Raw genomic sequence first — 89,205 nt, 5'->3', positions numbered from 1 at the left:
AAAAGCCTGATGGAACAGACGGATGAGTGGCTGCGCCACAGAATCCGAGCGGTGTACTGGAAACAATGGAAGAAGGTACGCACAAGATATAAAATGTTGCGGGCGTTACATTTACCAGAGTGGAAGGTGCATGAGATGGCGAACTGCCGAAAGGGAGTGTGGAGAGCGGCGGGAATGCTCAACTCGGCACTCACCAAAAGAATCATAGTGGACAGACTTGGTTATCCCGATATGACTGCCCACTATCTGAAAGTCCGAGTAAACTATTGAACCGCGTAGTACCGAACGGTACGCTACGTGGTGTGGAAGGGGAGGTTAAAATCTCCCCTATCCGATGTTGTGGTTGAAAAAAGAAATATGGTCTGATATACTGAAATGGCGGGAAGTATCTTGTATACAGTATAAAGATAGAGCCGGAGTTTTCAGCCCGAAAAAGCCTTATAAAATGAGGAGACCCCGATTGTATAGCAACCGGGGCAATTATGAAAAATCTATGTGCAATTTTACTATTTATCATTTGCATATACAACTTATTCTTATGGAAATAGTATAAAAAATAAATGTGAACGAAGTGTGAATTTGTTGTAAACAGATTATGAAACATTATATATTACCATAGATGCAGAATCGAAGGAGAGAAAATGGAGCAGGAATTAAAAAGAAAGACAACGGTCATCGGCCACAGGAATCCTGATACGGATTCCATTTGTTCGGCTATCTGTTATGCCAACCTAAAACGGGCCATTACAGGGGATGCGTATATTCCGGCCAGGGCAGGCCATGTGAATGGGGAGACCAGGTTTGTCCTGGACTACTTCGGCATGGAGGAGCCTAAGCTGGTGGAGGATGTGAGGACCCAGGTAAAGGACATTGAAATCCGCAAGACCAGGGGAGTTGCGGATAAAATTTCCTTAAAAAGGGCATGGAACATCATGCAGGAAAACAATGTGGTGACCATTCCTTCCGTCAGGCCCGACGGTACCCTGGAAGGGCTTATCACGGTGGGCGATATTACAAAGACCTATATGAATATTTATGACAGCAGCATCCTGTCCAAGGCCCATACCCAGTATTCCAATATCATTGAAACACTGGAAGCCGATATTGTGGTGGGAAATGCGGACGCCTATTTTGACAAGGGAAAGGTGCTGATTGCAGCCGCCAATCCGGACCTGATGGAATTTTACATTGAACCCCACGACCTGGTCATACTGGGCAACCGTTATGAGTCCCAGCTCTGTGCCATTGAGATGGGAGCTGACTGCATCATTGTGTGTGAGGGCGCAGGCGTGTCCATGACCATCAAGAAGATTGCCCAGGACAGGGGATGCACGGTCATTGCCACCACCTACGACACATATACGGCGGCCCGTCTCATTAACCAGAGCATGCCCATCAGCTATTTCATGACCAGGGAGCATCTGATTACCTTTAACAGCGATGATTATACGGATGAAATCCGGGAGGTCATGGCCAGCAAGAGGCACCGGGATTTCCCCATACTGGACAAGGAGGGAAGGTATCTGGGAATGATTTCACGCCGGAACCTGTTGGGCGCCAGGGGCAAGCAGGTAATTCTGGTGGACCACAACGAGAAGAGCCAGGCCGTGGCAGGTATCGAGAGCGCTGAAATCATGGAAATCATCGACCATCACAGGCTGGGGACGGTCCAGACCATGGCTCCTGTGTTCTTCCGCAACCAGCCCCTGGGCTGTACGGCCACCATTATTTACCAGATGTACCTGGAAAATAAGGTGGAGATTGAGCCGAAGATTGCCGGGCTGCTGTGCAGCGCCATTGTGTCGGATACCCTGTTGTTCCGGTCCCCCACCTGCACACCGGTGGATGAGATGGCTGCCAGGTCCCTGGCAGCCATAGCCGGCCTGGATATAGAGAAGTACGCCATGGAAATGTTCGGGGCGGGAAGTAATTTAAAGGATAAGTCCGACGAGGAGATTTTCTACCAGGATTTTAAGAAGTTTTCCGTAGGCAAGGCGCTGATTGGCGTGGGACAGATTACGTCGTTAAATGATATAGAGCTGGATACCCTGAAGGAGAAGATGCTGGGATATATGGAAAAGGCCAAGGAGAGCAACAGCCTGGATATGGTATTTTTCATGCTGACCAACATACTGAAGGAATCCACGGACCTGATTTGTTATGGACAGGGCGCGGTGCAGCTGGCAGCCAAGGCGTTTCACCTGGATATGGAGGAAGCCGCGGAAAAGCCGGAACCGGTGCTGAGCCTGCCGGGAGTGGTATCCCGTAAAAAACAGCTGATTCCGGAGCTGATGCTGGCGGAGCAGGATTAGGCCCGGTAGGGGCAGGAGGATTAAGATATGTCAAAGGAATACTGGAAACCAGGCAACATGCTCTATCCGGTGCCGGCTGTTATGGTCAGCTGCGGCAGGGAGGGAGAGACCCCCAACATCATCACAGTGGCCTGGGCAGGCACCATTTGCTCGGATCCTGCCATGGTGTCCATATCCGTGCGCAAGGAGCGTTTCTCCCACAGTATCATCAGGGATACAGGAGAATTTGTCATCAATCTGGTGAATAAGCGGCTGGTCCGGGCCACGGATTACTGCGGCGTCAAATCCGGCAGGGACGTGGATAAGTTTAAGGAGACAAGGCTGACCCCACAGGCATCCAGGTATGTGAAGGCGCCGGGGGTGGAGGAAAGCCCGGTAAACATTGAGTGCAGGGTGGCGGAAGTGAAGGAGCTGGGAAGCCATGATATGTTCATTGCCAAGGTGATGGGAGTGACCATTGACAACCAGTATATGGACGACAGGGGAAAGTTCAACCTCAATGCATCCGGACTTGTGAGCTATTCCCACGGAGAGTATTTTGAGCTGGGAAAGAAGCTGGGAAGCTTTGGATATACGGTGAAGAAAACGGTTAAAAGGTCGAATGATAAGAACAGGACTTCAAGGAGGAAAAAAGCGTGAAACCGAACATTACCATGATAGGCATGCCGTCGTCGGGCAAGAGCACCATTGGGGTACTGCTGGCCAAGAGGCTGGGATTTTCCTTTGTGGACGTGGATATCGTGATACAGGAAAAGGAGGGCAGGCTTCTAAAGGAAATTATTGCGGAGGAGGGCATGGACGGATTCCTTGAAGTGGAGGAGAGAATCAATGCCGGACTGGATGTGACCCTTTCTGTCATTGCTCCCGGCGGAAGCGTCATATACGGTGAGAAGGCCATGGAGCACCTGAAGGAAATCAGTGAAGTGGTCTATCTGAAGATGAGCTATGAGGAGATGGAAAAGCGTATTGGCAATGTGGTGGACAGGGGCGTTGCACTAAAACCAGGATTTACCCTTCGGGACCTTTACAATGAGCGTGTGCCTTATTATGAGAAATATGCGGACATCACCATTGACGAGGAGGGAAAGACTCCGGGAGACACAGTGGATGCGCTGAGGGACATCATTGAGGGAATGATGGACCGCAATATGATTGAGCGCATTGTGGAGGAGCAGAAGAAGATTCTGGAGGAAAAGGACCGCAAGATAGAAGCTTATGAAGCTGAGATTGCAGCCCTTAAGGAGGAGCTTGCGCTTTTTAAGGCAGGCGGGATAGATTGACTATAATGAAAAAAGGTTCTTTCTGCTCTTTGGATTATCCGGAGAGCAGAAAGAACCTTTTTTGAATTCAGTGTGTGAACCTACAGCATTTCCATATAAGCCAGCAGCTTGTCTGCAAGGTCCAGTCCCATGTATACCAGGATTCCCAGTATGACCAGAGCTGCCGCCAGGAATACCAGCTTGTAAATCAGGTAAGCCTTGGCAAAGTCCCTCAGCTGGTTCTCCTTTTTTCCAAAAGCCAGGCAGAGCAGGTAAATCCATCCCGCGATGGGGATGTTCATGCACATGAATGTGCGAAACCAGCTTCTGGGCGGCATGCAGTAGGGATTGGCGCCTTCCCGTTTGAATTTGCCGCGGGCGGGTTTGCCCGGTTTGAGCCGTGTGGCGGCCACAGGTCCTGCTATTTTATGTAAATCAGTTTTCATCGTCCGGTCTGCCTCCTGGTCCGTAGTATTCCATGTTGTTCCACTTGAATTTCTCGCTGTTTAAGGAGGAGCGAAGCTGGTTCTGCTGAACCTGAACCTGCTGCTCGGCCTGCTTCATGGCAGCTTCCTCGGCTGCCCTGCTCTCGGCCTGGGATGCGTTCCACTGGTCCTCGGTGGGCAGGGTGGAGATACGCCTGATAGCTGCCTGAAGCCGGTCGGACAGCGCCTGCTGCTCCGGGTCGCCGGCTACCAGGGAAAGCTTTCCGATGGCATCCTGTACCAGGTCCTGGGCATCCCTTTGCTGGTATTTCAGCTCCTCCACAGCCTGAAGGGCCTGAAGAAATTCTTTTTTCCTGATATCCTTCTCCGCCTGTTTCCGGTTCTCCTCCGCCTGCTTTTCGGCCTCTTCCCTGACCCTGGCGTCGTCAATAGCCTTCTGCTTCTCGTACAGGGCAATGGTATCGCCCATCTGGCTGATGATTCCCGCGAAATAGTCGTACCGCTCTTCCACCTGTTCCAGCATGCCGGCCCGTAACTCCCCGTCGTCCAGAAGGGGCAGGCGGGAGGTGATGTCCTGGTATTGGCTCTTGACCGCATAGGTATCCTCCACCGAACTGATTTCCCTGGCAGTGAATTCCCGGATATCCTGTTCCAGCTGTTTGGTCAGCCTGGCCTGTTCCTTGTCGTGAAGGCTCTGCTGGGCGCGGAACTCAGCAGTGGTGCTGAAATAATCCTCGATACCTGTTTTGGGGTCAACCTTTCGCTCCACGGTTTCCGGTTGCTCCCAATCCCAGGGTTCTAAGCCTTCGTGAATCTGGTTCATGATATTTTTCCATATTTTTCCTGCATAAGTGCTTCCGTAGATGCCGGGCATTCTGCGGGGGATGTCGTATCCCACCCATACGGCCGTGGTGTAGTAGCGTGTATAGCCGCAGAACCAGGTATCCTTACTGCTGTTGGTGGTACCGGTCTTGCCTGCAGCAGGCATGCCGTTATCCAGCTCCAGTCCCCGCCCGGTGCCGTAGGGAGAGGTCATGGTGCCTTTCAGGATGTCGGTGAGCATGAAGGCGGAATCGTCACGGTAAACCTGCTTGGCAACAGGAGCCAAATCCTTGGTCAGGTCGCCGTCGCGCTCATGGATGATTTGGGTGATACAGGTGCGGTCATTGTAAACGCCGTAATTGGCCAGGGCGCTGTAACCCTTCGCCATGTCCACCACGCGGACGCCGTTGGTAAAGCCTCCGATACTCAGGGAAGGCACGCCGTTGTCAACGTACGTAAGCTTTTGAAACTCCATTTCTCCCAGATAGCCTAGTCCGTAGTTGACGCCGATATCCTCCAGAATCTGCCAGGCTACCGTGTTCAGGCTTCGGTTGAGGGCTTCCCGGACCGTTACGTTTCCGTGGTATTTGCCGCCGCTGTTGGAAGGTCCGTCCTCCCATTTGTGGTCATCCACCATGCGGGTGGGGTAATACTCGCCGGTGTCAAAGGCGGGGCCGTAGTCAATCAGGGGCTTGATGGTGCTGCCCGGCTGCCTGGCGCTGAGATAGGCCCGGTTAAACTGGTCCTCGCTTGTGCGGCCTCCCACGATGGCCACTACATAGTTGGACTGGTTGTCCACAATGACGCCCGCGCCCTGGAGGGCGTATTTGCCATTGTCCTGTAACTCGGTGTAGGAGGCCAGGCCCTGGTCGATATCTGCCTGAAGCATGTCCTGGAGACGGCTGTCCAGGGAGGTATATATCTTGAAGCCGCCGGCGCGTATCAGGTCGGATTTTTCCGTGTAGGCAGCGGTATAGCGGTCCATGTAGGAATTATAGTCGTCCTTGTCCTCAAAGGTGTACCGGAATTCGAAGCCGTCCTTTTTTAACAGCTCCAAAGCAGCGCAGTGGATGGCGTAGCTGCTCTGATAATTCTCGTCCGTGCCCTCGGATTCCTGTTTGACCACGGTAAGGGGCTTTGACAGGGCTTTCTCATAATCCCCATCGGACAAATCGCCTATTTCATGCATGCTCTTTAACACGTCATTGCGCTTTTCAAGGGATGCTTTTGGATGAGACACCGGGTCGTAAGCAGAAGGGCTGTTGCTGATACCTACCAGGACAGCCGCTTCCTCCACGGCCAGGTCCGCCGCATGTTTGCCGAAATAGTAACGGCTGGCAGCTTCCACGCCGTAGCACTGGTGGCCGTAGAAATTAGTATTGCAGTAGAACTCCATGATATCTGCCTTGGAGTATTTTTTCTCAATCTCAGGGGCCAGCAGGATTTCCACAATCTTACGGGTGAAGGTCTGTTCCTGGGTCAGGTATGTATTCTTAATGACCTGCTGGGTGATGGTGCTTCCTCCCTGGGTGATCTGGCCCCTGTGCTTCACAAGAGCCAGCCCGGCACGGAAGGTGGCAATCCAGTCCACGCCCGTATGGCTCTTAAAGCGCCTGTCCTCCTGAGCTATGTATGCGTTCTGAATGTTCATGCTGATGCGGGTAATATCCACATACTGGTAGTGGCCGGCATTGATAAGCCCTACCTGCCTGCCGTCCTTGTCATAAATCACGGTGTCGGACAGCATGGAGAAATCTGTGCGCTCCATCTGGGCCAGCTTGTCATAGGCCAGTTCACGGCATTGGTCCAGGTCCGGCTTTACCTTGGCGTAAATCAGCAGACACAGGATGACTCCCAATATGAACCCGGTTGTCATCACGGCCAGAAGGGCGTGGAACAGCCAGCCGGCGATGCCCAGGAGGCTGACCGCAATGTCGCGGACCACCAGAAGGTTTTTTCGTGCAGCCTGTTTCAGTGTATCTTTCATAGTCCTCTCTATCCTCTCTTGTCCTCTTCGTACCTAAAATCTGTGCAGACCAAAGCATATCATGAGGTGAACATATGCCTGTCCGGGAAAAGGCGTGGCGTCAATGGGACTGGTAAGTTTTGCCAGCCCCTCAGACCATTGATATTATAAGCCGAAATGGAAAAAAAGGATAGGGAAAGAATGAAAATAAACAGACTTTCCCTGAACTTTAAAATAGAGTATTGGCGAAACGACATTAATGTAATAAATAACCCTTGATATATTGGCGAAACGCCGATATAATAATAACTGTAGGAATATAGTTATTCTTCCATATATTTTATGAATGCCAGGACGGCTTTGGCCTGTTCGTCACTCATTTTGTCCAGCCGCATGATTATGTTCTGCTTTATGGCAGACCTTGTGAATGCCGGTATGTGGTCATTGGCCCAGAAGTCCAGAGGAACACCGAAATAAGCGGATAGCTTGCGCAGCGTTGTCAGTTTAAGCCCCTCATATCCCTTCTTGTACCATCCGTCGATGGTGGTATAGGGGATATCGCAGGCTTTGGACAGCGTGCTTTTATTTAAATGGTTCTGTTCCATGAGATGGTTTAGTTTTTCCAGAAAATCCAAATGTATCACCTCCATTCCTGGAATATTTTAACATGTATAGGTTTGTTAGACAAGGAAAAAGTTACCCATGAGCGTAGAAATGGCTTGACAAATTACGATTAAGGGTATATATTTGAATTAAGAATTACCCCTAGGGGTAAGAGAGGGGCGGCAAAATGTTTATGAATCTTAGGAAAGCCCTGGATAGAAAGTGTATTTCCCTAAGGGAATACGCAGATTTTTTGGGCATAAGTGAGGCGTCTGTACAGGATAAACTGGAGGGCTGCAAGGACTTTACATACTGGGAGTTCAGGAGGACTTGTGACCTGCTTCTGCCGGAATATAATGCGGACTTTTTGTTTGCGGAGACTATCCTGGAAAACCGTTCTGCCTGAGCAGCCGTCCGACAATTTCCATACGGCATACGGGAGGAAGGGGACTTCTGAGCCTGTTGGAGATGCAGCCACGAAACAACATCATATTGTAATGGAGGAGTGTATGAACGGAGAGAAGAAAGAGGTTCCAAAAGGCACGCTTGGACGGGTTGAACTGTATTGTCTGTCAATTGGTCAGGTAATTGGGGCCGGTGTAATTACGCTGGTGGGGCCGGCTATTACTGCAACCGGATACTCTGCATGGCTGGCGTATCTTCTGGCTATCATTCTGGGATTTTTTACCATATTCCCGCTTATTTTTATCTGCGGTACCCTCCGGCTGGGAGGCGGCTATTACTCCCTGATTGGAGCGCTGACCAGTAAGACGTTAGCTGGAATGTATGCATTTGCGCAGCTGACAAAACTTTTGGGCATCTCGTTGTTTGCGGTGAGCCTGGGAGTGTATGTCCGGTCTTTATTTCCACAGGTCAACACCACGGTCTGCGGGGTGGCATTCCTGACATTTTTCTATGTGGTGAACCTGTGCGGGATTGATATGATGGCCAAAATACAGAAATACATGACATGGGTGTTGATTGCAGCCTTGCTCATGTTCATTGTTTTTGGCCTGTTGCATTACAACCACCCGGTATTTGATATCACCCATCAGAATTTCCTTACAAACGGCGCTGCCGGTTTGTGGACTGCCAGTTTTCTTTTTGTATATTCAACCACAGGTTATTCCATGACCATGAATTATGGCTCTGCGGCCAGAAATCCTCAGCGGGATATTCCATGGGCCCTGATTCTGTCCGTTCCCACACTGGTGATTCTGTACTGTGGTGTCGCGGCAGCGGGAAGCTGCGTCCTTCCCATGGAAGAGGTCATGGACCAGCCGCTGACCCTGGTGGCCCGTGTGGCACTCCCGAAAGTTCTGTTCATCGCATTCATAATCGGCGGTCCCATCATGGCACTGCTGACAACGATGAATTCCACCATGCCGGCAAGCTGCCTACCCATCATGGAGTCCTGTAAGGACGGGTGGCTTCCTAAATCCTTTGGGAAGGAAAACAAAAGGGGTGTGGCCTGGAAAATCATGACATTGAACTATCTGCTGGGACTGGTTCCCCTGCTGCTGGGGTTCAATGTGAATACCATTACCAACAATATAATGCTCCTTAATTCATGCATGTATCTCATGTGTTATTATGCATATTTTCAGATGCCTAAGAAGTATCCCGACGCCTGGAAACGGTCCAGGTGGCATGTGGCGGACCATGTGTATTATCTGGTATGTGCCGTGGGGCTCGTGGGGCAGTGCGCCATTCTGGTGAACTCCGCTTTTGCCCTGACACCGGTCATAGCCATTGTAAGTATTGCGGCCATTGTCATATGCTGCGTCCTGGGGATACTGCGCTCCAGAAGCCCGGAAGTCACGGTGAGTACGACAATCTGGGAGGATTAGAGGGGGTCTGATGGATATATTAAAGCTGATGATAGTATCTTATCATCGGCATGGACCCTCTGGACAATGAGGTTGTCTGGGATACTCTCTACAAAAATACTTTCTGGGGACAGAATGGCGGTCCCGTGGTATTTGCCGGCATCAGCGCCATTGACTTTGCGCTTTGGGATATACGGGGCAAGTTTTTTAACGTACCGGTATACAAGCTGTTAGGCGGTAAGAAGCAGGACAATCTGCGCTGCTACGCAAGCCAGCTCCAGTTCGGTTGGAGCGACCACTGGGAGGAAGCCAGGGATACGGAGGAATACGCGGCAAATGCCAGAAAAGCGGTGGAGGAAGGATACGACGCCATTAAGATTGACTTCTTTACCTTTGATAAGAAGGATGGCAGGAGGTTTGATAAGGTTACGGAGACCACAGGTATCTTAAAGCAGTATTATGTGGGCCTGGTAGAAGAGCGTGTGGCGGCTGTGCGTGAAGCAGTGGGACTGGATGTGGACATCATCATGGAGAACCATTCTGTTCCGGATGCCAACGGGGCAGTACAGCTGGCAAGGGAGAGGTATAACATATTCTATTTTGAGGAGCCCAACACACCAAGTCCCAAAACCGCAAAATTCATCGCGGACCACATTAATATCCCCATATCCCATGGAGAGAGGGTATACTCCAGATGGCAGTACGCACAGTATTTTGAGAACATGTCCGTGCAGGTAATACAGCCGGATCTGGGTAACTGCGGCGGTATCACTGAAGGCAAGAAAATCTGTGATATGGCTCATGTATATGACATATCCGTACAGGCTCATGTATGTGCGGGACCACTTTCCACAGCGGCCGCCCTGCAACTGGAGTGTGTGATTCCCAACTTCATCATCCATGAACACCACAGGAACGCCCTGCTTCCGCATAACAGGGAGCTGTGCATCTATGATTACCAGCCTGTAAATGGAAAATATAAGGTTCCGGAACTGCCCGGACTGGGGAATGAATTCTCAGAGAAAGCACTGACCTGCTGCGATAAGATTACGGTTGAATAAGGAAAAGGATAGGGGCGCTGTACCAGATAAAACGGGTACGGCGCCCCTGCTGTGTATCAGTTTTTCCGCATAAGGAAATGAAGGGTATGGGAGGGTATTCCCATGCCCTTTTCCTGCATCTCGGTAAAGGCAGCCAGAACACGTCCGATTTCCGCTTCGCCGGAGGGAACCAGATGGTTATCCAGGGTGATGGTGAGTACGGTCAGTACAATCTGGGCTGTCTCCTCCGGATAGGTGCACTGGATGGAGCCCTCGCGGATTCCCTGGCGGATGATGTCAGCCAGGATGGGCTTCAGCTTGGTGATGATGATCCGTGCGAACTTCTGATGGATGAAGGCGCTTTCCTGCTGTTCGTTAAAGGTTCGCATCTCCTCCTGGCGCCTGAGTTCCTTGGAGGAATCCAGGCAGGCGTGGTATATGATTTCTAACTTCTTAAAGGCTTCCAGGTGGGAAGCGGCGGCTAATTCCCTGCCTTCGTCCAGCACCCGCGAGTAATTCCTTTCTATGACAGCGTCCATGATATCGTTCTTGGAAGAAAAATAGTAATAGATACTTCCTTTCCCAATACCGGCTTTTTGGGCAATATCACTGACGGAAATAGCCTGGACATTGGCTGAACCCATAAGTTCCTGCATGGCATCCAGTATCATCTCCTTTTTACTATGGTTTTGCATAAAAAATCCTCGTTATTTTCTTTAGAATACATCCAAGTATAGCAGAATATAAATGAAAACGCCAGACTTGACTGGCGGTCGAAAACGTGTTATGTTTAGCTTGAGTCTGATTCGACCACTGGTCGAAAAGCAGGAGAACAAGGTCCGGGAGGAAACCCCATGATTTATCTGGCTTCATATGAACCCGGCGTCAGTCTTCATAACCGGGAGCAGGAACATATACTGGGCAGGAGCTTGCTGAACTTCGCTCTTATGAAGGAGTATGGACGAACCTGGGAGGTGGAGCAGGAGACTGGTTCAAAACCGTATCTTAAGGGAGCAAAAGGCGTGGAATTTAATATCAGCCATACAAAGGGTCTGGTGGTCTGCGCTGTCGCGGACAGCGTACTGGGCGTGGATACAGAGGAGATTCGTCCGTTTAAGGCAAGCCTGATGAGGCGCATGTGTTCTGAAGCAGAGCGCGGTTTTGTGCTGGCAGGAAGGTCTGAGGCGGAGCGGCAGGAACGGTTTTTCCGGCTGTGGACGCTTAAGGAGAGCTTTGTCAAGGCCATTGGCAGGGGGCTGGCCTTTCCGCTGAGGAACATCACATTTTCCCTGGAGGAGGGCGCTGTAAAAGGGAGTATTCCGGGCTGGCGTTTTTACCAGTCCAGGGTTTACCAATCATATATTATATCCGTCTGCGTGGCGGACGAAAAAGGAGAGGCAGTATGAGTTATGAAGAAGTATTTGCAAAGGTAAAGGAAATTTTCATGAAGGCCGATGTGAGCAGGGTAGAGGAACATCTGGCCTTTCAGTTCAATATTATGGGAGAGGGCGAAGGCGCGTTCTATGCAGAGGTTAAGAATGGCAGCCTGAGCGTGGAGCCATATGAGTATTATGACAGGGATGCAAAGTTTATCTGTTCCGCTGATACACTCATGAAGCTGGCATCGGGAAAGCTGGACCCGGTCTTTGCATTTACCACAGGAAAACTGAAGGTTGAGGGAAGTCTGGAAAAGGCTCTGATGTTACAGAAGTTTGTGTAGGCAGGTGCATGTGCGGCGCCGGGAAACCGGGCAGCGCACGGTAAAGGAGTGAGGTATATGGGAATCAAAGGATGGATACTGGGACTGGCAGCAGCAGGAGCAGCGGGAGAATACGGCATAGCACGGTATTTCTTCCATCGGACCGTGGTCCGGGGAAATGCAAAGCGCGACAGGACCCGGAAGATGGCAGGCACGGACTGGGACGCTTATATTCCGGGTATCCGCGCCAGCAGGGAATGGCTGGCAGGGCAGCCTCAGGAAGAGGTGTACATAACATCCGGGGACGGACTCAGGCTCCACGGCACGTTTTTTTGCTGTGAAGGTTCCAGGAAGGCAGTGGTGTGCTTTCACGGCTATACCAGCGAAGGACTCAACGACTACACATCCATTGCAAAGTTTTATCTGAACCAGGGCTTCAGCCTGATGGTGGTGGATGAGAGGGCTCACGGCAAAAGCGAGGGCACCTATATCGGCTTTGGCTGTCTGGACCGCTATGACGCCAGGCAGTGGATGGAGTATATGGTGGAGCGGCTGGGAGAGGACTGCGAGCTGATGCTCCACGGCATTTCCATGGGAGCGGCTACCGTGCTGATGTCCACGGGTCTGAATCTTCCAAAGCAGGTCAGGGCCGCTGTGTCAGACTGTGCCTTTACCTCTGCCTGGGAAGTATTCAGCCATGTGCTGAGGAGTATGTACCATATGCCGGCTTTTCCCGTGATGCAGATTGCGGACCGCATGGCCAGGAGTGAGACCGGATATGGTTTGGATGAATGCAATGCCAGGGAAGAGGTAAAGAAGGCCCGTATTCCCATCCTGTTCATCCATGGGGACAAGGACACCTTTGTGCCCTGTTCCATGGTGTATGAGCTGTACGGGGCCTGCGCGTCGCCTAAGGAGCTGTTAGTCATACCGGGGGCCAGCCATGCAGAGGCTTACTATAAGGATACGGACCGCTATGAACATGCAATTGAGGAACTGATTGCCCGCGTTTTTGGAAAAGAGGAGAACAAAGTATGAAGACAAGGAAAGGCTACAGGGTATACCCGCTGACATCAGCGCAGAAGCTTCACTTTTACTGCCTGAAATACTGCCCTAAGAAGCAGGTGCTGAACATTGGTTCCAGCCTGACCATTCAGGTGGACCTGGACTGGGACGTGCTTAAAAGCTGCATTCAGGAGGCCATTGCCCGCTGCGATACCATGCGCCTGCGCTTTACCCATGACAAGGATGGCAACGTCTACCAGTATGTGGTGAAGGAGGAGACAAAGGAAATCGAACACTTTGACTTCACCGGCTGGAAGGAGGAGGACGCGGAGGGGAAGCTTCGGGAGTGGACCGAGATTCCCTTTGAGCGGTACGATTCCCCCATGCACCACATTGTGATGATTAAGATGCCGGATGGGTACCAGGGCCTTTACATCTGTGTGGACCACATGACCATGGATGCCCAGTCCCTGATTCTGTTCTTCCGGGATGTAATTGAACTGTACGCCAGCAGGTTTTATGACGAGGTGGACCATCCAAAGGAAATGTCTTCCTATATCAAGCAGCTGGAAAAGGACCTGGCCTATGAGGCCGGAAGCAGGGCATGTGAAAAAGACAGGAAGTTTTTCCAGGAACTGATTGCTTCCTCCGAACCCATCTTCACGGACATCTACGGTCCAAAGAAGCTGTTAGATGAGAGAAAGGCTGCCCACAACCCGAAGCTGAGAGCAGCCACCAACACATCCGATAATGTGGAGGCCAATATCACCAACTTCCATCTGGAAGGGGAGCCTTCCGGCCAACTGCTGGATTTTTGTGAGAAATACGGCATTTCCATGACCTGCCTTCTCTTAATGGGCCTTCGGACCTATCTCCAGAAGGAAAATGACCAGGATGACGTTTCCATCACCACTACCATTTCCAGGCGGGCCACCCTGGCGGAGAAGCGCTGTGGCGGAAGCAGGATTCATTGTTTCCCGTTCAGGACCATTGTGCCCAGGGAGGACACCTTCATGGAGGGCCTGATTAAGATAAGGGATGCTCAGAACCAGTATTTCCGCCATGCGGATTACAGCCCGTCGGAGTATTTCAACTACAGGCGTGATTATTATAAGCTTAAGGACGGACAGACCTATGAGCCCTTAAGCCTTACCTATCAGCCCCTGGCCATGAAGTACAACGGTCCTGGCCTGGACAAGCTGGGCGACATCAAGTATAAGACTGCCCGCTATTCCAACGGCGTGGCTGCCCACACCCTGTACCTCACCGTGAGCCACAGGGCAGAGGACAATGGCCTGGACTTTGGTTTTGAGTACCAGACCGGCGTGGTGACGCCGGAGAAGCTGGAGTGTATTTATTACTACCTGTGCAGAATCATATTCCGGGGCGTGGAAGACCCGGAGCGCACGGTAGGGGAAATCATAGAGATGGTGTAAAAAAGAGGAGGATTACAAGGATATGTTTGAGGAATTAAAGGAAATCATCTGTGAGTATGTGGATGTGGCGCCGGAGACCATTGAGGAGAATTCCAGGTTTATTGAGGACCTGGGCTTCAATTCCTATGACTTCATGAGCATGGTAGGTGAGATTGAGGAGAAATTCGACGTGGAGGTAGAGGAACGGGAAGTGGTCAATGTAAAGACCGTAAAGGATGCAGTGGATTATATCCAGTCCCTGCAGGCAGAGTAGGCCGAAAAGGCAGGAGGAAGATATGGCAGCAGAGACATTAAGGGATGTAATCCGGCACGGCGCAGAGACTTATGGAGAGCAGACAGCATTCCGGTACAAGGTAAAAAAGGAAATCATTGATAAGTCATACAATGAGGTGAACCTGGATTCCATGGCCGTAAGCCGCGCCGTGGAGGCCCTTGGGATGAAGGGGAAGCATATCGCCGTCATAGGCACTACCAGCTACCAGTGGATTACTGCCTATTTTGGAATAGTGAACAGCGGCAGCGTGGCAGTGCCCATCGACGCACAGCTTCCGGCAGAAGCCATCTATGAGCTCTTAAACAGGGCGGATGTGGAAATGCTGGTGTACGATGAACTGCACTCTGACGTGGCAGGAGCTGTCCGTGAGAAATGTCCGGGCATCAGGCACGTGGTATCCATGCAGGCCCCGGATACAGTGGGGGATGTGCTATCACTGTCCCGTCTGATAGCTGAAAATGCCGGTACATATGAGACAGAGCTTGCCGGCGGCCAGCTCTGCACCATACTCTTTACCTCAGGCACCACCGGAAAGAGCAAGGGAGTCATGCTGAGCCACAGGAACCTGACGGACAATGCTGTCTGCCTGGACATGAAGATACCTGCGGGAACCGTGTCCATGACCCTGCTGCCCATCAACCATGTTTACTGCCTGACCATGGACATCATAAAGGGGCTTTATATAGGAATGATTATCTGCATCAATGATTCCATTATGCATGTACAGCGCAATATGAAGCTGTTCAAGCCGGAAATCGTGCTGCTGGTGCCCCTTGTCATTGAGTCCATCTACGGAAAGTTAAAGGATGCCGGAAGCCTGATTCCCAAAAAGATGGTGGCAAAGGCTGCCTTTGGGGGCAACTTAAGAATCATATGCAGCGGCGGGGCTTACCTGGACCCGGCCTACGTAGACCGTTTCAAAGAATATGGCATCACCATCCTTCAGGGCTACGGCATGACTGAGTGCTCGCCGGTTATCAGCACCAACCTGGAATGGGAGAATAAGAAGGGTTCCGTTGGAAAACTTCTTCCCAACTGCGAGGCCAAGGTGGTGGATGAGGAAATCTGGGTAAGGGGCTCCAGCGTCATGCAGGGTTATTACAAGATGCCTGAGCAGACTGCCGAGACTCTGGAGGACGGATGGCTTAAGACCGGAGACTTAGGGTATGTGGATGAGGACAATTTCGTCTATATCACAGGCCGCCGCAAAAACCTGATTATCCTGGCCAACGGTGAAAATGTGTCTCCGGAGGAGCTGGAGAACGAGCTGAGCCGTTCGGAACTGGTGAAGGAAATCCTGGTTCGGGAAAAGGATAAGATTATAGAGGCGGAAGTATTTCCGGATTACGAGTATGCAAAGAAAAAGCATATTAAGGATATCCGGGGAACGCTTCAGGAATTGATTGACGGGTTTAATAAGGATATGCCGGTCTATAAGCGAATCTACAGCCTGATTGTCAGGGAGACGGAGTTTGAGAAGACGCCGTCAAAGAAAATTAAAAGATTTTAGGACGTGTTTACCCTATAAATAAACATTGTACCGTACGTTATGGGCGGCTTAGCGGAAATCAGAGATATATTCTGTTTTCCTGCTAACCGCTTTTTTGATGCCCGGAAAGGTAAAAAGAGTACTATAAAAAGTAAAAGCTGTCCATTCTAAAAGTCATTTCCTGCCCTATCCGGCATCCGGAAAGAAAATCCGGGCAGAAATCAGTCAAAATCATACGGTTTTCCATCAATTTATTTTATTCATCCCGGAACTGAAAAAAGATATAATCTAAAACGTGTTCAGATGGAGGGATGAAATGGACCAGGATTTTTTTTACCGGCTGCTCTCCTCCCAGGGAGTATCGGGCAGGGAGACAAATATCCAGAAAACAGCGGCTGGAAGGCGCCACTGCCGGAGCTGTTAAGGGATAACGGAAATGCTGTAAAGAAATGCTGCTGGGAAGTTCAAGGGAAGTGCTTTGTGACAAGGCTGTAGAAAGATGCTGCGAGGGAAGGTATGATGGGTTTGAGACATTTAACCATATGGATTTGCGTCATGACCGCGGTTCTTGGAATAGGGGCATGCAGGAGGGCGGCGGGATCAAGCCCATGGGCGGAAACGGGCATATCCGCATCCGGATTGGGCCGGAGGAGGGCGGCCGGATGAAAATTCAGGTCCGGGACAACGGCGTGGGCATAGATGCGCTCACCTTGTTAAAACTTCAGGACTATCATAAAATATGGAATATTGATATTGATGTGTCGGGAACCGGGATTGGCCTGATTGGCACCATACAGAGAATCGTACTGATATACGGTGAACAGGCATCCTACCAGATTAGAAGCGTGCCGGAGGGCGGAACGGAAATCACTTCCAGAGCCTGGCTGAAAAGGAACGGGTTATGACGTTGCTGAGAAAACATAGTCCGGCATATGTAAAGGGGGATTCTGCCACGACATCGGAGATTGCAGGGCACATGGACGCAGCGGTTCAGAATGGAGCATGGATCTTGCGGACTGTGGATGGCCTTCCAATTTAATGATGATTTTGCGACACCCTCTTTTATTTTGCAGAAAACCAGGAAATGATAAAGAAACAAGGAACGTTTTATTGTACATAATACACAAATTACCCGTCAAAAACTTGTGTATTATAGCGCCCTGATTTAAAAAGGATGAAAGAACTTACTGAACAACCAAGTACTATTGAAATTAAAATCAAACCTGCTATACTAAAGCTACAAGAGATGAGCGACCAGAACAAACAAGCCGCTAAGTACTTATAACAAGCTAAGTGCTCATAACAAGGAGGAACGCATATGAACGAAAAAGTAGAGAGCCTGAAGGGGAAACTGATTGTATCCTGCCAGGCCCTGCCCCATGAGCCGCTTCATTCGTCCTTTATCATGGGCCGGATGGCCCTGGCAGCAAAGGAGGGCGGAGCATTCGGCATCCGTGCCAACACCAAGGAGGACATCGCTGAAATCCAGGCTCAGGTTGACCTGCCTGTCATCGGCATCGTGAAACGGGACTACGAGGACAGCAAGGTATACATCACGCCTACCATGAAGGAAGTCAACGAGCTGATGGAAGTCAAACCGGAAATCATTGCCCTGGACGCCACTGCGGACCTGCGGCCGGGCGGCAGGACCCTGGATGAATTTTACAGGGAAATCCGGAAAAGCTATCCGGACCAGCTGCTGATGGCAGACTGCTCTACTGTGGAGGAAGCCCTTCACGCCGACCAGCTGGGATTTGACTTTATCGGAACCACACTGGTGGGATATACGGACCACAGCAGAAACCTTAAAATTGAATCCAATGATTTTGAAATCATCCGTCAGATTGTGGCAAAGGTAAAACACCGAGTCATTGCGGAGGGGAACATCAACACGCCGGAAAAGGCAAAGAGGGTCATTGAACTGGGGGCCTTCAGCGTGGTGGTAGGTTCCAGCATCACCAGGCCCCAGCTGATTACAAAGTCCTTTGCAGAGGCGCTGGATTAGTACAAACATGTTAACCATTTCATAATAAAGGGGACCGAACGGGTCATTGAAAGGAGAAGTAAGATTATGGCAAACTTAGAAAAGTACAAAGGTGTTATTCCTGCATTTTACGCATGCTACGACGCAGAGGGAAATGTAAGCCCGGAGAGGGTAAGGGCACTGACTGAGTACCACATCAGAAAAGGCGTTAAGGGCGTTTATGTGAACGGTTCTTCAGGAGAGTGCATCTACCAGAGTCTGGAGGACCGCAAGATTACACTGGAAAATGTGATGGCAGTTGCCAAGGGCAAGCTGACCGTTATCGCACATGTGGGCTGCAATAATACAAAGGACAGTGTGGAGCTGGCAAAGCATGCGGAGAGCCTTGGCGTTGATGCCATCGCATCCATTCCGCCCATCTACTTCCATCTGCCGGAGTATGCAATTGCCGCTTACTGGAATGCCATGAGCCAGGCAGCTCCCAACACGGATTTCATTATCTACAACATCCCTCAGCTGGCAGGTGTGGCCCTGACACAGAGCCTGTTTGCCGAGATGAGGAAGAACCCGAGGGTCATCGGTGTCAAGAATTCCTCCATGCCTGTACAGGACATCCAGATGTTCAAGCTGGCAGGCGGGGATGACTACATCATCTTCAATGGTCCGGACGAGCAGTTTATCAGCGGCCGCGTCATCGGAGCGGAGGCCGGTATCGGCGGAACCTACGGCGTGATGCCTGAGCTGTTCCTCAAGATGGATGAGCTGGTGAAGGCAGGAAAGATGGAAGAGGCCATGAAGGTGCAGTACGCTGCCAACGACATTATCTACAAGATGTGCTCCGGACACGGCAACATGTACGGTATGATTAAAGAGATACTGCGCATCAATGAGTCCCTGGACCTGGGCGGAGTCAGGGAGCCGCTGCCGCAGCTGATTGAATCTGACCTAGCCATTGCACAGGAAGCAGCCCGCATGGTGAAGGAAGCAGTTGCAGCATACTGCTAAGACCAGGTGCGTTCCTGGCCCAGACGTCAGGCGCTCTGTTCACAATTACCTGTGCATTACTGCAGATAAAAGTAAATGGTCCCCGGTCCTTTCTGGAGGGAGAAAGGGCCGGCATGGGACCGGAAACGTTTGGGAAAAGGAGGATGTTTCCCAAGGTTTTCTGTATAGCAAAGAAGGGAGATTGATTTATGCAGGGTTTTACTACAATTGATTTGATTATCCTGGTTATTTATCTTGCGGCTGTATTATTTGCCGGACTTTTCTTCTCCAAAAAGGAGATGAAGGGAAAAGAATTCTTTAAGGGAGACGGCACCATTCCGTGGTGGGTTGCTTCCGTTTCCATATTCGCAACATTATTAAGTCCCATTTCCTTCCTGTCCCTGGCAGGAAATTCCTATGCAGGAACATGGATTATGTGGTTCGCACAGTTAGGCATGATTGTTGCTATCCCCATTACCATTAAATTCTTCCTGCCAATCTACAGTAAGCTGGACATTGACACAGCCTACCATTACCTTGAAATCCGTTTCGGAAGCAAGGGCCTGCGTGTCCTGGGCGCTGTTATGTTCATCGTATACCAGGTGGGCCGTATGTCCATCATCATGTATCTTCCGTCCATGGTACTCTCCAAGCTCACAGGTCTTAATGTGAACCTTCTGATTATTGCCATGGGTGTGATTGCCATTATTTACTCCTACACAGGCGGACTTAAATCCGTTCTCTGGACCGACTTCATCCAGGGCAGCGTTCTTCTGGCAGGCGTTACCTTTGCCCTGTTTTATCTGGCAGGCGGCATCAACGGCGGATTCGGAGCCATCTTCCAGTCCATGGCCGGAGGCAAGTTCCTGGCATCTGACCAGCCGATTTTCAATCCGAACATACTGAAGGACAGCGTATTCCTGCTGATTGTGGGCGCAGGTCTTAACACCTGTTCCTCCTATGTATCCAGCCAGGATATTGTGCAGCGTTTCACCACCACCACAGACATAAAGAAACTGAACAAGATGATGCTGACCAACGGCGCGCTGTCCATCTTCATTGCAACCGTATTTTACCTCATCGGTACAGGCCTGTATGTATTCTACAGCCAGAATGCACTTCCGCCGGCAGCACAGCAGGACCAGATTTTCGCTTCCTATATTGCTTATGAGCTTCCGGTAGGTATCTCAGGACTGCTTTTGGCAGCCATCTATGCGGCATCCCAGTCCACCCTGTCTACCGGCCTTAACTCAGTGGCAACCAGCTGGACCCTGGACATACAGGAGCGTCTCTCCAAGAAGGATATGAGCTTTGCCCTTCAGACAAAAATCGCACAGTATGTATCCCTGGGAGTGGGCATTGTGGCCATCCTGGTGTCCATGGTACTGGCAAACGGCGAAATCAAGTCAGCTTATGAGTGGTTCAACGGATTCATGGGACTGGTGTTAGGCGTGCTGGGCGGTACATTTGCCCTGGGTGCATTCACAAAGGTAGCCAATGCAAAGGGCGCTTACGTGGCATTCTTTGTGGCAGCTGTTACCATGGTCTGCATAAAGTACATGGCTCCTGCGGGCTCCGTATCCATCTGGTCCTATTCCATCATCTCCATCGCCATCTCACTGGTAGTGGGAATCCCGGTGAGCATGATTACAAGAAAGATGGACGGGGATACATACAAGCCGGTAAAGGACGCTACGATTTACCACAATTAATGATTTTAACAGGAGGTAATCATGATATTTGGAAACATCACACAGGAAAAGACGTATGCCTTTCTTCCTGAGGATTTAAAGGAATGCTTTGCCTATGCAAAGGAGCACGATTTGGCGTCCTACGAAAAGGGAAGCCATCCCATTGACGGCGAGAGACTGTTTGTCAATGTGGTGGAGTATGAGACCACCCAGCCTGAGAACCGTTTCTGGGAAGCCCACAGGAATTACCTGGATGTACATTTAATGCTTAACGGGCAGGAGCAGATTGATTTAAACTTTATAGAGAACATGGAGCAGAAGGAATATGTGGAGAAGGATGACTTCCTTCCCATGGACGGCGAGCCCAACAGCCATGCAGTACTCCGGGCAGGCGATTTCCTGATTTGCTACCCGGAGGACGGGCACCGCACAGCCGTGGCCGTAAATGAATCTGAGAAAATCAAGAAGGCCATATTCAAGGTGCGGATTGACCATTAAAAGCATATAGACCCGGAGACAGAGGCAAACCAAAGACCCTGGAACGCAAACGGAGCATCCCGTCTGCGCTCCGGGCAGGTTTGCCTTTTGTGGCAGGACAGTGGAAGGTCGGCGTCTGGACAAGCGGCAGGACAGGATGAAAAGAAGATTTAAAGGAGCGGTGTCACGATGAAACAGTATATTTGCATTGATATCGGAGGAACGGAAATCAAGCACGGAGTGCTGGACGAAAATGAGAAATTTCTTGCAAAGGATAAGGTGCCAACCGAGGCCTTAAAGGGCGGGCCCGCCCTGCTTAAAAAGGTCCTGGGGATTGCGGCGGATTACCTAAAGTATTGGGAGGCAGAGGGTATCTGTGTATCCACTGCCGGCATGGTGGATGTGGAGAAGGGGGAGATATTCTATTCCGCCCCTCTGATTCCGGGGTATGCGGGAACTAAGATCAAGGCCAGCATGGAGGCGGAATTCGGACTTCCCTGCGAGGTGGAAAATGATGTGAACTGCGCCGGCCTGGCAGAGGCTGTGTCCGGGGCAGCTGTAGGGGCCCAGTCAGCCCTGTGCCTTACGGTTGGAACCGGTATCGGCGGCTGTATCATCATCGGCGGCAGGGTGTACCACGGATGGAGTGGAAGCGCCTGTGAGGTGGGATACATGCACATGGACGGAAGCGATTTCCAGACCCTGGGAGCTGCCAGCATACTGGTAAAACGGGTGGCGGCTGCCAAGGGGGAGCCTGAGGCCCAGTGGAACGGCTACCGCATCTTCCAGCTGGCCAAGGAAGGGGACCCCATATGCGGGGAAGCCATTGACCAGATGTGCGATGTTCTGGGCAAAGGCATTTCCAATATATGCTATGTGCTGAACCCCCAGACAGTGGTGCTGGGAGGGGGAATCATGGCCCAGGAGGAGTACTTGCGGCCCAGACTGGAAAAGGCCCTTGCCCGGTATCTGGTATCCAGCATATGTGAAAAGACAGAGCTGGCCTTTGCGAAGCACCAGAATGACGCGGGGATGCGGGGGGCCTACTATCATTTCCTGGAGAGACAGGGAAAGGCCCGGAACTGACCGGCATTTGTTTAAAGCAGGCCCGTGGTTTTAACCAGGAGGAGGTATTATGGAATATCTGAAATCAGTGATACCGGTCATAGAATCCAATTATGTGAATTTTACAACGGTGGAGCGCAGTATTGCGGATTTTTTTATTTATAACAGGGAGCAGATGGATTTCTCAGCCAAGTCAGTGGCCGGAAAGCTGTTTGTGTCGGAGGCGTCCCTGTCGCGGTTTGCAAAGAAATGCGGATTCAGGGGATACAGGGAATTCATTTACCAGTACGAGGAAAATTTCGTGGTCAAGCAGGACTCCATTACAGGCAACACCAGGACTGTGCTCAATGCCTACCAGGAACTTCTGAATAAGACATATAACCTGGTAAATGAAAAGCAGATTGAGCGGGTGTGCCGGTATATGGCCAAGGCGGGCCGCGTGTTTGTCTGCGGAACAGGAAGCTCAGGCCTGGCTGCCAGGGAGATGGAGCTGCGCTTTATGCGAATCGGCCTGGACATCACGTCCATGGATCACAGCGACATGATGCGTATGCGCGGCGTGTTCCAGGACGAGAACTGCCTTGCCTTTGGCGTCAGTATCAGCGGTGAGAAGGAGGAGGTGTTATACCTTCTGGAGGAAGCCCACAAGCGGGGGGCCAGGACCGTGATGCTCACAGCCAGGAACAGGCCTGACTTCGATGCCTTCTGCGATGAGGTGATGCTTCTTCCCTCGCTGTTCCATTTGAATCATGGAAATGTGATTTCGCCCCAGTTCCCCATTCTCCTCCTGACGGACATACTCTATTCCTACTATCTGTCCCAGGACCAGTATAAGAAGGAAGTGCTCCATGACAGTACATTGAGGGCCCTGGAAACGGGGCGCAGGGAGAAGGTGCTGTGAGGGAGAGAAAAGATGTGTCAGGGCACGTCTAAGGGCAATTCAGGCCATTACATGCGGATTCGCCTTTTGGCCATGGCGGACCAGGGCATAGGCAGGGAAGCCCCTTTGGGGTAATATGTATGTATTTTACCAGATTCCCAGCGCGCTCTGAAGTCCCAGGCTCACTGCGGTGATTCCCACCCAGCAGCAGGCTCCCATGAGGATGGGCTTGCCGCCGGTGCGGATGAGCTTGACCAGGTCCGTGTTCAGTCCAATGGCTGCCATGGCCAGAATGATGAAGAACTTGCTCAACTCCTTAATAGGGGCAAAGACTGAGGCAGGAATCCCTGCTCCCATGGCAATGGTCGTGACGACCGAGGCCCCGATGAAGTAGAGGATGAAAAACGGGAAGATATCCTTAAAGCTTACGGACTGCCCGCTGGCCTGGTCTTCCTTTTCCTTCTTCCTGGTCCGGATGAAGGCCAGACACAGGGTGATGGGAATAATGGCCAGGGTCCTGGTCAGCTTTACCGTGACTGCTTTGTCCAGGGTAGCTGCCCCCAGATTCCACATGCTGTCCCAGGTGGCTGCCGCAGCAGTGACGGATGATGTATCATTGATGGCTGTTCCGGCAAAGATGCCAAAGGCATTGCCGGATGCAGTGTCAAATCCCAGAACCTTGCCGAAGGTGGGGAACAGGATGGCTCCCAGTACGTTAAAGAAGAAAATTACGGATATGGCCTGGGCAACCTCATCGTCATCCGCATTGATTACAGGCGCCGTGGCTGCGATGGCGGAACCGCCGCAGATGGAGGAGCCCACACCCACCAGGGTGGAGATGTTGGATGGGATATGCATGAGCTTATGGAGTACAAAGGCAATCACCAGAGAGGTGGTGATGGTGCACACAATGATGGGCAGAGACTGCTTTCCCGTCTCCAGCACCACATTTAAGTTCATACCGAAGCCCAGAAGGATGACCGCCCACTGCAGTATTTTTTTGGAGGTAAACTTGATGCCGTCCTCCAGCCCGTCTTTATTTTTCATGAATACGGCTATGACCATGCCGGCAATGATGGCGATGACAGCGCCGCCTATGATGGGGAACATTTTCCCCAGAAACCAGGAAGGGACAGCCAGTAACAGGCAGAATGCCAATCCTTTCCATTTCTTTTGTAATGATGCCATTTCTTTTTCCTCCTCATATTTCCGATTTTGATATTTGATAGAGTGCCGGGTGTAAAACGCAGCACACGGTTTATATGGTAACTTATGGAAGGCATAAAGTAAAATTATATATATTTATATTTTTATAAGAATGTGTTATGATAAGGAAAAACAGAGGTAGAACAAAAAGCGGAATCAGTGGAAGAATCAGAAACAAAATCAATGGCGGAATCAAAGGAGGGAATCAGGTGCTGGATTTCAGGGTTTACACATTTCTTGCTGTCTGTGAGTACATGAATTATACAAGGGCCGCAGAGGCGCTGCACATCACGCAGCCCGCCGTGTCACAGCATATACGGTATCTGGAGAGCATGTATCAGGTCAAACTGTTCCTGGCAGAGGGAAAGAAGATACACCTGTCTCCGGCAGGAGAACGGCTGCTCCACGCAGCCACCACCCTTAAGAACGATGAGGTATTCCTGCGAAAACAGATGTTAGAGGGGGCAGGGAAAGGGCTGAGCCTGCGGTTCGGGACCACCAGGACCATCGGGGAGTCGGTGATATCCGCACCCCTGGCCCGCTACATCCACAGCCATCCGGAGGACCGCATCAGCGTTGTCATCAACAATACGGACGAGCTTCTGCACAAGCTGGTTTCCGGAGAGATTCAGTTTGCCCTGATTGAGGGATATTATGATGATGTGGATTTTGATTCCATGGTTTTCAGAACAGAGCCCTTCATCCCTGTATGTGCTGCCAGCCATGTCTTTGCCAGGGAGCCGGTCCGGTTAAGAGATCTTTTGGAGGAACATCTGCTCATACGGGAGCCAGGGTCGGGAACCAGGGATATCCTGGAGAAGAATCTGGATATCAAGAATATCCGCCTGTCTGATTTTGCCCACATTACAGAAATCGGCAGCATGCATGTCATTCTCCAGCTGCTGGAAAAGGATGCGGGAATCACCTTCCTGTACCGGACTGCGGTGGAGGAAGGGATAAAGGAAGGGGGGCTCAGGGAACTGGAACTGAGGGATTTCCAGATGGAACATGACTTTGCCTTTATATGGAATAAGGGAAGTATATACGCGGATACGTACAGGATGATTTGCAGGGAACTGCAGAATAAAAAAGGTTGTCCCACATATGATTAATTACCTCAGGGATGGTGATACTTTCAATTAGAAAACACCATTTATGAATCAGCGAGGTAATGATATGTATAGAGAGAACAAGAACATGAACCAGTGTGTGCACCAGACAATTTTGAGAGGAGATTTATATTATGCGGACCTGTCGCCGGTAGTGGGGTCTGAGCAGGGGGGAATCCGGCCGGTTCTGGTCATCCAGAATGATGTGGGGAACAAATACAGCCCAACCGTAATCGTGGCAGCCATCACCAGCCGCTCCACCAAGGCAGCCATTCCCACCCATGTGTGTATCCGCAGGATGCGCGGCGGCTTAAAGCAGGATTCCACCGTACTGGCAGAACAAATTCGCACCATAGACCGGAACCGTTTGAAGGAATACATAGGACATCTGGATTCCGGGCAGATGGCGGGAATCGAACAGGCCATGGTTACCAGCTTAGGGCTGGGGCATCTGACAGGAAATATGGGACGGGTCTTTCTGCCGTCGTATTCATGAGATAGCAATGTCTGCTCGGGTACAAAGAAATAATGATGACAGGGCCGTTTTCTGCATACATTGAATGAGGCAGGGGACGGCCCTGTCCATAGACACGTTTGGTCCTTTGAACCAGGAGATGGACAGCGTGGTGGAGCTCAGGTTGGAGGAGTATGAGACCATACGGCTCATTGACTGGCTGGACTGCACCCAGGAAGAGTGCGCAGACCAGATGGGGGTGGCCAGGACCACGGTCCAGGCCGTGTATAATTCAGCCAGGAAAAAGCTGGCGGACTGTCTGGTCAATGGGAAGAGGCTGGAAATCCGGGGAGGCAACTACCAGCTGTGCCCGGACGGAGGAAACTGCTGCGGGAAGAACTGCGGGAAACGCGGGCGCCACAGACGCCGCTGTAATAACAAACAAGGAGGAGATTGTAATGAAGATTGCTGTAACATATGAAAACGGACAGGTATTCCAGCATTTTGGCCATACAAAGGAGTTCAAGGTATATGACACAAAGGATAAGAAAATCCTGTCCTCACAGGTAGTGGGAACAGGCGGAAGCGGCCATGAGGCCCTGGCTGTGTTTTTGAAGAACCTGGGAGTAAAGGTGCTGATTTGCGGAGGAATCGGCGGCGGCGCCAGGACAGCCCTGACCCAGGCCGGAATCGAACTGTATCCAGGTGCATCCGGGGATGCAGACCAGGCAGTGGAGGCGCTGTTAAGCGGCAGCCTGGATTATGATCCAAATACCATGTGCAGCCATCACCATGAGGGCGGGGAGCATAACTGCCATGGACACGGACACAGCTGCGGGGAGCATAATTAATAAAAAAAAGTGAATAAAGCAGATAGATGCCGGCATGTGGATATGGATTCACGTACCGGCATTTTTCATGTCCTCTTTTTACATCAAGCCGGGGCCTAAATAACATTACAGGTAAGAACCGTTACATAGAAAAATCCAATTGGACAAACAATTTTTTTATTAGTAAACTAAATTAAATGTATAATCCAAACAATAATTTGATAATACAAAAGAGGGTCATGATGAATCAGATAATTTATAAGGAAAGAAAAAATACAAACTCCATGAAGTGGGATAACTGCGGGGAGAAATTGGCAATGAGGACCTGCTTCCTTTGTGGGTGGCTGATATGGATTTTGAGGTTCCGGAATGTGTGAAGGATGCGATAAAGGAATACGCTGATTTCGGAGTGTTCGGATATTATAATACGCCTCATGCATACGGAGATGCATTTATCCGGTGGGAGGAAACATATCACAATTATCAGGTAAAAAGAGAATGGATGCGTTTTGCTCCCGGAGTTGTTCCTGCCGTCAACTGGCTGATGCATATACTGACCAGGGAACAGGAGGGAGTTATTATTATGCCTCCTGTGTATTATCCATTCCGCGATGCAATCCTTAATAATAACAGACAGCTTGTGGAAAGTCCCCTTGTCCGTACGGAAAATGGATATGTGATGGACTATAAGGATTTTGAACAGAAAATCACGGAACATGACGTAAGGCTGTTCATACTGTGCTCCCCTCATAATCCGGTGGGCAGGGTATGGACATCTGAGGAGATACAAAAGGCGCTGGATATATGTAAGAAGCATCATGTCTATGTTATCTCCGATGAAATTCATCAGGATATCATCATGAAAGGCCATGAGCATGTTGTAGCTGCCACCACCGGGACGTACGATGATATTCTGGTCACACTTACCGCAGCGACCAAGACATTTAACCTGGCAGCCTGCCAGAATTCTATCCTGATCATTCCTAATCAGGGACTGCGGGATATGTATGACCAGTATTTAAAACGGCTGCGGATTAATGGCGGGAATGCATTTGGCTATATTGCGGTACAAAGCGCCTATGAAAAGGGAAGGGACTGGCTTGAGCAGGTACTGGATATCATAGAGGCCAATTACCGCTATATGAGAAATGCGCTTTTGGAGGCGCTTGCGGATGTGTGGATTTCCGAACTGGAAGGAACGTACCTGATGTGGATTGATTTGGGCAGATACATAAAGCCGGAGGACATGAAACATGTCATCCAGGACAAATGCGGTTTGGCAGTGGATTATGGCAGCTGGTTTGGTGAAGGCGGGTATGCCGGATTTATCCGCGTTAATCTTGCGACCAGAAAGGAAAATATTGAACTGGCGGCGCAGAATATAATCCGGGCCCTGAAACACGTTTGATTAAGGATAAAGTGACACTTGCGGATATGGAAAATATTATAATAAATCAATTGTCTTTTGCATATGAAGCCAACGGAAAATTAATTTTAAAGGATATAAATATAGAGGTGGAGGCGGGAGAGTTTGTCTGTATTCTGGGACAATCCGGGTGCGGCAAAAGCACGCTTTTGCGCCTGCTGGCCGGCCTTTTAAAGCCCACGTCCGGAGAACTGTTAATCGGAGATAAAAAGGTGGAAGGAGCCAGTCTGGAGCGCGGCGTTGTATTCCAGGATTACGGTTTGTTCCCGTGGATGACAGCCGGTGAAAATATCCTGCTTACATTAAAACAGCGTTTTCCAGGAAGGACAAAGCAGGAGCTAAAGCAGACTGCCGTGAACATGTTGTTGGAAGTGGGGCTGGAGGAATCCGTCTATAAGATGCTTCCAAAGGAATTGTCCGGCGGCATGAAGCAGCGGTGTGCGATTGCCCAGGCATTCAGCATGGACCCGCCCATCCTGCTGATGGACGAGCCGTTTGGGGCGCTGGACGCAGTGACGCGGGCCAGGCTTCAGGACCTGGTACTCAAGCTGTGGGCACAGGACAATCCAAAGAAAACCGTGTTTTTTGTGACCCATGATGTAGATGAGGCAATGCTTCTCGCCAGCCGCATCATTGTGCTGGGTCAATCGCCAAGCAGCATAATATATGAGTGCGCGATTCCGGAAGACGGGCGCCCCACAAGAAAGACACAGTTTGAGAATCTGGAAATGCTCAGGATGCGCACCAAATTGATTTGCCAGATTAACAGGGATGTGGAAGACCACATTGAAATAGAGGATGGATAGGGAGCTGACCGGCTGTCAGGACCTATAACCATAAATATACGGTAGCAGAAAGGGAAAAAGCTATGAAAAAGAGAATCTTTACAGTGCTTCTGGCAGCGGCTATGTCAGTCAGTCTGGCGGCCTGCGCCGGCACGGCAGAGAACAATGCCGGTGGAAAAACAGAGGAGACATCAGCAAGCGAAAGCGCGTCAAAGGAGGAAAGTGAGGCTGCATCAAAAGAAACACCTGTGGAGAATACATCGGAGCAGGCAGCATCGGATGAAAAGGCATCGAGTGGAAACGCGCCGGAGCAGAGCGTGGTAAAATGGAACTGCGGAACAAGCGGTAATGTGCTTCTGACAATTGCAGAGGAAAAGGGATATCTGAAAGACGAGGGAATCACAATCGAGTACGTTGAGGCCAATGCTAATGCCGACGCAATGACGCTGTTAGCTACGGGCAAGGTGGATGTTGTATCGAATGCAGGAACAAGCAACCCACTGCAGCAGATTGCAGCCGGGGTGGACCTGACAATCTTTGGGGGTCACATGGTGGAAGGCTGTATGCCGGTTGTGGCGAAAGCCGGTGCCCAGTGGAACGGAATCGAATCCTTTATCGGCAAAAAGGTGGCGGTGAATCCAAGCTACTTTGCGTTTACGGGCGCAGTGATGGACCTTGGCTATGATAATCCCCTTGAAGCCGTGGACTGGGAAATTTATTCCGATTACAATGACGCCCTGGCAGCCGTAATCCGCGGGGACGTAGAATATGCGCTTATGGGAACAGGACAGAACCTGGCTGTTCAGGAGATGGCGAAAAACGGGGAAATTGACATTGTAAGCTATCAGAGTGAAATCATGGAGAATTATTCCTGCTGCAGGATGGAAGGCCAGACCCAATGGGTAAATAATAATCCCAATACGGTAAAAGCCGTTATCCGCGCATTGTTACGGGCACAGTCTTATTATGAGAGCAATAAGGAGGAGGCCGTAAAATTACATGCCGCAAAGATCAAGGCCACGGAAGAATATGTGGCTGCTTATATGTTGGATGACGAGCACTATTTTGTAAGTGCTGACCCCCTTAAAAATTCTGTAAAGCGGGCGTGGGATATCCTTGACAAAACAGGATTCTTAGATGAAAAAGCAAAAGAGATCAATATTGATGACCATATCAATACAAAGTTATATGAGGAAGCCCTTGGGGAAGCAGCAGAGGCATATGGCGGGGAAACGCCTGAGTTCTACCAGAATATGAAAACCTTCTTTGAAGAGAACGACAAATAAGAGGAGCGGTTAAGGAGACGGGGACATGAATAAGGCAGGAGCATTTATAAAAAAATATTGGATTACATTCTGCATATTCTCAGGGCTGGTGCTGCTGTATGTTTATGTGACGGAAAATAAACTGGTGAATCCATATCTGTTCCCATCAGCAGACGCGATTAAACAGGCATTTATCTCAAGCCGCGGCATGATGGCAGGCAATATGCTGGCATCCTTTAAGCTGCTGATACCGTCCGTGACAGTTTCGCTGCTTATTGCCCTGTTCCTTGGAACAATCATGGGGATGAATACAAGGGTAAGGGAAGTCCTGTATCCGGTCATTTACGCTTTTAGCGTGATACCATCCATTCTCCTGTCCCCCTTTGTACTTCTCATGGCTCCAAGCCTGTTTTCGGCATCCGTTTTTTTGATTGTTTACAACATTATGTGGTCAACCCTTTTTGCCACCATTACAGGTATCATGACAATCGACAAACGATATCTGGACAAGGCCGCCACCCTGGAACTGCGGGGGTTTAAGAGGCTGATAAAAGTCATCCTTCCGGCGGCAAGCCCATCCATCCTGGCGGGATTTGTCAATTCCCTGCGCAGTTCCTTCGTTATGCTGGTGTTTGCTGAGATGTACGGGGCAGGACAGGGCATGGGATATTTCGTGAAGAAGTATGCGGAGTTAGGTATTTTCGCCAATACATGGGTTGGTTTTGTTTTTATGGTAGTCGTACTGGTTATCGTGATGCAGATATTTGAGATGCTGAAAAAGTATTTGTTAAAGTGGACGATAGATTAGAGGAATTCGGCGGAAAATCAACAAAATCAGAAAAAAGGCCCGCATGAACACGGTATATAAAGCTGTGTTCATGCGGGCCTGACATATCTGGCCAGGGTCAGGGTGCTGGAGATGTTCCTGTCTGCCCCGGCGGCCCCGCTGTCCGTACTGCCTCCGTCCTTATTGCCGGAACCGTACTGCCGGAGTCCTTGCCTGCTTCTGCCTGGTCCTTTGCGCCCTGCATGAGTATCTTGCGGACGTAAGCGGCCTGGAATCCGGCGCCAGTTGTTTGACCTGGCTTTTTTCGGAGTCTTTGGCTGGGGCTGACAGGCATTCTGCTGACAGCGTCATACCAGTATATACCTTCGGGGCTGGCAAAAAGATGTGTCTATGTCCAGAAATCAAAGAGCAGGACGGGCGAGAATGGACAGAAACATTCCAGGTGATAAAAGTATTGCTTAAGGAATAAAAATGGGGAATTGAACTGTATTACGCGATGTGGATACAGGCAGATGGGCAAAGGAAAAGCAGCAGGCCCGTCATGGCTCTGCTGCAAGGTGGATGGTATCAAAGTGTTAATTGGCTAAAGTCAATAGAAAATCCGGGATAAATCCTTACTAGGATTGAATCACTAAATGAATGAATAACCGGGCTGTCCCCATGCTCCATATCATACACAAGGATAATTTGCCGTAATGGGTCTACAATCCAGTACTCACGGACACCAGCTTCACGATATAGGGCTAACTTAGTGTAATAGTCCATAGGCTTGCTGCTGGGGGATACAATCTCAATAATCCAATCTGGTGCACCCTTGCAGCCTCTTTCATCCAGTTTATCCTTGTCGCAGATTACAGAAATATCAGGTTCCAAATACTTTGAATCATCCTCAAAGAGGAATACAGCAAAGGGGGCCGGGTAAATCTTGCATTCTCCTTTGTTCCGGGTGATGTAATTTCCGATAGCCAAATGCAGGAATGAAAGGATATCCTGGTGTTTCCTGCTGGGCGGCGCCATATAATAAATCTGACCGTCAATCAGTTCTGCCCGGGTTCCATCCGGCAGGTTGTAGATATCATCCAAGGTATAGATTCTTTCTTTTGGTAATGGCATAGGGGTTACGCTCCTTCCTGTGGGGTATGGGGATATTTATAATTCTTCCCCAGTATCATTCATAACTATCAGCCCTTTGTAAGAACAATTTAATTTACTGGATATTTCAAACATTTCTTTTTCTTGGAAATTGTCACGGGCTAATTTGTTAGTTAAATTTTGACGGCTTGTACCGAGTGAGGCGGCTAAATCAGTGATAGTCATATTGCGCCGATTTAATATTATTTTGACCTTTTCAGCAAAAGTCAGTGGCATTATATCACTTCCTTCCTGTTGATTTATATAACTATTATAACACTAATTCGTTTACAATGCAAACAATTTAATTTCAAATAAAATAAAAAAGTATAGGAATGATATACGACCAGATTCACTAAGGAATTCTGTCTCCCAGTGCGGAGCTGGAGGAAATCTGTCCGGAGGTGGGCTGTTGCAGCCAGGAGAATGGTTTTATCAGCGGATTTAAGTATCCGGGTCTACAATCCAGTATTCACGTACCCCTGCCCCCTGATAGAGGGCCAGTTTTTTATAATAGTCCATCTGGCGGCTGGTAATGGCATAGGGTTACGCTCCTCCTCTTACTGACCGATGGCCTACGGGCAGATGCCGGAGGATGAAGGATGAAGAAGGTCTCGACACCATGAGAAATCTCGGTCAGAACATGGCATATCTGCTGAAAGCATTGGAGGAAAGGCGGCAGTAAAGATGAAAAAACGGATTGCTCTGCTTTGTATTGCTTTTCATAATGGCCGGATGCGGGAATCGTGCCGCTGAGGGCAGACAGATTAAGGCGAGGAGGACGTGGCTGGGAATATGGAGCAGCTCAGGTGCGGCGCTTCATCCATGCAGTGGCCTGGAAGTACCGGGACAGCTGGGAACTGGAGGACCTGGAGCAGGAGGGCTATCTTGCCTTATATCCTGCCATTGATGGATACGACCCGGCCCAGGGTGTGAAGTTTGCAAAAGCATTTTAAGGGCCTGGAAACTGGCCCATTTTCTATATAAATTTGCCTGATGGGGTAAAAATGGAGTAGCGGCTTGCATTTCCACAAAAAATATGCTACACTATCCCCTGCAATAAGGCCGCAGATTCCCAGTATTCATCAGCATTTCCGGGACAATCTGCAACAAACACCGGTGTGTTCGAGACCTTCCACACCTAAAACAAAACTAAAGGAGACAACAGAATATGAGACAAAACAACAGGAAACTGTACGGACTGGCCCAGGGGGCCATGATTGCAGCCATCTATGTGGTGCTTACCATGGTATTGGCGCCCATCAGCTTCGGCCCGGTCCAGTTCAGAATCGCGGAGGCGCTTTGTATACTGCCATTCTTTACGCCGGCAGCCGTGCCGGGACTATTTGTGGGATGCCTGCTTTCCAACCTGCTCTGCGGGGCCATGCCCTTGGACGTGGTATTCGGAAGCCTGGCCACGCTTATTGGCGCTGCCGGTTCATGGTATCTGAGAAATCACAAATGGTGCGTTTGCATACCGCCTATTTTGTCCAACACCATTATCATTCCATGGGTGTTAAGATATGCCTATGGTTCTGAGGATATGATTCTTATGGCAATGGTGACAGTGGGAATCGGAGAGATTCTGGCAATCGGCGTGCTGGGCAATACGCTGCTGATTACGCTTGAGCGGTATAAGGACCTGGTTTTCAGGCGGCAGGAAGCATGAACGCCGTCAGAGAACGGGTTTCATAATCCCATCGGTGCCTTTCGCAGAAAGGCGGAAAATAAATATGAATCAATTGGGAGAGGACCGGGAGCCGGATCCTCTCCTTTTTAATGTGCAAAAACGTTTTGGAAAGCGGGTGAGCAGGCTCAAGCCGCGGCCAAAGCGTATATCCTATATCAGGTCTGTCAAGGAGGAATGCCGGGGAGCCGGTATTTCTCCATTTTTTATATAGCTTTTCGATTTTTTTTTGATATAATAGGGAAGAGATATTTTTGTGCAGGAAAATGTATGACAGGCACAGGGAAGGATTATTGATTATGTATCAGATAGATTTTAATAAACCAGAACATGTACACTTTATCGGAATCGGAGGCATCAGCATGAGCGGCCTGGCGGAAATCCTTTTGGATGAGGGATTCTCCATATCCGGTTCCGATTCCCATGAGACGGCCCTGACGGAGCATCTTGAGAAGAAGGGAGCACGGGTATATTACGGGCAGAGGGCAGCCAATATTGAGAGGGAGCCGGGAATCAGCGTGGTGGTGTATACGGCAGCCATCCATGAAGATAATCCGGAGTTCAGGGCAGCCAGGGATAAAGGACTCCCCATGCTTTCCAGAGCAGAGCTTTTGGGGGAGCTGATGCGTAATTACAAAGAATCCATAGCCATTTCAGGAACCCATGGTAAGACCACCACCACTTCCATGCTCACGGATATCCTCCTGGCAGGCGGCCTGGATCCCACCATCTCCGTGGGTGGTATTCTAAAGGACATAGGAGGCAACATCCGTGTGGGCGGTCCTGATTTGTTTGTAACAGAGGCCTGTGAATATACCAACAGTTTCCTGTCTTTTTATCCCACCATGGAAGTTATACTGAATGTTGAGGAGGACCATCTGGACTTCTTTAAGGATATTGAGGACATACGCCATTCCTTCCGGCTGTTTGCCGAGAAGCTTCCCGCCAAAGGCCTTCTGGTGGTGAACAGCGGAATTGAGAAGGTTGAGGAAATCACCAAAGGCCTCAAGTGCAGGGTGGTTACCTTTGGAAAGCCTCTTTCCAGCACCTACACGGCCCGGAACATAACATATGACGGGTTTGCCAGGCCCTCCTATGACCTGGTAATCCAGGGAGAGGCAGTGAGCCGCATCACTCTGGGTGTCACGGGAGAGCACAATGTATATAATTCCCTGGCAGCCATTGCCATTGCACTGGAGCTGGGAGTCGGATTTGACGCCATTATGTCGGGGCTGGGAAGATTTACCGGCACGGACAGACGGTTTGAGAAAAAGGGAGAGGTGGCAGGTGTCACGGTCATTGACGACTATGCCCATCACCCACAGGAGATAAAGGCTACCCTGGCGGCGGCCAGGAATTATCCCCACAGGAAGCTGTGGTGTGTGTTCCAGCCTCATACTTATACCAGGACCAGAGCATTCCTGGACCAGTTTGCGGAGGCTCTGTCCGCTGCGGATGAAGTGATTCTGGCTGATATCTATGCAGCCCGCGAGACAGATACCCTGGGGGTCAGCTCCCGGGACGTGGCGGAGCGGATTGAGAAGCTGGGCACCAAGGCCCACTATATTCCGTCCTTTGATGAGATTGAAACATTTATTTTGGAAAATTGTATGAACGGCGATTTGTTGATAACTATGGGGGCCGGAGACATTGTAAAAGTAGGAGAAAAGCTGTTAGGACAATAGTTATCCACATTATCCACATAGTTTTCAACATTTTATGTAAAGAAACTATGTGGATTTTTTGATTAACATAAAAAAATGTCGCACGATTTAAAAAATCTTGGATTTATACGGTAAAAATGGAGTTTTATGAAGAACGGGGACAGTTATGTCCACCATTTTTCCACATTATCCACATTATCCACATCAAAGAGTGTGCAAAACCGCACCTATTTTCTTTTGGAAGTGGATGTGTTATGATAGAATGAACCAAGGAGTGGTAGGGATGGGTGGAAATATGAAGGATAGATGGAGTGTTCCGGTTACGGCTGTGGCCAATGAATTCATTGATACATATATGGCTGCCGCCAACGGCGAATATGTGAAGGTGTACCTCTATGTGCTCCGCCATCAGGGTGAGGATATCACCATAGAGTTGATTGCGGATGCCTTGAACCATACGGAATCAGATGTGCGCAGAGCCCTCTCCTATTGGAAGAAGGCGGGCGTGCTGACTGCCTCTGAACAGGAACAGCCGGTTCAGGGTGAACTGGTCCGCCCTGAGTCCGGGGCCCGTACCCTTACGCGGGAGCAGGACGGGGTACAGGCAGCGGTCCCTGATTTGCGGGCTGAGACGTTTAAGAGGGAAAACGGGACAGCCGGGCGTGCAGATGTCCGCGGGCTGACAGGCATCCGGGAACAGGCCGGAGTCCGGGAACAGACAGGCATCCGGGAACAGGCCGGAGTCCGGGAGCGCACAGAAACCATGGGTCAGGAGGACGGCTGTATTCCTGTCTATTCCACGGAACAGGTAAACCGTCTGGCTCAGGACGAGGAGTTTTCCCAGCTTCTCTATATTGCCCAGAAGTACATGAATAAGGTATTTACCCCCAGGGACTGCCAGGTATTTGCCTATCTGTATGAGGGTTTATCCATGAGCAGCGAGCTCTTAGAGTATCTGGTGGAATACTGTGTACAGAACGGCCACATATCGGTGCGTTACATGGAGACCGTGGCCATGAGCTGGCATGAAAAGGGAATTAGGACGGCACTGGAGGCCAAGGATTACAGCACTTCCCATAACCGTGATTCCTTTGCGGTCATGAAGGCATTTGGCATCAACAGCAGGAAGCCGGCGGCACCGGAGCAGAAGCTGATGGACAAGTGGTTCAGGGACTATGGATTTTCCAGGGAAGTGGTATTGGAAGCGTGCAACAGGACAATCACGGCCATCCACAACCCCAGCTTCCAGTATGCGGACAAGATTTTGTCAGACTGGCAGAAGGCCGGCGTACGGGGCTTAGCTGATATAAAGGACCTGGATGTAAAGCGCACGGCTGTCAGGGAGGAGAGCGGTGAATGCAGGGAGAAGAGACTGCAGAAGTATGACTCCGGCGTCTCATCGGCCAGGCAGGGCTCAGGGGCCAGGAAGAATTCATCCAACCAGTTCCATAATTTCAAGCAGAGGGATACGGATTATGATGCGCTGGTCTTAAAGCAGGTAAAGGAGTGGGTGGGGCAGCAGCCCTAATACACATAAGGAGAGTGAACCATGGCACTGAGCAATTCCCAGTACGACGCAATCATGAGGGAGTATGGAAGGCAGCAGATCGAGAACCACCACAAACTGGAGGAGCGGCGCAGAGAGATTTACACAAGGCTGCCGGTGGTAAGGCAGTTGGAAGCGGAAATCGCAGAGCGTTCCGTGGCATGCGCCAAAAAGCTGCTGGAAGGGGATAAAAGTGCCCTGGACCGGCTGAAGGAGGACCTTAATGATCTGCGGGAACAGAAGGCCCTTATCATCAGGGCCGCCGGCTATTCTGACGATTACCTGGAGCTTCATTACCGCTGTCCGGACTGCAGGGATACGGGGCTTATAGACGGCCGTAAGTGCCACTGTTTCCTTCAGGCCCAGATGAGGCTGCTTCATGCCCAGTCCAATCTGGAGGATGTGCTGGAACGGGAGAATTTTAAGGCTCTGAGTTATCAGTACTACGATGATACGGAGATACTTCCCCAGCTGGGCATTACCAATGCAGCCTACATGCGCCGGGTAGTGGCGGGATGTAAGGAGTTTGTCCGGGACTTTGATAAGAAACATGATAACCTCCTGTTTACAGGAAGCACGGGCGTGGGAAAGACGTTTCTCACCAACTGTATTGCCAGGGAACTGATGGATGATTTCCATTCAGTCATCTATCTGACAGCCAGCGATCTATTTGATGTATTTTCCAGGAATAAGTTTGATTATGATAATGCGGAGGACATGAAGGACATGTACCGGTTCATCCTGGACTGTGACCTTCTCATCATTGATGATCTGGGAACGGAGTTAAACAACAGCTTTACTTCCTCCCAGCTGTTCTACTGTATCAATGAGCGGATGAACATGAGCCGTTCCACCATCATATCCACGAACCTGACTCTGGCCCGGCTCAGGGATTCCTATACGGACCGTGTTACCTCCAGGATCATGAGCGGATACAGGATTATCCCGTTATATGGAGGAGATATCAGACTGTTAAAAAAGTAACGTATAATTAAGGCATTTCCGGGGTCGGAAGGGCCTTGACGAATCATGGAGAATGATGGTATAAAAGTATATGCCGGTCCGGGCAAAGAGGCCTCCGGCAAAAAACAGGAGGATGTTAACCATGTTATACGAGGAGAAAATCATTGAAACCATTCCCGTGGGTCCGTTGGGACTGATTCCATTAAAGAGCTGTACGGAATTGGGTAATAAGGTGGATGCCTATTTGGTGGACTGGAGACGGGAGCGGGAAAGCGAACACAAGTCTACCATAGCATTTTCCGGATATCAGAGAGATTCCTATATCATCAACGCCGTAACCCCCAGGTTTGGCACGGGAGAGGGCAAGGGACTTGTGACAGAGTCCATAAGGGGCGACGATTTGTATATCATGGTAGATATATGCAACTACAGTCTGACCTATTCCCTGTTCGGAATGACCAACCATATGTCACCGGACGACCATTTCCAGGATTTGAAGCGCGTGATTGCAGCGGCAGCAGGCAAGGCCCACAGGATTAATGTAATCATGCCGTTCTTATATGAGAGCCGCCAGCACAGGCGTTCCGGGAGAGAATCCCTGGACTGCGCCCTGGCACTCAGGGAACTGGTGAACATGGGAGTGGAGAATATCATTACCTTTGATGCCCACGACCCCAGGGTCCAGAATGCCATTCCCTTACGGGGATTTGAGACAGTTCAGCCTATCTACCAGTTCTTAAAATATCTTTTAAAGAATGAGACAGACCTGCAGATTGACAGCAGCCATATGATGGTCATCAGCCCGGATGAGGGCGGCACGGGAAGAGCCGTGTACTTTTCCAACATGCTGGGACTGGACATGGGTATGTTCTATAAGCGCCGCGATTACACGAAAATCGTTGGCGGACGCAACCCCATCGTGGCCCATGAGTTCCTGGGAGCCAGCGTGGAGGGTAAGGACGTGCTCATCGTCGACGACATGATTTCCTCAGGTGAGAGTGTCATGGATGTGGCCAAGGAGCTGAAGCGCAGGAAGGCCGGGAAGGTTTTTGTGTGCGCTACCTTTGGCCTTTTTACAGGGGGACTTACAAAGTTTGACGAGTATTATGATAAGGGAATCATTGACCGGATACTGACCACGAACCTGGTATATCAGACCCCGGATCTTCTTGAGAGACCATACTATATTAATGTGGATATGAGCAAGTATATTGCCCTCATTATCGACAACCTCAATCATGACGCATCCCTGAGCGATCTGCTGACGCCTACCAAGCGGATCAACCGGCTGCTGGCTCAGTACCGCAGTTAACAGGAACGTGATGTAAAGGATACAAGGCCGTTTTCCTATATCTGCCTGCCGGGGTATGCTGCGGCGCTTAAGGCAGGTCATGGGGGCGGCCTTTTTGGATATCTGACATTTGTTATGGGACAGGGGGAAGATACTGTATGGAAGAAAAGCAGTTTCGCGACAAGGTTTACTGGCTTACATTCCTGTTCAGCCTGCTGGTGGTATGGGTGCACTCCTTTAATGGGGAGCTGTTCATGGGGACCCCGGAGGCAGCCCTTAAGGACGCAGGGATAGAGCGTATACTGGGAGAGAGACTGGGACAGATAGCGGTGCCGGGATTCTTCATGGTGTCCTCCTATCTGTTTTTTCGCGGTTTTTGCTGGGAGAAGCTCATTCCAAAGTGGCGTTCCAGGATAAGAAGCCTGGTATTGCCCTATCTTTTGTGGAATTTCCTTTACTATATGGGGTATGTGGCGGCCACCCGCCTGGCCGGCCTGTCCGGGGTGGTGGGAAAGACGCCCATACCCTTTAACGGGACCCGGCTCTTTGACGCTCTTGTGTGCTATTCCTATAATCCGGTGTTCTGGTATCTGTTCCAGCTGATTCTTCTGGTGGCGCTGGCACCTCTGGTTTATACTGTGATGCGGGGAAATGTCACAGGCGCCGCTGCCCTGGGAATCATGGTTTATGGTCTTTGGAAGAACTGGGCCATGCCCCTCCTTAACCTGGACGCCCTGTTTTATTTCTGCGCCGCTGCCTGGGTGAGCCTTCACAGGGATACCTGGGGTAGGAAAATAGAGGAAAGGGCTGGGGCTGGGAAGAATATGGCGGCAGGAGCCATTCTTTTGCTGGCCATGGGCTTTCTTCTGTACCTGGGCCGCTTCGGAGGCCTGCTGTGGGAGCGCCCGCTTTACACCGTATGCTGGAGGCTGTGGGGAGTCTGCGCGGCTGTCCTGGCTGTGAAGGCAGCGGACCTTCCGGCTGCCAGGGAGTGGATGAAGCATAACTTTTTCCTGTATGCCATTCATTTTGCCTGGGTAAGGCTTATCAACAAGGCAGCCGCGGCTGCCTTCCCCGGAAGTGCGTTCATTGCCCTGGCCGTATTCATCCTGATGCCCGCCCTCATGACGGCGATCAGCGCCCTGATTGGCGGCGTTATGAGAAGGTTCGTACCCAATGTTTATTATATGCTGTCCGGAGGAAGGTAAGCCGGGCAGTGCGCGTCCGGGAAGTCCCGGCAGGCAGCGCCTCCGGAAAGCCCGGCAGAAATCCTTGCAATCAGCATGATTTTATGATATTCTGATACTACTTCCACGGCATTTCTTGCCGTGATAGCTTTGGCACTGCGTTTTGTGCGCAGGCGTTGGGGTGCGTGCACAGGCACCTGTAAGGGGGCGGTTCGCCCGGAATCCACTTGTATGACAGACAGGAAAACGGTTTGGAAGTAGTATGGAAGCAGTATGGAAGTACTATGGAAACCATCTGACAGTGGCGTGAGAGAGCATCATGGCGGTCATATGAAACCAGCGTGAAAAGGGGGCGTGGCGGGAAAATAGAGGTTGACATTTTGGGGGAACTATACTATTATTGTAACTATCAGAGAACATTTGTTCGCATGAAAGGCATTGGAGGAAACTATGGCCAGAGAAGAGAAGAGTAATGTAATCAACCGCGATATGAATAAAGACGAGAAGTTAAAGGCGTTGGACGCTGCCCTGACCCAGATTGAGAAGGCATACGGAAAAGGATCCGTCATGAAGCTGGGGGATTCCAGGGCCAACATGAATATTGAGACAGTTCCCACCGGCTCCATCAGCCTGGACATTGCTCTGGGATTGGGCGGAGTTCCCAAGGGCAGGATCGTAGAGGTATATGGACCCGAGTCTTCCGGTAAGACCACGGTCGCCCTGCACATGGTGGCAGAGGTACAGAAGCGCGGAGGCATTGCAGGCTTCATTGATGCGGAACATGCCCTGGATCCTGTATATGCCAGGAACATAGGAGTGGATATTGATAACCTGTACATCTCCCAGCCGGATAGCGGCGAGCAGGCCCTGGAGATTACCGAGACCATGGTGCGCTCCGGTGCCGTGGATATCGTGATTGTGGACTCCGTGGCAGCCCTGGTTCCCAAGGCTGAGATTGACGGCGAGATGGGAGATTCCCATGTGGGCCTTCAGGCCAGACTTATGTCACAGGCTCTGAGGAAGCTGACCGCTGTCATCAGCAAGTCCAACTGTATTGTCATCTTCATCAACCAGCTGCGTGAGAAGGTGGGCGTCATGTTTGGCAACCCGGAGACCACCACAGGCGGACGTGCTCTGAAGTTCTACGCATCCGTGCGTCTTGATGTCCGCAGGATAGAAACCTTAAAGCAGGGCGGAGAGGTCACCGGAAACCGTGTCAGGGTAAAGGTAGTGAAGAATAAGATTGCACCTCCTTTTAAGGAGGCTGAGTTCGATATCATGTTTGGCAGGGGCATTTCCAAGGAAGGCGATATCCTGGACCTGGCTGTTAAGGAGAACATCATTGAGAAGAGCGGCGCCTGGTTCGCCTATAACGGCTCTAAGATTGGCCAGGGACGTGAGAATTCCAAGCAGTACCTGTCTGATAACCCGGTCATCTGCGCTGAGGTGGAGGCCAAGGTAAGGGCAAAGTATGAACTGCCCGGGGCAGAGGAAGCCATGGAGGCAGCCGAAGCCTTCAAGACAGCCGCCAAACAGGCGGAAACTGAAACAGGGGGACCTGATGCGGATGCCCCTGAACTGGTATGATGGTGGCAGCCGTCATCCCTGTAGATAAGAGAAAGAGCAAAGTCTTCCTGGAGGAAGGCTTTGCCTTTGTTTTATACAGGGGTGAGGTGGAACGGTACAGGATAGAGGAAGGCAGAGAGCTGGAAGACAGGGTGTATGAGGAAATCCTCAGGGATGTACTGTGTCCAAGGTCAAAGGAGTATGCCCTCCATTTATTAAAGGATTCAGGAAAAACCGAGAAGTGGATGGAGGAAAAACTTGGTAAGGCAGGATACCCCAAAGAGGCAGTGGAATATGCTGTAAATTTCCTGAAGGAATACCATTTTGTGGATGACAATGCCTATGCCCAGAGCTATGTGCGCTCCTATGCGGAGAAAAAGAGCCGCCGCCAGATGGTATATGAGATGCAGCAAAAGGGCGTGGATTCGGCTTACATAGAGGAAGCGCTGGACCAGTCGCCTGTGGACGAGGAGGAATCAGCCAGGCAGGCTCTGACCAGGCGGCTTAAGGGAAAACAGGAGGTATCCTACCAGGAAAAAGGCCGTCTGGCGGCCTTTTTAGGGAGGAAGGGATACTCCTTTGAAGTGATAAACAGGGTATTGAGGGAGATTAAAACCGCTGAAAACCAGGATTAGACCCTGTTGTAATTTGTCTATATTGTCTGTCTCTGCGGGAAAATAAGGGGAAGATACTTGACATAATTCTGAAAAAAGTATAAAATTAATATGTTGTAGTTCGTACAATGAAAATTAAATAAGGAGGTGCTCCTGTGTCACAGATAATGGTCCCTATGATGATTATCGTTATGATAGTTGTGGCTATTATTACTTGGTTTGCTGCACGCAATTACGAGAGGAAGCAGTATGACAGCAAGGTAGGAAGTGCAGAAGAAAAATCAAGGGAAATAATAGATGAAGCATTAAAAACCGCAGAGACAAAGAAGCGAGAAGCTCTCCTGGAAGCCAAGGAAGAATCTTTAAAGACGAAAAATGAGTTAGAGAAGGAAACCAAGGAAAGAAGAGCGGAACTTCAACGTTATGAAAAACGAGTATTAAGCAAGGAAGAAAACGTTGAAAAAAAGGCAGATGCCCTGGAAAAGAAGGAGGCGGACCTGGTCAGGAGGGAAAATATTCTCAGTAAGCGTACTGCAGAAGTGGAATCCCAGTATGAGCAGGGGATACAGGAACTGGAACGGATATCCGGTCTAACCTCCGAACAGGCAAAAGAATATCTTTTAAAATCTGTTGAAGAAGATGTAAAACATGACACAGCTAAATTAATTAAGGAACTTGAAAACAAGGCAAAGGAAGAAGCTGACAAGAAGGCCAGGGATTTAGTGGTGACTGCCATTCAGCGGTGCGCCGCAGACCATGTGGCTGAGACAACGGTTTCTGTTGTACAGCTTCCTAACGACGAGATGAAAGGCCGCATCATCGGACGAGAGGGCCGCAACATTCGTACCCTTGAGACCCTTACGGGTGTGGAACTGATTATCGACGATACCCCGGAAGCAGTAGTATTATCCGGATTTGATCCAATACGTAGAGAAGTTGCTAGAATTGCATTGGAGCGTTTGATTGTGGACGGACGTATTCATCCGGCCAGAATCGAGGAGATGGTAGAGAAGGCACAGAAAGAAGTGGAGAACAACATGAGGGAAGAGGGCGAGGCAGCCTGTCTTGAAGTTGGCATCCACGGAATTCATCCGGAATTAGTTAAGTTACTTGGTAAGATGAAGTTCAGGACCAGCTATGGCCAGAACGCATTAAGGCATTCTATCGAGGTGGCCCAGCTGTCAGGACTTTTGGCGTCAGAACTTGGAGTGGATGTACGTTTAGCCAAACGTGCCGGTTTATTACATGACATTGGTAAATCCGTTGACCATGACATGGAGGGCACCCATGTTCAGCTAGGTGCAGACCTGTGTAAGAAGTATAAGGAATCTGCCACTGTGCTGAATGCGGTGGAATCCCATCATGGCGATGTTGAACCTACCAGCCTCATTTCCTGCATTGTACAGGCAGCTGATACCATATCTGCTGCAAGACCCGGTGCAAGGCGTGAGACTCTGGAGACATATACAAACAGATTGAAACAATTAGAAGATATAACCAATTCCTTTAAGGGAGTGGACAAGTCTTTTGCCATTCAGGCAGGCCGCGAGGTTCGTATCATGGTAGTTCCGGAACAGATCAGCGATGACGATATGATATTGCTGGCAAGAGATGTTTCCAAACGGATTGAGGACGAGCTGGAATATCCGGGACAGATTAAGGTAAATGTGATTCGTGAATCAAGAGTCACGGATTACGCGAAGTAATTGTTCGGAGTGAAAACCAAATGCCCTAAATACCGTAAGAATCCAGTATTCATGCGGGTTTGGGGCATTTTTTTACTTCTTGTAACTTCTTATTAGCTTTTATAATTTCCAACGGCAGGGAAGAATTTTCGAAATCCTTATTGATCTGGGTCATTAACCGCAGATTCTTTCCTTTTTCTTCTTCGAGTTCCGTTTCAGCTTACCGCCCGCAGCGCCCTGTTTTCCAGCTGCTGGATCCGCTTATAGGCAGCGGCCAGCTCCCGTTCGTATCCAAAGGTTTGACAGACTGCAGAGTACATGATATAATGCCAATATAATAATATGGGTGCCGAAGATAATAGGCATACAAGTAAATCCTATTGAAGTAGAAAGGTACCTGCGTCTTTGGTGCAGGTTTATTTTTTATATGTAAAATGCAATGTGGGATGTAGTTTCTGGTGCGTATGATACATATGGAAGATATAATGGACACTCTCCCCAAAATGCAAAGCTTGTTATTCGACTGATATTTGACTTCCTTGCAATTTTTTTTGCAACCCTCAGCGTTGGAAATAATAATACGATACTTCCTTATGTTGCCCCTATTTTACTGTTTGTTTGTGGTCTTTTTTTGACTTTTGAAATATATAATCGAGTAAAAAGGGCGGTTTTGATTAGCCCATGGCTAGTCTAAACATATTGAATAGGGGTGAATTTATGCTTTGGAGAAAAAAAGACTTTACTGTTGCAGAAATGGAAGAGATGGAAAATACTCTAAGAAATAGTAAGTTATATTTGTTAAAATTAAGTGCTGATGATGACGATTTGTCCGGGAAATTAGGGCTAAAAGTTGAATATGTTACAAATATGGCTGATGATAACGAGGCAGAACTCATTCCAATTGATGACAGCAATTATTATGGTCTAATTAGGCTAAGAAAAGAACTAAAAAAACATAAATTTGCGTATATTCATGAGATTATTCATTATATATTTGATGTTGGGTATGGCAACAAAGTGGATGAGTGTTTTTTTAGAAAAAAGAAAGGAAAAACCAACAGTCACGAAGAGCAGAGAACTAATTATATGACAGCAGCTTATATTATGCCATTTGAGCAAATTGTGAGTGAGCTTTATAAATATGATCATAGTGTTCCCAAAATGGATGAAATAGTATTTATTCGTACACTTCAAAGACAATATGAACAAAGTGAAACTGCTGTTATTCGAAGAATTCGTGAAGTTCGAAAGTTAATTAAGTCAAGTGGATGTTAGAGTTTCTTTATAAAGAGCCGGGATGCGTCAGCATCAGATAGCTACCGCGCCCCGGTTTTTCGTGGGTGCAGAGATTGGATTGTTACGCAATAGAACGCCATTTCCGGGGGTAAAGGTATAAATTCCTTACCGCTTCCTTTTTGCACACGGACACATTCGCCCGCATTTACCTTATGCGTTCGGCGGTCTGTCTGGGGGTGATACGCTTCCGCCAGTCCGGGCAGTAAATAGCCCGGTTAGAGCTGGACGCAAAGGGCGCACCGCACACGCTGCACCGCCGCATATCCCCCGTCCATAAAGGGTGCACTCTTCCGCCGGTTCTTACCCATCAGGAGATAAATGCCATTATTGATGCAGCACAGGAAGCATAAAGCCATCATTGCGACCATGCCTTATTGAAACTGTTCAGGAAAAAGAAATCACTCACAAAGGAGACTGTCATGAAGAATAAACGAAGTATTGATTGGTTCCCGCCAGGAAACACGTTTAAGAGAAAGTTGGGTTTTATTTTCTGCTGCACAGGGATTATGTCCATCTTAAACTCGGGGATTGCCATGGCACAGTCTTCGGTTCTTCTGGTTTCCGAAACCCGCGCTGAAGAAGCATACGGTCCCGGCATAGAAGCGGAGCAGACGGAAACCATGCGCATCCGGGCAATCGTAAAAGAAGTAGAAGATGAGAAAATCCTGGTAGAAAGCCAGTCTGAGGAAACTTATTGCGGAGAGATTCTTTTACACACTTCCGTCTATGACACCCGTTTCGTAAACGGGGAGAGCGGCTTTCGGGCAGAGCTGTCTGATATCAAGGCCGGGGATGTGATTTATGCCGATATCCGGACTACGGTGGCCGAAAGCCTGCCTCCCCAGACCACGGCCGAGATTATCATCAGCCAAATGCCAGAAGGCGTCAGCGCCCCGGATTATATCCTCACAGATGCCTTTGAGCGGCAGGAAGATGAAAGCTGGTGCCTGGTCTCTTCATCAGGTACCGTTTACCAGGTTCCCAAAGACTGTCCCGTCATATCCTACGGTATGAATGAACTCTCCTCTTTCCGCATCATCTCAGAATCTAACAAGCTGCTAGTCTGGCTGGATGAAGCGAATACGGTGCAGCGGATTGTCAAGCTTCCGGCTCGGTGGTAACTCTCCGGTACAGTATCCACTGGAACAGCACCACCGCTGCCCATCCGGCTCCGGTAGCAAAAGCAACCGCCGCCAGCCCCCAATGCCTGATCAATACATAGGACAGAATTACGCGGATCGAAATATGCAGGATGGTACCAAAGACCGGAACCTGTACCATGCCAAGCCCGCGATAAAAGCCTACAAAGGAATTACCAAGGAAGCAGAGGACATAAAAGACGGATATTACGTTCATATAAGACCTGGCATGGTTTAAAACCGGACCAGATGCCGCCCCCATCAACAAGATCACAGCAGGTCCTGATGTCAAAAACATAGTTATGGACAATACCAGCCCCAGGCCCGCCATCATCCGTAATCCACACAAAAATCCCTGCCTTATCCTCACTCTTTTGTGGGCTCCGCGGTTTTGTGCCGTGAAGATTGAAATTGCCGTACAGCCGCTGTCTCCGAAGGAATTGGCAAACCCTTCGATCCGCGCCGTGGCGGTGTAGGCGGATATCATTCCGGTTCCGCCGGTATTTACGGTTCCCTGTACCAGCAGTTTCCCGATATAGAGGCTTGACTGATGGAGCGCAGAGATCGTTCCCAACATGATTGTTCTCATAAACAATGGAAAATGGAAAGAGACATCTCTCGCATGAAACAGCAGTTTCGGAGTCTGTTTTTTCATATATCCCAGGCATATAAAAGCAGCGAACAACTGCGAAACCACGGTAGCATACGCAGTGCCGGCCATCCCCAAGCCAAAGGAAAGGACAAAGAGGAAGTCAAGAATGGTGTTTAACCCCATAGCAAGCAAGAGAATCCAAAGGGATGCTCCCGTATCGCCTGCCCCGCGCAGTACGGCCGCACACCAGTTATAAAGAAATACCGCAGGCAGCCCCAAATAGATAATCCTCAGATACTCCTGTACAAACCCCGCAACCTCTGCCGGTGTCTGTATGCCTCTGAGTAAAGGCTGCAAGGCCAGCATCCCGCACATACTCAGCATGATCGTAAAGCCGCCCCCGAATGCAAGCGATAGAAAGCTTTCTTTCCTTAATAAATCCCAGTTCTTTTGTCCATACAATTCCGCTATGATAATCGCAATCCCGTTACAGCACCCGCTTATGACAAAAAGAGACAAGTTCATGACACTGCCTGCAACGCCCGCGGCTGCAAAGGCGGTTTCTCCGATATAATGCCCCACTACAAAGGAATCAATGGTGTTATACATCTGCTGCAGGATATTTCCCCATATCAAAGGCAGGGCCAGGGCAGTCAACTGTTTCCAGATAATGCCGTTTGTTAAGTCATCAGTCAGATTCATCGTTGTTACCTCCGCATAACAGTTTACCGCAAAGAAAAATAGTTGTAAAATGCCATATTATGCGATAATATATAAACGGAACTTTATATTATGAGGGAAAGAACCATGACTCATCTGGAAATTGAAGCATTTTTTGAGATACTGAAGGCCGGCTCCATATCCTGTGCCGCGCAGAATTTGTATGTGACCCAGCCGGCACTCAGCCGGAGAATCAAAGTCTTAGAAGCAGAACTGGGATATCCGTTATTTGAACGAAACAGGGGAAAGCGTAATATTGTCCTGACAAAGCAGGGAGAAGCATTCATTGCTGTCGCCCACAAATGGCTTGGCGTATGGCAGGAAGCCCAGGAAATCAAACGGCTTAACAGCCCCAGAATCCTAAATCTGTCCTCTGTGGGAAGCGTGAGCAGTTATATTCTGCCGGATGTTTTTGAACAATTCTCACAGCAGTATCCTCAAGTGAGCATCTGCTTTCACAACTACCATTCCTATGAAGCCTATCAGTATATAGACAGTGGGCTGATTGACATCGCTTTTATTTCGGACCATATGTATTATAAGAATGTGGAGACGATTCCCGCCTTTTTTGAGCCAATGGTCTTCGTTGCAAACAACAGTTGCAATTATCCTGACTCGGTTTCTCCTGCTATGCTGAAACCCAGTCAGGAAATCCTGCTTCCGTGGAACCCTGAGTACGATGCATGGCATGATTACTGGTTCCGCTCCAGGCCGGAATTCGAAGTATCGCTGGATCAGATGGATTTGCTGGAACATGCCCTGCTCTGGAAAGATACCTGGGCTATTGTCCCTGCGTCCGTGGCGGATAAAATCGTTGGCAGCCATGTCTCGATTCACTACCTGTCCTCGCCGCCGCCGGACCGGATTATATATTATCTGAAAAAAACGTGCAAGCAGACGGAGACCGTCTCCCTTTTTTTAAAGCTCCTTCATAAAAAGCTGGAGACAATACCACAGGTGACCTCCTATCTGTCAGGAGCGCCTGATTAATCCGGGAAGTATAGGTTTGGTAAATAACTGTTTAAAGAAAAAGAGATTGTACCATCCATGTATCATGCTAGAATATATGTGATCTGCATTGTGTATAAACTGGGAATTAAACGGCCTGTTTTTTCATCAGGAGGATGGCCAACGGCCATCCGGCCCTTGACCCAAGGCTGATTGGACATGGTGCCCGGGTCTCCTATCTGGTGTTCCGGATGCCGAAGGAGGATTTGTATCCATGTTCGTGGAGAATTATGATAGCCGTAGAATCTTCAGCCAGAGAATCTTAAGGAAATGTATATTGACACAGCAGGCAAAACTGGATAAAGTAGGGTTATACCAGGAACGGAAAAAGGAGGAATCATAATATGCTGCACATGAAGCGGAGATTAATGATGGCTGCGGCAGGAGTACTGGCTGCCCTGATGGTGTTTCCTGCATACGGCGCCAGCCGTAAACCCATTAAGTCCATAAACCTGACAATAAAAGCAGAGATAAAGCCGGATACGGATTTCGGAGACGAGCTGATAGAGATTGAGACCAGCAGCAACAAGTACTCTGTGGATGGCTATGAAATTCTGAATGACGATGTGGAATGGAGGGAGGACACCATACCCAGAATCCAGATTACCCTCACAGCCAACGATGATTATTATTTCCAGTCCCTTCCAAAGGATAAGGTGATCATAAAAGGCGGAGCTGAGTTCAAAAATTCCAAGAGGGAGGATTCCAGCACCACCCTGCTGATGGAAGTGGAGCTCCAGGCCCTGAACACCTCCCTTCATGCTTTGACGAACGTGGTCCTCACAGAGGACGGCATAGCCACCTGGGACGCCATACCGGCAGCGGGCAGCTATGAGGTGCGTGTGTACAGGGACGACAAGGCAGTGGGCGCTGTCATGACAGTGGGCACCAATACATGCAACTGCCGTGAGCGCCTGCAGAAGGGCGATACGGCCTACACGGTCAAGGTGAGGCCTGTAAGCAAATTCGACAGCAAGGAAAAAGGAGACTGGGCGGAATCTCCCAGCACCTACATACCGGAGGAAAAGGCGGCCCAGTTCAGGGAGAATCCCACGGGAGGTAACGGAGAATGGGTACAGACCCCGGAGAACGGCAGATGGTGGTACCGCAACGCGGACGGCAGCTATCCGGCCAACAGCTGGCAGCAGATAGGAGATAAGTGGTATTTCTTTGACGCACAGGGCTACATGGTGACCGGATGGGTACAGTGGGACGGTAAGGAGTATTACTGCTCCGACAACGGCGAGATGCTGACCAACTGTCTGACACCGGATTCCTACTGGGTAGGGGATGACGGGGCAAAGATTAACCAGTAACACAACTGAACATGGAATACAGGATGCTGTAGGAGTATAGGAATGTACTCCTACAGCTATTTTTGAGGTGATGTGTCATGAATGAGGAAGAGTGGAGAAAGAGAATCTGCATGGAAACAGACACAGGATATTCCTATGATCTGGCTAAGCGGATGGAGCAGTACCGCACCAACCCGGTGCTGGGATACAGAACCGCCGGGTCAAGGGCGGAGTTTGAGACAGGCGGGATGCTGGTCCGGGAAATGGAGTCCCTGGGGCTTGCGGACGTACATAAGGACAGGATATCCGTGGACAGCTGGGAGTTTGAGAAGGCAGTCATGCTTTTTACAGACAGCCGGGGCAGGGAGCACGAGTTTCAATTGGGTGCTTACCAGACAGATTTCCATACCGGCGGATTTCGGGAATTCAGCCTGGTATACCTGGGAAAGGGGACGGCGGCAGATTACAGACAGGTGGATGTGGCCGGAAAGCTGGTTCTCATCGATATCAACCAGAGGGATGAGTGGTGGATCAATTTTCCCGTATACCAGGCCCGGCTCAAAGGGGCAGCTGCCCTGATTGCTGTCCAGGAGCGGGGGTATGGGGAGATAAACGACACGGCCCTTAACGCCCAGGACATAGCAGGGCCGGCTGACGCCCCTGCCTTTTCCATGTCCCGGGCGGACGCTGGTGTGCTGAAGGCGTCCATGGGGAAGGAAAATCAGGTGCGGGTGCGCCTGGACGCCTCATCCACGGTGCTTAAGGATCAGGAGACTTATAATATCATAGGAACCATACCGGGGACAGAGGAAGGAATGATTCTGCTGTCGGCCCATTACGACTCCTATTTCAGCGGATTTCAGGACGACAATGCCGCGGTGGCCATGATGCTTGGCATAGCCAGAGCCGTGCTGCGGTCAGGATATAAGCCCAGAAAGACACTTGTGTTCTGCGCCATGGCTGCGGAGGAGTGGGGAGTGGTGAATTCCAAATACGACTGGTCCGCCGGCGCCTATGAGCAGGTATTTACAGCCAGGCCTGACTGGGCGGGAAAGGTTATTGCGGATCTGAACTTCGAACTGCCTGCCCATGCCCATGGCAGGAAGGATGCTGTGCGGTGCGTGTATGAGTTCACGGATTTCCTGGAGGAATTTATAACCGGTTCGCCAGCCGGTTTTTTTACCTGCCAGCCATATCCGGAGGGGGTGGAAGTGCTGAGCCCCATACAGACTTGGTCGGATGATTTTTCCATGGCTATCGGGGGAATTCCGTCCATGGTCAATGATTTCAGCGCAGGGGAATTTATGGAGACCCATTACCATTCCCAGTATGACAATGAAAACTTTTACCAGGAACCGGTGTACCGGTTCCACCATGAGATGTACGCCGGCCTTGTCCTGGCTTTTGACAGGACAGCGGCAGTGCCCATGAATTTTGCAAGACTGTTTGAGGGCGCAGCGGCCAGCATTGACGGCAGCGTCTGCCGCGGGGCGGGAGCCGATCTGCCGGGGCTGCGTTTGGTTTTGGACCAGGGAATCGAAGCAGGAGAAGCCCTTTATGGAAAAATAAGGGAAATAAACAGGATATACGGACGGCTTCTGGACCGCGGCGAGGAAGAGAAAGCCGATGAACTGGCAGCGGGGTGCCGGCCGTTTAACCGGGAACTCCTGCGCATCTTTAAAAAGGAACAGGATTATTTTGTCCGGCTGAGCTGGCACGATGATGTGCTCTTTCCCCAGCAGGCGGTCCAGGAAAATGTAAGGGCCATGGACAGGGCCATTGCCTGTCTTGAAAAGCATGACCTGACCGGAGCCCTGGAGGCTGTCTATACCATAGACAACAACCGCTACGCGCTTTTGTTTGAGGAGGAGGTCTATACCTATTTTACGGAATACGTCCTGAACCAGCCTTCTGACCGGCTTAAATGGGGGGCGGGAAGGATTGTCCATCACCAGAACCTGTTTAGCCTGGTTGAGAGCCTGAAGGCCAAGGCGCGGGAAGAAAACCCGGATACCCGGGAGGAATATGATGTCCTTGTCAGGGCGCGGGAAAACCAGCTTGGCTGCTATGAGGATGACATCCGGTACATGATTACATCCGCCGGCAAACTCCTGGAGGCAATCCGGCAGGCAGTTCAATGGGCTTCTGAAATAAATAAGGACTTAGATACAAATGAGAGTAAGATACAGGAGGAGTAAATGAGAGATGGAAAGCCGACAATTATACCGGGTTAAGGAGGAGGACTTGCCCAGATTGGAGAAACTGCTGACCGGGTGTTTTGAACACGACCCGTTATACTGTAAACTGATCCCGGATGAGGAGATAAGGAAACGGCTTCTGCCGGAGCTGTTTGCCTGTGACCTGACAGAATTCTATGAGACCTGCGAGATATACTCAGACAGCCCTGAGATGAATTCCCTGCTGGTTGTTTCCGATGAAACCGAGCCATATAACCCGCTGACCTATTATCTGGCAGAGGCATGGGCTTCTCTTAGGACCGATGAGTTCCTGATTAAGGAGGACCCCAGCCTTAAGACTCTGTGGAAGTTCATGCTGGGCAAGGATTACCTCAACTCCAGATGGACGGCCCAGCTCCACCAGACGGAACGGATACACATTATTTACCTGGCTGTCCGGCCGGATATGCAGCATCACGGCCTGGCAGCCCTGCTGTTAGGTGAGGTCATCCGTTATGCTGACCAGCACAAGCTCATGATATCGCTGGAAACCCATAATCCGGATAATGTGCCTCTGTATGAGCATTTTGGGTTTAAGGTCTTTGGCGTGATGGAAAAGCATTTTGCGTTGAGACAGTATTGTCTGGTCAGGGAGGCATAGGAGCCGGAGATAGGCAATAGGAGGCAGGCTGTTTGCGGTTCTTCCATAACTTCCAGTCATGATAATAATTCCAAACTTGTATATTTCACTATGGCGAAATTCTGCCGGAAAGGTTGAAATACCTTTTCAAATGATATATGATTGAAAGAAATCGTTTTATTGCGGATAAATATAACCACAAAGAATAGAAAATAGGGGAGACATGCATCATGAATTATAATGTGACTGTGATTCCGGGTGATGGGATTGGACCGGAGATTGTGAGAGAGGCCAGGAAGGTGCTGGACCAGGTGGGAAAGGTGTACGGCCATTCGTTTGATTATACCGAGATTCTGATGGGGGGGTGCTCCATTGATGCGTATGGGGTTCCGCTTACAGAGGAAGCTCTGGAGACGGCCAGAAAGAGCGATGCGGTGCTTCTGGGGGCCGTGGGCGGAGATGTGGGAAACTCACGGTGGTATGATGTGGCTCCCAACCTCAGGCCGGAGGCGGGACTTCTGGCTATCCGCAAGGGGCTGGGGCTCTTTGCTAATATCAGGCCGGCTTATCTTTATAAGGAATTGGCTGAGGCCTGCCCTCTGAAGAAGGATATTATAGGGGATGGCTTTGATATGGTCATTATGAGGGAGCTTACCGGCGGTCTTTATTTTGGGGACAGGTATACAAGGGAAGTGGACGGCGTCATGACAGCCGTGGACACACTTACATATAATGAAAAGGAAATCAGAAGGATTGCCGTTAAGGCGTTTGATATTGCCATGAAGCGCAGGAAGAAAGTGACCAGCGTGGATAAGGCCAATGTCCTTGATTCCTCCAGATTGTGGAGGAGGGTGGTAGAGGAAGTGGCCGGGGATTACCCGGAAGTGGAGCTGTCCCACATGCTGGTGGACAATTGTGCCATGCAGCTGGTCATGAATCCCGGTCAGTTTGATGTGATTCTTACGGAGAATATGTTTGGGGACATCCTTTCGGATGAGGCCAGCATGATTACAGGCTCTATCGGAATGCTGTCCTCCGCCAGCATGAATGAGAGCAGGTTTGGTCTCTATGAGCCCAGCCATGGCTCTGCTCCCGACATTGCGGGTAAGGATATGGCCAACCCCATTGCCACCATCCTTTCGGCAGCCATGCTGCTGCGCTATTCCTTTGATTTGGACCGGGAGGCAGATGCCATTGAGCAGGCTGTACAGGCTGTTCTGACCGAAGGATACCGCACCGGGGACATTATGTCGGAGGGATGCGTCAAGGTGGGCACCTGCAAAATGGGTGATTTGATTGCGGGACGGATTGGATGATGAAGGCCGGATGGATTCCTGTCCGGATTAGATGAAAGGGGATACGACATGAAAAGTGATGCAGTTAAGACAGGTATGCAGCAGGCACCCCACAGGTCCCTGTTTAATGCTCTTGGTATGACAGAGGAAGAAATGAGAAAGCCTCTGGTGGGTATTGTAAGTTCCTATAATGAGATAGTTCCGGGCCATATGAACCTGGATAAAATTGTGGATGCCGTGAAGCTGGGCGTTGCCATGGCCGGCGGCACCCCGGTGGTGTTCCCGGCCATTGCTGTCTGCGATGGGATTGCCATGGGACATATCGGCATGAAGTATTCCCTGGTGACCAGGGATTTGATTGCGGATTCCACGGAGTGTATGGCGCTGGCCCATCAGTTTGACGCGCTGGTAATGGTTCCGAACTGTGATAAGAATGTTCCGGGACTTCTGATGGCGGCGGCCAGGATTAATGTGCCGACGGTGTTTGTCAGCGGCGGCCCCATGCTGGCCGGCCATGTGAAGGGGCATAAAACCAGCCTTTCCAGCATGTTTGAGGCGGTGGGCGCTTACGCGGCAGGCAATATGTCCGAGGAGGATGTTAAGGAGTTTGAGAATAAGGCATGTCCTACCTGCGGTTCGTGTTCCGGTATGTATACGGCTAACAGCATGAACTGTCTGACCGAGGTTCTGGGCATGGGACTCAGGGGAAACGGCACGATCCCGGCTGTTTACTCCGAGCGCATCAAGCTGGCGAAGCATGCCGGCATGAAGGTGATGGAGATGTACGAGAAGAACATACGCCCAAGGGATATCATGACAGAAGAGGCATTCATTAACGCCCTGACCATGGATATGGCGCTGGGATGCTCCACCAACAGCATGCTTCACCTTCCTGCCATTGCCCATGAGGCGGGCGTGGAGCTGAACGTGGATATTGCCAACGAAATCAGCGCAAGGACTCCCAACCTGTGCCATCTGGCGCCGGCAGGCCCCACCTACATAGAGGATTTGAACGAGGCCGGGGGAATCTATGCGGTAATGAAGGAAATCAGCAAGAAGGGACTTTTGAACCTGGACTGCATGACTGTCACGGGCAGGACCGTGGGGGAAAACATAAAGGATTGTGTCAACAAGAACCCGGAGGTTATCCGTCCGGTGGAGAATCCATACAGCCAGACCGGCGGCATTGCCATATTAAAGGGCAATCTGGCCCCGGATTCCGCAGTGGTGAAACGCTCCGCTGTTGCGCCTGAGATGTTAAAGCATGAGGGACCGGCCAGGGTATTTGACTGCGAGGAGGATGCCATTGATGCCATCAAGGGCGGCAGGATTGTGGCCGGAGATGTGGTGGTCATCCGTTATGAAGGACCTAAGGGAGGCCCGGGCATGAGGGAGATGCTCAATCCTACTTCTGCCATTGCCGGTATGGGACTGGGTTCCACGGTGGCCCTGATTACAGACGGACGTTTCTCCGGTGCTTCCAGAGGCGCTTCCATCGGCCATGCCTCACCGGAGGCAGCAGTGGGCGGACCCATTGCCCTGGTGGAAGAGGGGGATATTATTTCCATTGATATCGACAACCATAAGCTGAACGTGCTGGTATCTGACGAGGAGATGGCGGCCAGGAAAGCCAGGTGGCAGCCGCGCACCCCGCAGGTCACCACGGGTTATCTGGCCAGATACGCGTCCCTGGTTACTTCCGCTGAGAGGGGAGCTGTGCTGCAGGTAAAGTAGGTTCCGGAGCCTGCGGGCGTTACCGGGCTGTCCGGCGGCAGCGGTAGGGGGCGCGCATCATGAAATAACAGTAACAGTTCAGACGGCGCATCTTCTTGACCGAAAATGCCGGTCAAGAAGCATCGGATGTCCATCCGATGGAAAAATTGGTGCAGAATTGGTTTTATAAGCCAGCTTAACACCCGCTTCTGCACCGATTTTTCCGCCGTCTGAACTGTTACAAATAACATGGAGAAAAGGAGTGCAGTATATATGAGCAAATTGACGGGGGCAGAGATTGTAGTTGAGTGTTTGAAGGAACAGGGTGTGGACACCGTATTTGGTTATCCGGGCGGCGCTATCCTGAATATATATGATGCATTGTACCAGCATCAGGATGAAATCACCCATATCCTGACATCCCACGAGCAGGGGGCTTCCCATGCAGCCGACGGCTACGCAAGGGCCACCGGCAAGGTGGGCGTGTGCCTTGCCACATCCGGCCCGGGCGCTACCAATCTGGTGACAGGCATCGCTACTGCTTATATGGATTCCGTGCCGGTGGTGGCCATTACCTGCAACGTGACCAACAGCCTGCTGGGCAAGGACAGTTTCCAGGAAATCGACATTACGGGCGTGACCATGCCCATTACAAAGCATAATTTTATTGTAAAGGATGTAAAACGTCTGGCAACGGTCATCCGCAGGGCGTTTACCATAGCGCAGACAGGACGTCCCGGACCTGTGCTGGTGGATATCACCAAGGACGTGACGGCTGCGCTCTGCGAATATGAGAAGCGGGTTCCGGAGGAAATCGTGCACCAGAGCGATACCATTACAGAGCAGGATATGGACCGGGCCGTGGAGATGATCCGCAAGGCGGCAAAGCCGTTTATCTTTGTGGGCGGCGGTGCTGTGCTGTCCAATGCGTCCGACGAGCTGAGGGCATTTGCCCATAAGATTCAGGCGCCGGTGGCAGACAGCCTTATGGGAAAGGGCGCTTTTGACGGGGCTGACGAGCTGTACACAGGCATGGCGGGCATGCACGGCACCAAGACCTCCAACTTCGGCATAACCGAGGCCGACCTGCTGATTGTGGTGGGCGCCAGGTTCAGCGACCGTGTGACCGGCAACGCATCCAAGTTTGCAAAGAATGCAAAGATTCTCCAGCTGGACATCGACCCGGCGGAGATTAACAAGAATATCAAGGTGGACGCCAGCATCATTGGCGACGTGAAGGTCATCCTGCGCAAGCTGAATGCCAGGCTGGACCCGGTGAACCACGACGAGTGGATAGCCCATATAGAGCGTATGAAGGATATGTACCCGCTGCGCTATGATAAGAACTTGCTCACAGGTCCTTTCATCGTACAGACCATCAACGAGGTGACTGGCGGGGACGCTGTCATTGTCACTGAGGTGGGGCAGCACCAGATGTGGGCGGCTCAGTACTACCAGTACCGCCAGCCCCGCACCCTCCTTACTTCGGGAGGACTGGGAACCATGGGATATGGCCTGGGCGCTGCCATCGGCGCAAAGATGGGATGCAGGGATAAGACGGTCATCAACATTGCAGGCGACGGCTGCTTCCGCATGAACATGAACGAGATTGCCACGGCCACCCGGTATAATATCCCGGTGGTGGAGGTCATTGTAAACAACCATGTGCTGGGCATGGTACGCCAGTGGCAGACCCTGTTCTACGGCAAGCGTTATTCCCAGACCATACTGAATGATTCGGTGGATTTTGTGAAGATCGCAGAGGCCATGGGAGCCAGGGCTTACCGTGTGACGCAGAAGGAAGAGCTGGAGCCGGTGCTCCGCGAAGCCATCTCCTTAAACATTCCTGTGGTCATTGACTGTCAGATCAGCTGCGATGATAAGGTATTCCCCATGGTATCGCCGGGAGCGCCCATTGCGGATGCTTTTGACGATACGGACTTGAAAATTAATTAAAAACAGTGTATAGTAGTCTTTAATATCTTGGCTGCGTTATCAGATTAGCACGATAAAGCGACAGAATGCATGCTAGAGCGTATCAGAAAGCAATTTTCAGACACGCTCTGGGCCAGGTGGGACAGATATACGATGGAGTATACAGTCAGGCGACTTCTCTGTATGCGGTATGGCATTGTATTGTGCCGGGTTCCGCATATGGAGGAGTCCTCTGTATATATATATTAAAGAGGATATGTGCAGCAAGTACAACCATTTAAAGGAGGAGAACAAGATGAGCAGAGTTTACAATTTTTCAGCCGGACCGGCCGTTTTGCCGGAGGACGTCCTGAAGGAAGCCGCAGCAGAGATGCTGGATTACAGGGGAACAGGAATGTCAGTGATGGAGATGAGTCATCGATCTAAGGCTTATGACACCATCATCAAGGAAGCTGAATCAGACCTGCGGGATCTTTTACATATTCCGGATAACTATAAGGTACTGTTCCTTCAGGGGGGCGCATCCCAGCAGTTTGCCATGGTGCCCATGAACCTGATGAAGAACAAGGCGGCAGATTACATCCTTACCGGTCAGTGGGCTAAGAAGGCCTGTCAGGAAGGCTCCATTTACGGAAAGGCCAATGCCATTGCTTCCAGCGCTGACAAGACCTTCAGCTATATTCCGGACTGCTCCGACCTGCCTGTATCCGAGGACGCTGACTATGTGTATATCTGTGAGAACAACACCATTTACGGCACCAAGTACTGGACCCTTCCCAACACAAAGGGAAAGCTTCTGGTAGCTGACCAGTCCTCATGCTTCCTGTCCGAGCCCGTGGATGTGTCAAAGTACGGCCTGATCTTTGCAGGCGCCCAGAAGAACGTGGGACCGGCTGGAACCGTCATTGTCATTGTGAGGGAGGACCTGGTGACAGAGGATGTGCTGCCCGGGACACCTACCATGCTCCGCTATAAGACCCATGCGGACGCAGAGTCACTGTACAATACCCCGCCTACATACGGCATATACATGTGCGGAAAGGTATTTAAGTGGCTGAAGGCCAGAGGCGGCCTGGCAGCCATGAAGGAATACAACGAAAAGAAGGCTAAGATCCTCTATGATTTTCTGGATGAAAGCCGGTTATTTAAGGGTACTGTGGTTAAGAAGGACCGCTCACTGATGAACGTGCCGTTCGTGACAGGGGACGAGGAACTGGACGCCCTGTTTGTGAAGGATTCAAAGGCAGCGGGCTTTGAGAATCTGAAGGGACACAGAACCGTGGGCGGCATGCGTGCCAGCATTTACAATGCAATGCCTGCGGAGGGTGTTGAGAAACTGGTGGAATTTATGGCTGACTTCGAGAAGAAGCACAGGAAATAAAAGTCTTTGGACATATAGAGGAGAGTTGGATTATTATGAAAAAAATTCATTGCTTGAACCCCATTGCGAAGTGCGGCACGGAGCTGTTTCCGGCCGGATATGAGATGACAGACAACGTGGCGGACGCTGACGCCGTCCTGGTGCGCAGCGCTTCCATGCATGATATGGAACTTCCGGAGAACCTGGTGGCGGTGGGCCGCGCGGGAGCCGGTGTCAATAACATCCCGCTGGATTCCTGCGCGCAGAAGGGCATCGTTGTATTCAATACACCGGGAGCCAATGCCAACGGCGTAAAGGAGCTGGTGATTGCAGGCATGCTCATGGCTTCCCGGGATATCGTGGGAGGTATCGAGTGGTGCAAGGCCAATGCGGAGGACGACAACATTACCAAGGACACAGAGAAGAGCAAGAAGGCATTTGCCGGCTGCGAGATTAAGGGCAAGAAGCTGGGTGTTATCGGCCTGGGAGCCATCGGCGCGGAGGTTGCCAACGCTGCTACCCATCTGGGAATGGAGGTATACGGATACGACCCATATATTTCCATCAACGCGGCCTGGAGGCTGTCCAGGAGTGTAAAGCATATCACCAATGCGGACATTATTTTCCAGGAATGTGATTATATTACCATCCATGTGCCCCTTATGGATACCACCAGGGGAATGATTAACAGGGAAAAACTGGCTATCATGAAGGATGGGGTGGTAATCCTCAACTTCTCCAGGGATACCCTGGTCAATGACGATGATATGGCGGCTGCGCTGGACGCGGGAAAGGTGCGCTACTATGTCAGCGATTTCCCCAATCCAAAGGTCGCAAACATGGAGAGGGTTATCCTGCTTCCCCATCTGGGCGCTTCCACAAAGGAGTCCGAGGACAATTGCGCGGTGATGGCGGTGAAGGAGCTGACAGATTACCTGGAGAATGGCAATATCAAGAACTCCGTCAACTTTCCGTCCTGCGATATGGGCATGTGCCAGGCAGAGAGCCGTGTGGCCGTGCTTCATATGAACATTCCCAACATGATTGGACAGATTACGGGTATATTGGCTGAACAGGGCATGAACATTTCCGATATGACCAATAAGAGCCGGGATAAGTATGCCTACACGCTGCTGGATTTGGAGCACAAGGCAGAGGATGCCACCATCCAGAAGCTCAGGGCCATCAAAGGCGTGCTGAGGGTGCGGGTGGTTAAGTAACTGCGCTCTACCATGGCCGGACTGTAACCTTAGATAAACAGGAGAGAAACTATGGCAGTAGTAAAACCATTTATGTGTATCAGGCCCGCGGCGGACAAGGCGGCCCGGGTAGCGGCCCTGCCCTATGATGTGTATAACAGGAAGGAAGCCTGTGAGGCCGTTAAGGGGAATCCCCTTTCCTTCCTGAACATTGACAGGGCTGAGACTCAGTTTGGGGATGACGTGGACACCTATGACAGCCGTGTCTATGACAAGGCCAGGGAGCTGCTTGATTGTCAGATTGAGGAGGGGGTCTATGTGACGGACCCTGAGGAAAATTACTATCTCTATGAACTCACCATGGATGGCAGGAGCCAGACCGGTATCGTGGCCTGCTGTTCCATTGACGACTATGTGGACGGCGTGGTGAAGAAACATGAGAATACCAGGGAGGATAAGGAACTGGACCGCATCCGCCACGTGGATACCACTAACGCCCACACAGGCCCTATTTTCCTGGCCTACAGGCAGAATCAGGAGCTTAAGGCTTTGGTGGCCCAGGTGAAGGAGGAGGTGCCTCTGTATGATTTCGTGTCAGAGGACGCAATCCGCCACAGGGCGTGGATGATTGGCGCCAGAAATATGGTGCGGGCCGTGGAGGATGCATTTGCGGCCATACCGGCCACCTATATTGCGGACGGACATCACAGGGCTGCCTCCGCTGTGAAGGTGGGGCTTAAGAGAAGGGAAGAGAACCCGGATTATACGGGGAAGGAACCTTTCAACTATTTCCTGTCCGTACTGTTCCCGGACGAGGAACTTAAGATACTGCCCTACAACCGGGTAGTGAAGGATTTAAACGGATTGGGACAGGAAGATTTTCTGGCTGCTGTTTCGGAGCGCTTTGAGGTGCAGGAACGTGGCGGGGCAGGAACCGGGGCCTTTGGGCCTGAGGAGAAGGGCACATTCGGCATGTTCTTAAAGGACAGATGGTACAGTCTTAAGGTGAAGCCGGAGTTTGTGAGCAGTGACCCGGTGAAGGGGCTGGACGTGTCTATCCTTCAGGACCAGCTTCTGGGGCCGGTGCTTGGAATCGGCGACCCCAGGGTTGATAAGCGCGTTGACTTTATCGGCGGGATACGGGGACTTAAGGAACTGGAGCGCCGGGTTGGTGAGGATATGGAGGTGGCATTTTCCATGTTCCCCACATCCATAGAGGAGTTGTTGTCTGTGGCGGACGCGGGGCTTCTCATGCCGCCTAAGTCTACCTGGTTTGAGCCGAAGCTTCGGAGTGGGCTGTTTATACATAGGTTGGGGTAGGATGAGGGGAAGGGGGTACGCGGACGCGCGTGGGGAGCCGCGTCCGTGAGAGCCGGGAACGCAGTCCGGGAGGTGACCGTTTCCGCAGTGGGAGAGACTAAGACCCAAGGGGCAGGAAAACCCGGGGACCGCAAAAATTACGCCGAACTCCTGATGAGTTCGGCTCCATGTTTGCTTTGCTCCGGGCGTGGAGCGCCCTGCGCAACCCCGGCTTTGCCTGCCCCTTGCGCCTAAGTCTCTCCGAACTGCTCCAAAGCCACCTCCCGCCCTGCGTTCCCGGCTCTCACCCACTACATTTCCAGAGCGTCCGCTGTCTCTTCCACGCAAAGGATAGAAAAAGTATCTCTGGCTGGTGATGCTGGCTAATCGGAAAGTTGCTGCCGCGGCCACCCCCATCCCACTCACGGACGGATGCACCTAACCCCTCTACATCTTTACATCTAAATTAATCAGAACCCAATATTGTTGCTGTCAATACTATCAAACACCAACTTGAAAGTGGACCTCTTAGACTCGTCCAGGTGATACAAGAGCTTTTCCACAGCGGTATCCCAGTCTTTTTGCAGGCAGGGGACAATGATGTCAATGTGTTCCCTGAAGGTATCCTCCAAACGGTTGTTGGAGATATTTCCTGTCATGAAGCGGAAACGCTCGCTCTGGGTCTGTATCAGTGCGTAATTCTGGCGCAGGTAAACGTTAGGGCAGGCGTCCACAATCATTTGGTGGAAGGAGGAATCTAAGTCATAAAAGTAATTGTTGTTCTGAAAGCACTCGCTGTTTGCGTCTTTATGGGAAAAAATATGGTAGAATTCGTTCAGCTTGTCCTCGTCCAGAAATGAACCATAATTTTTCAAGATATAAGGTTCATATAATTTCCGTATCTCAAAAATCATGTTCACGTCCTTGATGGACAGGGCGGTCACGGTGATTCCTTTCTTTGGTTTTATCTCAATAAGCCCCTCCTGCTCCAGCCTGCTTAAGGCATCGCGGATGGGCGTTCTGCTTATCTTTAATTCATCGGTCAGGATTTCCTCATTTAAAAACGTCCCCGGCGCATATTCACAGGTGACGATTTTTTGCTTTATTGTGTTGTATGCCAAGGTCTTCAGATTGGTTTTAACCACGATGAACATACCCCCCCTCTTTTAATATATATGAAAGTATTTTATCATAGATATCGCGCCGGTTCAATAAGAGGGTAAAATAAAATGATTGAGCAATGGTCATATTGCATAAAAATATAGAATAGAATCGGTCATTATATACAAAATATAAAACATGGTCAGAGAATCAGTTGACATGATGTATTTATTAATATATACTATGATGTATACAACAGAGAATATATCTCAGCTGGGAGGAAGATTAATGAAAGCAATGTATATTAATGCACCCGGTCAGGTAGAGTTCAGGGATATCGATAAACCAGTGCGGCAAAAGGGTGAGGTTCTGCTGAAACTCCTGTACGGAGGAATATGCGGAAGCGACCTGGGTTCCTACAAGGGGACCTTCGCGTACTTCGATTATCCAAGGATACCAGGCCATGAGTTTTCTGCGGAAATCGTGGAAGTGGATGAGGACAATGACCAGGGACTGCGCCCGGGAATGATTGTAACCTGTAATCCATATTTTAACTGCGGACACTGTTATTCCTGCGAGCACGGAATCGTGAATGCATGTATGGATAACCAGACCATGGGATGCCAGAGAGACGGGGCGTTTCAGGAGTATATAACCATGCCTGAGGAGCGTGTGTATGACGGAAAGGGATTGGATCCCATGCTTCTTGCAGCCATTGAGCCTTTCTGCATCAGCTATCATGGGGTCAGCAGGGCAGAGGTAAAGCAGGGGGACAAGGTTCTGGTCATAGGAGCCGGTACCATCGGTGTTCTGGCTGCAGTGGCAGCCAAGGCAAAGGGGGCAGTGGTTTGCATATCCGATGTGTCCATGGGGAAACTGGACATGGCCAGGGAGTTTGGCGTGGATGGCATCATCCTCAATGATTCCCCGGAGAGCTTTGACAAGGCGGTGAAGGAGATTACAGACGGGAATGGGTTTGATATAGCCATTGAGGCGGTCGGACTTCCATCCACATTCCAGAACTGCATTGACGCGGCCTGTTTTGGGGGAAAGGTGGTTGTCATCGGGGTAGGAAAGAAAAATCTGGATTTCAATTTCACACTGCTCCAGAAAAAGGAACTTAATGTATTCGGTTCAAGAAATGCCCTTAAGAAAGATTTTGTGGAGCTGATTGACCTGGTCAAGGAAGGAAAGGTACCGGTAAAGGGAATCATCACCAATATATACAAATTTGAGGATGGGGCCAAGGCGTTCTATGATTTTGCCAACAATCCGGGAGATATGCTGAAGGTAATCCTGGACTTTACGGACAGATAAAACACAAAAGGTAAAGGTAACAAAAAATTAATCTCTCAGGGTATAATTCCCCGCAACTCTGCTTTCAATTTCGCACAGCTTCAGAAGAAAGAGCTGTATGTGTATGGCTCCAGAAATGCGCTGAAAAAGGATTTCCTGGAATTAATTGATCTGATAAAAGAAGGCGGGGAAGACGACATACCTATTGCTCCATACATTCTAACAGCTTAAGCAACAAGATGGAAAATTCCTTACTGGCTGTAAGGGATATTAACCATAAATATATTGTAGTAGAAAGGAGATTTATCGATGAGATTAAGGAAGTTAGCAGCAATCGTAATGGTGGGTACTATGGTATTTTCTTTGACAGCATGCGGAGGTTCCGGTGGTAACGGCAATACCGCGGGGACGGCAGCCGGAGAGACAAAGAAGACAGAGGAAGAGGTCGGCAATCCAGGGGAATGGACAGATAACAAGGATGCTGTTGTTCTTCAGGTTGGATTTGAGAACTCCATCTCTGAGCCCTTTGGGCAGGGAATTGAAAAATGGGCGGAGCTGTTGGAAGAAAAATCAGGCGGCACCATGAAGATTGAGATTTATCCTGATTCACAGCTTGGAGGTAAATCCTCATTGATCGACACCATGCTTTTAGGAGAAAATGTGTGTACGCTTGCAGATGGAGCGTTCTATGCGGACTATGGTGTGCCGGACTTTGGCATTGTGTTCGGACCGTTTCTGTTTGACAGCTGGGATCAATGCTGGACATTGACCAAATCTGACTGGTATCAGGAGCAGTGTGCAAAACTGGAAGAAAAGGGATTAAAGATTGTGGCTTCCAACTGGATTTATGGTGAGCGCCACACATTGACCACAAAGCCTGTAAACACGGTAGAGGATTTAAAAGGCATGAAGATCCGTGTACCAGGCAATGCCATCCAGTCCGAAGGCTTTGACGCATTAGGCGCAACTTCCACCGGCATGGATTTGGGCGATGTATACCAGGCACTTCAGACAAAGACTATCGACGGAGCTGAGAATCCGTTGGCCACCTTATATGGCAGAAAACTTCATGAGGTTGCCAAATATCTGATTCTGGACGGCCATGTAAAGAATTTTACCACCCTTGTCTGCTCGGCAGATTGGTTTAACTCCTTGACGGAAGAACAGCAGGGCTGGCTGCTTTCTTCTGCGGAAGAGGCGGGCTTGTACAATAACGAGGTACAGCAGAAAGCAGATGCGGAGTATCTGCAAAAAATGAAGGATGAAGGCGTTACCGTTGTAGAACCGAGTATGGAAGTTCTGGCGGGCTTTAAGGAGAAAGCACAGTCCTTCTATACACTGCGAGATAAATTCGGATGGTCTGACAATCTGTATGAGACCGTAAAGAATGCGATGGGTGCAGAATAAATCAGCGATGATTTTAGAAAGGTAAAAGTATGAAAGGAAAAAATAAGATTCTGTCTTTTCTCTGTAACCTGGATTTGCTTGTTGCCTCAGTGGTTCTTGGTATTTTGATTGTGCTCACATTTCTCGGCGTCATCTGGCGCCGGGTGATTGGGCAACCGTTTACCTGGCTGGAGGAAGTACAGCTGGCATGTATGGTGTGGATCGTATTTGCAGCAGGCGGTGCGGCGTTCCGTACAGGAAACCATGTAGCGATTGAAGTAATTGTGGATTTGCTTCCTGCAAAACTGCAGAAATTGATGGAAGTGTTGCTCTCCATTGTTGTCGTAGCGGTGCTGGGATATTTATTCTATCAGAGCCTTGGTTTCATCCAGATGTTTTTGAAAAGCGGCCGTTCTACCAGCATGATTAAGATACCGTATGCCTTGATATACGGAATTGCTCCGTTATCTTATGTGCTGATGGTTATCAGTTACTTCTACAGTATTATAACCGGCGTTAAATCAGAGGCAAAGGAGGCGGCATCAGATAATGAGTGATATTTTATTGTTGGCATCTATTATCATGCTGGTACTTTTATTTCTGAAGGTTCCGGTGTACATCGCCGTACTCGGCGGAGCTATGGTATATTTTGTGATGAATCAAGGGGTAAATCCTATCGTATTTGCCCAGCAGACGATTATTGGAACAGAGAAAATATCCCTTCTGGCCATTCCGTTTTTTGTGTGTGCGGGGATATTTATGAATTACACAGGCGTTACCAAAAGAATTATGGATTTCTGTGAGGTTGTCACCGGACATCTTCCGGGTGGCCTGGCACAGGTTAACGTGCTGCTGTCCACCATCATGGGAGGCCTTTCCGGTTCCAATATTGCGGATGCCGCTATGGAAGCGAAGATGTTGGTTCCGGAGATGGAGAAAAAAGGTTTCTCAAAAGAATTCTCCAGCGTGGTAACGGCAGCATCTTCCATGATTACCCCCCTGATTCCTCCGGGAATCGCCATGATACTTTATGGATGCATCGCTGACGTGTCCATTGGAAAACTGTTTATATCCGGTTTAGGGGTAGGAGCACTCCTCTGCATCACCATGATGATTCTGGTCGGATTTATCTCCAAAAAGCGAGGATATGGAAATCTGACTACGGAAAAGATCACCTGGCCGAAGTTCTGGAAAGCCTTTAAACCGGCGATTTTGCCCCTCTGCCTTCCGATTATCATAATCGGGGGAATCCGTCTTGGTATTTTCACCGCAACAGAGGCCGGTGCAGTGGCAATTATCTATGCAATGTTTTTAGGTATCATATACAAAGAAATGCATATGAAAGACATTGTCCAGGGAATGAAGGAAACAGTAACCACCACCGCCTCGATTATGTTGATTGTATCGGCAGCCAGTGTATTCTCCTGGGTTCTGACAAAAGAGAAGATCCCACAGCAGCTGACAGAGTGGATGATGGCAACGATTAACAATAAGTATGTATTCCTTCTTGTATTGAATATTTTTCTACTGATTGTCGGGATGTTTATTGAAGGGAATGCCTCTATGATCATTCTGGTTCCATTGCTTGCGCCGATAGCAAAATCCTACGGTATCAATGAGATTCAGTTTGCTATGGTCTATATCTTTAACAATGCCATCGGAGCCCTGTCGCCGCCGATGGGAACCTTGATGTTTGTTACCTGCAGTATTACCAAGTGTAAAACAGCGGCATTTATCCGGGAGGCAGTTCCTTTTTACTTCTTACTGCTTATTAACTTAATGCTCCTGACCTGGATTCCAGGATTTACCACAGTGCTGGTCAATCTGTTCTATTAAAATATAATAATATACAATTATACCACAAATTTGTATAAATTCTATTATACTTGTTGTATCGGTTTATATATACATCAATGTATGCTTCATGGCAGGCGCACTGGATTCATTTATCTTTTAGAGTCTGCTGCGGTTGTATGAAGATGCAAAAACTAAAAACAGGAGGAGTTATAGAATGAGAAAGATTTATGCAGGTTTTTTAGCGGCGCTGATGGTAACTGGATTGGCTTTGTCGGGGTGTGGCAATGTACAAATTGATGGTGCAGATTCAAAGAATACAACGTCAAACACATCCAGTTCAAAAGGAACTCAGGAGGATGCAGTTAAGTCGGATGTCAAAGACCCGTATGCAGACAATGTTAAAATTGCATTTGTACCTAACGTTATTGGAGATTCAGTTGCTGCCGCTTGGGGAGACGGCATGGAAAAAGAATTATCCATTTTTGAAAACGTTACATTCCAACGCTTTGATGGTAAGGCTTCTGCTGAAACACAGGTTCAGATAATGTCAGATTTGGTTAACCAGCATTACGATGCAATCATATTGCAGGCAACAGATGCAGCGGCCCTTGCAGCTTCGGTAGAACAGGCAGAGGCGGCAGGCATTCCGGTCATAACATTAAACATGGATGCTTCCACCCCGCATGCAGCGTTGGTTGCCATGGTTGACTATGAGGCCGGAGCGCTGGTAGCTAAGAATATTGCTGCTTCCATTGGAGAGGCCGGAAATGTTGTGATTATTCAGGCCACACCTGGAGCAAGCCGCGGAGAAATTCTTGAAGCTGGTTTTAGGGATGAGATGGCTAAGCATCCGGAAGTGGAGATTATAGATGCCCAGACCGGAGAGTGGCTTACTGAGAAAGCAAATGTAGTCATGAATGACTTTTTAACTAAGTATAATAAAATCGATGCTGTATTCTGTCACAATGATGCAATGGCAGAAGGAGCTTCACAGGCAGCGGAGGCAGCAGGCCGTCTGGGAGAAATGGTGATTTGGGGAGCAGACGGTGAGTCAAAAGCACTGGAATATATCGAAAAGGGAAAGATGGCCGGCACCATTTATACGAACTGCTATGACCAGGGAGCAACTGCAGCACGGCTTGCAATGTACTTTATTGGCTCTGAGGCAGATACATCCTCTTATACAGAGACTCCAATCATTAAGATGGCCCCAATTGTAGTAACCCCTGATACAGTGGAATCAATTGGTCCTGATATTCGCTGGTAATACAACAGATTCTTTTCCAGGGAACAGGGCGGACCCATTCCACCCTGCATCTTCCTGGAATGCCTCTCAGCGTAGATGCGGTTTGCGGCATATTTAGAGGGGCGATGGATTTCAGGCAGATTCCGGTTATGATAAAAGGAGGAACTACTATGCGACAAGAGACAATACGCCGGCTGATATCTGTCGGCTTGCTTTTTGCACTGATTTTAATTTTTGGCCTTACCAGCGAATACTTTTTTACTGCTAACAATATCTTTACCTTATTACGTGAGTGTTCTACCATAGGAATTATCGCGGTCGGTGTATCCATGGTAATCATAACTGCCGGCATAGACCTGTCAACTGGTGCGCTGGCAGGCTTTGTGGCAATGCTCTGTGCAAATCTGCTTTATTATACCCATCTTCCGTCTGGTATCATCATTCTGATTGCCCTTGCAGTTGGGGCTCTGGGAGGTTATTTAAATGGGGTGTTGGTAACGGTACTGCGCATACCCGATTTTATAGCGACTCTTTCCACACAATTTCTGTTTAGGGGACTGGCCCTTATTTTTGCTATTCGCACCGCCACAGGCATGATTTCCAATAAGGTAATTGATAACCGGACCTTTCTTGTTCTGGGAGGAAGCATTAACGGAGTATATCTAGTTACAATAGCATTTTTTGTTATTGCAATCGCGGGGCAGCTCCTTCTGAAACGGACTAAGCTGGGAGTCTATACCTATGCGGTAGGAGCCAACTGCAAATCAGCAGAATTGTCTGGAATTAATTTTGGGAGAATTAAACGGACTGTATTTACTTTGACCGGTCTGTGCTGCAGTATTTCTGCAATTTTTTTAATGGGCAAGATTCGCTCTGCGACTCCTGAGACAGGCATTGGTCTTGAATTTGATGTTATTGCAGCGGTAGTAGTAGGCGGATGTGCCTTTAGCGGAGGCCGCGGTGATATCTTTGGTACTGTGGTTGGAACTCTGTTTATGATGGTATTAACCAATGGCATCTACAAATATAATCTTCCAACAGCGGTCCAGTTAATTATCAAGGGCATGGTTATTGTGGCCATGATTATATTTGATTCTGTTTATAACAAGTATATGGATGAGAAAATGGTCCACCGCAAAGCCCTGGAGGAGGAAAGGAAGGCTGCTGTATGATTGAGAGAGAAATCCTGCTTTCTATGAATGGGATAGAAAAAAAGTTTGGAGACGTTCAGGTGCTGAAGAAGGTTGATATGGAAGTGGCCCGTGGCGAAGTGCATGCTTTAATGGGGGAAAATGGCGCGGGAAAATCCACATTGATTAAGATTCTGACTGGGGTTTATCCAAAGGACGGGGGTTCCATTACCTTCGCAGGAAAGACTTGTGAGATTAATTCGCGGAGTGATGCACAGAAACTGGGTATCGGTGTCATTTATCAGGAACTAAGCCTGATTCCAACACTGAGTGTTATGCAGAACGTAATGCTTGGTAAGGAAAAGAGTGGTTGCGGTCTTCTTAAAATACGTGAGATGAAGAAAAAAGTAAGCGATTTAATTCAGTATTATGACTTTAATCTTCAGCCGGATGCAATTGTTGAGACTCTCTCAATTGCACAGCGGCAGACAGTGGAGATTCTGAAGGCCCTGTCTGAGGATTCATCACTTATTATCATGGACGAGCCTACGGCTTCGCTTTCAAGTAAAGAATCAGAGGCATTATTTGGAATCATTAATCAGCTAAGGGAAAAGGGGGTGTCCATTCTTTATATTTCCCATAGATTGGAGGAGGTTTTCCGTCTGGCTGACCGTTTAACCGTATTGCGCGATGGCAAAAAGGTTGCTGTGCTTGAAAAGGAGCAGATTAATCCTCCGGATGTTATTAAAATGATGATTGGAAAGGAACTCAGTGAGGCCACTGCCTCCCGATACCTGCACCGCAGTAATATGGAACCGGTACTTGAAGTTCGGTCTCTCAGCCGAAAAGGCACATTTTCAGATATTAGCTTTACACTGCACAGAGGAGAGATTCTGGGAATTGGAGGCCTGGTAGGCGCAGGAAGGACCGAGGTGCTGCGCTGTATATTTGGCGCAGACCCTTATGACGGAGGGGAAATCTTTTTTGAGGGAAAGAAGCTGCTATGCCGGGTTTCAGAGACAATTTCAAAAGGCTTTGGGCTGGTTCCGGAAGACAGGCGTAATCAGGGATTCATACCACTATTGTCTATTGAACGCAATATTGCCGTGCCAAACTATGATTTCCTGAGCAAGGCATCAAATGTGAACAGGGCAGAAGAAAAAAAGCTTGGTATAGATGCTGTGGGAAAACTGGATATCCGTCCGGCTGATTCGCAGCTTCCTGTGGGCAACCTTTCCGGAGGAAACCAGCAGAAGGTGGTTATTGGAAAGTGGCTGGCGCGTGACCTGCGGGTCCTTCTGATTGATGAACCTACGGCGGGTATTGATATCGGAGCAAAGGACGAAATATATAAGATTCTTGATAATCTTGCTGAACAGGGGGTATCAATTCTTTTAGTCTCATCGGATTTGCAGGAATTGCTGCGGGTTTCCCATCGTATTCTGGTATTTCGTAAAGGTCATATCCAGAAGGAATTTGATAGCGGTGTCATTACGCAGGAGGATATATTAATGGCTGCGTCCGGCATTGATACTGCTAAAAAGGAGGAAAATAACACATGAGCAGTCGTAAGAACTATAAAGCACTGACCAGTCGTTTTCAGAAACCGTTGATTCTTCTTGTGGTCATGTTGGTGCTCACGTTAATGAATTCGGGGATTTTTTTGACGCTGGGAAATTTTAAAAGTATTCTTCTTGCAATTTCTATATATGGAGTGATGGTCTGCGGCACCATCTATCCCATTCTGCTGGGAGGAATTGACCTTGCGGTGGGGGCAACCGCTGCAATGAGCGGGGCCTGTGTTGTGTTGACCATTGTCAGGATGGACTATAGCTATACAGGAGTCATATTAGGTATTTTATTTGGACTTGCTGCCGGTGTAATGGCCGGAATTGCCCATGGCGCAATCGTCTCAAATTTCAATGTTCCGCCTTTTCTGATTACCCTTGCAAGTCAAAACATTATTTATGGAATTGCACAGCTGCTGACCGGCAACCAGGTTATCAGCTGTCTGGAACCGGCAGCATTCACATTTCTTGGCGGAGGAAGACTGTTTGGTATTCCTTTTTCGGTTTGTATATTGGTGATTGTGGCGTTAATCAGCTTTTGGCTGCTTAACCGGACTACCTTTGGACGCCAGGTTTATGCGGTTGGCGGAAATAAGGAGGCTAGTAATCTTTCTGGAGTATCCTCCAAACGGATAACCACAGTATCGTATGCTATTTCAGGTTTTACTGCGGCATTGGCAGGTATTGTGCTGGCCAGTATGAATCAGCAGGCAATTGCAAAAGCAGCGCAGGGATACGAAAATGATGTACTTACTGCTATTGTAGTAGGCGGCACCAGCCTTATGGGAGGTGAAGGGTCACTGCAGGGAGCCATGTTTGGAGCTCTTTTGGTTGGAATGATTAACAATGGTTTACGTTTGTTGGGAGTACCATCAACGTATCACAGTGTTGTTAAAGGGATTGTAATTATTGTAGCTGTAGCGGCAGATGCATATGGGCGGTATAAGAATAGCGGTTTGAAACGCTCGGGTGTATTGGCCAGAATCTTTAGCCGCAAGGAGGGGGAGTTTAAGACAATATAACAGAAAGGCGGATGTATGACAATGAAGCTGATTGATGCACATACACATGTGTTTGAACAACTTTGCGGATTCGGCCCCCGCGGCGAATTGCGCCCCATTGGAGGCGGACGGGCGCGATGGGCAAATGGTGATGAGATAGAGATGATTCCGCCCGGTTTGGGGGAACGATCCTTTGCAGCAGAAACATTAGCTGCATTATTACAGAAAAATAATGTTGAACGTGCAGTGTTATTGCAGGGAAGCTTCTACGGATTTCAAAATGAATATGTCCTTGAATCAGCCAGACGTTATCCGGACCTGTTCGTTCCTGCAGCCACATGTGACCCATTTTGCAAGAATGCTAAATCTTTGCTGCACCGGTTCCTATATGAATTGGGATTTAGGATTGTCAAATTTGAGACTTCATCCGGAGGCGGACTGATGGGCTATCATGATGATTTCAGAATTGACGGAGATGTATTTCGTGAATTTTTCACAATGATTGCCGAAGCCGGGGCAACATTGGTTCTCGATATAGGAAGCCCTGGGATGCCCAGTTTTCAGCCGGAGGCAGTGGCAGAGATAGCAAAAAGACATCCTAAAATGAGGCTGTTGGTTTGCCATCTTCTGGCCCCCTCTTTGGGGGATTATAAAATGCTTGAGGAAGGACTGAGTATATTATCACTTCCTAATGTATGGTTTGACCTGGCTGCAGTGCCATGGAATGTGGCTCCCGAAACATATCCGTATCCTACGGGGCAGGCGTTTGTAAGACTTGCAAGACAGATTGCGGGGGCTGAGAAGCTTGTATGGGGGACCGATGTGCCCAGTCCTCTGACCAGGGAAAGCTATGAAAATTTATGGCGTTACTTATATGAGGGAAACATCTTTACCGATTTGGAATTCCAACAGGTAATGTACAAAAATGCAAAGGATGTTTACCCCCTTTAAATACAAATATCAATCCAACATGGAGGGAAATATGAAGGCGATGTATATAAAAGAGCCCGGACAGGTAGAATTTATAGATGTAGAAAAACCTGTGAGAAAGAAGGGCGAGGTATTATTAAAACTGCTTTACGGGGGGATTTGCGGAAGTGACCTGGGTTCATACAAGGGAACTTTTGCATACTTCGATTATCCAAGGATTCCCGGTCATGAATTTTCAGCGGAAATCGTTGAGGCGGATGAGGACAACGAACAGGGGCTGCGGCCGGGAATGATTGTTACATGCAATCCCTACTTCAATTGCGGACACTGTTACTCCTGTAAAAATGGGATTGTAAATGCATGCATGGATAACCAGACCATGGGGTGCCAGCGCGATGGTGCATTTCAGGAATATATAACAATGCCCTCAGAACGGGTATATGATGGAAAGGGGATAGACCCCATGCTCCTTGCCGTGATTGAACCGTTTTGTATAAGTTATCATGGCGTCAGCCGGGCAGAGGTGGGAGCCGGAGAAAAAGTGCTTGTAATTGGGGCAGGAACCATTGGTGTGCTTGCTGCTGTTGCTGCAAAAGCAAAAGGCGCACTTGTTTATATATCTGATGTTTCCGAGGGAAAGTTAGAGATGGCAAAGGCCTTTGGGGTAGATGGCACAATTCTGAATGACTCTCCGGAGAATTTTGAAAAAGCAGTGAATGAGATTACAGGAGGAAACGGGTTTGATACAACGATTGAGGCAGTAGGGCTTCCTTCCACGTTCCAGAATTGCATAGATGCAGCGTGCTTTGGCGGTAAGGTGGTGGTCATTGGCGTGGGTAAGAAAAACCTGGATTTTAATTTTACATTACTGCAGAAAAAGGAACTGAATGTATTTGGTTCAAGGAATGCTTTAAAAAAGGATTTCGTGGAATTGATTGAATTGGTTAAAGGCGGGAAGACGCCCATTGAGAATATCATTACAAACGTATATAAATTTGAACACGGGGCTAAAGCATTCTATGATTTCGCACACAATCCTGGAAATATGTTAAAGGTGGTCATAGATTTCACTGGGGATTTAAGTTGAGAGAAGAGGAAAATAAAATGAGAAAAGAAACAGTAATTCAATTTGGCGAAGGCGGATTCCTCAGAGGCTTTGCAGATTATTTTTTCCAAAAGCTGCAGGACAAAGGGCTGTTTGACGGCTCTGTGGTCATAGTCCAGCCCATTGAAAAAGGGATGTGCAGCGTGTTGGAGCAGCAGGGATGTGAGTACAACCTGTTCCTCAGAGGCATTGATAATGGACAGGTGGTGGATGAGCATACTCATATTGACATCATATCCAGGTGCGTGAATCCATATGGTGATTTTGAGTCCTATATGAAGCTGGCTGAGAACCCGGATTTCCGCTTTATTGTGTCCAATACCACGGAAGCAGGAATTGAGTACGTGGATTCCAACCAATTTACGGATGCGCCGGCCATGTCATTCCCAGGCAAACTGACCCAGCTTTTATATAAGCGGTTCCGGCTGGGCCTTAAGGGATTCATCATTCTTTCCTGTGAGCTGATTGACCACAACGGCGAGGAGCTGGAAAAATGCTGTCTCCGTTACGCGGATCTGTGGGGGCTGGGAGAGGAATTTAAGACATGGCTTGTACGTGAAAATGATTTCTGCTCCACCCTGGTGGACCGCATTGTCACAGGATTCCCCAGGGATGAACATGAGGAGCTTAGCCGGAGGATTGGCCAACAGGACAATATGATGGATACGGCTGAGATATTTCACCTGTGGGTCATCCAGGGAAGCCATGAGGATGAGCTTCCGTTGCAAAAGGCCGGCTTTAATGTGGTCTGGACCGACAATGTGGATCCGTATAAAAAGAGGAAGGTGCGCATCCTGAACGGAGCCCATACTTCCATGGTGCTGGGAGCCCATTTATATGGACTTAAGACAGTGGGAGAGTGCCTGAAGGATGAAAAGGTGTCCGCCCTTTTACGCAAATGCATATTCAGGGAAATCATACCGGCCATTGGCGATACGGAAGACAACCGGAAATTCGGAGAAGCAGTGCTGGAGCGGTTCTCCAACCCCTTTATAAAGCATATGCTCCTCTCCATTGCGCTTAACTCCGTGTCCAAATTCCGCGCAAGGGTACTGCCTACCATACTGGAATACAGGGATATGTTCGGTTCCTGCCCACAGGGACTTACCTTTTCACTGGCAGCCCTCATGGCGTTTTACCGCACCGATGATGCCAATGACGGCCAGGAAATCATGGATTTCATGAAGACAGCCCCGGTGGAGGACATTTTAAAGAGGGAAGATTACTGGGGACAGGATTTAAGTCCCCTTCTCGCGGATGTGAAGAGGTGGTATGAATTGATTGAGACAGAGGGCATGGATAAGGCATATGATGCGGTTCTGAGTGAATCGGAGTAAATGCCGTCAGGGATAAATGATGTGCGAGATCCGATGATATGAAGAGGTAAAATAATATGCGGAGTACAACAGTGTGCAGACCCGGAGGAAGAGTCATATGCAGGAGTTTATAAAAATCAACAGGGAAGATACGGTGGCAGTGGCGTTAAAGCCGCTGCCCAAAGGAAGTACGGTTGAGACGGACCAAAATACGGTGGTCTTAAAGGAGGATATTCCCCAGGGACACAAGTTTGCCGTTTGCCAAATGCCGGAGGGCGCGCCTGTCATCAAATACGGCTGCCGTATCGGATATGCCTCCCGGCAGATCCGGCCCGGGGTCTGGGTGCATATCCATAATGTACGCACTGCCCTGGGAGATGTGCTGAGGAGTGCGCAACGAGTTGTGGTTTCTTCCCACGGTAGGCTGCGTGAATTCAGTGGCCACAATGGAGTTGCATTTGCCCATCCATACGGATGCTCCCAGATGGGAGAGGACCAGGAGAATACCAGGAAGGTGCTGGCTGACATCATCCATCATCCCAACGCGGGCGGTGTGCTGGTCCTGGGACTGGGCTGTGAAAACTGCAATATACCGGTTCTGATGGACTATATCGGGGAGTATGACCCGGAACGGGTGAAATTCCTGCAATGCCAGGACTGTGAGGATGAAATGTAGGCTGCCATGGAGCTTCTGGGCCAGAGGAAGCTGGCTTTCATGATTTGGCTATCTTTAAGCAGGGAGTTACACTGTAGAAGGATAGAGCGGATTCGGGAATTTCAGGCCTGCCTGTACGGCGGGCGGATTAATTGATATGGCAGATTTACGGATTAAAGCACGGACGAAGGATTGGGTCCGTGCTTTGTTTTTTCCAATTTCTTGCAAAGATTTTACAGATTTTATCTTCCGGAATTTACATTCAATCTTTAAGATAAGAACATACCACGGAATGATTAGGAGGAAATGGAGTAATGAGAAGAAGTGTAATATCTTTGATGGCATTGGCCATGGCAGCTTCAATGGCTGTATTATCCGGCTGCGGTGCGGCTGCGGCGGGAAGCGGAGCCCAGGATAACACGGGCGCATCCAATGCCCAGACCAGCGTGGCGGCGGTAAACCAGACAGGAAGCGGGGCGGAAGCCAACACAGAAACCAATACAGAAACAAAGGCGGAAGGAAACAGCTCCTCCGGAGGAAAAACAGTAATCGAATACTGGCACTGCAACGCGGAAACACAGGGAGGATTGGTGGTAGACGAGCTGGTTAAGCAGTTTAACGAAAGCAACGATCACATCCAGGTAGTGGCAAAATACAACCCGGACATGTATAAGGGGCTGATGCAGAACCTTCAGGCAGAGGCGGCAGCGGGCAATTCTCCGGCGCTGGTGCAGATTGGCTGGGCGTTCCTGGATTATTTCTCCAATAACTTCTCCTATGTGTCTCCTCAGGAAGCCATTGACAAGTTTGACAAGGAGGATGCCGGTTTCCTTCAGGACAAATTCCTTCCCAATGTCCTTGAGCTGGCTGTAAACAGCGAGGGTTCACAGGTGGGCATCCCGTATTCTTTGAGTAATCCGGTTCTCTACATCAACAAGGATATCTTAAGAGAGGCAGGACTTCCGGAAGACGGCCCAACTACCTGGCAGGAGGTCAGCGAGTTTGCAAAGACCGTTAAGGAAAAGACCGGAAAGTACGGATTTTATATGCAGGAGCCCGCAGATTTCTGGGCTCAGCAGGGACTGATTGAAAGCAGCGGGGCTAAGATGCTGACCACCAACGCAGAAGGCAAAAAAGAGGCCGCCTTTGCCACGGAGGATGGAATTGAAGCCATGCAGCTGATGGCTGATATGGTGAAGGACCAGACCGCTTTACATATCTCCTGGGAGGAAGGCTGCCAGAGCTTTATCGACGGCAACTGCGCCATGCTTTACACCACCATTGCCAGAAGGGCTTCCGTACAGAAGGGAGCGCAGTTTGACGTTGCAACCGTAAAATCCCCTCTGTGGAATGACAAGGAGCGCATGGTTCCGGCAGGCGGATGCTTCCTGGCCATTACGGCCCAGGGCGACGACCAGGTGAAGGCGGCATGGGAATTTGAGAAGTTCCTCTACAGCGTGGAGTCCATGGCAGCCTGGACAGAGGGTACCGGTTATGTGCCTCCCAGAAAGGATGTGGCCGGGGCGGAGAACGGACTTAAGACATTCCTGGCTGAGAACAAGATGATGAACGCGGCCATCGAGCAGATGGACGGAGTGGTTCCGTGGACAGCGTTCCCGGGAGACGCAGGCCTTCAGGCAGAGCAGATGCTCTTAGACATGAGGGACCAGATTCTGGGCGGACAGGTGACGGCAGAGCAGGGCATGAAGGCAACACAGGATGCCATCAACCAGCTGCTGGCAGTACAGTAACCGGTTGGCATACAGCCGCTTACAATAAATTGGAGGGGGTATCCCCGGAATATTTGGGGGTACCTGCCCCTTTATGGAGGTAAAGTCAGATTGAATCAGGAAGAAAAAAAGCAGACATTACTGGGATATCTGTTTCTTGTGCCATCCCTGGCAGTGTTTGCGGTATTCATGTTTTATCCTTTGTTTTATACGGTCTATCTCAGTTTTTTTGAGTGGAATATGGTGAAACCGGTGAAAAAGTTTGTGGGGCTGGCTAACTATGCAGCCATTTTTAAGGACCCGAATTCCTGGAAGATTGCAGGCAATACGGTGGTGTATATCCTTGTACTGCTGATACTGAATTTTGTTCTGCCCTACATCCTTTCCTTCATCCTGTCAGCGGTGATTAAGAGGGGACAGGGATTTTACAAAGCTGTGTTTTTCCTTCCCAGCGTCATCTCCCTGGTGGTGGGTTCCATCCTGTATATCTGGATTCTGAATCCCATTTCCGGCCCGGCGGCCCTTGTGTTAAAGTACTTTGGCCTGGCCCTTCCCTTCTGGTCCAAGACAGAGGGCTGGGTCATCGCGGTGCTGAGCGTAATCACCTCCTGGAAGGTGTTCGGCTATAATTTTATCATCATACTGGCAGGTGTGTCCGGGGTATCCACAGAGGTCATTGAGGCGGCCAGGCTGGACAACATTCCCCTGTGGAAAATATTCCGTGACATGGTGGTCCCCATGAGCTCGGCTACCGGAATCTACGTGTTTATCACCACCATTGTACAGGGACTTCAGTATGTGTTCACGCCCATCAAGGTGGTAACCCAGGGCGGCCCAAACTACGCCAGCTCCAACCTGATATACATGTCCTACCATGAGGCATTTACCCTATACCGCACCGGCACCTCATCAGCCGTGTCAGTGATTACCATGGTGCTGTTCATTGTACTGCTGCTTCTGGAATTCCGGTTTGTGGAAAAGGGGGTATATTATGAAAATTAAAGAAATGCAGCCGGGATGGCACCTGCTTCTTCTGTGTACCGTGTTCCTTCTCCTGATGCCCATTGTTTTTGCTGTGTCCAATTCCTTTAAGACCATGCAGGATGCCTTCAATACGGTGTTTCAGATTATCCCGGCAAGACCCACGGTGCAGAATTACATCCATGTATTTAGCAAGCTGCCCTTTTTAAGGATTACCATGAATACCTTTTTGATTGCTGCCACTGTAACCATTTTTAAGACCATTACCAGCCTGTTTGCAGCATATTCCTTTGTGTATTTTGATTTTAGGGGCAAGGGAATCCTGTACTTTATCATGCTGGCCACTATGTTCATACCATTTACCGTTACCATGATTCCCAACTATCTGATGATTTCCAAAATCGGCCTCAGCGACAAGATATGGGGCGTGGCACTGCCCCAGCTGGCCGATGTGCTGGGAATCTTTCTTCTGCGCCAGTCCATGCGGGGAATCCCCAGAGCTCTTATCGAGGCGGCCAGGATGGAGAATGTGAAGAATCTGAAAATTATGAGGGATATCATCATCCCGTTAGTGCGGCCTTCCATCATTTCCACGGGAATTATCTTTTTCATCAATTCCTGGAACGAGTATGTGTGGCCGGTTCTTATACTGAAAAGCAAGGAGAATTATACCCTGTCCCTGGCCCTGCAGATGTACATAAGCGCGGAGGGAGGGACGGAATTTACCATAGCAATGGCTGTTTCCGTCATGACCATGATTATTCCGCTGGCATTGTATATCCTGTTCCAGCGATACATCATAAACACCTTTGCCATGTCGGGCATCAAGGGTTAGGGGAGTTCGCGGTCAAGGGAATCAAATAAGGAGAAATAAATGAAAAACATAGTATTTGACCATGTAGTAAAGGCTTATGACAAAAATGTAATCGTAAAGGATTTGAATATGGAAATCAGGGAAGGAGAGCGCCTGATTCTGTTGGGACCTTCCGGCTGCGGCAAATCCACCACCCTGCGGATGATTGCGGGTCTGGAGAAGCTCAGCGGGGGAAATCTCTATATGGACGGCCGTCTGGTAAATGATGTTCCCTGCGGGGAGAGGAATGTGTCCATGGTATTTCAGAACTATGCCCTGTTTCCTCATATGACGGTGCAAAATAATATCATTTACGGCTTAAAGGCCCACAAGATGGATCCGGCGGAGATAAAGACCAGACTTTCGGAGGTCCTGGATATGCTGGACCTGAAGGGACTGGAGGATCGCAGGCCTAAGGACCTCTCCGGCGGCCAGCGCCAGAGGGTCGCGCTGGCCAGGGCAGTGGTGAAGCGCTCGAATTATTTTCTTTTGGACGAACCCCTTTCCAACCTGGACGCCCAGCTGAGGCTGCGGGCCAGGAAGGAGCTGGTGAAAATCCATGAGATGTACCACCAGACCCTTATTTATGTAACCCATGACCAAATTGAGGCAATGACCGTGGGACAGCGCATAGCACTGATGCACGAGGGGAAAATGCAGATGCTTGACACCCCTTCCAATGTATACAACCGTCCGGCCAATGTATTTACCGCAAAATTCATCGGCTCCCCCTCCATGAATATTGTGGAGGCATCCTACACCAAGGGAACGCTGGTGATTGGAAGACAGGTGATCTGGCTGCCGGACATGTGGTCCGGATTGGCCTCACGCAACGAGTCCGGCCGCCTGTTCCTGGGAATCCGTCCGGAGCACATGGTTTTGTTTCGCAGGCACCAGGACAATACCCTGGAAGGAACCGTCAAGTACGTGGAGGATTACGGCAACCGGTACGGCGTATACGTGCAGGTGGACAATATGGAGTTTATCGCTGTGAGCGAGGGCGATATCCCTGCTCCGGGAGAGAACGTATACATCCAGCCGGATTTTGACAGAATCCATCTCTTTGACAGGACCACCCAGGTATCCCTGGGCTATCCTGAACAGCTGAGGGCCGCCAAGGAGCCGCATATACTCCCAAAGGTCGCCAAAAAGAAGGGAGAGAACGACAATGGCTTTGCTCATCAGTACCAATATGTATAAGGCGGAGGAGTTTAAGAGAGTTCTGCCCTATGCGGAAAAATGGAGGGGACAGGTGGGGGTGGAAGTATTTCCCATGTTCCACCAGCAGATATTTGCCCCTCTTCTTGAGGAGAGCATGGACATTTTAAGCCGTGTTCCCATCAGCTTTCACGGTCCCTATTACAAGGCGGAGCACTCGGCGCCCCAGGGAACCCCGGGCTATGAGTATACCATGGAACTGGTGGAGCAGACCCTTCGTTATTCAGAGAAACTTAACAGCCGTTATCTGGTTTTTCATCACAACAACTGTGTTGTCAGGGATAAGGAGAGGATGCTCAGGGATTCCTGCGTGAATTACCGCAGGGTGGAGGAACTGTTTCGTCCCTTTGGAATACCGGTGGCAGTGGAGAATGCAGGGGTTATGGACCGGAACAATATGCTGCTGGATGAGAATGAGTTTGTCTCCCTGTGCCGGACGGAAAAGTACCCGGTGCTCATAGACATCGGCCATGCCCATGCCAATGGCTGGGACCTGCGCAGCGTTATGGAGCGTCTCCGGGGGCAGATTCTGGCATACCATCTTCACAACAATGACGGAGTTCACGACAGCCACAGGCGGATTGGAGACGGAACCCTGGATTTTGAAAGCTTTATGACATGGGCCAGGGAATATACCCCTCAGGCTGACCTGGTAGTGGAGTACGGCATGGAGACAGCGGATGACTGCCAGGGTATTGTGGAGGATGTGGAACGGCTGCTGGCCTTTGAAAATAGTTTGTAATAATTTGGAAAATACAGCTCAATAGTCAAAAGCGCAGATTGAATATTTGTCCGCGCTTTTTTATATGTAACAGTAACTGACCGTTTCCGTAAGACTATTGTATTTAATGCAGGATTATGTTACGAAAGATGATTTTTCAGACATCCTCACCGGGACAAATTCTTCCTATATTCATCAATCACATACTTCGCCCTCTCCGCAAATTCCCGGGGCGTATAGATATAGTACTGGATTTCCAGCTCAGGCCGTTCGCCCACCCTGACGATGAGTGTGCCGGTCCGTCTGTTCTGGGTGCCGGTATTGACAACCTTTACTTCATAGGGAATCTGTCCGGCCTTCAGGGCCTGATGTACGGTGGTGTATAATTCCAGGTCGTTGGTCATGAACACTTCTGTCTTTTTCTTTATTCCGAACATAGATGCCTCCATTTCTGCCAGTGGGAAAAAATATCGTACAGGACACTTTGGTGTATAATTAGTTTGCCAACAAAATATACAAAGGAAAGTGACCCTGTACGACAAACTCATTATACAACGAAAAGAACCTGATTGGTAGACTTCATGAATATTTTTCCATCTATTTTAAAACGTTTTCTTTCCTACCGCGGCATCTACGGCTACAAGAAGGCGTTGGAGTGGCGGCAATTTTGAACGCCCTGCGCGGAAGCAGCTTATCGCAGATATTGAAGCCGGTAAGGTTGCCCATGTGATCGTAAAGGACATGAGCCGAATCGGCAGAGATTATTTGCAGACAGGCTTTTACACCGAGGTCATGTTCCGTCAGCACGGCATTCACTTTGTTGCGATTGCCAACAGCGTGGACAGTGATGGCCAGAACAGCAATAAGTTTGCGCCGTTTCTCTATATGGCCTTCTGGTTTTCGTAAACCTTTGTTTCCGTGGTATTATATCCCAGCGGCGTGATTACGGCGCATCTGCCAATGACCTCTCCTGTGGGAGCTGCACAAGGATCAAAAGGAGCTGGCGCACCCATTCCATTTGGTCAGCCGCTTTGAGTGCTTCGGTCACGCCCTTGCTTTGCCATAGCAGGAACGATGATTTCCATACGCTCGTTGCAGGAGTTCTTAAAGAACGGCGGAGTGGCTGTGGTGGGCGAGAGGGACAGCCGCGGGTGAGAAGAGAATCCATGGGTGAATTGAGGCCATGGGTAAGAAAAACCGCAGGTAAATAAAAGGCGCAGCTTCTTCTGTATGTGACATGCAAAAGAGGATGCGCCCTTTTGGTGGAATGTGACTATGATTCTGTTTTTAATTCTGCCTGCGATTTCGTCGGAGGCCCGGTCTGGGACGGCGTAGCCGGCTGTACCGGAACCAACGGGTCCTTGATGCCGTACAACCGTTTCCACTCCTTTGTGCCCTCCACCTTTACCGTCTCGCAGCGGTTCAGATTCAGGAATTTTACCAGTTCATAACAGCTGACCCAGATTTCATTGTTGCTGTCCTTTTGAGATTCATCAAATATGAGTTCCAGGCCAAAGTGGAGATGGGGGTCGTCGATGTTGTTGGTGTTTTCTGTGCGGCTGTAACCAGTGCGTCCCAGATAGCCTATGACATCCCCGGCCTGCACCACGCTGCCCACCTCCAGGCCTGACTGGTAGGGATAATTCTTGCGCAGATGGGCGTAATAGTAGTAGCGTTTGTGGTCAAAGCTGCGTATTCCCAGCCGCCAGCCGCCATACTGGTTCCAGCCCAGGGCTTCCACATAGCCGGATTCCACGGCAACCACCGGAGTCCCCACCTGGCCCATCATGTCGTGGCCCAGGTGCTGGCGCTTGAAGCCATAGCTGCGGGCCACGCCGAAGTCGTCAAAATCACTGTAGGGAAAGCCCTTGGCGATGGGGGAAAATGCCTTGAGTCCGTATTTTGTCACCCAAACCGTGGCGGGGTCTCCGGGGGCGCCCCCTGCTACGCCTGAGGGAAGATAAGCGGCCGGGGCCTGGCTTGCAGGTATCTCTGCCTCAAACTGCCCTACCATGCCGTCTAATACAGCCCCGTAAGCCTGACGGTAATAAGAGTAATACTTCATGTCTTTTGTCAATTCTTCCATGGTGGTTTCTCCGTTTTTCAGCTTTTCCGCCACCGCGGTCATGTGTTCCGGCTTATATTTTGAAAAGTCTCCGCCGTAACGGGTCCCCAGATAGGCCAGTAAATCCACCCAGTTCAGGTGGATGTCAGCCTGACATGTGTCCACGTCAAGGCGGAATGCCTGGTTCATTGCCTCTGAGGTGACGCCAAAGTCCACCCATTTGATATAATCCTTATTTTTATCCGCTTTCTTATCTGTCTTTTTATCTGTCCCTGTTCTGCCCGGGTCTGCGCCTTCCGTGTTTTCCAGGGGATTCATGTATCCGGCCAGCCTGGAGGCCTGGCTCATGACTGCCTGGCCCGGGTCTGTCTTAAACAGGAAGATGCCGAGACACAGCAGGCTCAGCACCAGCATTTCCCCGTAAATCACTGTCTTTGTACTGATATGTAAATGCTCCCGGAGCATTCGGAAGAATCTCATGGTATAACCGCCTCCTGACACCCTTTCGGGAAATATGGGTCCTGGAGTAATCTTATGTCTGTCCATGCTGTTTTATGCATGAACGAGGGGAGAGGGGGCAATTTGTATGTGGCGCCGGTTCCCCGGCGAGGCATTGGCCAGGCTGGCCCAGGGGACCTGTGGAGGGGGATGGCAGGAACAGATGGCGAGGGAGTTTCGGGATAATCTGTTGTGAAGCCGGCCTTGACACTTCCTGTGCGGCAGGTTACAATAAAAGAATCATATTTGAATTCGAAAAGGTTAAACATCATGAAACTGTGCATTGGATACGCTCCGGACAAATGGATAAGATGAAGCATTGTACGGAGTAAAAGACAGGACAGGGACAGCCCCTGGCGCTTCATCGGCAGAGCTGGAATTTTAAGTACATGGGCTAATGGAATCAGTGTATTTCTATTAGCGGGCTTTGCCGTGCAGTGAATGATGGATTTTCGGGCCGCAGCGATGTTTCGTCTGCGGCCTTTTGCGCGGTCCGGGGGACGTATGTCCTTGAGCGGACATGGGAGCAGGAACTGCGTCATTTTTGCGCAGGAAACACTTAAAGCAGAAGGTTTTACGCATTGATGCGGGACCTTCTGCTTTTACTTTATTCGGAGGAGAATATCATGAATCTTGAACAGGACCTGACAACAGGAAATATCACAAAACAGCTTATCCGCTTTGGAATCCCACTGTTTTTGGCGAACCTTCTTCAATCCTTTTACAGCATCGTGGACATGCTGGTGGTGGGAAATGTGGTGGGCAGCACAGGGCTGGCTGCAATCAGCAACGCATCCATGATTAGTTTTATCATCAATTCCATATGTACGGGCGTGACCATCGGAGGAACTGTTCTGGCAGCCAGGTGCAAGGGCGCAGGGGACAGGGTAGGGCAGAGGGAGACCATAGGCACCCTGTTTTCCCTGTCAGCCGCGGCAGCAGTGCTGGTGTCACTGACAGGACTGGCCGGCTACCCCACTGTATTCAGACTCCTGGGCGTGCCGGAGGCCGCCATGAAGGATGCGTGTGACTATATGTTTATCATCTGCTGCGGGACTATCTGCGTCTTTGGCTACAATGCTGTATGCGCCGTCATGCGGGGCATGGGGGATTCCCGAAGCCCCCTGTATTTTGTCCTGGTGGCAACGGTGGTGAACATCATACTGGACATCCTGCTGGTGGGGGTATGGGGCATGGGGACAAAGGGCGCTGCCTGTGCGACTGTTTTCTCCCAGGGCGTATCCTTTGCGGTTTCCGTGGTTCATCTGCGGAGGCAGGATTTTGTCTTTGAGTTCAGGCGGAGGAGCTTTGCTGTAAAATGGGACAGGCTGGTTTCCATTCTGTCAGTGGGACTGCCGTCCGCCGTACAGATGGTGGTGGTCAATCTCTCCTATCTGCTGATTACCGGTATGTTCAATGCCCATGGCATGGAAGTGGCTGCCGCCGTGGGAATCGGACTCAAAGTCAATACCTTTGCAGGCATGCCCTGCTGGGCCGTGGGACAGGCTGTGACAGCCATGACGGGCCAGAACATGGGTGCAGGTAAGACGGGACGTGTAAGGGAGACAGTGAGGACAGGGCTGGCGCTTAATCTGGCGGTCACGCTGTGCGCGGTTCTGGCAGTCCAGGTATCCGCCGTCCGCATCATATCCCTGTTTGCGCCCTCTGATCAGGCTGTGGCCCAATACGGCGTGCTGTATCTGCGCATCTGCTGCTGCGCAAACAGTCTGGTATATGCGGCCATGTATACCTATGATTCCTTTGCCACCGGCGTGGGGGCTGCCTGCGTGGCAATGGTCAACTCCCTGCTGGACTCCGTGGTGGTGCGCCTGGCCTTCAGCTGGCTTCTGGGTTCCCTGATGGGTCTTGGATTTACGGGAATATGCCTGGGGCAGGCCCTTTCGCCCCTGCTGCCGGCCCTGGCAGGAGCCTGGTATTTCAGGCGGGGAAGGTGGGAGAAGAAAATGGGAGAAGCAAAAGAAGGCCAAGGGAAAAACAGACAGCAGATTTAAGTGGAAAAACACCCCTGATTTATGTATAATGAAGACAGCGGTAAACGCGGCATGAAGGAGGATTACATAATGGAGAATTTTGAGTTTTTCACACCTACCAGGATGATATTCGGAAAGGATACCCATCTGCAGGTAGGAAAGATTGTAAAGGAATATGGATTTAAGAAGGTGCTGGTGCATTTCGGCGGGGCCAGCGCTAAGAAGACAGGTCTTCTGGACGCGGTTACAGGAGCCCTTGAGGCGGAGGGAATACAGTATGTGACTCTGGGAGGCGTACAGGCCAATCCCACCCTGGCAAAGGCCAAGGAGGGCATCAGCCTGTGTCTGAAGGAGGGCGTGGACCTGGTGCTGGCCGTTGGAGGAGGAAGCGTGATTGATTCTTCCAAATGTATAGCAGACGGCGCAGGGAATCCGGATGTGGATGTATGGACCTATTTCCGCCAGGAGGCGGTTCCGGCCAAGGCGCTGCCGGTTGGCGTTATCCTCACCCTGTCTGCATCCGGCAGCGAGATGAGCGCTTCCTGCGTTATTACAAACGAAGAAAATGGCTTTAAGCGGGGCTTTAACAGCGTGACCCACCGCCCCTTGTTTTCCATCTGCAACCCGGAGCTGACCTGCACGGTAAGCAAATACCAGACAGCCTGCGGCACGGTGGACATCATGATGCACACACTGGAGCGGTATTTCAGCAAGACCAGGGACACGGAACTGACGGACCGCATAGCCGAGGCCCTTTTAAAGTCCACGGTGGAGGCGGGCAGAATTGCCGATAAGGCGCTGGATAACTATGAGGCCAGGGCCGCCCTTATGTGGGGAGGAAGCCTTTCTCATAACGGACTGACAGGGGCAGGAAGGAATTTCCTCATGCAGGTGCACCAGCTGGAGCATGAGCTTTCCGGCATGTATCCCTCCATTGCCCATGGGGCAGGTCTGGCAGCCCTGTGGCCGTCCTGGGCCAGGTTTGTGTGTCCTTCCGATGTAAACCGCTTTGCCCAGTATGCTGTCCGGGTGTGGAACATAGACATGGATTTTGACTGCCCCATGAACACGGCCCTGGCAGGAATCCAGGCCACGGAGGATTTTTATAAGAGCCTGGGTATGCCCTCCACCCTAAAAGAACTGGGCGTGGAGGAAGAACGCCTGGAAGAGATGGCTGAGAAATGCACCAACATGGGCAAACGCACCCTGCCGGGTATCCGGGAACTGGGCAAGGAAGAGATGATGGAAATTTACAGGATGGCCATGGGGGAGTAGGGAGCATAGGAGTTTGGCATACCCGGAAGATAATAAGGAGACGGAGAATGGACGCAATCGACAGCCGCAGGAGTATACGCAGGTTTTCAGACAGGGAGATACCGGATGAGGTTATCTGTAAAATTGTGGAAAGCGGGATAAAGGCCCCGTCAGCCAAGAACAGGCAGCCGTGGAGATTTATGGTCATCCAGGGCCAGGCAAAGGCGGACATGCTGAGGGCGTTCCGGGCCGGAATCCAGCGGGAGAAGACAGGCAGGGCACTGCTGCCGGACAGCAGCAGGCACCTGGGAGGCGCGGAGTACACGGTCCGAATCATGGAACAGGCGCCTGTGGTCATATTTGTTTTGAATTCAGAGGGAAAAGGGATGTTTGCCTCCCTGGATGACGAGGAACGGATTTATGAGCTCTGTAATATCCAGTCTGTCAGCGCTGCCATTGAGAATATGCTTTTGGAAGCAGCGGATATGGGAATCGGCAGCCTGTGGATATGCGACATATTCTTCGCCTATGAGGAACTGTGCGGATGGATGGACTGCGGGGATGAGCTGGTGGCGGCAGTGGCCTTTGGCTATGCGGAGGAGTCGCCGTCCCCCCGTCCCCGCAAAAGGCTGGAGGATGTGGTGGTCTGGAAACGCTGAGTCTGAACGTTAAGTCTGAAATGCAGAAATTATGGCGCAGCCTATTGCCAACCACCTCCATGTGTGCTATGATTCAGCTATAATAAAATAAGTTCTTCGGGGCAGGGTGTGATTCCCTACCGGCGGTAATAGTCCGCGACCCGCTACGGCGGCTGATTTGGTGCGATTCCAAAACCGACAGTATAGTCTGGATGAGAGAAGAAGGTGTGTAAGCGGCAGATGAACAGGCCCCGGATTATTTTCGTATCCGGGGCTTTTATAGGTGCGCCCGGCGGGCGCACGTTCTAACGGGTGAAAGTCCCTGACCCGCCCGGCAGTGGGAAGGGTGCAGCCAATGGCAAGGGCGTCATCGTGAGGTGGGGTCTGAAGGAAGCCGGAGGCAAACCACTGGCCTGTAAAAGTTGTCCGGATAGGCTGTGAAGCGTGGATGAGGTTGCCTAACAAACTAAAGTCCAATAACTGCACGGAACGCCAGCAGTAAACGGGGCAGGTATAAGTGGGAAAGAACGTGTGAGTACCCGGGGAGGTCTCACGGACGTGAAAGTGGCGATAAAACATTCGCTGTCACGGAGTAAAGCT

At 50.0% G+C, this 89,205-nt stretch carries 78 protein-coding genes, 6 pseudogenes and 1 riboswitch; of the genes and pseudogenes, 71 read left to right on the top strand and 13 right to left on the bottom strand.

Going from position 1 to position 89,205, the window contains the following annotated elements; all coding sequences use genetic code 11:
* From G614_RS31710 to G614_RS0110480, 4 genes and pseudogenes are all read left to right on the top strand, one after another.
* Positions 1 to 270: pseudogene (locus G614_RS31710) on the top strand (maturase); the annotation flags it as partial.
* Positions 271 to 641: 371 nt separating this feature from the next.
* Positions 642 to 2,312: a putative manganese-dependent inorganic diphosphatase gene (locus G614_RS0110490; protein ID WP_027641897.1), complete on the top strand. Its 1,671-nt coding sequence runs from the start codon at positions 642 to 644 to the stop codon at positions 2,310 to 2,312.
* Between the two features lie 27 nt (positions 2,313 to 2,339).
* Positions 2,340 to 2,951, top strand: a complete 612-nt coding sequence (locus G614_RS0110485) for a flavin reductase family protein (protein WP_027641896.1) — start codon at positions 2,340 to 2,342, stop codon at positions 2,949 to 2,951.
* Positions 2,948 to 3,592 carry a shikimate kinase gene (locus tag G614_RS0110480; RefSeq protein ID WP_027641895.1) on the top strand — a complete coding sequence of 215 codons (645 nt, stop codon included), beginning with the start codon at positions 2,948 to 2,950 and terminating at the stop codon, positions 3,590 to 3,592. Before G614_RS0110485 ends, G614_RS0110480 begins: the two co-directional genes overlap by 4 nt.
* Positions 3,593 to 3,672: 80 nt before the next feature.
* On the opposite strand, the gene G614_RS0110475 is transcribed toward G614_RS0110480, so the two are convergent.
* The 3 genes from G614_RS0110475 to G614_RS0110465 all read right to left on the bottom strand — a co-directional run bounded on the left by G614_RS0110475 (position 3,673) and on the right by G614_RS0110465 (position 7,449).
* On the bottom strand, positions 3,673 to 4,017 hold the full coding sequence (locus G614_RS0110475; RefSeq protein WP_027641894.1) for a hypothetical protein: 345 nt from the start codon (positions 4,015 to 4,017) through the stop codon (positions 3,673 to 3,675).
* Positions 4,007 to 6,826: a transglycosylase domain-containing protein gene (locus G614_RS0110470; protein WP_027641893.1), complete on the bottom strand. Its 2,820-nt coding sequence runs from the start codon at positions 6,824 to 6,826 to the stop codon at positions 4,007 to 4,009. Before G614_RS0110470 ends, G614_RS0110475 begins: the two co-directional genes overlap by 11 nt.
* Before the next feature lie 302 nt (positions 6,827 to 7,128).
* A complete protein-coding gene (locus G614_RS0110465) occupies positions 7,129 to 7,449 on the bottom strand; it encodes a helix-turn-helix domain-containing protein (protein ID WP_242828055.1) in 321 nt (106 codons plus the stop codon).
* Positions 7,450 to 7,601: 152 nt separating this feature from the next.
* On the opposite strand from G614_RS0110465, the gene G614_RS0110460 reads away from it, so the two are divergent.
* From G614_RS0110460 to G614_RS27250, 3 genes are all read left to right on the top strand, one after another.
* On the top strand, positions 7,602 to 7,814 hold the full coding sequence (locus G614_RS0110460; protein ID WP_242828054.1) for a DNA-binding protein: 213 nt from the start codon (positions 7,602 to 7,604) through the stop codon (positions 7,812 to 7,814).
* Positions 7,815 to 7,917: 103 nt separating this feature from the next.
* Entirely contained in the window at positions 7,918 to 9,258 is a 1,341-nt protein-coding gene (locus G614_RS0110455; protein ID WP_027641890.1) for an APC family permease, read from the top strand.
* 50 nt (positions 9,259 to 9,308) lie between these two features.
* A complete protein-coding gene (locus tag G614_RS27250; RefSeq protein WP_330366839.1) occupies positions 9,309 to 10,298 on the top strand; it encodes a mandelate racemase/muconate lactonizing enzyme family protein in 990 nt (329 codons plus the stop codon).
* 56 nt (positions 10,299 to 10,354) lie between these two features.
* Here G614_RS27250 and G614_RS0110445 read toward each other — a convergent pair whose 3' ends face one another.
* Positions 10,355 to 10,972: a TetR/AcrR family transcriptional regulator gene (locus G614_RS0110445; protein WP_027641889.1), complete on the bottom strand. Its 618-nt coding sequence runs from the start codon at positions 10,970 to 10,972 to the stop codon at positions 10,355 to 10,357.
* 159 nt (positions 10,973 to 11,131) lie between these two features.
* Here G614_RS0110445 and G614_RS0110435 point away from each other — a divergent pair, with 159 nt between their 5' ends.
* From G614_RS0110435 to G614_RS0110365, 13 genes are all read left to right on the top strand, one after another.
* Complete coding sequence (locus G614_RS0110435; RefSeq protein WP_027641888.1) at positions 11,132 to 11,683, top strand: 4'-phosphopantetheinyl transferase family protein; 552 nt, start codon at positions 11,132 to 11,134, stop codon at positions 11,681 to 11,683.
* On the top strand, positions 11,680 to 11,997 hold the full coding sequence (locus G614_RS0110430; RefSeq protein ID WP_027641887.1) for an SCP2 sterol-binding domain-containing protein: 318 nt from the start codon (positions 11,680 to 11,682) through the stop codon (positions 11,995 to 11,997). Before G614_RS0110435 ends, G614_RS0110430 begins: the two co-directional genes overlap by 4 nt.
* A 57-nt stretch (positions 11,998 to 12,054) precedes the next feature.
* Complete coding sequence (locus G614_RS0110425; protein WP_027641886.1) at positions 12,055 to 13,014, top strand: alpha/beta hydrolase; 960 nt, start codon at positions 12,055 to 12,057, stop codon at positions 13,012 to 13,014.
* On the top strand, positions 13,011 to 14,417 hold the full coding sequence (locus G614_RS0110420; RefSeq protein ID WP_027641885.1) for a condensation domain-containing protein: 1,407 nt from the start codon (positions 13,011 to 13,013) through the stop codon (positions 14,415 to 14,417). Before G614_RS0110425 ends, G614_RS0110420 begins: the two co-directional genes overlap by 4 nt.
* 22 nt (positions 14,418 to 14,439) lie before the next feature.
* Entirely contained in the window at positions 14,440 to 14,670 is a 231-nt protein-coding gene (locus G614_RS0110415; protein WP_027641884.1) for an acyl carrier protein, read from the top strand.
* A gap of 22 nt (positions 14,671 to 14,692) precedes the next feature.
* On the top strand, positions 14,693 to 16,201 hold the full coding sequence (locus tag G614_RS0110410; protein ID WP_027641883.1) for an AMP-dependent synthetase/ligase: 1,509 nt from the start codon (positions 14,693 to 14,695) through the stop codon (positions 16,199 to 16,201).
* Positions 16,202 to 16,629: 428 nt separating this feature from the next.
* Positions 16,630 to 17,085 (top strand): sensor histidine kinase, encoded by a 456-nt coding sequence (locus G614_RS0110400; protein WP_027641882.1) that lies wholly within the window; start codon positions 16,630 to 16,632, stop codon positions 17,083 to 17,085.
* 413 nt (positions 17,086 to 17,498) lie between these two features.
* Complete coding sequence (locus G614_RS0110390) at positions 17,499 to 18,185, top strand: N-acetylmannosamine-6-phosphate 2-epimerase (protein ID WP_027641881.1); 687 nt, start codon at positions 17,499 to 17,501, stop codon at positions 18,183 to 18,185.
* 66 nt (positions 18,186 to 18,251) lie between these two features.
* Positions 18,252 to 19,169, top strand: coding sequence for a dihydrodipicolinate synthase family protein (locus tag G614_RS0110385; RefSeq protein ID WP_027641880.1), 918 nt, complete (start codon positions 18,252 to 18,254; stop codon positions 19,167 to 19,169).
* A gap of 188 nt (positions 19,170 to 19,357) precedes the next feature.
* The gene (locus G614_RS0110380; RefSeq protein WP_027641879.1) at positions 19,358 to 20,860 is read left to right on the top strand and encodes a sodium:solute symporter; all 1,503 of its coding nucleotides are present in this window, start codon (positions 19,358 to 19,360) and stop codon (positions 20,858 to 20,860) included.
* A 21-nt stretch (positions 20,861 to 20,881) separates the two neighbouring features.
* Positions 20,882 to 21,337, top strand: a complete 456-nt coding sequence (locus G614_RS0110375; protein WP_027641878.1) for a YhcH/YjgK/YiaL family protein — start codon at positions 20,882 to 20,884, stop codon at positions 21,335 to 21,337.
* A gap of 168 nt (positions 21,338 to 21,505) precedes the next feature.
* Positions 21,506 to 22,402, top strand: a complete 897-nt coding sequence (locus G614_RS0110370) for an ROK family protein (protein WP_027641877.1) — start codon at positions 21,506 to 21,508, stop codon at positions 22,400 to 22,402.
* A 49-nt stretch (positions 22,403 to 22,451) separates the two neighbouring features.
* Positions 22,452 to 23,282, top strand: coding sequence for a MurR/RpiR family transcriptional regulator (locus G614_RS0110365; protein ID WP_027641876.1), 831 nt, complete (start codon positions 22,452 to 22,454; stop codon positions 23,280 to 23,282).
* Positions 23,283 to 23,408: 126 nt separating this feature from the next.
* Here the strand turns inward: G614_RS0110365 and G614_RS0110355 are convergent, their stop codons facing one another.
* The gene (locus G614_RS0110355; RefSeq protein WP_027641875.1) at positions 23,409 to 24,449 is read right to left on the bottom strand and encodes a YeiH family protein; all 1,041 of its coding nucleotides are present in this window, start codon (positions 24,447 to 24,449) and stop codon (positions 23,409 to 23,411) included.
* Positions 24,450 to 24,676: 227 nt separating this feature from the next.
* Between G614_RS0110355 and G614_RS0110350 the strand changes: the two genes are divergently transcribed.
* The 8 genes and pseudogenes from G614_RS0110350 to G614_RS0110315 all read left to right on the top strand — a co-directional run bounded on the left by G614_RS0110350 (position 24,677) and on the right by G614_RS0110315 (position 31,144).
* Positions 24,677 to 25,579, top strand: a complete 903-nt coding sequence (locus G614_RS0110350; protein ID WP_027641874.1) for a LysR family transcriptional regulator — start codon at positions 24,677 to 24,679, stop codon at positions 25,577 to 25,579.
* A gap of 64 nt (positions 25,580 to 25,643) precedes the next feature.
* On the top strand, positions 25,644 to 26,072 hold the full coding sequence (locus tag G614_RS0110345) for a type II toxin-antitoxin system PemK/MazF family toxin (RefSeq protein ID WP_027641873.1): 429 nt from the start codon (positions 25,644 to 25,646) through the stop codon (positions 26,070 to 26,072).
* Positions 26,073 to 26,136: 64 nt separating this feature from the next.
* Positions 26,137 to 26,511: a DUF134 domain-containing protein gene (locus tag G614_RS0110340; RefSeq protein WP_027641872.1), complete on the top strand. Its 375-nt coding sequence runs from the start codon at positions 26,137 to 26,139 to the stop codon at positions 26,509 to 26,511.
* Positions 26,489 to 26,881, top strand: a complete 393-nt coding sequence (locus G614_RS0110335; RefSeq protein ID WP_027641871.1) for a NifB/NifX family molybdenum-iron cluster-binding protein — start codon at positions 26,489 to 26,491, stop codon at positions 26,879 to 26,881. Before G614_RS0110340 ends, G614_RS0110335 begins: the two co-directional genes overlap by 23 nt.
* 221 nt (positions 26,882 to 27,102) lie before the next feature.
* Positions 27,103 to 28,268: pseudogene (locus G614_RS27245) on the top strand (MalY/PatB family protein).
* Positions 28,265 to 29,092 carry an ABC transporter ATP-binding protein gene (locus tag G614_RS0110325; RefSeq protein WP_027641870.1) on the top strand — a complete coding sequence of 276 codons (828 nt, stop codon included), beginning with the start codon at positions 28,265 to 28,267 and terminating at the stop codon, positions 29,090 to 29,092. The pseudogene G614_RS27245 and the gene G614_RS0110325 overlap by 4 nt, the downstream one beginning before the upstream one ends.
* Positions 29,093 to 29,154: 62 nt before the next feature.
* A complete protein-coding gene (locus tag G614_RS0110320) occupies positions 29,155 to 30,357 on the top strand; it encodes an ABC transporter substrate-binding protein (protein WP_027641869.1) in 1,203 nt (400 codons plus the stop codon).
* A gap of 25 nt (positions 30,358 to 30,382) precedes the next feature.
* Positions 30,383 to 31,144 carry an ABC transporter permease gene (locus tag G614_RS0110315; protein WP_027641868.1) on the top strand — a complete coding sequence of 254 codons (762 nt, stop codon included), beginning with the start codon at positions 30,383 to 30,385 and terminating at the stop codon, positions 31,142 to 31,144.
* A gap of 546 nt (positions 31,145 to 31,690) precedes the next feature.
* Here G614_RS0110315 and G614_RS0110305 read toward each other — a convergent pair.
* From G614_RS0110305 to G614_RS29880, 3 genes and pseudogenes are all read right to left on the bottom strand, one after another.
* A complete protein-coding gene (locus G614_RS0110305) occupies positions 31,691 to 32,236 on the bottom strand; it encodes a Uma2 family endonuclease (RefSeq protein ID WP_027641867.1) in 546 nt (181 codons plus the stop codon).
* Positions 32,237 to 32,272: 36 nt separating this feature from the next.
* Positions 32,273 to 32,491 (bottom strand): hypothetical protein, encoded by a 219-nt coding sequence (locus G614_RS0110300; RefSeq protein ID WP_027641866.1) that lies wholly within the window; start codon positions 32,489 to 32,491, stop codon positions 32,273 to 32,275.
* 216 nt (positions 32,492 to 32,707) lie between these two features.
* Positions 32,708 to 32,788: pseudogene (locus G614_RS29880) on the bottom strand (Uma2 family endonuclease); the annotation flags it as partial.
* A 212-nt stretch (positions 32,789 to 33,000) separates the two neighbouring features.
* Between G614_RS29880 and G614_RS0110290 the strand changes: the two are divergent.
* The 11 genes from G614_RS0110290 (at position 33,001) to G614_RS0110225 (ending at position 45,732) form a co-directional block, all read left to right on the top strand.
* Positions 33,001 to 33,210, top strand: coding sequence for a sigma factor (locus G614_RS0110290; protein WP_027641865.1), 210 nt, complete (start codon positions 33,001 to 33,003; stop codon positions 33,208 to 33,210).
* 215 nt (positions 33,211 to 33,425) lie between these two features.
* Positions 33,426 to 33,923, top strand: coding sequence for a QueT transporter family protein (locus G614_RS0110285; RefSeq protein ID WP_027641864.1), 498 nt, complete (start codon positions 33,426 to 33,428; stop codon positions 33,921 to 33,923).
* Positions 33,924 to 34,240: 317 nt separating this feature from the next.
* Positions 34,241 to 35,626 carry a UDP-N-acetylmuramate--L-alanine ligase gene (gene murC / locus G614_RS0110275; RefSeq protein ID WP_027641863.1) on the top strand — a complete coding sequence of 462 codons (1,386 nt, stop codon included), beginning with the start codon at positions 34,241 to 34,243 and terminating at the stop codon, positions 35,624 to 35,626.
* A 262-nt stretch (positions 35,627 to 35,888) separates the two neighbouring features.
* Positions 35,889 to 37,133, top strand: coding sequence for a DnaD domain protein (locus G614_RS0110270; RefSeq protein ID WP_027641862.1), 1,245 nt, complete (start codon positions 35,889 to 35,891; stop codon positions 37,131 to 37,133).
* A 21-nt stretch (positions 37,134 to 37,154) separates the two neighbouring features.
* Positions 37,155 to 38,135 carry an ATP-binding protein gene (locus G614_RS0110265; protein ID WP_027641861.1) on the top strand — a complete coding sequence of 327 codons (981 nt, stop codon included), beginning with the start codon at positions 37,155 to 37,157 and terminating at the stop codon, positions 38,133 to 38,135.
* Between the two features lie 121 nt (positions 38,136 to 38,256).
* The gene (locus G614_RS0110260) at positions 38,257 to 39,426 is read left to right on the top strand and encodes a ribose-phosphate pyrophosphokinase (protein ID WP_027641860.1); all 1,170 of its coding nucleotides are present in this window, start codon (positions 38,257 to 38,259) and stop codon (positions 39,424 to 39,426) included.
* Between the two features lie 137 nt (positions 39,427 to 39,563).
* Positions 39,564 to 40,613, top strand: a complete 1,050-nt coding sequence (locus G614_RS0110255) for an acyltransferase family protein (RefSeq protein WP_027641859.1) — start codon at positions 39,564 to 39,566, stop codon at positions 40,611 to 40,613.
* Positions 40,614 to 41,042: 429 nt separating this feature from the next.
* Positions 41,043 to 42,179, top strand: coding sequence for a recombinase RecA (gene recA / locus G614_RS0110250; protein WP_027641858.1), 1,137 nt, complete (start codon positions 41,043 to 41,045; stop codon positions 42,177 to 42,179).
* Positions 42,176 to 42,793: a regulatory protein RecX gene (locus G614_RS0110245; protein ID WP_027641857.1), complete on the top strand. Its 618-nt coding sequence runs from the start codon at positions 42,176 to 42,178 to the stop codon at positions 42,791 to 42,793. The genes recA and G614_RS0110245 overlap by 4 nt, the downstream gene beginning before the upstream one ends.
* A gap of 134 nt (positions 42,794 to 42,927) precedes the next feature.
* Positions 42,928 to 44,478: a ribonuclease Y gene (gene rny / locus G614_RS0110240; RefSeq protein ID WP_027641856.1), complete on the top strand. Its 1,551-nt coding sequence runs from the start codon at positions 42,928 to 42,930 to the stop codon at positions 44,476 to 44,478.
* Between the two features lie 696 nt (positions 44,479 to 45,174).
* Positions 45,175 to 45,732, top strand: coding sequence for a hypothetical protein (locus G614_RS0110225; RefSeq protein ID WP_027641855.1), 558 nt, complete (start codon positions 45,175 to 45,177; stop codon positions 45,730 to 45,732).
* A 166-nt stretch (positions 45,733 to 45,898) separates the two neighbouring features.
* Here G614_RS0110225 and G614_RS34365 read toward each other — a convergent pair.
* A pseudogene (locus G614_RS34365) lies at positions 45,899 to 46,018 on the bottom strand (conjugal transfer protein); the annotation flags it as partial.
* 154 nt (positions 46,019 to 46,172) lie between these two features.
* On the opposite strand from G614_RS34365, the gene G614_RS32685 reads away from it, so the two are divergent.
* Positions 46,173 to 46,874: a hypothetical protein gene (locus G614_RS32685; RefSeq protein WP_022201972.1), complete on the top strand. Its 702-nt coding sequence runs from the start codon at positions 46,173 to 46,175 to the stop codon at positions 46,872 to 46,874.
* Here G614_RS32685 and G614_RS0110210 read toward each other — a convergent pair.
* Entirely contained in the window at positions 46,852 to 48,186 is a 1,335-nt protein-coding gene (locus tag G614_RS0110210) for an MATE family efflux transporter (RefSeq protein ID WP_027641853.1), read from the bottom strand. The genes G614_RS32685 and G614_RS0110210 overlap by 23 nt on opposite strands.
* A 105-nt stretch (positions 48,187 to 48,291) precedes the next feature.
* On the opposite strand from G614_RS0110210, the gene G614_RS0110205 reads away from it, so the two are divergent.
* The 10 genes from G614_RS0110205 (at position 48,292) to G614_RS0110150 (ending at position 62,146) form a co-directional block, all read left to right on the top strand.
* Positions 48,292 to 49,194 (top strand): LysR family transcriptional regulator, encoded by a 903-nt coding sequence (locus G614_RS0110205; protein ID WP_022201974.1) that lies wholly within the window; start codon positions 48,292 to 48,294, stop codon positions 49,192 to 49,194.
* A 362-nt stretch (positions 49,195 to 49,556) separates the two neighbouring features.
* Complete coding sequence (locus G614_RS0110190; RefSeq protein WP_027641852.1) at positions 49,557 to 50,528, top strand: N-acetylmuramoyl-L-alanine amidase family protein; 972 nt, start codon at positions 49,557 to 49,559, stop codon at positions 50,526 to 50,528.
* 77 nt (positions 50,529 to 50,605) lie between these two features.
* Complete coding sequence (locus tag G614_RS0110185; RefSeq protein WP_027641851.1) at positions 50,606 to 52,705, top strand: M28 family peptidase; 2,100 nt, start codon at positions 50,606 to 50,608, stop codon at positions 52,703 to 52,705.
* Between the two features lie 7 nt (positions 52,706 to 52,712).
* A complete protein-coding gene (locus tag G614_RS0110180) occupies positions 52,713 to 53,345 on the top strand; it encodes a GNAT family N-acetyltransferase (protein WP_027641850.1) in 633 nt (210 codons plus the stop codon).
* A 209-nt stretch (positions 53,346 to 53,554) separates the two neighbouring features.
* Entirely contained in the window at positions 53,555 to 54,640 is a 1,086-nt protein-coding gene (gene leuB, locus G614_RS0110175) for a 3-isopropylmalate dehydrogenase (RefSeq protein ID WP_027641849.1), read from the top strand.
* Between the two features lie 48 nt (positions 54,641 to 54,688).
* A complete protein-coding gene (ilvD, locus tag G614_RS0110170; RefSeq protein WP_027641848.1) occupies positions 54,689 to 56,353 on the top strand; it encodes a dihydroxy-acid dehydratase in 1,665 nt (554 codons plus the stop codon).
* Between the two features lie 252 nt (positions 56,354 to 56,605).
* Positions 56,606 to 58,288 (top strand): biosynthetic-type acetolactate synthase large subunit, encoded by a 1,683-nt coding sequence (ilvB, locus tag G614_RS0110165; RefSeq protein WP_027641847.1) that lies wholly within the window; start codon positions 56,606 to 56,608, stop codon positions 58,286 to 58,288.
* Between the two features lie 274 nt (positions 58,289 to 58,562).
* On the top strand, positions 58,563 to 59,648 hold the full coding sequence (serC, locus tag G614_RS0110160; protein ID WP_027641846.1) for a 3-phosphoserine/phosphohydroxythreonine transaminase: 1,086 nt from the start codon (positions 58,563 to 58,565) through the stop codon (positions 59,646 to 59,648).
* A gap of 35 nt (positions 59,649 to 59,683) precedes the next feature.
* Positions 59,684 to 60,847, top strand: coding sequence for a phosphoglycerate dehydrogenase (locus tag G614_RS0110155; protein ID WP_027641845.1), 1,164 nt, complete (start codon positions 59,684 to 59,686; stop codon positions 60,845 to 60,847).
* Positions 60,848 to 60,898: 51 nt separating this feature from the next.
* A complete protein-coding gene (locus G614_RS0110150; RefSeq protein WP_027641844.1) occupies positions 60,899 to 62,146 on the top strand; it encodes a DUF1015 domain-containing protein in 1,248 nt (415 codons plus the stop codon).
* Between the two features lie 449 nt (positions 62,147 to 62,595).
* Here the strand turns inward: G614_RS0110150 and G614_RS0110145 are convergent, their stop codons facing one another.
* Positions 62,596 to 63,279, bottom strand: coding sequence for a GntR family transcriptional regulator (locus tag G614_RS0110145; protein ID WP_044917555.1), 684 nt, complete (start codon positions 63,277 to 63,279; stop codon positions 62,596 to 62,598).
* Between the two features lie 235 nt (positions 63,280 to 63,514).
* On the opposite strand from G614_RS0110145, the gene G614_RS0110140 reads away from it, so the two are divergent.
* From G614_RS0110140 to G614_RS0110055, 17 genes and pseudogenes are all read left to right on the top strand, one after another.
* Entirely contained in the window at positions 63,515 to 64,543 is a 1,029-nt protein-coding gene (locus G614_RS0110140) for a zinc-binding dehydrogenase (protein WP_027641842.1), read from the top strand.
* Positions 64,544 to 64,831: 288 nt separating this feature from the next.
* On the top strand, positions 64,832 to 65,929 hold the full coding sequence (gene dctP / locus G614_RS0110130; protein WP_027641841.1) for a C4-dicarboxylate TRAP transporter substrate-binding protein: 1,098 nt from the start codon (positions 64,832 to 64,834) through the stop codon (positions 65,927 to 65,929).
* A gap of 29 nt (positions 65,930 to 65,958) precedes the next feature.
* Positions 65,959 to 66,465, top strand: coding sequence for a TRAP transporter small permease (locus G614_RS0110125; protein ID WP_027641840.1), 507 nt, complete (start codon positions 65,959 to 65,961; stop codon positions 66,463 to 66,465).
* Positions 66,458 to 67,744: a TRAP transporter large permease gene (locus tag G614_RS0110120; protein WP_027641839.1), complete on the top strand. Its 1,287-nt coding sequence runs from the start codon at positions 66,458 to 66,460 to the stop codon at positions 67,742 to 67,744. Before G614_RS0110125 ends, G614_RS0110120 begins: the two co-directional genes overlap by 8 nt.
* 175 nt (positions 67,745 to 67,919) lie before the next feature.
* Positions 67,920 to 68,972 (top strand): sugar ABC transporter substrate-binding protein, encoded by a 1,053-nt coding sequence (locus tag G614_RS0110115; protein ID WP_027641838.1) that lies wholly within the window; start codon positions 67,920 to 67,922, stop codon positions 68,970 to 68,972.
* 149 nt (positions 68,973 to 69,121) lie between these two features.
* Positions 69,122 to 70,123: an ABC transporter permease gene (locus G614_RS0110110; protein ID WP_027641837.1), complete on the top strand. Its 1,002-nt coding sequence runs from the start codon at positions 69,122 to 69,124 to the stop codon at positions 70,121 to 70,123.
* A complete protein-coding gene (locus G614_RS0110105) occupies positions 70,120 to 71,643 on the top strand; it encodes a sugar ABC transporter ATP-binding protein (protein WP_027641836.1) in 1,524 nt (507 codons plus the stop codon). The genes G614_RS0110110 and G614_RS0110105 overlap by 4 nt, the downstream gene beginning before the upstream one ends.
* Positions 71,640 to 72,671, top strand: coding sequence for an ABC transporter permease (locus tag G614_RS0110100; RefSeq protein ID WP_027641835.1), 1,032 nt, complete (start codon positions 71,640 to 71,642; stop codon positions 72,669 to 72,671). The genes G614_RS0110105 and G614_RS0110100 overlap by 4 nt, the downstream gene beginning before the upstream one ends.
* Before the next feature lie 21 nt (positions 72,672 to 72,692).
* Complete coding sequence (locus G614_RS0110095) at positions 72,693 to 73,601, top strand: amidohydrolase family protein (protein WP_027641834.1); 909 nt, start codon at positions 72,693 to 72,695, stop codon at positions 73,599 to 73,601.
* A gap of 31 nt (positions 73,602 to 73,632) precedes the next feature.
* Complete coding sequence (locus G614_RS0110090) at positions 73,633 to 74,667, top strand: zinc-binding dehydrogenase (protein ID WP_027641833.1); 1,035 nt, start codon at positions 73,633 to 73,635, stop codon at positions 74,665 to 74,667.
* A 17-nt stretch (positions 74,668 to 74,684) separates the two neighbouring features.
* Complete coding sequence (locus G614_RS0110085; protein ID WP_027641832.1) at positions 74,685 to 76,022, top strand: tagaturonate reductase; 1,338 nt, start codon at positions 74,685 to 74,687, stop codon at positions 76,020 to 76,022.
* A 97-nt stretch (positions 76,023 to 76,119) separates the two neighbouring features.
* Positions 76,120 to 76,674: pseudogene (locus tag G614_RS0110080) on the top strand (UxaA family hydrolase); the annotation flags it as partial.
* A gap of 296 nt (positions 76,675 to 76,970) precedes the next feature.
* The gene (locus G614_RS0110075) at positions 76,971 to 78,407 is read left to right on the top strand and encodes an ABC transporter substrate-binding protein (RefSeq protein WP_027641830.1); all 1,437 of its coding nucleotides are present in this window, start codon (positions 76,971 to 76,973) and stop codon (positions 78,405 to 78,407) included.
* Between the two features lie 90 nt (positions 78,408 to 78,497).
* A complete protein-coding gene (locus tag G614_RS0110070) occupies positions 78,498 to 79,388 on the top strand; it encodes a carbohydrate ABC transporter permease (protein WP_027641829.1) in 891 nt (296 codons plus the stop codon).
* On the top strand, positions 79,378 to 80,202 hold the full coding sequence (locus G614_RS0110065) for a carbohydrate ABC transporter permease (protein ID WP_027641828.1): 825 nt from the start codon (positions 79,378 to 79,380) through the stop codon (positions 80,200 to 80,202). The genes G614_RS0110070 and G614_RS0110065 overlap by 11 nt, the downstream gene beginning before the upstream one ends.
* 39 nt (positions 80,203 to 80,241) lie before the next feature.
* Positions 80,242 to 81,420 carry an ABC transporter ATP-binding protein gene (locus G614_RS0110060; RefSeq protein ID WP_027641827.1) on the top strand — a complete coding sequence of 393 codons (1,179 nt, stop codon included), beginning with the start codon at positions 80,242 to 80,244 and terminating at the stop codon, positions 81,418 to 81,420.
* Positions 81,389 to 82,180 (top strand): sugar phosphate isomerase/epimerase family protein, encoded by a 792-nt coding sequence (locus tag G614_RS0110055; RefSeq protein ID WP_027641826.1) that lies wholly within the window; start codon positions 81,389 to 81,391, stop codon positions 82,178 to 82,180. The genes G614_RS0110060 and G614_RS0110055 overlap by 32 nt, the downstream gene beginning before the upstream one ends.
* Positions 82,181 to 82,326: 146 nt before the next feature.
* Here G614_RS0110055 and G614_RS0110050 read toward each other — a convergent pair whose 3' ends face one another.
* Positions 82,327 to 82,596, bottom strand: coding sequence for a hypothetical protein (locus tag G614_RS0110050; RefSeq protein WP_027641825.1), 270 nt, complete (start codon positions 82,594 to 82,596; stop codon positions 82,327 to 82,329).
* A 214-nt stretch (positions 82,597 to 82,810) separates the two neighbouring features.
* Between G614_RS0110050 and G614_RS27240 the strand changes: the two are divergent.
* Positions 82,811 to 83,059, top strand: a pseudogene (locus G614_RS27240) (recombinase family protein); the annotation flags it as partial.
* Between the two features lie 373 nt (positions 83,060 to 83,432).
* Here G614_RS27240 and G614_RS0110035 read toward each other — a convergent pair.
* Positions 83,433 to 84,704 carry a M23 family metallopeptidase gene (locus G614_RS0110035; protein ID WP_027641824.1) on the bottom strand — a complete coding sequence of 424 codons (1,272 nt, stop codon included), beginning with the start codon at positions 84,702 to 84,704 and terminating at the stop codon, positions 83,433 to 83,435.
* A gap of 644 nt (positions 84,705 to 85,348) precedes the next feature.
* On the opposite strand from G614_RS0110035, the gene G614_RS27235 reads away from it, so the two are divergent.
* The 3 genes from G614_RS27235 to G614_RS0110015 all read left to right on the top strand — a co-directional run bounded on the left by G614_RS27235 (position 85,349) and on the right by G614_RS0110015 (position 88,626).
* On the top strand, positions 85,349 to 86,734 hold the full coding sequence (locus tag G614_RS27235; protein ID WP_044917559.1) for an MATE family efflux transporter: 1,386 nt from the start codon (positions 85,349 to 85,351) through the stop codon (positions 86,732 to 86,734).
* A gap of 69 nt (positions 86,735 to 86,803) precedes the next feature.
* Positions 86,804 to 87,988, top strand: coding sequence for an iron-containing alcohol dehydrogenase (locus tag G614_RS0110020; RefSeq protein ID WP_027641823.1), 1,185 nt, complete (start codon positions 86,804 to 86,806; stop codon positions 87,986 to 87,988).
* A 47-nt stretch (positions 87,989 to 88,035) separates the two neighbouring features.
* Positions 88,036 to 88,626 (top strand): nitroreductase family protein, encoded by a 591-nt coding sequence (locus G614_RS0110015; RefSeq protein ID WP_027641822.1) that lies wholly within the window; start codon positions 88,036 to 88,038, stop codon positions 88,624 to 88,626.
* Positions 88,627 to 88,714: 88 nt separating this feature from the next.
* Positions 88,715 to 88,833, top strand: a riboswitch (FMN riboswitch).
* The last annotated feature ends 372 nt before the right edge of the window (positions 88,834 to 89,205 follow it).

The sequence above is a fragment of the [Clostridium] clostridioforme AGR2157 genome, assembly GCF_000424325.1.
In the GTDB taxonomy this organism is placed as follows: domain Bacteria; phylum Bacillota; class Clostridia; order Lachnospirales; family Lachnospiraceae; genus Enterocloster; species Enterocloster clostridioformis_A.
This window is presented reverse-complemented; position numbering and strand designations above follow the sequence as displayed.

Excerpts from the sequence above, each read along its gene's own strand:
- G614_RS0110140 (WP_027641842.1), top strand. The coding sequence starts at position 63,515 with ATGAAAGCAATGTATATTAATGCACCCGGTCAGGTAGAGTTCAGGGAT.
- G614_RS0110435 (WP_027641888.1), top strand. The coding sequence starts at position 11,132 with ATGATTTATCTGGCTTCATATGAACCCGGCGTCAGTCTTCATAACCGG.
- G614_RS0110420 (WP_027641885.1), top strand. The coding sequence starts at position 13,011 with ATGAAGACAAGGAAAGGCTACAGGGTATACCCGCTGACATCAGCGCAG.
- G614_RS0110455 (WP_027641890.1), top strand. The coding sequence starts at position 7,918 with ATGAACGGAGAGAAGAAAGAGGTTCCAAAAGGCACGCTTGGACGGGTT.
- G614_RS0110300 (WP_027641866.1), bottom strand. The coding sequence starts at position 32,491 with ATGCCACTGACTTTTGCTGAAAAGGTCAAAATAATATTAAATCGGCGC.
- G614_RS0110485 (WP_027641896.1), top strand. The coding sequence starts at position 2,340 with ATGTCAAAGGAATACTGGAAACCAGGCAACATGCTCTATCCGGTGCCG.
- G614_RS0110320 (WP_027641869.1), top strand. The coding sequence starts at position 29,155 with ATGAAAAAGAGAATCTTTACAGTGCTTCTGGCAGCGGCTATGTCAGTC.
- G614_RS0110355 (WP_027641875.1), bottom strand. The coding sequence starts at position 24,449 with ATGGCATCATTACAAAAGAAATGGAAAGGATTGGCATTCTGCCTGTTA.
- G614_RS0110050 (WP_027641825.1), bottom strand. The coding sequence starts at position 82,596 with ATGTTCGGAATAAAGAAAAAGACAGAAGTGTTCATGACCAACGACCTG.
- G614_RS0110255 (WP_027641859.1), top strand. The coding sequence starts at position 39,564 with ATGGAAGAAAAGCAGTTTCGCGACAAGGTTTACTGGCTTACATTCCTG.
- G614_RS0110460 (WP_242828054.1), top strand. The coding sequence starts at position 7,602 with ATGAATCTTAGGAAAGCCCTGGATAGAAAGTGTATTTCCCTAAGGGAA.
- G614_RS0110060 (WP_027641827.1), top strand. The coding sequence starts at position 80,242 with ATGAAAAACATAGTATTTGACCATGTAGTAAAGGCTTATGACAAAAAT.
- murC (WP_027641863.1), top strand. The coding sequence starts at position 34,241 with ATGTATCAGATAGATTTTAATAAACCAGAACATGTACACTTTATCGGA.
- G614_RS0110315 (WP_027641868.1), top strand. The coding sequence starts at position 30,383 with ATGAATAAGGCAGGAGCATTTATAAAAAAATATTGGATTACATTCTGC.
- dctP (WP_027641841.1), top strand. The coding sequence starts at position 64,832 with ATGAGATTAAGGAAGTTAGCAGCAATCGTAATGGTGGGTACTATGGTA.
- ilvD (WP_027641848.1), top strand. The coding sequence starts at position 54,689 with ATGAAAAGTGATGCAGTTAAGACAGGTATGCAGCAGGCACCCCACAGG.
- G614_RS0110210 (WP_027641853.1), bottom strand. The coding sequence starts at position 48,186 with ATGAATCTGACTGATGACTTAACAAACGGCATTATCTGGAAACAGTTG.
- G614_RS0110370 (WP_027641877.1), top strand. The coding sequence starts at position 21,506 with ATGAAACAGTATATTTGCATTGATATCGGAGGAACGGAAATCAAGCAC.
- G614_RS0110180 (WP_027641850.1), top strand. The coding sequence starts at position 52,713 with ATGGAAAGCCGACAATTATACCGGGTTAAGGAGGAGGACTTGCCCAGA.
- G614_RS0110145 (WP_044917555.1), bottom strand. The coding sequence starts at position 63,279 with ATGTTCATCGTGGTTAAAACCAATCTGAAGACCTTGGCATACAACACA.
- G614_RS0110385 (WP_027641880.1), top strand. The coding sequence starts at position 18,252 with ATGGCAAACTTAGAAAAGTACAAAGGTGTTATTCCTGCATTTTACGCA.
- serC (WP_027641846.1), top strand. The coding sequence starts at position 58,563 with ATGAGCAGAGTTTACAATTTTTCAGCCGGACCGGCCGTTTTGCCGGAG.
- G614_RS0110265 (WP_027641861.1), top strand. The coding sequence starts at position 37,155 with ATGGCACTGAGCAATTCCCAGTACGACGCAATCATGAGGGAGTATGGA.
- G614_RS0110090 (WP_027641833.1), top strand. The coding sequence starts at position 73,633 with ATGAAGGCGATGTATATAAAAGAGCCCGGACAGGTAGAATTTATAGAT.
- G614_RS0110285 (WP_027641864.1), top strand. The coding sequence starts at position 33,426 with ATGAGACAAAACAACAGGAAACTGTACGGACTGGCCCAGGGGGCCATG.
- G614_RS0110380 (WP_027641879.1), top strand. The coding sequence starts at position 19,358 with ATGCAGGGTTTTACTACAATTGATTTGATTATCCTGGTTATTTATCTT.
- G614_RS0110490 (WP_027641897.1), top strand. The coding sequence starts at position 642 with ATGGAGCAGGAATTAAAAAGAAAGACAACGGTCATCGGCCACAGGAAT.
- G614_RS0110185 (WP_027641851.1), top strand. The coding sequence starts at position 50,606 with ATGAATGAGGAAGAGTGGAGAAAGAGAATCTGCATGGAAACAGACACA.
- G614_RS0110340 (WP_027641872.1), top strand. The coding sequence starts at position 26,137 with ATGAGGCAGGGGACGGCCCTGTCCATAGACACGTTTGGTCCTTTGAAC.
- G614_RS0110245 (WP_027641857.1), top strand. The coding sequence starts at position 42,176 with ATGATGGTGGCAGCCGTCATCCCTGTAGATAAGAGAAAGAGCAAAGTC.
- G614_RS0110345 (WP_027641873.1), top strand. The coding sequence starts at position 25,644 with ATGTATAGAGAGAACAAGAACATGAACCAGTGTGTGCACCAGACAATT.
- G614_RS0110475 (WP_027641894.1), bottom strand. The coding sequence starts at position 4,017 with ATGAAAACTGATTTACATAAAATAGCAGGACCTGTGGCCGCCACACGG.
- G614_RS0110430 (WP_027641887.1), top strand. The coding sequence starts at position 11,680 with ATGAGTTATGAAGAAGTATTTGCAAAGGTAAAGGAAATTTTCATGAAG.
- G614_RS27250 (WP_330366839.1), top strand. The coding sequence starts at position 9,309 with ATGGACCCTCTGGACAATGAGGTTGTCTGGGATACTCTCTACAAAAAT.
- G614_RS0110190 (WP_027641852.1), top strand. The coding sequence starts at position 49,557 with ATGCTGCACATGAAGCGGAGATTAATGATGGCTGCGGCAGGAGTACTG.
- G614_RS0110305 (WP_027641867.1), bottom strand. The coding sequence starts at position 32,236 with ATGCCATTACCAAAAGAAAGAATCTATACCTTGGATGATATCTACAAC.
- G614_RS0110445 (WP_027641889.1), bottom strand. The coding sequence starts at position 10,972 with ATGCAAAACCATAGTAAAAAGGAGATGATACTGGATGCCATGCAGGAA.
- G614_RS0110400 (WP_027641882.1), top strand. The coding sequence starts at position 16,630 with ATGCTGCTGGGAAGTTCAAGGGAAGTGCTTTGTGACAAGGCTGTAGAA.
- G614_RS0110100 (WP_027641835.1), top strand. The coding sequence starts at position 71,640 with ATGAGCAGTCGTAAGAACTATAAAGCACTGACCAGTCGTTTTCAGAAA.
- G614_RS0110390 (WP_027641881.1), top strand. The coding sequence starts at position 17,499 with ATGAACGAAAAAGTAGAGAGCCTGAAGGGGAAACTGATTGTATCCTGC.
- G614_RS0110155 (WP_027641845.1), top strand. The coding sequence starts at position 59,684 with ATGAAAAAAATTCATTGCTTGAACCCCATTGCGAAGTGCGGCACGGAG.
- G614_RS0110055 (WP_027641826.1), top strand. The coding sequence starts at position 81,389 with ATGGCTTTGCTCATCAGTACCAATATGTATAAGGCGGAGGAGTTTAAG.
- leuB (WP_027641849.1), top strand. The coding sequence starts at position 53,555 with ATGAATTATAATGTGACTGTGATTCCGGGTGATGGGATTGGACCGGAG.
- G614_RS0110120 (WP_027641839.1), top strand. The coding sequence starts at position 66,458 with ATGAGTGATATTTTATTGTTGGCATCTATTATCATGCTGGTACTTTTA.
- G614_RS0110205 (WP_022201974.1), top strand. The coding sequence starts at position 48,292 with ATGACTCATCTGGAAATTGAAGCATTTTTTGAGATACTGAAGGCCGGC.
- G614_RS0110125 (WP_027641840.1), top strand. The coding sequence starts at position 65,959 with ATGAAAGGAAAAAATAAGATTCTGTCTTTTCTCTGTAACCTGGATTTG.
- G614_RS0110150 (WP_027641844.1), top strand. The coding sequence starts at position 60,899 with ATGGCAGTAGTAAAACCATTTATGTGTATCAGGCCCGCGGCGGACAAG.
- G614_RS0110105 (WP_027641836.1), top strand. The coding sequence starts at position 70,120 with ATGATTGAGAGAGAAATCCTGCTTTCTATGAATGGGATAGAAAAAAAG.
- G614_RS0110425 (WP_027641886.1), top strand. The coding sequence starts at position 12,055 with ATGGGAATCAAAGGATGGATACTGGGACTGGCAGCAGCAGGAGCAGCG.
- G614_RS0110020 (WP_027641823.1), top strand. The coding sequence starts at position 86,804 with ATGGAGAATTTTGAGTTTTTCACACCTACCAGGATGATATTCGGAAAG.
- G614_RS0110075 (WP_027641830.1), top strand. The coding sequence starts at position 76,971 with ATGAGAAGAAGTGTAATATCTTTGATGGCATTGGCCATGGCAGCTTCA.
- G614_RS0110035 (WP_027641824.1), bottom strand. The coding sequence starts at position 84,704 with ATGAGATTCTTCCGAATGCTCCGGGAGCATTTACATATCAGTACAAAG.
- G614_RS0110115 (WP_027641838.1), top strand. The coding sequence starts at position 67,920 with ATGAGAAAGATTTATGCAGGTTTTTTAGCGGCGCTGATGGTAACTGGA.
- G614_RS0110410 (WP_027641883.1), top strand. The coding sequence starts at position 14,693 with ATGGCAGCAGAGACATTAAGGGATGTAATCCGGCACGGCGCAGAGACT.
- G614_RS0110095 (WP_027641834.1), top strand. The coding sequence starts at position 72,693 with ATGAAGCTGATTGATGCACATACACATGTGTTTGAACAACTTTGCGGA.
- G614_RS0110015 (WP_027641822.1), top strand. The coding sequence starts at position 88,036 with ATGGACGCAATCGACAGCCGCAGGAGTATACGCAGGTTTTCAGACAGG.
- G614_RS0110110 (WP_027641837.1), top strand. The coding sequence starts at position 69,122 with ATGCGACAAGAGACAATACGCCGGCTGATATCTGTCGGCTTGCTTTTT.
- G614_RS0110375 (WP_027641878.1), top strand. The coding sequence starts at position 20,882 with ATGATATTTGGAAACATCACACAGGAAAAGACGTATGCCTTTCTTCCT.
- G614_RS0110270 (WP_027641862.1), top strand. The coding sequence starts at position 35,889 with ATGGGTGGAAATATGAAGGATAGATGGAGTGTTCCGGTTACGGCTGTG.
- G614_RS0110470 (WP_027641893.1), bottom strand. The coding sequence starts at position 6,826 with ATGAAAGATACACTGAAACAGGCTGCACGAAAAAACCTTCTGGTGGTC.
- G614_RS0110085 (WP_027641832.1), top strand. The coding sequence starts at position 74,685 with ATGAGAAAAGAAACAGTAATTCAATTTGGCGAAGGCGGATTCCTCAGA.
- G614_RS0110335 (WP_027641871.1), top strand. The coding sequence starts at position 26,489 with ATGAAGATTGCTGTAACATATGAAAACGGACAGGTATTCCAGCATTTT.
- G614_RS0110365 (WP_027641876.1), top strand. The coding sequence starts at position 22,452 with ATGGAATATCTGAAATCAGTGATACCGGTCATAGAATCCAATTATGTG.
- G614_RS0110065 (WP_027641828.1), top strand. The coding sequence starts at position 79,378 with ATGAAAATTAAAGAAATGCAGCCGGGATGGCACCTGCTTCTTCTGTGT.
- G614_RS32685 (WP_022201972.1), top strand. The coding sequence starts at position 46,173 with ATGAAGAATAAACGAAGTATTGATTGGTTCCCGCCAGGAAACACGTTT.
- G614_RS0110260 (WP_027641860.1), top strand. The coding sequence starts at position 38,257 with ATGTTATACGAGGAGAAAATCATTGAAACCATTCCCGTGGGTCCGTTG.
- G614_RS0110415 (WP_027641884.1), top strand. The coding sequence starts at position 14,440 with ATGTTTGAGGAATTAAAGGAAATCATCTGTGAGTATGTGGATGTGGCG.
- G614_RS27235 (WP_044917559.1), top strand. The coding sequence starts at position 85,349 with ATGAATCTTGAACAGGACCTGACAACAGGAAATATCACAAAACAGCTT.
- G614_RS0110225 (WP_027641855.1), top strand. The coding sequence starts at position 45,175 with ATGCTTTGGAGAAAAAAAGACTTTACTGTTGCAGAAATGGAAGAGATG.
- ilvB (WP_027641847.1), top strand. The coding sequence starts at position 56,606 with ATGAGCAAATTGACGGGGGCAGAGATTGTAGTTGAGTGTTTGAAGGAA.
- recA (WP_027641858.1), top strand. The coding sequence starts at position 41,043 with ATGGCCAGAGAAGAGAAGAGTAATGTAATCAACCGCGATATGAATAAA.